Consider the following 115,343-nt stretch of genomic DNA (forward strand, 5'->3'; position numbering starts at 1 on the left):
GTGGATGGTTTGGCCGGTTGTGGTGTCCCAGATGCGGGCGGTGGCATCTTCGCTGGTGGTGAGGATGGTGGTGCCGTCGGGGCTGTAGGCACCGGAGGTCACCGGGCTGGTGTGGCCGGTGAGGGTGTGGATGGTTTGGCCGGTTGTGGTGTCCCAGATGCGGGCGGTCTTGTCGTAGCTGGTGGTGAGGATGGTGGTGCCGTCGGGGCTGTAGGCGCCGGATACCAACGTCCTGGTGTGGCCGGTGAGGGTGTGGATGGTTTGGCCGGTTGTGGTGTCCCAGATGCGGGCGGTCTTGTCGCGGCTGGTGGTGAGGATGGTGGTGCCGTCGGGGCTGTAGGCGCCAGATACCACCCAGTTGGTGTGGCCGGTGAGGGTGTGGATGGTTTGGCCGGTTGTGGTGTCCCAGATGCGGGCGGTGGCATCTTCGCTGGTGGTGAGGATGGTGGTGCCGTCGGGGCTGTAGGCACCAAAGCGCACCGGGCTGGTATGGCCGGTGAGGGTGGAGGGGGAAGGAAAGCCGAGCTGGAGGTTGGGAGCGCTTCGCGCCCCAAGGGGAAGGCCCGGTACCGCCCTACAGTCGATCAGGTCGGTTTGGTAGCAGTCGGCCGTGTCTGTGGAGCACGCTAGAAGTGCCGAGTTCCTGAAGGTCGCGCCCGCAAGCGTCGATTCGTCGAACGAGGTGTTCGTCATCTCGCAGCCGACGAAGGAAGCGGCGGTCAGGTCGCAGGCCGCGAAGCTCGCGCTGTCGAGCAGCAGGCCCTGAAAGCGAGCGTGGCGGAACGAGGCGCCGTCGAGGCGAGCGCCAGAAAGGTCCAGTTGGGTTGATGCCTGCAGGCGGAAGCCGTCCAGCCTCGCGACTCGTGCGTTGAGACCTCGCAAGTCGGAAATCCGCAGACCGAGCTTGAGGGCTGCTGCGGCAAAGTTGAGGACGCGGACGCCGGTTTCTTGCCTGCGCCCCAGTTCGGCGAGCGTCGTCAGGCAGGTAGACAGTTCGTCCTCGCGCAGCCCGAGCAGGGCCTCGATAAGGAAGCGCTGCGCCTCGGGGCTGGGGGCAAGGTCGGCCCAGTCCGCCTGGGCGGCGTCGGCTCCCGCTTCGAGCAGGCGCAGGAGGTGCTTGGCCAGGAAATACTCGAGCAGGGACGTGTGCGCGAACCCATAGTCGTCGCCGCTGCGGGTCACGAAGGTTGCGGTGCGCAGGTCGTCCTTCCACAAGCCGGGGAGCCACCTCTCGTAGTGGAGTTCCATGTCCGGGTGCTTCCGCATGAACCGGAGCATCCAGTTTTCGAGGTCCTGCACCTTCCAGGTGCGGCGCCCGCCGCGCCAGAGCTGTGCCGCAAGATCCTCCATCAGCAACAACTTGTGGTCGGGAAGCAGTTCGTGCTTGCCGTCGTCGCGTTTAAGCCACTGTGCCACGAATGACTCATACAGGTCGACGGAACGCATTGTTTCTCCCCGCAGGGCGCGCTGCTGCAGCGGCTCGAGTGCCGTCGTGATCATCCGCAGCAGCATCGGCTGGGTAGAGAGCTCAGTGAGGTTATAGACCGAGCGGATCATGGCCATGATCGAGTCAACCCGGCCTGCACCGACGTTGCTCGCGATGTACTCCCTCACCTGCTCCTGGGTGAACGGCAGCATGTGGAGGACCAGGTAGTCCTCTTCGTTCACGCTCTCGCGTCCCTGGCTGAGAAAGGTGGAGACCTCGTCGCGGAGGGTACGGAAGTAGTGGGTGCGGCAGGAGATCGCTAACTTGGTGGTCGGGTTGTCGCCCGCGATCTGCCACAGGCGCTGGATCAGCCGCTGCCCCTGCTGCTCGGTCAGGTGCACCAGCGCCTCGTCTAGGCCGTCGAAAAGCAGGACGCAGTTCCCCTGGGCCGCCACCTCCAAGACTTCATCGCCAGACGCAGTTCCACCCCTGACATGGGTTCGCTTCATGAGCGCGTCAAGCAACTCGCTCGGGCCCATGTCGTCGACGCTCCGGCCGTTCAGCTCCCGCAGGTCGAAAAGGACGGGGAGGGGGAGCGACGCGTCCTGCTCGCGTGCGTCCAGGAGCTGCAGGGTTAGCTGCTTAAGCGCGGTGGACTTGCCCATGCCCACGTTGCCGAGCAGTGCGGCGAAGCGTGGTGAGCTCTCAGCGCGGTTCTTTGACCACTCCAGCAGGGTTGGTACCGCCTGGACGTGGCGAGGCGTATAGCCCTCCCTGGTGCCCTCTGTCGGATTCTTTGTGAGCCGGTGCTCGGCGTCGTAGTTTCCTTCAGGGTCCGTGTTGTCGAACCGTCCCGTGGAGGCGTGCAACGGAACCTGCGATTCCTTTGCGCCAAGAGCCTTAGCAGTCCTGCGCGCATGCTGTCCCAGCAGGTCGGTGCATGAGAGATATGGAGCCGGGGGCTTCTCCCGGGACAGCGCCTTCTGGACGGCGGCCAGCAGGTCGCCAATCGAATGGCTTCGTTGCGTGTTGTCCTTCTCCTCCCAGGGGTCCCTGTCCCACAGAACGTGCGAGCGCTCGAGTCCTCGCGTTCTTGCAGTGGCTGAGACGGAACGGAGACTGACGATCACGACTGGTCTACCCCACTGGTAGACGATCTCCGGTTCCGGGTTTTTCGGCAGCAAGTACTCCGGTGAAAGCAGGACGATGATCACGTCCGCGCGGCTGCATGCGCTCTCGAGATGCTCGTTGCGGTTTGCGCCCAGCAGAGCGTCAGAAGATGAAGCGAACTCAAAGCCCGGATTGTCCTCGGTGAGACGCAACTCAGTCTTTACCCGCGCCATCAAGTCGGACGCTGGGGAGTCTGGCTGGGACAGCTCATGGAGTGCCGCGCTGAAATAGACGCGAATCGGGCCGGGCACTTGGGCATCCGCTTCGACAACGTCCTTGGGCAGGCCTGCGCGGGCCTCCTTATCCGAGCGCGCTGCGAGTTCGGTTGTCAGAGGGTCGTCGCCCTCAAAGTAGGCCCACTCACTCTTGCGCCTGTCGGCCTCCAGAGAGAACCGAATGCCGGCCTCGGTGGCTGCCTTCCCGACGGTGGACCGGAACTCCCGGAATGCTGATCCCTTCAACGGAGGGCTGTCAGCGGTCGCGGTGGCGGCGATCGCATCGTCGATGCGAATCAGGCCGTCGTCCTGCAACTGGTCGGCGATGGCCTCCACCCGGCGATAGAGAATCGGGCTGAGGTAGTCGCGCAGTTTGGGAAGGGAGCGCTTGACCCCGGCGGGCGTTAGTTGGGTGCTCATGCCTTGCTCCAGTTGGTGGTGCCGTCGGTGGTGAGGACGCGGGCGCGAATCTTGCGGACGAGCGCGTCTACAAAGGCGTTGCGCTCGTTGGTGGGCGTCTGCTCGTAGCTGCGGCCGGAGGAGAAGAACTGCTGCAACTCGTTGAGGCCCTTCCAGTCGATGTTCTTGTCCTGCGGGTCGACGTAAACCAGCTGAACCGGCAGGAACTTGAGCTCCGAACCGTCCTCTTTCTGAAGTTCGATTTCTTCGATGATCTCGCTGGCGAGGAAACCGGGGGAGAGGAACTGCAGCACGTAGTCGGCCTCTGCGACGTGGGCGCGAAGCTGTGCCCTCCAGTTCTCCCCAAGGCTCAACTCCGAGTCATCCCACCACTCGAAGTTGACTCCCTTCTCGATCTTGAGGCGAACCCGAAGGCGATTGACGAGGTCCTCCTTCAACTCCCTGTCACCGGAGTACCAAGAAAGAAACAGCTTGACGGTAAGGACGGGTGCTGGCGTGACGTTCATCGTCTCTCCCTTCGTCGGTGTTACGACAAATCTAGCGCAGGATACAGGCAAACGCAATCATTTACTGACGATCGCCTGACGATTGTCGCCTGCTTCTGCTTGGGGTAGGTGCCCCCAATCGGTGCGTGGGCGGACACAGTGACGACATTGGCGGAATACTTGACGTCGCGTCTGCCTAAGACTTCCTCGCTGCGTTGCGGTTTCGATCCGTAGACACCCTAGAGGCTGTGGTGCCAAAGATAGCTGTGAATGTCAGGGGCGTTTCTGGATAGCAAAAACGCACGCGCTCGCTGTCCAGTTCTTTTTGAGGGTGTCCCCGCTGGCGCGCCGCTAGCACGAGACAGTGCCGGTCGTAGACATCAAGGTATGTATTCACTGTCTACTTAGGGGACGAATGCGGATATCGCATGAGCGATAAGCTGTCGGGATTTCCTCCAGGTCATTTTGGCCCCCCGTTGAAGGTCCAGAATTGCTCCGCGTACAGGTGTTCCCTTGAGCGCGGGAGGAGTAGAGTATTTAGCGGCTGAAAAGGCCGCATTTCTCGTCATACTGCTGGAGGAACAGCATGCGCACCTCACCGTCCTATACCGCGTCCTATCGTTTACAGATTGATGAATCACTCGCCTCACTAGCGGACCTGGTGGGTGCGGTCGGGAAAACTGGCGCAGAGGTGAAGGGCCTGGATGTTGCCGACTCTGATCGGGGTTTGATTGTTGTGGACTTGACCTGCGATATGCGTGATTCAGCGCATCGGCGCGAGGTGGAGGCTTCCCTGTCGTCGATTGAGGGCATTACGGTGTCCTCCGTTGCCGACCAGACCTTCCTGTCCCACATCGGCGGCAAGATCGAGGTCACCTCGAAGGTGCCGCTGCGTAACCGCGATGATCTGTCCCGCGCCTACACGCCCGGTGTTGCACGTGTGTGTACCGCGATCCATGACATGCCGCAAAAGGCCCATCTGCTGACGATGAAGGCCAACACGGTGGCCGTCGTTTCTGATGGCACGGCGGTGCTGGGCTTGGGGGATATCGGCCCTGAGGCCGCTCTTCCGGTGATGGAAGGAAAGGCGGTTCTCTTTAAGGAGTTCGGCGGCGTTGATGCCTGGCCGGTGGTTCTGGATACGACGGACACGGAAGAGATCATCTCTATCGTGAAGGCTATTGCCCCTGCCTATGGCGGCATTAATCTGGAGGACATTTCTGCGCCGCGCTGCTTCGAGATTGAGGAGCGCCTGCGAGCCGAGCTGGATATTCCTGTCTTCCACGATGACCAGCACGGCACGGCCATTGTGGTGCTCGCGGCCTTGCTCAACGCCCTCAAGCTGGTGAATAAGAGAATTGAGGACGTGCGCATTGTGGTGTCGGGTGTTGGCGCTGCCGGCTCGGCCATTATTCGTTTGCTGATGGCTCAGGGCGCGCGTGACATCGTCGGTTATGGGCGGAGCGGCGCTTTGAACGCTGACGAGGTTGAGGGCATGCATCCTTCGCGCCGTTGGCTGGCGGAAAATACGAATCCTCGTCGCGTCAAGGGCAGCCTGAAGGAGGGCTTGCGTGATGCCGATGTCTTTATTGGTGTGTCGCAGGGCGATATTTTGACTGGCGAGGACGTCTCGGCGATGGTCGATGATGCGATCGTCTTTGCTTTGGCCAACCCCACTCCTGAGGTTGATCCGCTGGCTGCCGCACAGCATGCGGCGATTGTCGCTACTGGGCGTTCAGATTATGCGAACCAGATCAATAATGTGTTGGCTTTCCCCGGTCTGTTCCGCGGTCTGCTGGATGCGAAGGTCAAGGAGATTACTACTGAGGTCCTCCGGGTTGCCGCAGTGGCTATCGCATCCGTTATTGATGAGGATGAGCTTGGCCCGAACTACATCATTCCGGGTGTCTTTGATGAGCGCGTGCCTTTGGCGGTGTCGAAGGCGGTGCGTCGGGCGGTGCGCGACCTGCCGACGATTGATATCCCTGTGCAGGAACATTTGGGTGCTGTCTTGAGCTGAGGTGTCGCATCGCCCTGGTTTTCGTGGTCCTGCACACAAAAATGGGCTCGACATGGGAAAACACCTGCTTTTCACCCCCGCTGCGCCGCGCGTAGCGGGGGTGAAGTGTTTGGAAGAAGCCCGGAATGTGGCCGAAAGGTGGACCTGTGTTTGGCGTCATAGTCGATTGATTTGACGTTGGGGTTGGGGGGTGGGTAATGTTTTCTTCGTTGCGCCGGACGGTGCGGGGACGCGAGAGTGGTTTTCCGTGGGGTGTGGCGCGAATGTTCACCTCAGTGATTTGCTTGGATGCGTGTGTGTCTGGGTGGTTGTTGTGTGTGGGTGTTGTTTGTGAACTCGATAGTGTGTCTTGACATTTTTTGTTGTTTTTATGCCTGTTTTTTGTTTTTGAGTTTGTTATTTGTTGGGATTGCCATGGCTGCTGTTGGTGGTTGTGGTTTTCTGGGCTTTAACAGTTTTTTGTTTTTGTTCGGAGAGTTTGATCCTGGCTCAGGACGAACGCTGGCGGCGTGCTTAACACATGCAAGTCGAACGGACCGCTTGGGCGCTTTGCGTTTGGGTTGGTTAGTGGCGAACGGGTGAGTAACACGTGAGTAACCTGCCCCCTTCTTCGGGATAACGTTCGGAAACGGATGCTAATACCGGGTATTTACTGCTTGTCGCATGGCGGGTGGTGGAAAGGTTTTTTCTGGTGGGGGATGGGCTCGCGGCCTATCAGCTTGTTGGTGGGGGGATGGCCTACCAAGGCTTTGACGGGTAACCGGCCTGAGAGGGTGACCGGTCACATTGGGACTGAGATACGGCCCAGACTCCTACGGGAGGCAGCAGTGGGGAATTTTGCACAATGGGCGAAAGCCTGATGCAGCGACGCCGCGTGAGGGATGAGGGCCTTCGGGTTGTAAACCTCTTTCGCTCATGGTCAAGGCCCAGCTTTGGGTTGGGTTGAGGGTAGTGGGTAAAGAAGCGCCGGCTAACTACGTGCCAGCAGCCGCGGTAATACGTAGGGCGCGAGCGTTGTCCGGAATTATTGGGCGTAAAGGGCTTGTAGGCGGCTTGTCGCGTCTGCCGTGAAAACCCGGGGCTTAACTCCGGGCTTGCGGTGGGTACGGGCTGGCTTGAGTGCGGTAGGGGAGACTGGAATTCCTGGTGTAGCGGTGGAATGCGCAGATATCAGGAGGAACACCGGTGGCGAAGGCGGGTCTCTGGGCCGTTACTGACGCTGAGGAGCGAAAGCGTGGGGAGCGAACAGGATTAGATACCCTGGTAGTCCACGCTGTAAACGTTGGGCACTAGGTGTGGGGGCCGCCCTTGGTTTCTGCGCCGTAGCTAACGCTTTAAGTGCCCCGCCTGGGGAGTACGGCCGCAAGGCTAAAACTCAAAGGAATTGACGGGGGCCCGCACAAGCGGCGGAGCATGCGGATTAATTCGATGCAACGCGAAGAACCTTACCAAGGCTTGACATGCACCGCGACACTGCAGAGATGTGGTGGCCTTCGGGGTGGTGTGCAGGTGGTGCATGGTTGTCGTCAGCTCGTGTCGTGAGATGTTGGGTTAAGTCCCGCAACGAGCGCAACCCTTGCCCTATGTTGCCAGCACGTGATGGTGGGGACTCGTGGGGGACTGCCGGGGTTAACTCGGAGGAAGGTGGGGATGACGTCAAATCATCATGCCCCTTATGTCTTGGGCTTCACGCATGCTACAATGGCTGGTACAGAGGGTTGCGATGCTGTGAGGCGGAGCGAATCCCTTAAAGCCGGTCTCAGTTCGGATTGGGGTCTGCAACTCGACCCCATGAAGGTGGAGTCGCTAGTAATCGCAGATCAGCAACGCTGCGGTGAATACGTTCTCGGGCCTTGTACACACCGCCCGTCACGTCACGAAAGTTGGTAACACCCGAAGCCCATGGCCTAACCGCTTGTGCGGGGGGAGTGGTCGAAGGTGGGATTGGCGATTGGGACGAAGTCGTAACAAGGTAGCCGTACCGGAAGGTGCGGCTGGATCACCTCCTTTCTAGGGAGTCCCGTTTTTTGGCTCGTGTCACGCGTTGCGCCCTGTTGGGGTGTGGGTGTGGTGGGGGATGGCAAACGCTGTGTTCTATCAACGTGGTGTTGGTGGGGGTGTTTGCGTGTTTTGGGGCTGGGCATAGAGATTTCAATTTTTGGCGCTGCACTTGTTGTGTGGTGGTGGTGTTGGGGCATGCTGTCGGGTTCACGTTCAACACCTGTGGTGGTGGGCGTTGTGCCTCCATGTGACTGCTTGTGCTGCTGTGTGTGGTGGGGTGGTTGTGTGGTGGGTGGGTTGTTTGTGAACTGTATAGTGGTTGTGAGCATCTTTTGTTTTCTTGTTCTGTGTGATTTTGTTGTTTAGTTTTTGTGGGCATTCGGTGGATGCCTTGGCACCAAGAGCTGATGAAGGACGTTGTGGCCTGCGATATGCCTCGGGGAGTTGGCGAACGAGCGTTTGATCCGAGGATTTCCGAATGGGGGAACCTAGCTGCAGTTGTGTGTGGTTACCATCATCTGAATTCATAGGGTGGTGGGGGGAACGCGGGGAAGTGAAACATCTCAGTACCCGTAGGAGAAGATATTCCGTGAGTAGTGGCGAGCGAAAGCGGAGGAGGCTAAACCTTGTGTGTGTGAGAGCCGGCAGGCGTTGCGCATGGGGTGTTGTGGGGCATGATCGTTTCTCCTCTGCCGGGGAGTGGCATGTGTGTGTGGCGTGAGGTGAATAGTCTGGGATGGCTGACCGTAGTGCGTGAGAGTCGTGTAGCTGTATGCGCCGCATGCTGTGTGGGTTGTGTGCCCGAGTAGCGCCGGACTCGTGAAATCTGGTGTGAATCTGCCAGGACCACCTGGTAAGCCTAAATACTACTTGGTGACCGATAGTGCATAGTACCGTGAGGGAATGGTGAAAAGTACCCCGGGAGGGGAGTGAAATAGTACCTGAAACCGTGTGCCTTTAAGCCGTCAGAGCCTTGTGGGGTGATGGCGTGCCTTTTGAAGAATGAGCCTGCGAGTCAGTGGCACGTGGCGTGCTTAACCCGTGTGGGGTATGCGTAGCGAAAGCGAGTCTGAAAGAGGGCGTTTGTCGCGTGTTCTGGACCCGAAGCGGGGTGATCTACCCATGGCCAGGTTGAAGCAAGGGTAAGACTTTGTGGAGGACCGAACCCACCAGGGTTGAAAACCTGGGGGATGAGCTGTGGGTAGGGGTGAAAGGCCAATCAAACTCCGTGATAGCTGGTTCTCCCCGAAATGCATTTAGGTGCAGCGTTGTGTGCTTCCTGCTGGAGGTAGAGCTACTGGATGGTCGATGGGCCCTGTGGGTTACTGACGTCAGCCAAACTCCGAATGCCAGTAGGTGTGAGCATGGCAGTGAGACAGCGGGGGATAAGCTTCGTTGTCGAGAGGGAAACAGCCCAGATCATCAGCTAAGGCCCCTAAGCGTACGCTAAGTGGGAAAGGATGTGGAATCGCGTTGACAACCAGGAGGTTGGCTTAGAAGCAGCCATCCTTGAAAGAGTGCGTAATAGCTCACTGGTCAAGTGGTTTTGCGCCGACAATGTAGCGGGGCTCAAGCGTACCGCCGAAGCTGTGGCACTCACGCGTTATTCCTAGCGCCGGGAACCGGATGTTGGGGTGTGAGTGGGTAGGGGAGCGTCCTGCACGAGGTGAAGCCTGGGGGTGACCTCTGGTGGATTGTGTGGGAGTGAGAATGCAGGCATGAGTAGCGAATCTAGGGTGAGAATCCCTAGCGCCGATTGACTAAGGGTTCCAGGGCTAGGTTTATCCGCCCTGGGTTAGTCGGGTCCTAAGGCGAGGCCGACAGGCGTAGTCGATGGACAACCAGTTGATATTCTGGTACCGCCTTTCAACCGCCAAAGCTGAATCTCTTGTACTAACCACTTTGCCCAGATACCGCTCTCACCTTCGGGTGTGGGTGGTGGAGGGGCCGTGGGACCTTGAGGGTAGTAGGTTAGCGTGTTAACAGGGGTGACGCAGAGAGGTAGCTGTCGCACACTGGTGGAAATTTGTGTGTCTAAGGTCGTGGCCCGTTTCCTAGGCAAATCCGGGAAACATATAAGGGTGAGAACTGATGGGGCTGCCCGTTTGGGGTGGCTGATGGTGATCCTGTACTGCCAAGAAAAGCCTCGACGTGAGGGTGGAAGGCGCCCGTACCCTAAACCGACTCAGGTGGTCAGGTAGAGTATACCGAGGCGTTCGAGTGAATCATGGTCAAGGAACTCGGCAAAATTCCCCCGTAACTTAGGGAGAAGGGGGACCCCCTGCGGTGCCAGCGCCCTTGGCGTGCTGGGTGCGGTGGGGGGTCGCAGAGAAGAGGGAGAAGCGACTGTTTACTAAAAACACAGGTGCGTGCGAAGTCGCAAGACGATGTATACGCACTGACGCCTGCCCGGTGCTGGAAGGTTAAGAGGAAGACTCAACGCGTCTATTGGCGTGTGAAGGTTTGAATTTAAGCCCCAGTAAACGGCGGTGGTAACTATAACCATCCTAAGGTAGCGAAATTCCTTGTCGGGTAAGTTCCGACCTGCACGAATGGCGTAACGACTTCTCCGCTGTCTCGACCGTGAACTCGGCGAAATTGCACTACGAGTAAAGATGCTCGTTTCGCGCAGAAGGACGGAAAGACCCCGGGACCTTTACTATAGCTTGGTATTGGTGTTCGCTTGTGCTTGTGTAGGATAGGTGGGAGACTGTGAAGCCTGGGCGCCAGCTTGGGTGGAGTCGTCGTTGAAATACCATTCTGGTGCAAGTGTGCATCTAACCTCGGCCCGTGATCCGGGTTGGGGACAGTGCCTGGTGGGTAGTTTAACTGGGGCGGTTGCCTCCTAAAATGTAACGGAGGCGCTCAAAGGTTCCCTCAGCCTGGTTGGTAATCAGGTGGCGAGTGCAAGTGCACAAGGGAGCTTGACTGTGAGACCGACGGGTCGAGCAGGTGCGAAAGCAGGAACTAGTGATCCGGCCATGGCACGTGGGTGCGTGGTCGCTCAACGGATAAAAGGTACCCCGGGGATAACAGGCTGATCTTGCCCAAGAGTCCATATCGACGGCATGGTTTGGCACCTCGATGTCGGCTCGTCGCATCCTGGGGCTGGAGTTGGTCCCAAGGGTTGGGCTGTTCGCCCATTAAAGCGGTACGCGAGCTGGGTTTAGAACGTCGTGAGACAGTTCGGTCCCTATCCTCTGTGCGCGCAGGAAACTTGAGAAGGGCCGTCCCTAGTACGAGAGGACCGGGATGGACGAACCTCTGGTGTGCCAGTTGTACCGCCAGGTGCATGGCTGGTTGGCTACGTTCGGAAAAGATAACCGCTGAAAGCATCTAAGCGGGAAACTTGCTTCAAGATGAGGTTTCCATACACCCCAAAGGGGTGTTGTAGGCCCCCGGCAGACTACCGGGATGATAGGCCATAAGTGGACACACCGCAAGGTGCTCTCGAGCTGACTGGTACTAATGGGCCAACACTAAACACACACCGCCAAGCACACCGCTCGGCACACACACGCGCAAGCAAAACACGCTCACAACCACCATACAGGTTCACGACCAACCCACACCCCCCACCAAAACAAAGACCGGGGGGCGTACACAAAACAACACAATACTGGTCGACCCTTTTGCGGCGGCAATAGCGTGGGGGAAACGCCCGGACCCATCCCGAACCCGGAAGCTAAGCCCCACAGCGCCGATGGTACTGCACCCGAGGGGGTGTGGGAGAGTAGGACACCGCCGCAACACAACCACAAAATGAGGGCCCTCAGGAAGCACCGCTCCCCGAGGGCCCTCAAACACGTACGCGCACCTCCTCGTAGTGTTTCTTCACAGCATTGATGAGGAGGCCGAAAAATTTAATCTCCGTCACGCCGACGCTAGGACAAAACACCCCCAGGATACGGTGGGTGCCGTGAAAAACTAGTGGGCATGAACGCACAAGAACCGATGCATCACTCTTTTTCCGCAGAAGAAGACGCATCCATGACCATGCAGCGTGTGCAGGCACACGACCGCCTCGCCCACCAAAGCCGCGTGGTTTTGCGCCTCGGACAGATGCTCCTGTCCTCAGGCGCGAGCGCCTTCCGCGTCAAGTACTCCATGGCACAACTCGCCCGCGCCGTTGGCATCCAGGAGCACCGCGCACAAGTCACCTACAGCGAGATCCTCACAACCGCCTACGCCAACGGCACCTTCCGCACCGAACTCGCAGAAAATCGCGTCCTCGGCATTAACGCAGACCGCATCGACCGCCTCGTCAACTACGTCGAATCCCTGCGCGGCACCCGCGCCGTCGTCGAAGACGTGGACGCCGCCCTCGACGACATTGATACCGTCAAGCCCCTCTACGGCTGGCTGCCGAACGCACTTGCCTCAGGTCTTGCGTGTGCAGCCTTTGCCTTCCTCAACGGCGGTGGACCCATCGAATGTAGTGTCGTCGCTATCGCCGCATTCGTCGGCCAGTTCGTGCGCCGCCAACTCCTGCACCGCCGCATGAACCACTTCGGCGTGTGGATGCTCTGCGGCCTGACAGCAGCGCTCGTCTACATCGGAGGCCTGCAACTGCTCGACCTCATCTTCAATGTCGCTGCCACCCACCACTCGGGCATCATCTCCGCCATTCTTTTCCTCGTGCCCGGTTTCCCCCTGGTGACAGGCATCATTGACCTGGTGCGCCACGACTTCCAAAGCGGCATCGCCCGCCTCACCTACGTCTCAATGCTCCTCGTCAGTGCCGGTGTGGCCGTGTGGGCGCTATCGCTAGCCTTTGAATGGCCCCTGCGCCAAGAGTACGTCGTGCCCGTCGAAGGGCCAGTCCTCTACGTCCTGCGCTTCCTCACCAGCTACATCGCCGCCTTCGGCTTCGCCATGCTCTTCAACTCGCCGCCAAAGGTCTGCGCAGCAGCCGCAGGTATTGGCGCCGTCGTTAACACGGCCCGCCTGCTGCTCCGCGACGAAATCACGATCCCGAACCAGGCTGCCGTAGGCGTCGCCGCCCTCGTTGCAGGCCTGCTCGCCATCTGGGTCGCCCAGCGCACTCGCTTCTCGCGCGTGACGCTCTCCGTCCCCGCAGTGGTCATTATGATCCCCGGTGTGCCCCTCTACCGCGCTCTTGCCTTCCTCTCGAGCGGTAACACCACCGAGGCCCTGGCAGCGCTCTTTGAGGTGTTCTTCGTGGTGTCTGCTATCGGTGTGGGCCTGTCGATCTCACGTATGCTCACCGACCGCGAATGGCTGATGGAAACGCCAAAGGGCGTGCCGCGACTCGAAACGCTGCCCATGCGCTACTGACACTGCGGCAGCGATAAGTTGAGGGCCGAGGAACGTTGTTCCTCGGCCCTCAGCCTTTTCCAGAAAGAGCTGGATACGGCAGCTCAGTTGCGCATCAGCCGAAGACGGCCTTCAGGGTCAATGCAGCTGCGGCAGAGACGCCAGCAGCAGCAGGAAGGGTGATCACCCACGCCAGGGCGATGGGGCGCATGAGGCCCCAGTTCGCGGCGCGGTTGACAATACCGATACCAAGGACGGCGCCGATGAGAATGTGAGTAGAGGACACCGGCAGGCCAGCCAGGGAGGCAGCCATGACGACGGCCGCCGCAGCAAGTTCAGCGGTGAAGCCCGATGCCGGGTGCATCTCGGTCAGGCCCGAGCCCACAGTCTTAATGACATTGCGACCAATGAACCACAGGCCAGACACAAGTGCCACGCCACAGATGAGCGTCAGCGCCGGGGGAACAACCGAGGTTGACTGGATGGCATTGTGGCGGAGCACGTCGAGGATCGCGGCGAAGGGGCCAATGGCGTTGGCAATGTCATTAGAGCCGTGGCTGAAGGCGAAGGCGGCAGCGGTGAACACCTGCATCCACGCAAAAAGGGTGAAGGTGGACTTTGCCAGGTCCTTCTTCCGCTGGGACTTAGCAATGATGAAGACCGCCATCCACACGGCCGCACCGATCATCGCAATGATGAGGGCGGTGCCCAGGGAGTCAATCGTGAGGTTAAGATTCTTCAGGCCCTTGAACATCAGCATGGAAGCGATGAGCATGGAGCCAAGGCCTGCGAGCATCGGCACCCACGTCAGCAGTGCCTTGTGGGCGTTAACGCCTTCGGCCTTTTCTTCGATGCGGTAAAGCTCGCGGTAGTAGTCCGATTCGAGCTCCTCGTAGTCGAAGTCGGGCATATTCAAGGTGACAGCGTCACGGGCCATCATATTGGTGTAGGAGATCTGCTGCAGTTCGCTCAGGCGGTCAAAGTGCTCGCGGTGACGTTGGCGGTGCATGGCGCGCTCGGTCTTGATCTCGCGCAGCTTGGCGTCAGCGTGGTCGTTGTAAACCAGGATGTGCTGCTTGATGGCGCTGTAGAGCATGTAGGCGGCGATACCGCCCAGCAGGGGAGAAAGCACCCACGACATGACGATCTGACCGATCTGATCCCATTGGACCATGTCAAGGCCGCCAGCTCCGGTGCGGATACCGATGGCAATTGCGGCGCCGACAATGCCGCCAATGATGGAGTGGGTGGTGGAGACGGGCAGGCCCTGCCAGGTGGCGAAGAGGAGCCACAGTGCTGCGCCCAGGAGGGCAGCCATCATGATGTAGACGAAGTCGCGAGGCTCGAGGGTAATGGATTCGAGGTCAACGATGCCGCTGCGAACCGTCTTGGTAACGGAAGAACCTGCGAGGACGGCGCCGGAGACTTCAAAGACCGCTGCGACAACGAGGGCCTGCTTCATCGTCAGGGTTTTGGCACCCACCGAGGTGCCAAAGGAGTTGGCCACGTCATTGCCGCCGATATTGAAGGCCATGAAGACGCCAAAGAGGACGGTCAGCAGGAGCAGGATGCGGTTTTCACCGCCTTCGACGTAACCGAAGGCCCATGCGCCAAACCAGATAAGGGCGGCAACAAGGATTGCGCCGAAGAATGTGTGCCACTTCCAGTCGGCCCCGAGGAGGCGGTGGCCGAGGGTTTTCGTGGGAGCGAGTGGCTCGGTAGTGTTCACTTGGAGTTTCCCTCACGCTGTGGTGCTACTTGCGGATCCATCTTTGGGGACGAAAGTGTCCAGCAGGTTAACAGGGACAGACATAAAGGTCACGAAAAGGTAACGGCCTGGGGTGTCTTCGAGGCTCCCCAGGCTGTAATCACCCGCCTATCAGGCAAAGCGCAGGCTCTCAGGGAAAGGCCCGACCCGCACCAAGCAGGCCGGGCCACACGACACTACAACGCCCCAAGAATATGGGCCACCAAGATCTTGCCGATCATCGCCACCGGATACACCAGCGCATAGCCCAGCGCCACACGCGGATCAGCATTGGTCTTGCCATTGGCGAATGCCAAAATCGCGGGCTGAGTCTGCATGCCAGCAAGCATGCCTGACAGCTGCGTGCCCCCCATCTTGATGAGCCAGCGCATGAGGGCATACATACCAACCGCAGCTGTGGTCGTCATCGCCCCACCCAGCAGAAGGATCGACACCCAAGTGCCCGAAGCGAAAGCCTCGGAAATCTGGCCGCCAGCATAAGCGCCAGCCTGAGCGAGGAACATGAGCAGACCCAGATTCGCCAACACCTGACAGGACGTGAAAGGCAGAGCCGTGACCATCGGGCCAATACGGCCAATACGCCCAAAGAAAAGGCCCACAATAAGAGTGCCCGCAGCTGCACCAATGGAGAAGGTATCGCCGTTAGCCATAGGGATAGGGATACTCCCCAGGAGGATCCCCAAAGCCATTCCAACACCCAACGCGATCGGGTTCAGGTCAGACAAGCCACGCGAGGAATCACCAAAGAACTTCGTGATCTCACGCATCTTCGAAGTCGGAGCAACGACACGCACACGGTCACCAAGCTGAAGGACCAAGTGCGGATCAGCAAACATATCAACGTCACCGCGGCGCACTCGCGAGATCGTGGCCGAGAAACGCGACGACAGATGCAAGTCACTCAGCGGGCGGCCCGCCACCTCAGGGTTAGACACCGTCATACGGCGGAAGTCCAAGTAAGAGCGGTCGGTGGTCAGAGAAGCCGAACTGAGGTAGCCCAACTCGGTCGCCACGCGCTGGACCGCTTCAGCGGGGCCCACCACGGAAATAAGGTCCCCTGCGTCCAGGGTGTCAGCCAGCGACGGCCTCGTAATCGGTCCTTCTTCGCCGCGGCGCAAACGCGAGAAGGTCACCTTCTGATCCATCGCGTCGTAAATGTCACGCAGACGAGGATGGTCCTCACGCTGGACCCGAATCGTACGATTCGCCAAAGGGCTAGGGGCATCTTTGTCGTTCTTGCCGTAGGACAGTGCCGCGATAGAAGCCACGAGCATCCCGATGACCCCGAAAAGATAGGCGATCGAATAGCCAACCGTGGCCGTTCCCAGATCGCCGGAGGCCTCACCGGCAGCAGCAAGAGCCGGAGTATTCGTCAGGGCGCCAGCAAAAGTGCCAGCAATCAACGACTGAGGCATCCCCAACGCGCGCCCGAGCGTCACGCCGACAATAGCGGTGAAAGCGTAGACCCCCAGCATGAGCAGAATAGGCCCCACAGCAGTACGGAGATTATGGAAGAACGAGGGGCCCGAGTTAATGCCGATAGCGAAGGTGAACAATGCCAGGCCAAGGAGTCCAATCTCGTGAGGGATTCTAATGGACACTCCGTAGTGTTGCGCTGCGGCAGCGAGGGCGATTGCGAGGAACAAAACTGCAGCGGCATCAAGGCTGATACCCCTGTACTTGAGGTGCCCAATCATCATGCCCGCACCGATGACAATAAAAAGGGTAAGGATGGGGCTATTGGCTAGGAACTCAAAGATGGCCAACACTGTCGTTAACTCCACGCGATTCGACTCAGCTTAGGTGCTACCTCAACACTACGACTCTCGAGTTCAGGAAACGAACTGGTAGCGGCCCAAAACAGCAGATCGGAGAAAAAAGAGGGTTCCGTACTGTGAGACGGGCCGCAAGATACGGGCTGATAGTCCTAACGTGGATGTGTGATTGAAATCCACTCGGCTCTGAATGTTCGCCTCATCGTAGACAGGCGTGCGATTCCTGCCGGCTGACGGGTGGATCGCACGCCTTATCCCCACGCACACGACGTCGCGGAGGGGATTTTTTCATAGGCTGCGACGATGACACAGCCAGCAACCACCATAAGGAGAGGACACAGCGGTGAAAGACACTGCACAGACTCAGACGATGACAGGGGCTCAAGCCATCATCGCCAGCCTGGAAGCCCTCGGGGTAACCGACGTCTTTGGCATGCCAGGTGGCGCCATTTTGCCGACCTACGACCCGCTGATGGACTCCTCGATTCGCCACATTCTTATCCGGCACGAACAGGGCGCAGGCCACGCCGCCGAAGGCTACTCCCTGGCCACAGGCAAGGTCGGCTGCGCCATCGTCACCTCCGGCCCCGGCGCCACCAACGTGCTCACCGCCCTGGCTGACGCAAACATGGACTCCATCCCCATGGTCGTCATCTCCGGTCAGGTGGGCGCCTCCCTCATCGGCACCGACGCCTTCCAAGAAGCCGACATTGTCGGCGCCTCCATGCCCCTGGCCAAACACTCCTTCCTCGTCACCGATCCGCAGGAAATTCCCTCGCGCCTGGCAGAGGCCTTCCACATTGCCGCAACCGGACGTCCAGGCCCCGTCCTCGTCGATATTACGAAGTCCGCGCAGGTCGCCGAGATGCAGTTCTCCTGGCCGCCCGCCATGGACCTGCCCGGCTACCGCTACGCGGGTAAGCCCCACAAGAAGCAGGTGCGTGCCGCCGCCGAAGAGATCGTTCGCGCACAAGCTCCGGTGCTCTACGTCGGCGGTGGCCTCATCCGCTCCAACGCGGCCGAACAGCTTGCCGCCCTCGTCGAACTCACCGACGCGCCCGTCGTCACCACCCTCACAGCTCGTGGCGCCTTCCCCGACTCTGACCCGCACAACCTCGGCATGCCCGGCATGCACGGCACGGTCGCCGCTGTGGGCGCACTCCAGCGCGCCGACCTCGTCATTGCCCTCGGGTCCCGATTCGACGACCGCGTGACCGGCAAGCTCGACTCCTTCGCGCCGCGCGCCCGCGTCATTCACGTCGATATTGACCCGGCAGAAATCTCCAAGAACCGCTTTGCGGACATTCCCATCGTGGGCGACCTCAAGCAGGTCATTGAGGCACTGCTCAATGAACTCCCCGGCACCTACTCAAAGGTCGGCCGCCCCGACCTGTCAGGCTGGTGGCGCTACCTCAACCGCCTGCGCGACCGCTACCCCATGGGCTGGACCGATCCGAAGGACGGGATGCTTGCACCCCAGTACGTCATCCAGCGCCTGAGCGAACTCAGTGGCCCCGACGCCTACTACGTGACCGGCGTGGGTCAGCATCAGATGTGGTCGGCACAGTTCATCGGCTGCGAAAAGCCCCGCCACTTCCTCTCATCCTCGGGTCTTGGCACCATGGGCTTTGCCGTGCCCGCCGCGATGGGCGCGCAGGTAGGCCAGCCGGACTCGGTCGTGTGGGCTATCGACGGTGACGGCTGCTTCCAGATGACCAACCAGGAGCTCGCCACCTGCTCGGTGAACAATATTCCGATCAAGGTCGCCCTCATTAACAACTCGGTGCTGGGCATGGTACGCCAGTGGCAGTCCCTCTTCTACGACAAGCGCTACTCCAACACGACGCTGAACCCCGCTGACGGAGACCAGATCCCCAACTTCGCAATGCTGGCCAACGCCTACGGCATTGAAGCGCGCGTGGTGCGCACCCCTGAAGAGGTGGACGAGGCGATTGAGTGGGCGCTGTCGATCAATGACCGCCCGGTCTTCATCGATTTCCGCGTCTCCAAGGATGCGATGGTGTGGCCGATGGTTGCCGCCGGTGTTTCTAACGACGATATTCGCTATGCCCAGGGCATGGCCCCCGACTGGGATGTGGAGGACTGACCAATGGCCCGTTTGCGTACCCTTGCCGTTCTGGTCGAAAACAAGCCGGGCGTGCTCATGCGCGTCTCTGCCCTCTTCGCCCGACGTGCCTTTAATATCAAGTCCTTGACTGTGGGCGAGACTGAGCATCCAGAGATTTCCCGCATGACGATTATCGTCAAGGCCGATGACCTGCCCTTTGAGCAGGTGACAAAGCAGCTCAACAAGCTCATTAACGTCATTAAGGTCGTTGAGCTGGCACCGGAAACCTCGGTGGAGCGCCGCCTGGTGATGTTCAAGGTGCGTGCCGATGAGAAGTGCCGCACGGCTGTGCTGCAGATTGTGGACCTCTTCCGCGCCCATGTCGTGGATGTCCAAGCTGAGACCGTGGTCATCGAGTCGATTGGCTCACTGTCTAAGCTGGAGGCGCTGGCCGCAGCGCTTGAGCCCTACGGGATTAAAGAAATTGTTCAATCGGGTGCCGTGGCGATTGGCCGCGGGCAACGTTCGATTACCGATCAACTGAAGGAGAAGTGACCAATGGCCGACATCATTTACGACGACGGCGCTGATCTGTCGATCATCCAGTCCAAGAAGGTCGCAATCGTCGGCTACGGCTCTCAAGGCCACGCCCATGCGCTCAACCTTAAGGACTCCGGTGTGGACGTTGTCGTGGCACTGCGCCCCGGGTCCGCCTCGTGGGAGAAGGCCGAGGCCGCCGGGCTGGCTGTTGCCGATATTCCCGAGGCCGTGCGCGACGCCGACGTCGTCATGATCCTCACCCCCGACCAGGTGCAGCGTCATGTCTACGCCGAGCAGATCGAGCCCAACCTCAAGGAAGGCGCAGCGCTGTTCTTCGCCCACGGCTTCAATATCCGCTACGGCTACATCACCCCCGCAGCCGACCACGACGTGTGCATGGTTGCCCCCAAGGGCCCCGGTCACACCGTGCGCCGCCAGTACGTTGACGGGCGAGGCGTCCCCGCCCTCGTCTGCGTTGAGCAGGACGCTTCCGGTCAGGCCCTTGACCTGGCCCTGTCCTACGCCAAGGCCATTGGTGGGACCCGCGCTGGCGTCATCCAGACGACCTTCACCGAGGAAACCGAAACCGACCTCTTCGGCGAGCAGGCAGTGCTGTGTGGCGGTGTTTCACGCCTCATCCAGTACGGCTACGAGACCTTGGTTGAGGCCGGCTACCAGCCTGAAATGGCCTACTTCGAGGTCCTCCACGAGCTCAAGCTCATCGTTGACCTCATTAACGAGGGCGGCATCACCAAGCAGCGCTGGTCAATCTCTGACACCGCCGAGTACGGTGACTACGTCTCTGGCCCGCGCGTCATTGGCCCGCAGGTGAAGGAAGCCATGAAGGAAGTTCTGGCCGACATCCAGGACGGCACCTTCGCTCGCCGCTTCATCGCCGATCAGGACAATGGTGGCCTGGAGTTCAAGGCCCTGCGCGCTGAGGGCGAAGGCCACCCGATTGAAGCCACCGGTAAGGAACTGCGCGCCAAGTTCGGTTGGGCTCAGGCTGACGCCGACTACACGGATGGTTCGGCTGCCCGCTGAAATGCTGGTGCTGAACGCCTAAACGTTTGAAGGCCGTGGCCCCCTGGCTTGTCCAGGGGGCCACAGCCTTGTGCTGTGTGAGCTGCCGCTTTAGGTACGTTTTGGCGCCGTGGGTACGTGGCATGCCACGTACCCACGGCGCCAAGGCATACCCAAGGCAATACCCCCTACCAAAGCAGGCATCGCTGGGCTGATGTCAAGGTCGGAACCACCAGAATCTGCTCGCTCATCACAGCAACGACACCGATCCTCCTGGAAGGACAAGCCCGCGCAGACCTCAATGAGCAGCATCTTTGCGGCGCGATGGTTGAGGATGAGGGGACAGTGACCAGAATCTGGTTTGCATTCTGAATAAAGAGCCATACCCAGCCAATCGGGCTAGAGTTGTTCCCATCACACTCTGCGGTGGGGTGGGAGGCAAGGGCGCCATCCACCCCACCGCAGGGGAAAACCGCGCGCAAAGGAGCACGCGACAGCAGAAAAACTCAGGAGACAACGATGTCGGAACTTCATCCTGCTGCCCAACACCATCCCCACACCGAATGGTTCGACACAGCCCGCCTGGGCCTCTTCGTTCACTTCGGCCTGTACTCTGTCGCTGCCAGGCACGAATGGGTCATGTGGTACGAAAAAACACCGGTTGACGAGTACGAAAAGTACGTCGACTTCTTCGACCCGGACCTCTTCAACGCCCGCGAAATCGCCCGGCAAGCACGGGCTGCGGGCATGAGCTACGCCGTCCTCACCACGAAACACCATGACGGATTCTGCCTCTTCAACACCGCCCACACCGACTACAACTCCCTCCACCACCAGGGGCGTGACTTCGTCGCCGAATGGTGCGAGGCCCTCCGGGCAGAAGGACTGAAAGTTGGCCTGTACTACTCGCTGTTGGACTGGCACCACGAAGATTTCACCGTCGACTTCAACCACCCGCGCCGCAACGACCCAAGCGCCCGCGAGGATAACGCCAGGAAGAACTTCGCCCGATACCGCGAGTACCTGCACGCCCAGGTGCGTGAACTGCTGAGCAACTATGGCACCATTGACTACCTCTTCTTCGACTTCTCCTACCCTCGCGTGGAAGAAGGCTGGGAAGGCAAAGGTCACAAGGACTGGGGATCACATGAGCTGGAAGCACTGTGTCGCCAACTCCAACCTGACATCATCATTAACGACCGCCTCGACATCCCCAGCGACCTCGTCACTCCCGAGCAATACCAGCCGACCTCGCCAATGAGCATCGACGGTGTTCCTGTGCGCTGGGAGGCCTGCCAAACCCTCAACGGCTCCTGGGGGTACGACCGCGACAATACCGCCTTCAAGCCCATCAGCATGATCTTGCGGATGCTCGCCGACACGGTCTCAAAGAACGGCAACCTCCTGCTCAATATTGGCCCCGACGGGCGCGGGGCGATCACCGCTCACGACCAGCGCATCCTCCACGAGGTGGGGGAGTGGATGAGACTGCACGGGCGGGCAATCGTCGGCGCGGGAGCCTCGTCCTTCACCCCGCCGGCCAACACCGTCTACACCCAACGAGGCGAGCGCCTCTACCTTCACGTTTTCGACTGGCCTTTCGGACACCTCCACCTGCCAGGTCTGGCGGGCAAGGTCCGTTTCGCTCGCCTGCTCAATGATGGTTCGGAACTGCACATGGAGGTGCATGAGCCAAGCAAGGAAGCCCTCGCCACGCGTATCGGCGGACAGCCTGAAGGGACCCTCACCCTCAAGCTGCCCACCCGCGCGCCAGAGACGATCCTGCCCGTCATTGAACTTCTCCTGTCTCCGGACGCACTGTGACCCCTTCCTGTGGAATTCCAAAGGCGGGATTCCCTCATCTGAAAGAAGAACACCATGACACGACGCTCACTTGCACTGAGTCTGGCCGCCGTCGCAGCGGCGGCCAGTATGACCCTCGCCGCCTGCGGAGGCGGTACCGCTCCGGCTTCCTCGGGCGGCGCAGCCGATGGGAAGATCCACCTCGTGTGGGACATGTGGGCCAGCGGCGCCGACGAGGTTGAATGGCTTGAAAAGACTGCAGAAATTGCCCGCCAGCAAAACCCTGACGTCTCCATTGAGCTGCGCACCTCCGGCTGGGAAGATTACTTCACGAAGCTGACAGCAAATATGTCCTCCGGCAATGTTTCCTGTTTGACCTCCATGAACGGCCAGCGTGTGAGTGCTTTCCATCAGGCGCTCTCACCTCTGACGGAGGAGGACTTGAAGATTGCAGGCCTGAGTGAAGACGATTTCGCTGAAGGAGCCTTCGAGATCCTCAGCCACGACGGCAAGCTCTACGGCGTGCCCTACGACGTGGCCGCCATGCTCATGTTCTACAACAAAGACATGGTGGCCGAGGCGGGCATCGAGGCCCCCAAGGGGGATTGGAAGTTCGATGACTTCCTCGCAACAGCCAAGGCCCTGACCACCGACAAACACAAGGGATTCGGTATTGCTCTGGGTGAATACCAGTGGCTGGCCATGCCCATTGCCATGTCGGGCCTGCAGCCGGTCAATGAGGAAGGCAAGCTGGACCTGACCAACCCCAAATTCCTTGAGGCAGCCGAGTGGTACGCCAATCTGGTGACGAAAGAGAAGGTCGCAGACCCTGCACCTTCAGCCTCTGAAACCGCGTGGGGTGAGGAACAATTCCTAGCCGGAAACGTCGGCATGGCCATTGCGGGCACGTGGAATGCTCGGAAGAACTACACCAACGAGGCCGGTTTCAAGGCTGGAGCAACACGTCTGCCGCAGGGCGAGGCAGGCCCCCTGGGTCTGGTTCTCGGATCGGGTTTTGGTATTGGCGTGTCCTGCGAGGGCGCTGAACGCGAGGCCGCGTTGAAGGTCTTGGGTTCCTTACTGTCCAAGGACGCCCAGGACTACATGGCACATGTGGGGCGCTCCTACCCCGCATTGAAGGCCTCTCAGGACCACTACTTCGATTCCTTCCCCGAAGAGATCCGCGAGGAAGTGAAGGTCGCCTTCGACGAGGCATTCAAGGGTGTTGTCGGTCAGCGTTCCACCATGACATGGCCCCAGCTCACCGAGTACCTCACTCCGAACCTGGTGCCGGTCTACACCGGCGACGCCCAGATGAAGGACGTTCTCGAAGCCGGGCAGAAGCAGTTCGGGAACTGAGCCTCGTCTTGTTTCCGGCGTTAAAGTCCCCGTGATCGCCGACCTCTAGGCGGTTGGTGGTCATGGGGACTTTTCCGTTTCTGTGCGCCCCTAAGTCTCTGCCGTGATAATTCGTGGGGTGCGGTCGTAGACTGATCGAATGATGCCACAACGTCAGCCTCTCGCTATTCATCACTACGGTCGGCCCGCAGGCCAAGCGTCAGCGTTACTGCTGGTTCATGGCCTGACCGATGCCGGGACAGCGTGGCCCGATCTCGTGACCCGTTGGGGCGGAGGCTTCCACATTGTTGCCCCCGACCTTCGTGGCCACGGTGAATCACCTCGCTTCATGCCAGAAGAACTCCCACGCTGCCCCGAGATTATGCGAGATGATCTTCTCGACATTATCCGAGCCTGTGGCGAAGCGGTTGTCATTGTGGGCCACTCTCTGGGTGGGAACCTTGCCCTGTCTATCGCCAGCGAACACCCTGAGCTGGTGCGCGCCCTCGTCCTCGAAGACCCTGCCAGGCCCATGTATGACGCTCCGCTGTCTGTATTCGCGGAGGAAAACCTCGCCTTCGTTGATTCCATGGACACGGCGGAGAAACGCCATGCTGCCATTGTCCGTATGCAGCAGGAAACTCCTTGGAGCCTTACTGAGCTTGTGGCGTGGGCGGAATGCAAGCCCAAAGTCGATCGAGACTACCTGCGTCAAGGCTTGGGGCTCCTACCTTGCTATGTGGAGGAGACTTACCAAACTCTCACCGTCCCCACTTTGCTGGTCATCCCAGACCCTGCCCCTATGTCACCGCAACGTGACGCCATAACCAACGCTCTGGTGCGTTGGGCAGTCATTGAAGGCGCGGGCCACTGCGTGCGCCGCGACCGGCCGGAAGCCTACTACTCAGCTGTCGAGGCATTCCTGGCGGACGCCCTCGCCTGACGAGAGCGCCCGCGTTGTCGCATGTTTTGGTCGCACCTGGTGGTAAAAAATAGCCCGAAAACGGCCCTATTTTTACCACCAGGTGCGACCATTCTTCCCTCTCCGTGCTGCCGCCACATCTCGGACGTTTCCGCAGCTTCAGTGCACGCCCCCACACAATAGGGGCATGACCACACTTGATGTTGCAGTAATTCCTGGCGACGGCATCGGCAAAGAGGTCGTCCCCGAAGGCCTGAAAGTCCTGCGAGCCGCCCTTGACGCTGAAGGCGTTGCCCTCGCAACCACCACCTACGACCTTGGCGCGGACCGCTACCATCGCACAGGCGAGACCCTCACCGACGAGGACCTCGCCGCCATCAAGAAACACCAGGTGATCCTCCTCGGCGCTGTCGGCGATCCCTCGGTTCCCTCAGGCGTCCTCGAACGCGGGCTGCTGCTGCGCCTGCGCTTCGACCTCGACCACTACGTGAACCTGCGCCCCTCCCGCCACTACCCGGGCGTCCCCTCACCCCTAGCTAACCCCGGCGATATTGACTTCGTCGTCGTGCGTGAAGGTACTGAGGGCCCCTACATTGGCAACGGCGGCGTGCTGCGTAAAGACACCCCCCACGAAATCGCCACCGAGGTCTCCGTGAACACCGCCTTCGGTGTGGAGCGCCTCGTGCGCTACGCCTTCGAAAAAGCAAACGCCCGCCCGCGCAAGAAGCTGACCCTGGTACATAAGCACAACGTCCTCGTCCATGCCGGCGGCCTGTGGTTGCGCACCGTTGAGCGCCTGCACGCCGACTACCCCGAGGTTGCCGTCGACTACTGTCACATCGATGCCGCCACCATCTACATGGTCACAGACCCGGGCCGTTTCGACGTCATCGTCACTGACAACCTCTTCGGCGATATCCTCACCGACGAGGCCGGCGCCATCACCGGCGGCATCGGCTTTGCCGCCTCGGGCAATATCAATCCTGAGGGCGCTTTCCCCTCCATGTTTGAGCCCGTCCACGGCTCCGCCCCCGACATCGCCGGCCAAGGCAAGGCTGACCCTACGGCCACCGTCGCCTCCGTCGCGCTGCTACTCGAACACTGCGGCTACGAGGCCGCCGCCCGCCGCGTGGAGGCTGCCATCACCGCCGACATGGAACGCCGCGCAGAGGCCGCCGCTGCCGGGGCTCCACTGCAGCGCTCGACCTCACAAATCGGTGACGATCTGGTGGCCGCCCTGGGCTGACAAACCCTCGCAACCAGCGTTAATGCCTACCCCCGCCCGCCTCTCCCCAAGAGAAGGCAGGCGGGGGTGAAGTCTGGGTGGGGGTATACTGTGAGCTGCACGGGAGCCTCGCGCAGAGGCTGAGAGGGAGGTGCGCGCCTCCGACCGGTGAACCTGATCTGGGTGATGCCAGCGAAGGGACGCAACCCGCTTCACCAGCCCCTCACCCTCGCCGCGCCCGCGCGCACGCACTGATGCACATCCGCTGTGACACACGGTTCCACCAGAGGGGGATCATGGGAACGACCAGCCGCGACGCTGACCTCCACACCACGGGCGAGGACACCGACTCTCAGACACTCGATATTTCACCTGTCTGGGCGCCTATCACCCTCCATGACGCCCAACGGGTCTGCGCCGCACTCGCCCAGCCCGCCCACGCCATCACGATCCTCAGCGTTTCTGCGCGTCCCACGGCGGCGGCCTCGTTGGTTGACACCGATCGCGGGCTGATCTTCCTTAAACGCTACGCTGCCAGTGCCGTCACCGCCGACCACCTGGCCGTCACCCACCGCTACGTCAACCACCTGGCCGCAGAAGGACTACCCACCCCGCCCTTCCTGCCCTTCAGTGACGGGCGTACCACCTGGAGCGAGGGCGAGGCCCTGTGGGAGGTTTGCGAGGGCGCTCGCGGGGAGGACCGCTACCGGGATGCGCACTCCTGGCTGCCTCCGCACACCCTTGACGAGGCCCGCGAGATTGGCCGCCAATGCGCGCGCATCGCTGTCGTTGGAGGCACCTACGAGGCTCCTCGCAGCGCGCCCGCCGTCTACCAGTCGCGGTTTGGGTTGTTCGCGGGCGGGGCCGACACCCTGGATGCGCGCCTGGACGCGTGGGTTGGGGAGCGCCCTCACCTGGCAGACTTCTGTCGCGAACAAGGTGTTGATCTGCAGGAACGCTTAGACTCTCACCGCCAGTACGCTGCCCGCATTGACGCTGTGCTCACTGAGCACGCCGGTGAGGTCCCCACCACCTGGACCCACGGGGACCTCCACTGCTCCAACCTCATGTGGGAGCCCGGCACAGCCACGGTAACGAGCATTATTGATTTCGGCTTGGCTGACCGGAACTGGAGCGTCTACGACCTGGCCGTCGCCATTGAACGCAACGCCTTCCTCTGGCTCGACATCGGAGCCGGGCACAGTGATGCTATTCGACGGGATGTCGCGCAGGCCGTGATCGACGGCTACGAGAGCGTGCGCCCCCTCACCGCCGTGGAACGGGCGCTTCTGCCCGCCATTATGCCCCTAGTTCAGGCCGAAGCTGCGTTGAACTGGATCACCTACCAGTGGGGGACCTTGCGTAACGCACAGGCCGCCACCTGGAGCCTTGAGGTGTTCTTCGGCGCCCACACCCACTGGTTCGATACCCCCGAAGGAGTATCCTTCACCCACTGGCTCAGCGACATCTTGGCCGCCAACGGCACTCACTCAAGCACCCAGCCCAGCTGAATTCCCGATCTAACCCCCAAAAATCTACGAAAGGTTGCATCCATGAGCGTCACGCGCGTACGCCTCGAATACGTCCACCCTTGGCCTAACCACGCCGGCCTTTTCCTCGCCCGGAAGAAGGGCTTTTTCGCTGAGGAGGGCTTGGATGTCGAGCTCATTTCGGATGGCTGGGACCGGGGTGATGCTGCGGCTCTCCTGGCTCGTAATGAGTACCACGTGGCCTCCCTGCGGCTGGGCCAGCTGCTTGAATCGCGCCTGACGGGCACGCCTTTCGTCGCGGTGGCAACCCTCAACCAGCGCCAACTCGGTGCCGTTATCACCACCCCAGAAACCGGCATCCGCCGCTTCGCTGACCTTGGGGGTAAGTCCGTGGCGATCCCGCCCGTTGACCGTCTCATCCGTGAACTCCAGCAGGCTGTCGAGGCCGACGGCGGTGACTTTGCGAAGGTGACCGTCCTCGATCCGGGCAGTGGCGTGTGGGAACCCGATATTCGTGCTGTCGAGCAGGGCCACTGGGACGCCATTATCAACGTGCGCGCCTGGGAACCATTCCAGGGCAATACTGCTCCCGAGGACGTTGTCATCCTTGATTTTGACGCGGTGAAGGTCGCTCCCCATCACTCCTACTTCCTGTGCGTCCGCGAGGACCTGCTCGAACGCAACCCCGAGTTCGTCCGTCGCTTCCTTTCAGCCGCAGCGAAGGGATACCACGCGGCCATGGCTGACGAGGACGCCGCCGTCGACGCCATGACCGTGCCCATGTGCCATATCGATCCAGCCGTCCTGCGCGCCTCGGTGCGTGAAATCCGCGACTCCTGGTTCACCCCTGAAGGGCGTTGGGGTGAGATTCAAGAGGAGCTCGTCAATGGCTACACCAAGTGGATGCTTGAAGGGGACTTCTTCGACGCGCCGGTGGGGGATACCGCCGGAGCCTGGACGAATGATCTACTGCCCTAAGCGAAGCGGCAGACTAGGACCTTTCGCGGCCTGTTCCCGGTGTGAAAAGTCCAGATCAGTGCGGGGTGGATCTCCGTGAGCCTGCCACTTACAGCCCTATAAGACCTGATGGGTCACATGTCGGATATGCTCCAGTTCTCTTACGGACTGGGGCATATCCTTAGTGCAGTATTTGACAGCTAAGGAGGACGCCCGATGTCTCAGCACCACACTCCCACGGAACTTGAACGCCTGGGAAGCCTGCCTCTTCCCGCCGCCGACGAGCTTGCCGGGCGTTTCCCCCTTACTCCCCACCCCGCGCCGGCCTCGCAAAGCGAATACGAGCTGGTGATGAGCGAATTGTCCTTTGGTAGCCGCTTCACCGACCACATGGCTCACATGCGCTGGACTGCTGCAGGCGGCTGGCAGCAGCGCGAAATCATCCCTTTCGCGCCCCTGTCACTCTCGCCTGCGGCTGCCGTTTTCCACTACGGCCAGGCCGCTTTTGAAGGGATCAAGGCCTACCGTCACGAGGACGGCTCCGTGTGGACCTTCCGTCCCGGGTACAACGCCGCGCGCCTCAACCATTCCGCCTGGCGCATGGCCATGCCTCAGATGGACGCCGAGGATTTCGTCGCCTCCATTGTGGACTACGTGCGTGCTGACGAGCGCTGGGTGCCCTCCGAAGCGGGCTCAAGCCTGTACCTGCGCCCCTTCATGTTCGCCTCCGAAGCGTTCCTGGGCGTCCACGCCGCCCAAGAGCTCGACTATTACGTCATTGGTTCACCCTCTGGCCCCTACTTCAAGGGCGGCGTTGCTGGTGTGTCCATCTGGGTGGTGAAGGGCTTCCACCGTGCGGGTCCTGGCGGAACAGGCACGGCCAAGGTCGGCGGTAACTACGCGGCCTCCCTTCTCCCTCAGCAGGAGGCCGCAGCGCGCGGTTTCAACCAGGTGTGCTTCCTTGACTCCTACGAGGAGCGCTACCTGGAAGAGCTTGGCGGCATGAATGTCTTTATTGTCATGGCCGATGGCACTGTGCGCACCCCCGAGCTTTCCGGCGTCATCCTTGAGGGCGGCACCCGTTCAGCGATCTGCCGCCTGCTGCGCGATGGCGGCACTGAGGTCCGCGAAGAGAAGATTGAATTGTCCGAGCTGGTGGAGGGGATCTCCACCGGCAACGTGCGTGAGGTCTTTGCCTGCGGAACCGCAGCCGTTGTCACCCCCATTACCCGCCTGGCAGGGGAGGGCTTCGATGTTGAGCTTCCCGTGGGCGATTCCACCATGGCGATCCGCACTCAGCTCACGGACATTCAGATGGGCAAGGCTGAGGATCCTTACGGCTGGATGTACAAGATCTGCTGACAGTTCTGTCGCTGAAGACGGCTCCGCCCTCTCACGGTCTGTACCTGTGAGAGGGCGGGTTCTTATAGCTGAAGATCAGAGAAGTAGAGACAGTTCAGAGATTGAGATTGATCTGTAGCGCGGTGTAGCTGTCGTCAACGAGCCATGGTGCCCAGGAGGTGGTGAACTTTTCCTGGGCGCTGCGGCCAAGGGTTTCACCTGCATGGATGCGATTGCCCTGCGCGATGTAGCCAATGATATCCATGAGGTAGGCGTAGACCTCTTGTGGATTCTGGCAGGAGGATCGCGGCGCAATCACCTGCACCTCCGGCATCCCAATATCCTTCAAGCCGTAGGAATAGAAGTGCCACTCCTGCTTGTCGCTGGTGAGCCAGAGGGGAGCGATAAACAGTGCCGGGAGGGGATCGTCAAGGACAGCCCCACGGAAGGTGGCGGCATCGTAGGTGGTCGCAGTGCGTCCCGAGTAGACGCCGAGGGCTTCAGGGAGGCCAAGTAGGTGGGCCAGCAGGGTTGCGTGAGCGGTGATGGCCTCGACCGCCTCTCCAGTATTGCGAGGTGCGGGCCGCGTGGCGAAGGAGGGAAGGTCTGCGACGACGAGGTGGTGGCTATATCCCTGGAGGGCGTCGGGCTCGGGGAAGAAGAAGGGGTGAGTGTTACTTTCGGCCTCTTCGGCGGGGATGGCGTAGGGAGCAAGTGAGATGAGGTAGGTGCGCCCGTCGCGGGAGGCAAAGAAGCTGAGCGGGTCATCGCTTGATGCTGGTGAGGAATCCTTGTCAAGGGTCATGCCCGCATCTGCGAGGGTGTTGAGGAGGGAGAACTCGCTGGGCGCCTCGGAGAGGAGGACGAAAGCGATGTTGAGGAATTCTTCCGGCAGGGTGAAGGACGGTTCGGGAACCTTAGGGGAAGCATCGGCGGCCCGGGGCGTGTCTGCCTGAGCGCGCGAAGCAACAAGGTGTTTTAGCCAGCCAAACATTGGGTGCTTTCTTCGGGAGGAGGGGAGGCGTGTGGGGGAGCGTCGTCCTTGACGCTTGAGTGCCATGCTACAAGGCAAAGAGGGTGGGGTGTATAGGACTTTGGCGGGTGCCGTGAAGTATGAAGGCGCGTGTTGCACAGAGGGGGATGGCGCAGGATCTGACACTCGTCACACTTTCGTCGAGGAAGGTGACAAGGTGTCAAAAAGTGAATAAGGTAAGCCTAAGCTGTCTTAATTCGAGAGGGAAGGCGTCACTGTGAACAAGTGGTCAATCATGGCCTGCACATGGCTTTCATCCATCGCCCTAGCGGCAACATACATGCTGATCGGGCACGGTATTGACCAAATCATTGAGGGGGGCGCCGTCACCATCCTCCCCTGGGCTATCGCCACCGCCATCGCAGCGGGCCTCATGGCCGCTATCGCCAGCGTCATCGGCGGCTACCTCATGCCCCGCCTTGAGATCGAAGCACGCCACTCCATGGTCGCCCACATCTTCACCCTCGGCGCCTCCGAACGCACAAAGGAACGTGCAGGCCGCATCGTCAACACCGCAACCGACGGCGTCGAACGCTCCGCGACCTACAAGTCCATCTTCGTTGGCCCCATGCTGGCCTCCCTGGCGACGCCGGCCCTCATCCTCCTCATCATTGCCGCACTCATCGACCCCGTCGCTGCGGCCATCATGGCGATCTCCGTGCCTCTCGTGCCCCTGTGCATCGGCTCCTTCCAAGCAGCCTTCAAGCCCGTCTCACGCCGCTACCGCGCCTCCTCGCGAGCCCTGGCCGCACAAGAACTTGACGCCATCCAAGGCCTGTCCGCCCTCGTCCTCATGAACGCTGGTAAGCGTATGGGTGTTACCCTGGCTGAAGCCGCCGAAAACGTCCGCCAAAAGGTCATGAAATATCTGGCCGGCAACCAGCTGGTCCTCCTCGTCGTCGACTCCGTCTTTTCCCTGGGCATGATTACCGGCGCAGTCGTCCTGGCACTGTGGCGCTACGACAGCGGCGCCATTACCGCAGGTCAAGGCGTTGCCATGGTCCTGCTCGCCTCCATCATGCTTGACCCCCTCGACCGTGTCGGACAGTTCTTCTACATCGGCATGGGTGGCATTGCTGCCACCAAGGAAATCAAGCGCTTCACCAGTCAAGAACCTGAGGTCAGTGACGCCCCCGGCGTACAGGTTCCCGCCGAACTGCCCGCCCCCGGCACCCTCGCCCTTGAAAACGTCGACTTCAGCTACGACGGACAAACCCCCGTCCTGGCCGACCTCAACCTCTCCGTCGCCCCCGGCGAGCGCGCCGCCCTCGTCGGCCCCTCCGGCGCTGGCAAATCCACTATCTCCGCCCTCATCCAAGGCGCCCGCCGCCCCGGCGCTGGCCGCGTCCTCATTGACGGCGTCGACCTCGCTCAAGCGCCACTGGCATGGGTGCGCTCGCGTATGGGCGTGGTCGAACAAACCACCCACCTCTTCTCCGGCACCCTGCGCGACAACCTTCTCATCGCCCGCCCCGGCGCCAGCGACGAAGAACTCGTCGACGCCCTCAAAGCCGCCCATCTGAGCAACCTGCTCGAACGCCTCCCACAAGGCCTCGACACCCAGGTCGGCGAGCGGGCTGCCGCCCTCTCCGGCGGTGAAGCCCAGCGCGTCGCCATCGCCCGCGCCATCCTCAAGGGAGCGCCCTACCTGCTCCTGGACGAGCCCACCGCACACGTCGACCTCGAATCTGAACGCGAGATCCTCGCCGCACTGCGCGACATCAGCGCCAACACCACGACGCTGACCATCTCCCACCGAGCCGCCACCATCGATGACGCCGACCGTCGCATCGACCTGGCCGCCATCAATACCCCCACGACCAGCAACGCCGCCCCCGCCAACGAGGCAGCAGCAGAACCGGCACCCGCAGGAGCGCAGCGATGACACACTCCTCCACCTCACTCACACAGGTTTCCCAGGACACGGCCGCCAAGGAAAAGGCTGCCCAGCCACAAGCCGCCCAGGCCCGTATTCCCCACACCCGCTGGGAACTGAGCCTGCGCCTCCTACAGGTCGCCCGCTCCGTCATCGCGCCCCTAGGCCTGTCGATGATCTTCCGACTCCTGGCCCTCCTCGCCGGCGCCGCACTCTTCGGAATCGGCGGATGGGCGCTGGCCTCGCGCATGGCTGAAGGTGCAGAGGTTTCCCTGTGGACGATCGCCGCGGCACTCATCGGCCTGTCCCTGGCCAAGGGCGTGCTGCGCTACCTTGAGCAATACAGCGGACACTACGTTGCCTTCCGCTCCCTTGCACTGCTGCGCAACTACTTCTACGACGCCCTTGAACCCCAAGCCCCCGCACAAACCGAGGGCCTGGACTCAGGTGACCTCATGTCGCGCGTCACCAAGGACGTGGACCGCATCGAAGTATTCTTCGCCCACACACTGGCACCCATCGTCACCGCCGTCATCGCCCCCATCATCATGCTCAGCTACCTGGGGGTGGCAGTGTCCTGGCAGGTCGCCCTGACCCTCCTGCCTTTCCTGCTGGTTGTCGGTGTAGTCGTGCCCCTGCTGGGCTCGAAAGCAACCGACGCTGCGGCAGCGGAATTGCGCCGCGCTCGCGGCACCCTGGCCCACCATGTCACCGACTCGGTGCAGGGCGTGCGTGAAGTGCTGGCTTTTGGCTATCAAGAGGCTCGCCTGGCTGAAATGGGGCGCATCGAAGAGCGCATCACCCGCGGCCTGAAAACCACCATGGGGTATGTGGCCGTGCGCCGCGGCCTCAACCAGGGCCTGCTCGCAGGCACGCTGGTTGCCGTATTCGCCATGGGCGCCCACCAGGTCGCCGCAGGTGTTCTCACCCCCGGCCAGGTCGGTCTGGCTTTGGGCGTGGCCCTGGGCGCCTTCGCCCCCGTCCTCGCCGTGGAAGACTTCGTGGCAGACCTCGATCAGGCCTACGCCTCGGCCCGCCGCGTCTTCTCCATCACCGAGCGCACCCCGCTGGTGGCCGACCCCGCTCAGCCTCGTGACACGGAGGTTGACGCTTCGGCAGATCTGATTGTCGAGGGCGTCTCCTTCACCTACCCCGCTGTCGACGCGGGCGCCGTCAACGCCGACCCGGTGGCCGAGGCCGAACGCCCGCAGGTCCTCCACGACGTCAACGTGCGCCTCGCTGCGGGGAAGATGACCGCAATCGTTGGCGCCTCTGGTTCAGGCAAGTCCACCCTGGCCGCCCTCTTGGATCGCATGTGGGATCCCACCGCTGGTAGCGTCCGCATCGGCGAGGTCGACCTGCGTGAACTCAGCCTGGAGCACCTGCGCAACCTCGTGTCCTACGCGCCCCAGCGCCCGCACGTTTTCAACGACTCCATCCGCGCGAACCTCCTGCTTGCCCGCCCTGACGCCACCGACGCTGACCTTGATCGCGTCTGCGCGCAGGTGGGGTTGAGCGAGTGGATCGCCAGCGAACCCGATGGCATGAACACCGTCGTGGGTGAAATGGGCGAACGCCTCTCAGGCGGCCAGCGTCAGCGCCTGGCCGTGGCCCGGGCGCTCCTGCGGGAAACCCCCATCACCATCCTTGACGAGGCGACCTCGCAGATCGACGCTGCCACAGAAAAGACCGTGCTTGAGGGTATTGCTCAGGCCACCGACGGGCGCACCCTGGTCGTGATCGCCCACCGTATCTCCACCATCGAAAACGCCGACCACATTATCGTCATGGATGGCGGTCGGGTTGTGGAAGAAGGCACCTACGCCGAGCTCATGGCTTCAGGTGGCGCCTTGGCTGCCCTGGCTCAACGCGAGTAAAGGGACGAATACGGCGTGGGTTAGGATGCCTCCTATGACACTCAGCGCAGACCTCCTCATCATCCAGCACTCAGAGGGCTGCCCGCCCGGGCACATCCTCAGCTACGCCCCCAACGCCACCACCGTGCGCATGTGGGAAACCCCCACCGCACTGCAGGCGATGGCAGCGGGGCAGGCGGCTCTGCCCTCGGCAATCGTCGTCTTGGGTGGTACAGAGAATGCCTACGCCGACAGTGCCTGGCCGTGGCTCGCGGACGTTCGCGCAGTTCTTCGCCGTTGTCACGAGGAATCCGTTCCCACCCTGGCCGTGTGCCTGGGGATGCAGTTGGCGGTGGTCGCAGGAGGCGGCAGCGTTGCTGTTGGCGCAGCTGAGGGGCCCGAGACTGGCATGACCCGGATTCTGTGGGAGGAGACAGCGGCAGATCCGTTGGTGCGGGTGCTGGCAGCGGATGAGTGGGTCTACGCTGACCATTCGGATGCGGTAAGCGAGTTACCAGCAGGCGCGTCTGTTCTGGCGCGCTCAGACAAGTACGTGCACGTTATGAGGTGGGGCAGCGTTGTGGGCGTGCAATACCACCCGGAACTGACTGCCGATATTTTACGAACCTGGCTGGAGAACAACCCTCCCTCCAATGCCGATCAACTCTTAGCCGACTACCAGGATGCCGCCGACGACCTGGCACAACACTGCCAGCGCTTGTGCGAGGCCGTATTGGGGGCGCGCTGAGCTCAATCAGCGATACCAGCGGATCGCTCCCTGGGAAGCCGTGCTCTAAAAGCCTTGACAATGCTGTGGGGGGTGACTGCAGAACACTGCAGTCACCCCCCAAGGCTTGACCTCTTCGCTCACCCGTCAGGCCATCGTTCGGCGATCGAGGCGTCCCCGGCAGACGGATGCGTCGTTTGAAACCCGTTTCGCGTAACAGACGACAATCTGATCAGGCAAGGGAGGCGTAGAAAGCCAGGGCTTCCTCGTAGGTGGGCAGGAGGCCCTGCTCACGAGCTTCTTCCAAACCGGGAGCAAGAGTGTCCTTTTCGGAGAACTGCTGCTCCAGGGGCTCGCCATTACGTCCCACGGTCGGCCACTCAACACCGATGGTTGAACACAGCGGGTTGACGCCAAACTCGCGGCCCGGATTGTAACCGGCAGAGCACAGGTAGGTAACGGTGGAGCCGTCCTCAAGGGAACAGAAGGCGTGTCCCAGACCTTCGGACAGGAAGATCGCGCGGCGATCAACGTCGTCGAGAAGGACGGTGTCCCACTGCCCGTAGGTGGGCGAGCCAACGCGGATATCAACAACGACATCAAGGACGGCACCCTTGGGGCACATCACGTACTTAGCTTGGGAAGGAGGAATCTGAGCAAAATGAATGCCTCGGATCACGCCCGCAGCGGAGACTGAACAGTTCACCTGCTGGAGATCCAAGGATCGTCCCAGGTGCTCTTCAAACTCATTCGCCTTGAACATTTCCATAAATAGGCCGCGTGAATCGCCTAGCTGGCGAGGGGTAATCTCCCACGCGCCCTTGATTGATAGCTCACGCCATTCCATGGTGGTCTCTCCCTTGTGATGTCAGTTGGAGGAGTGTGCCCTTGCCCTAGAATCTCAGAGCAAGGCCCTTCCATCATCTCCATTGTGCCAAGATATGATTGTTCCATGAAGTGGACTGTAACCGGCGCAGCCGGAATGCTTGGACAAGATCTCGTTGCGGCGCTGAAGGCTCGCGGAGATGACGTGGTGGCGCTTGATGTCGCCGAACTCGATATTCTCGACAGCTCAGCTGTGATGGAGGCTCTTGGAACACCAGGTGCTTCAGACGTGGTGGTCAATTGCGCAGCGTGGACCCAAGTCGACTCCGCTGAAGAAAAAGAAGATGCAGCCTTTCGACTCAATGCGGTTGGCCCCCAAAACCTTGCCGCAGCATGCCGAGCATCAGGTGCGCGCCTGGTGCAGATCTCCACAGACTACGTTTTTCCGGGGAATGGCACAAAGCCCTACGGGGAGGACGATCTCCTTGACCCCCTGGGCGCATACGGGCGTACTAAAGCAGCGGGTGAATGGGCCGTTCGCGCATCTGGCGCGGACTACCTTATCGTCCGTACAGCATGGCTGTACGGAGAGCATGGTACCCCCTTCCCCAAGGTCATGGCCAAGTTGCTCACCGAGCGTGGTCATGTCGACGTTGTCACCGATCAGGTCGGCCAGCCCACCTGGACCAAGGACTTAGTCGCCCTCATTATTGCCCTCATTGACGCTCAAGCACCCTCGGGAACCTACCACGGCACTTCTTCGGGCCAGGGCTCGTGGTACGAATTCACCCAAGAGATTGCAGCGTCAATGGGCGTCGCAAAGGAGGCTGTCGGCGAAACCACGTCGGAAGCCTTCGTGCGCCCGGCACCGCGTCCGGCCTACTCGGTGCTGGCACATGATGCGCTGCGCAAGATTGGTGTCGAACCCATTGGGGATTGGCGCCAACGCTGGCAGGCAGCCGCCCCGGCGATCCTTGCAGATTTCGTGGCTAAGGACTGAGAGCAGCCCCGAGAGAGAACTCAGCCAGTTCACCTTCGCCTCTTTGGGGCGGGGGTGAACTGTTTCCCGCGCCCCCTCTCCCCTGAAGAAAGAAAACAGAAACGGGCGGTGATTCCACGACACGACACGGCGGCGCGTTTTCTGACGCGACGTCTTACCCTTAATGCAGCACTAATCGGATAGACACGGAAGACACCATGAGCCGCCAACTTCGATCCGCAACCTCCACCCAGGGCCGCAATATGGCCGGTGCCCGCGCACTGTGGCGCGCCACCGGCATGGGCGATGACGACTTCGGCAAACCCATTATTGCCGTCGTCAACTCCTTCACCGAGTTCGTCCCCGGACACGTCCACCTGCGTGACGTCGGAAAACTCGTAGCGGATGCGATCGTGGCAGCAGGCGGCGTCGCCAAGGAAATGAACACCATCGCCGTTGACGACGGCATCGCCATGGGCCACGGCGGCATGCTCTACTCCCTGCCTTCGCGTGAAATCATCGCCGACTCGGTCGAATACATGGTCAACGCCCACTGCGCTGACGCCATGGTGTGCATCTCCAACTGCGACAAGATCACCCCCGGCATGCTCAACGCCGCCCTGCGCCTGAACATCCCCGCCGTCTTTGTCTCTGGCGGCCCCATGGAGGCGGGCAAGAATATTCCCGCCGATGCGATCATCGGCGACTCCACAGCAGGCCACGGCAACCTCGTCACCGTCATGAACGCCACCGCTAACGACGACCTCACCGACGACCAGATCCTCGCCCTCGAACGCGCAGCCTGCCCCACCTGCGGCTCCTGCTCAGGCATGTTCACCGCGAACTCCATGAACTGCCTCACCGAAGCCCTGGGCCTGTCCCTGCCCGGCAACGGCTCAACGCTGGCCACCCACTCGGCCCGCCGCAACCTCTTCATCGAGGCCGGCCGACGCGTCGTGGACCTGTGCCGCCGCTACTACGGCAACGAGGACGACGCCGTCCTCCCGCGCTCTATCGCCACCCGAGACGCCTTCCGCAACGCCATGACCTTGGACATGGCGATGGGCGGCTCGTCCAACACCGTCTTGCACCTGCTGGCCGCCGCCCGCGAGGCTCAGGTGGACTTCGACCTGCATGACATTGCTGAGCTGGGTCAGACCGTGCCCTGCCTGTCTAAGGTGGCCCCTAACCACAACGACTACCACATGGAGGATGTCCACCGCGCCGGTGGTATTCCCGCGATCCTGGGTGAACTGGACCGTGCGGGATTCCTCACCCATAACGTCCACTCCATCCACTCACCCTCGCTCTCGCAGTGGCTAGCCCAGTGGGATGTGCGCGGCGGCTCAGCAACCGAGGAGGCCTTCGAACTCTTCCACGCGGCCCCCGGCAATGTCCGCACCACCGAGGCTTTCTCCACCTCGAACCGCTGGGCGAGCCTCGACCTCGACGCCGAAGGCGGCTGCATCCGCGACGTTGAGCACGCCTACACGGCAAACGGTGGCCTGACCGTCCTCTTTGGCAACCTCGCCCCTGAAGGCGCGATCATCAAGGCTGCCGGTATTGACCCCAGCCTCTTCCACTTCGAGGGCCGCGCCCGCGTCATGGAATCCCAGGACGAAGCCATCGAACGCATCCTCGATAAGACCGTTGAGGCTGGCGACGTGGTGGTCATCCGCTACGAAGGTCCTTCGGGCGGGCCGGGCATGCAAGAAATGCTCTACCCGACCTCCTTCATTAAGGGCCGTGGCCTGGGCAAGGCCTGCGCGCTCATTACCGACGGCCGCTTCTCGGGCGGCACCTCGGGTATTTCTGTGGGCCATATTTCCCCTGAAGCCGCAGCTGGCGGCCTCATTGGCCTCATCGAGGACGGGGACCGCATCATCATTGACGTCAATGAGGGGCTGCTTCAGCTTGACGTCCCTGAGGAAGAGATTGAGCGCCGCCGCGCTGAGCAGGAAGCTCGCGAGCACCCCTGGACGCCGCGCACCCGCCAGCGTGAAGTGTCTGACGCGCTCAAGCTCTACGCGGCCACGGCGACCTCGGCCTCGCAGGGCGCATTCCGTGACGTATCGCGTATCCTGCGATAGCTGCAGCGGCGAGGCTGGCCTCGTCCGCAACCGACTGAGCTACGTTGCCCACGAGGCCACCCCCGCAGCACAATGAGGGGAGGCCGCGCACCCTGTGCGTGGAAATGTCTGAGGGAAGGACACTCATGCTGCCGTTGCGCGGCCACTACACCATGCCTGGGGGTGCCAGCATTCATGTGCGCGGCACCATCGCAGGCGAACCCGCCTCCGATGGGGTCTTCACCCACTGCGCCTTCGAATCTGACGCCCCCTACCAGCCAGACAACCTGCTCGCACGCCTCGCAGCATCCCTCGAAGGCGTCGCGGCGGACACCTCGGCCATGGACCTCTCCGCCCTCCTGTCCTCCCTGCTGCTCCCGGGCGACGACCTCGCCGGACTGACCACCGACGCCATCGCCATCGCCCTGCGTCGCATGGTCGGAAAGGCTCTGGACTGGACGGACCTGGAATTCGACATTATCTATGGGCCTGTCCTTGACCCGGCGGTGAACGTCGCCCTTGACGAAACCCTGGTTGAAGAGGTCGCCGCCGGGCGGCGCAAGCCCTTCTTGCGCATGTGGGAGTGGAACGCGCCCCAGGTCGTTATCGGCTCCTACCAGTCCTACGCCAACGAACTCCACCACGAGGGCGTCCTCAAGCACGGGATTACCGTCACCCGCCGCGTCTCCGGGGGAGGCACCATGTTTATGGAGCCTGAAAACTGCGTGACCTTCTCCCTGGTGGTGCCAACCGCCCTGGTGGAGGGCATGAGCTTCGAGCAGGCCTACCCCTACCTGGACCGCTGGGTGATGGAAGCCCTGGAAACCATGGGCGTCAAAGCCCGCTACGTGCCGCTCAATGACATTGCCTCCGATAAGGGCAAGATCGCGGGCGCTGCTCAAAAGCGCTGGGCCAACGGCATGATGCTCCACCACGTCACCATGGCCTACGACATTGACACCCCCAAGATGCTTGAGGTTTTACGCACCGGCCTGGAGCGCGTGAGCGAACGCGGGACGGCCTCGGCCGTGAAATGGGTGGATCCTCTGTGTTCACAGATTAGCCTGTCTCGCGCCGAAGTGATGCAGGTGCTCTACGACTACTTCCGCGCCAAGTATGGGGCAACGCCCTCGGCGCTGACCCCGCATGAGATTGAGGCGGCCAAGCAGCGCTGCGTGGAGAAATTCTCCACCGAGGAATGGACCTTTAAGCTGCCCTGAGTAGAACTTGAGATTGCCTCGCAGTTCAACGAGGCTGACACGACTCTGCAGTGTGGTCGGTAAAGAAGACCTATCAATATCTGCGGTGCGAATTGATGCACACTTTGCCTATTGCGTTGATGTGAAGGTGTCGTTGATGTAGAGTATCCCTGTAACTCCCCAGCGTTCTCCGGAACTGCTGGGGTTCTATTTTCTCGCAAGGTGGTGGCAATGGTGCTCCGCATGGCTGTGGTAATGGATTACCAGAATGTGCATCTGTCGGCAGCAGGAATTTTTCTTCCCGGAAGGCCGCAACATGAAGCACTTATTGATCCCTACGCTTTCGCTCAACAGGTTGCTGCAGCTCGAAATGCATCGAATCGACCAGAATTTCACGTGGCAGTCAGCGACGTCTATGTATTCCGAGGCCAGCCATCGTCACAGCATGATCCCAGTGGCTACAGCCGTTCGCAGGCACAGAAGTCTAGTTGGGAGTACGGGCATGGTGGGCACGTACAGGTAACGATGCGTCCTCTGAAGTATCGGAGCATTAGGAGCATAGATGGCGCTGTACAGGTATCGGCACAAGAAAAGGGTATCGACGTGCTTTGTGCGCTGTACCTTGTGCGTTTAGCACGAAGCGGTCAATATGATGTTGTAGTTCTTGCTTCTCGTGATACGGATCTAGCTCCGGCGTTGGATGAAGCAGCACAGTTGTCCGGTTGCAAAGTTGAAGCCGTGAAATGGTATGACCCGAGTAATCGGAGTACGTGGGGCCGCATCCGAACTGCTTCGTCGATTTGGACGACTAACATGGAACGTGAGCATTTTCTGGCAAGCCTTGATACTCGGGATTACTCTTAGGTGAGCCGCTCATATCGACATGCTCGTCTTCCTCTGTCGCGAGTACTGGCATCGTGAGACGAACGCATTAGCGAAGGAGCAATGCGGGCAGGATCTAGTTGCGCGGACCGAACACGTCCGTGCCTACGCGCACCAGGGTGGCGCCCTCGGCAATCGCCCACTCGAGGTCGCGGCTCATCCCCATGGATAGTTCCAGTGTCTCTTCAGCGAGGTCGAGGCGTCCGGCGAGGAGCGCGCGCAGGGCGTGCAGTTGGGCGTAGGAGGCGCGCACATCGGCCTCGACCATCGAATTGAGGCCCACCGTCATTAAACCCGCCAGCTGCAGGCGTGCGCTTGCAGCAATCGCCTCAGCGACCACGAGGGCGTCGGCGGGCGCGCACCCGTGCTTGGACGCCTCCCCGGAGGTGTTCACCTGCAGGTAGACCGGCAGTGGGCGGGTGGCGCGCTTATCGACGGCGTCCACCAGCGCGACAGAATCAATGGTTTCAATACAATCCACGACAGCCAGCGCGTGGTTGATCTTATTAGTCTGCAGGGGGCCAATCAGGTGAAGTCGCGCCCCCGCCACCTCTTTGATGGCCGAGGCCGTCTCACGCGCCTCCTGTACCCGATTGTGACCGAGCAACACGGGTAGATTCGCAGCGGCGAGGGCGCGCGCCGCAGCCTGACATTCTGCGGGCGTGCGGGTCTTTGCCGCGATCTCTAAGGTGACAGCGTCGCTGCGGCCAACGGCAGTGCAGGCATCATCAATGCGCTGGCGAATCCGGGCAATATTGTCGGCAAGAGAAGTGGTCGTGTGCATGCGATAGACGGTTTCCTGTTGGCAGCGGTATGACTGCAGTCTAGTGCGTGTATCACCAATCCTGGGCGGCGACCCTGGAGGGTGGGAAACACAACCAGGGTCTAACCAGGGTGATCTGAGCGGGCAGAATCTGACGTTTCTGGGACGATAGAGGTATGCGTACTCTGTTGAACATCATTTGGTTGGTTTTCGGCGGCATTTGGCTCTGGCTGGGCTACCTCCTGGCTGGCATCATTGCCTGCGCGCTCATTGTCACTATCCCTGCAGGTGTGGCTTGTTTCCGTATCGCGAACTACGTGCTGTGGCCCTTCGGCAAGCGCGTCGTTGAACAGCCCGGCGCAGGAGCGGGCTCATGCCTGATGAACACCGTGTGGTTCATCGTCGCGGGTATTCCCCTGGCGATTGGCCATGTCACCACCGCTATCCCCATGGCACTGAGCATTGTCGGTATCCCCTTGGCCATTGCCAATATCAAGATGATTCCCGTGACGGCCTTCCCCTTCGGCAAGACTGTCATCAACGATCCGCACGCCCCCATCTTCGGCTGACAGTTTGCAGCCTGCGGGCACCATTTCTCTCAGCGCACCCACTCTCACTCACTTGAGAATGGGTGCGCTGTTGTCTCTGCACGACCTAGCCCGGATCCTAGATGCACAGATCGAGGGGCAGGTCGGAAATATCCCGCAGCCTTTGCCCTTCGACGAGGGCGGTGAGCATCGCCTGAGCCTCGTCGTTTCCAGAGGCGTTGACCGCTTCAATGAGTTCAGGCAACGCGAAGTGGTAGACCATGTCAAGATCGCCCGTGCCCAGGGCCAGGGAAGCCAGGCGCGACGGCGTTGGCTCGCCGGTGACCACCACAATGTGTGGGGCACGCCCCTTGCGGTTGCGCAGGATCGACAGGGCCTCGGCGCGCGCATTTTGAGCCCTATCGGAACGTAGCGTCCACTTGCAGGAAATCACCGCGTGAACAATATCGTGGGGCTGGTTTGCCTGGCGTAAGATGCTGAAACGGCCCGAGTGCTCATCAACGAGGGGGCCGCCCGCGTTAATGCCAGCATCGCTTTCCGGGGCGCGAAGCACCACCACATCGGGGCTAATGGAGTAGGAGTTGCCGAGGATTGCCTGCAGGGCAGGATCGGCCTGGACTGCGTCGCTGAGCAGTGCTAGATGCCGGTAGGGTTCGAAGCGAGACAGGTGCTCGCTCTTACGGGAGTTGCCGACATTAGCGAGAGTCCACGTGCCGGGGCGCACGGAGGAAAAGTGCGGGAAGGTGGAGCTGAGGAAGTCAGCGACGATCTTTTCAAAGGTCGCGCCGCTCTGCTGCCCGGCGAGCTTTTGCACCTCAATGTGGGCACCTAGTCGTGTCGCCATGTGGAGGGCAATATCACGCGAGGTTTTCTGGCTCTTATCAGCGTTTGAGGCAATGCCGTTACCGGCAACACTCAAAACCTCGTGGAGGATCAGCTGATTGTGGAACTCTTGGCGAGCTCGCGTGAGAAGAGCCCCGGGAGTGGCTGCGTCCGACATGATGGAAGCTCTCCTTAGGCCTCAAGGGCGCGACGAATATTCTGGGCGACAGCGTGGGCCAGGGGAGGGGGCAGGGCGTTTCCCACCTGACGGTAGGCGGCAGTTTTTCCGCCGGTGAGTTCCCATGAGTCCTCGAATCCTTGGATCCGCGCGGCCATACGAACCGTCAGGCGAGGCATCCCTTCAAAGGAGGCTTCAGGTGCAGCATCGGCTAGGCCCTTGCCATCCACCCCGAGCTCAGCCCAGGCCTTTTTCGCACGAGTCGGGCCAAGATCAGCGCCACCGTGCTTCTTTGAGCCGCCCACCAGCGTTGGAGCAATGGCTTGGGCCCCCTGGGCCCAGGCTTCGGCGCCTGTCCACCCATTCTGCGCCATGAGGTCAAGCAAGGTGGAGCCGACGGTCGCAGGGGGAGTGTCCAGAGGCAGGGGGTATTCGAAGGTCGCGTTCACGTCATGGCGCAGCGCCACGCAGATGACACGAGGGCGTGCCTGAGGGACGCCATAGTCGGCGGCGTTGAGGAGCTTCCATTGGACCGTGTACCCCAGATTCTCGATCTGCTCGGTAATGTGCTCGCGGTAGTGGTCAAAACGTCGATCGAGGAGGCCTCGGACATTTTCCAACATGACGGCCCGAGGTTGGATCTCTCCAATCAAGCGGATTGCTGTGGGGAAGAGATCACGTTCGTCATTGGCTCCAAGCTGCTGCCCAGCTGAAGAAAAGGGCGGGCAGGGGACGCCGCCGGCGAGCAGATCAACCCCGGCGTATTCCTTGCCCGACCAGGACAGGAGGTCTTCTTCGAGGACGTTCCACGCGGGACGATTCGCACGCAAGGTGGCGCAGGCATGACGGTCGATCTCAACCAGTGCCGCATGCTCAAACCCGGCCATCTCAATGCCGCGGGCCTGGCCGCCAGCACCGGCACAGATCTCCACCGACGTAAGCGTCATGCGTTTCCCTCGCAAAATCAACCGATCAACAACGTAGAAAAATTCTCTCAGGTCCACCCCGGATTTGCGGCATCGGTCAGCTAGCGGCACATCCTTGGCCGGAAACAGGCCCAACATGGATGACAGCGACGAGTTCGCCCAGAGTCCGACCTCGCCAACCTGCGATCCACCTAGGGGCGGGGCTGTTTAAAGTCCAACGCGGGCGAGCTCCTCGTTGACGGTGGGACGGCGCCGGTAGTCCTCGCGTAGTTGCGCGATCCAGCGCGTCATTTCTGCTGTCAGGAGGCCTTGGCCTTCCTGCGCCTTCTTCGCGTCGTCGTGCTTGTCGGCAGTGCGGGCAATGCGCATCGCTGACAGGGTCATCCGCGCGGCCTCGCGGGCCACCTCACGGCCTGTTGTCGCATCAAGCGCGCCAATAATACGTGTCTGGTACAGGCCGATGGCCTCGCGTGGGCGGGGCTGAGGGGAGGCTTCTGCGAGATCTTGCCACATAGCCCTCAATGGCCACCGGTCCGCCAGGCTCCACGCCCACTCAACATCCCCAAGGTGGAGGGCGATCCTGACAGGCAAATCGCCGATACCCCATTCACATGTGTCAACCCATACGCGTGTCGCTTGCTGTTCTGCTTCTGCGCAGCCAAGGTCACTGGCTGTTGATATCAGGAGGTCGTAAATCTCAGGCAGAGGCGCGGAATGGAAGAGGTCGCGCAGGAAAGCAATCGCGTCTTCTTCCCGACCGTCGTGAAGAAACATGTCCACTGCTTTCACAGGCGAGACGTGGTAGTCGTTGGCATCGCCACACCAGTGATGAGGGTTGCTTGTCACGCGATCCTCCGCAATGGCGCGTTCGAGGTAGGCCATGGCTTCACGAGGGCGTTGGGCTGCCTCAAGACGCTGAATAATGGCACCGTATCGCGGGTGCTCCCCGCGTGAGAGTACCTTGATCGCATGGTCAACGTCACCGTCATGGTCAGCGAGTTCTAGCTCCATACTGTTGATTTCGTGGGCATTCCAGCCGCTGAGTTCCTCATCGCTTCGACGCTCCAGCTCCGTGTTGACAGCGCGACGGTAGACTGTGAGCCCCTGATCCCCGAGGGCGGACACGAAGTCGCCGAGAGTGACGACAGGCCAACCGGGAGAATCCAGCCGGAACTTCGCTAGCCACCTGCCCAGTTTCTTGGTATCAGGATTTCCACTACGGCATGCCTGCGCGTAGAGATTGATGGCGCGCTGGCAGACTTCGCCTGGAGCTCCGGAGGAGTCATCGATACGTTCGGCGATCATTTTTCGTAGGCGCGTTGCCGTCTTCAGGAGGATCGGGGCGACGAGGTCGGAGTAGCCATCGTCAAGGAGTATCTCTACCTCGTTGAGGAAGATGTCGACCTCCTGAGAGAAGTCGATTGCCCGCCAGTAGTCTATAAAACCTCGGACCGAGAAAACAGCTTTGTACCTCTGCTGTAGTTCGTTTTCGATTGCGGCAGTATTGCCGCTGCTGAGGTCAGCTTTGCGTTGGAGCATGTTCATAATGGCGTAGTCGTGGCTTGCGAGGGACCACAGCAACTGGCGGAGCTGCTCTTGACTGAGGCTATTGAGGTATTCGAGGATCGAAGCTGAATGCTCGGCGCGGCCACCACTCGTGTCGTCGGCGTGTTCTTCGCTGCCCTCACCCAGTACAGCTAAACCAAGGGCAACAAGGTGCTTACAGAAGTTGCCGGCGAGGTTATGGAGACAGGTGCACGAGCCGCGTAGCTCGTCCTCCCAGTGGAGTGTCACATGGTAGGTCTGGCTGCCACGTACGTGCGCGGTGGCAAAGTTCTCTCCTCGGGAGAGAAGATCAACGAAGTGACGGTACTGTGTGCCGCGCTCGAAAACACGGTCTCCTGCCTCAATGATGAGCGCTTCTTCGGTGAGCGAATCATTCGGTAACCCCATGAGACCATTATCCTCAACATGAGGGCGTAAGAGAATCCAGATGGTCATGGGAGGGGTATGTCTTCCACCATGTCGTCTGTTTTACAACGTTGCTCACTGGCTGTCAGCGCGGGCCGACGCTCAGCAGACGCAGCACCACGGCCTCGGCCTGGTCAGATGCCGCTAGGTCCACCAAAGCGGTCAGACGCCAATCCATATCCTCCTCGGGGTCACAGATGCGCTGCTCAGCGAGCCAATAGTTGGCAGGATTGAGGCGGTCAGCCAGGGCCTCACTGACCCCGGCTTCGACGAGGTCGGCGCGGGTGGGCGCCTCGTTGAGTGGACACAGGGCGGTAGCGCGGGCCGCCTGGTCAATGCCAATCCAGTCATACTCCGCCCAGTAGCGCTCCAAGGCGTGATCCCAGCGGTCCTCGTCCCAGCCCGACGCCTCGTCCAGTGCCGCCAAAGCAGGCACGTCGTCAGCGGACATGAGTTCCACACGGCGGAACATTGCCCGGCGGATGGCAGTGCGGAACGCATGCCGATTCGCACTGAAGGCCACCACGCCGTTCTCATCCGCGCCGAAAGCCACCTCCACGCCGCCCGAGCTTTGCGCGTCGTCGCGAGAGGCGTAGTTGCCCGAAGCCAGCGCCTCCCATTCATCGAGCAGCGAGGAATCCACAGCGCGAATCAGCGCCGCCAGCCAGTCAATAATGGCGCGCACCTCGTCGGTCATCATCTCGTCAGGGATGATCTGACGCATCGCACGGTAGGCATCCGTCAGGTAGCGCAGGATCACGCCCTCAGAGCGGCCCACGTCATAGCGGGACACCAACTCAGAGAAGGTCATGGCATTTTCCACCATCTCGCGCACCACCGACTTGGGGGAGAGTTCCAGTCCGCCCACCCAGGGGTTGGAGGCCACATACACAGAGAAAGCCCCCTCCAACAGGTCAGCCAAAGGACGAGGCCACACAACCTCCTCTAAAGCCGACATGCGATCGTCGTAGTCCATCCCCTGGGCCTTCATGGCGGCGACAGCCTCGCCACGCGCCACCCGCTGCTGAGCAAAGAGCAGGGGGCGAGGATCCTCCAGAACCGACTCAATCACCGACACCACATCCAGGGCGAAAGAGGGCGAATCGGGATCCAACAAGTCCAACGCAGCCAGCGCAAAGGGAGACAGTGGCTGGTTGAGCGCAAAATCGTCAGGCAGGTCCGCCACCAGCCGCAAACGAGGCAGGCCATCGGCCGCGGCCTGCGCGGAGGGCACATGCTCCACCACGCCAGCGGTACGCATCGACGCGTAGATTTCGCCCAGGCGACGCAGGTGCGGGTTGACCTCACGAATGACGTCATCATTGTGGGTGGCCAGGTGAACCAGGTGCTCGCCCGGATCACGATGGGCGGCCCCCGCCAGGACATTGAGCACCATCGAGTGGGTCATCTCAAAGTGAGACTGCAAGGCTTCGGGCGCGGCGTTCACCAGGCGCTCAAAGGTCGACTTCGTCCAGGAAATCTGGCCCTCCGCAGGGCCTTTCTTCTTTTTCGCATCCTTCTTCTTAGCGCGTTTAGCGGCGCGCTCGTCCGCAGCCTCCAACTGGGCAGCACTCAAGCGAGCCCGCGCCTTCGCATCCTCCACCTCATGCTCGGGGGCAAGGACACGCACAAAGCCCACCAGGTCAAAGCCCGCGCGCCCAGCCCGCCCAGCGATCTGATGGAACTCGCGGGCAGAGACGTGCCGCATCTTCGCCCCATCAAACTTCACGAGCGAGCTCATGAGTACCGTGCGGATTGGCACATTGATGCCGACCCCCAGAGTGTCCGTACCGCTGACGATCGCCAGCAGTCCTTGCTGGGTGAGCCGTTCAACCAGACGGCGATAGCGGGGCAGCATACCCGCGTGGTGAATACCGATGCCTTGCACAAGCAGGCTGCGTAGGGACGCGCCAAAACCCTTCGTGAAATGAACGGTGGAAAGCTCCTCAGCAATGCGTTTCTTCTGCTCATCGGTAATGAGCTTGGCCTTGTCGAAGGCGTGGGCAGAATCAACCGCGTCTTTCTGGGCGAAATGCACGATGTAGATTGGCCAGCGGCCTTCGTTCAAGAGGCGCGGCACGGTGTCGGTCAACGTATCGACAACGTACTCAAACTCCAAAGGCACCGGGCGTTCAGCATCGTCAATGAGCGTCACGTCCCTGCCCGTGCGTTCCTTCCACGCGCGCTCAAACCTCGTCGTATCCCCAAGAGTGGCCGACATGGCAACGTACTGGGCTTTGCGTAGTTCCAGTAGAGGCGTCTGCCACGCCCAGCCGCGCTGCGGGTCACCGTAGAAGTGGAACTCGTCCATGATGACCATGTCGGCATCGAGCTCTGCGCCTTCACGCAGGGACTGGTTGGCCAAAATCTCTGCTGTGCAGCAGATGATCGGCGCATCAGCGTTGAGGGAAACATCCCCCGTCACCATCCCCACGTTCTCAGCGCCAAAGTGGCCGACAAGGTCAAAGAATTTCTCGGACACGAGGGCCTTCAGCGGCGCCGTGTAATAGGAGCGGCCACCTTGCGCCATCGAGACAAAATGTGCGGCCAGGGCGATCATCGACTTGCCAGAGCCCGTGGGGGTGGCGGCAATGACGTGGTTGCCTGCCAGGATCTCCACCAGGGATTCTTCCTGGTGGGGGTAGAGCGGGCGGCCTGTGGCTTCGGCCCACGAGGTGAACGCTGCGTATAGCGCGTCCACATCGTCAAGTTGGGAGGCGTCCTCCAGATCGTCAAGGAGTTCATTGAGGGTGGCCGTCATACCCCCATTGTTTCATTGCTTCGTTTGACGAGGCCAACCCCACGGCCGTGTCAGGGAATGGACAATCGGCCCCGAGATGGACAGATATGCCACCATCAAGGGGTTGCATTTTCGGTTCGACACAGAAAGGAAGGCCCATGGACGCACTCGCATCACAGATTCAGGTGGTCGCAGACTGGATCACCCTCTACATGACGCTGTGGATTCTGGTCGGCGTGGGCATCTACCTGACGATCCGTTCAAAACTCGTGCAACTGCGCCTTTTCCCCCATATGGTGAGTGTCGTATCTTCCTCACGTCAGGGAGCACGCGGCGGTATTAGTTCCTTCCAAGCCTTCACGATTTCACTGGCAGCCCGCGTGGGCGTGGGTAATGTCTTTGGTGTTGCCGCAGCATTGCTCATGGGCGGGCCGGGTGCGATTTTCTGGATGTGGATTGTTGCACTCGTTGGTATGGCAACCGCTTTCTTCGAAGCCACCCTCGCTCAGCTTTTCAAGGTCCGCGCCGAGGATGGCACCTTCCGTGGCGGCCCGGCCTACTACATGCTGTACGGCATGAAGAACACCGTGATGGCAAAGATTTTCGCTGTTATTACGGTTATCACCTGTGCTTTTGTCATCACGTCGGTGCAGTCCAATGCGATCGCTGAAACGATGGTGGCAACGACCAGCACGAAGCATTGGATGATTGCCGTGCTGCTGGTGGCGTTCGCCGGCCCAGTCATCTTTGGCGGCATTCGCTCGGTAGCGCGCGTCACCGAATGGATGGCGCCCATCATGGCAACCCTCTACGTCATTGTCATTGCGGTGATCACCGTGATGAATATTGGCGAGTTCGCTACCGTTCTTGGCCAGATCATCACCTCAGCTTTCGCTCCCGAGCCCCTCGTGGGTGGTCTTGGTGGCGGTATCCTTGCCGCCATCATTAACGGCACGAAGCGTGGGTTGTTCTCTAACGAGGCCGGTCAGGGAACGGCCCCCAATGCTGCTGCGACCGCCACGGTGAAACACCCTGTGCGTCAGGGCCTCATCCAGTCCTTGGGTGTTTTCGTCGACACGATTATTGTCTGTACGGCCACGGCTTTCGTCATCCTCATTGCCGGTGAGGAAGTCTGGGGTGGCGAGGGCGTCAATCCTGCGAACCTCACGACCTTGGCTGTGGCGAAGGAACTGGGCGAGTGGGCGGTTGTTCCCATGTCCCTGATGATCTTCGTGCTTGCTTTCTCGTCAATTATTGCCGCTTATGTGTATTCAGAGGTCAATATGACCTTTGTTGCCGATCGCCCCTGGGCTGTGTGGATGGTTCGTTGCGTGTCGGTTGCTTCGGTGGCTCTGGGGGCAATGGTGTCATTGCCGTTGGTGTGGAACACCGTTGATATTGCCATGGCGATTATGACGATCACGAACCTTATTGCGCTGGTGTTCTTGGCGAAGTGGGGGACGGGCGCTCTGCGGGACTACGAAGAGCAGCGTCAGGCAGGCGTTGAGGAACCGGTGTTGAACGGTGTCAATAATCCGCACCTGCCGGCTGATCTTCCCGGCGATGTGTGGGTGCTCAATCAGGCGCCCACACGCCCCTAACACTATCGGTGTGTGCCCTTAGCCAAGCTGAGGGCACACACCATCATCAATGAGAACTCTGAGGACGGGACATTACTGTGAACGCACTTGCTGATCAGATTCTGGTCGTTGCCGACTGGATCACCCTTCACCTGACTCTCTGGCTCCTTTTTGGGGTGGGCGTGTTCCTGACCCTGCGCACTCGGTTTGTGCAGGTGCGTCTGTTCCCGCATATGTTCTCTGTTCTGGCGACCTCACGCCAGGGGCGTCGCGGGGGTATTAGCTCCTTCCAGGCTTTCACGATCACCTTGGCGGCTCGCGTGGGTCTGGGCAATGTCTTTGGTGTTGCTGCCGCGCTGCTCTTTGGTGGGCCGGGCGCGATCTTTTGGATGTGGATTGTTGCCCTCGTTGGTATGGCAACAGCCTTCTTTGAGGCCACATTGGCGCAGATCTTTAAGATTCGGATGGCCGATGGTACGTTCCGTGGTGGCCCCGCTTACTACATTTACTTTGGCCTGAAGAACTCCATCATGGCGAAGGTGCTGGCGGTGATTACGGCCTTCACCTGTGCCATTGTTGTGACCTCTGTGCAGGCTAACGGTATTGCGCAGACAATGGCGGCAACGACTTCGGCCGATCCGTGGCTGATTACCGTTGTCCTTTTGGTGTTCTCTGCCCCCGTGATCTACGGCGGCCTGCGGGCGGTTGCTCGCGTCAGCGAGTGGATGGCACCGATTATGGCCATGATGTACGTCGCTGTGGTGACGGTCATTGTGCTGATGAACCTTACCGAGTTTGTCAACGTATTGGGCCTGATCTTCACCTCGGCGTTCTCTTTTGAACCCCTTGTGGGGGGCTTGGGTGGCGGGATCCTCGCTGCTGTCATTAACGGCACGAAGCGTGGCGTGTTTTCTAACGAGGCCGGCCAGGCCACCGCACCTAACGCTGCTGCCACCGCCACGGTGAGCCACCCGGTGCGTCAGGGCCTCATCCAGTCCCTGGGCGTCTTCGTGGACACGATTATCGTCTGTACGGCAACGGCTTTCGTCATCCTCATTGCCGGTGAGGAAGTCTGGGCTGCTGAGGGCGTGAATCCTGCGAATCTGACGACCCTTGCTATTGTCAGCGAGGTCGGAGAGTGGGCTGCCCTTCCTATGACACTGTTGATTTTCGTCCTGGCCTTTTCTTCGATTCTGGGCGCTTATGCCTACGCCGAGGTCAACGTTGCCTTCCTCTCTGATCGGCAGTGGGCTCAGCGCCTGCTGCAGACAGGCACTGTGATCGCTGTTGGCATTGGCGCGATGATGACCCTGCCGCTGGTGTGGAACACCGTTGATATTGCGATGGCGCTCATGTCCTTCACGAACCTGGTAGCCCTGATTTTCTTGGCGAAGTGGGGTGTGGGAGCGCTCAAAGATTACGAGGCTCAGCGTAAGCAGGGTGTCGCTGATCCAGTGTTCGTTGGCCACGATAACCCCTTCATGCCTGCTGATGTTCCCACCGACGTGTGGGTGAGTGGCCAGGCGCGATAGGGGAGTGCTGGCAGGCAGTTCCACCACAGGGGACTTTCAACACCGCACTGTAATGCCGCGTGCTTTTCCTCTTCAGGCACTAGCCTTGAACCATGCGAATCGTGCGTTTTTCAGCGGGTGACACTCCCCAATATGGTGCCCTGGAAGAGGGCTCATCCCGAATTGTTGTCCTCAAGGGCGATCCTCTGTTCCAAGAGGTTGAACCCTCCGGGCAAATCCTTGAACTGGACGAGGTCCGCCTGCTGTCGCCGGTGATTCCTCGCTCGAAGGTTGTGGGCGTTGCGAACGCCGGCGCTGCTGAGGGTGCTGTTGGCGCTCATGGCGAGGACTTCCCTCACGTCTTCTTGAAGCCCAATACCTCTGTTATTGGTCCTGGCGATCCGATTATCTTGCCGTCGTGGAGTGAAAAGGTTGTTGCTGAGGCGGAGATCGGCATTGTGATCAAGACCTTGGCCAAGGACGTGCCCCTCGACAAGGTTGACGACGTGATCCTTGGTTATGTCTGTGCCAATGACGCCACTGCTGGTGACGCTCTTGGGCAGGGCCCCTGGTCGCGCGGTAAGGGTTTTGACACCTCAACGCCTCTGGGCCCGTGGATCCTTGTTGACCCCGATTTTGATCCAGACAATATCGACATTTCGATCAGCGTCAATGGAGAGCTTTACGATCAGGGGACGAATGCGCGAATGCGTCTACGCGCGAAGGAAGTCGTTTCTCGCGTGTCGCACATGTTTACCTTGCTGCCAGGTGATGTGATTGTGACGGGCACGGCGCTTCAAGCGCCCGTGCTTCAGTCAGGAGACGAGGTGGCCATTACCATCGGAGGGATTGGCACCTTAAGTAACCCGGTCCATCGTCTCTGAGATCCTGTGCCTGCGCGTGATGACAGCGCAGGCACAGCTATTGCACCACCTTCCATACAAGCACCCATCCGTATATTTGCCTCACTCTATTGCCCCGGTCGGCCCATCGTTGCGCAAGAGGGGGATAGGAGTGAATGACACGTTGGAGGACCACGAATGAGGATTCTACGTTTCGTTGAACACGGTCAAGTGCGATGGGGCGCCTGTGAAGATGACGCAACCATGATCCGCACTCTTGCCGCTGACCCCATGGTCAGTGGGATCATGTACCTCTCAGAGGAGGAAGTGCCCTTGACCGGCGTTAAGCTCTGCGCTCCGGTTGAGCCGCGCACAATCATTGGTATCGGCCGTAATTACGCCGAGCATGCGCGCGAAATGGGTGGTGACGTCCCCGATGAGCCGGTGGTGTTTCTCGTCCCACCGGGGGCAATCATTGGCCCGGAGGAGGCAATCGTGTTGCCCCAGTGGAGTCAGGAGGTACATTACGAGGCCGAACTTGCTGTTGTTATTGGCAAGACGGCATCCCGCGTGAGCGTTGAAGACGCACACGAGGCGATCTTTGGCTATACCTGCGTCAACGACGTGTCCGCCAGGGACGCGCAGCGCAGTGACCATCAATGGGCGCGGGCGAAGGGCTTTGACACCTCGACACCAATTGGGCCGTGGATTGTCACTGCCGACAGCGTGGACCCGGCTAACCTGCGTATTCAGGCGTATGTCAATGGGGAGTGCCGCCAGGATGGGACGACTTCGGACATGCTCCGTAGCGTTGATGAATTGGTGTCCTACCTATCCCATGGATTCACCCTGCACCCGGGCGATGTCATTATGACGGGCACACCTGCAGGGGTTGGAAAACTCGTTGACGGGGATCAGGTGGAAGTGCGTCTTGAGGGCATCGGGACGCTCAGTAATCCCGTACAATGCGAAATAATTTAAATGAATGAATGAAGGTGGCCATGGCGGGCACCCAACACCAAGGAGGATACATGAGCAACGCTGCACGTGACGTGACGGCTGGCGAAGGAGCCATGGCCGTCGAAATGGCGGGCCTGGACGTCATTCCCGAATCAGAACGCAAAGGTAAACCGTCCGACCTGTTCATGCCCTGGTTCGCCGCAAACATCTCTGTCCTAGGTATTTCCTGGGGCGCATGGATCCTCGGCTTTGGCCTGTCTTTCGTGCAGGCAGCCATCGTTTCAGTAGTCGGCATCGTCGCTTCCTTCTTCGTCTGCGGACTTATCGCTATTGCTGGCAAGCGCGGCTCCGCCCCCACCCTGGTGCTCTCGCGAGCCCCCTTTGGCTACAACGGCAACCGCATTTCCGCAGTGATCTCGTGGATTCTCACCGTCGGCTGGGAAACCTTCTTGTGCATTATGGCCGTCCAAGCTACTGCCACCGTCATGGGCGCGCTCGGATTCACCAACCACCTCATGGCTCAAGTCATCTCCCTGGTACTGGTGGTCGCCATCGCGGCGGGCGCGGGCATCCTCGGCTTCGACATGATTATGCGCGTCCAAACCTGGATCACCTGGGCGACCGCCGTCCTCACCGTCATCTACCTTGGTCTTGCCCTGCCCTACATTGACATGACTCAGGTCCTTTCCGCTGAGGGCGCGGGCATGGCCGCCTTCATCGGTGCCTTCTGCATGATCCTTGTGGGCTTTGGTTTTGGCTGGATTAACGCTGCTGCCGACTACTCGCGCTACTTGCCGCGTAAGGCCTCGACCGCTGGCGTTGTCGGCTGGACGACCTTCGGTTCAGCCCTGCCCACGGTCATCCTCGTTCTTTTCGGTCTGCTCATCATCGGCTCCAACCCTGCAATGGGCGAGGCGATCGGGAATGACCCAATCGGCGCCCTGACCACCATCTTGCCCACCTGGTTCCTCATCCCCTTCGCCCTCGTGGCGATCCTGGGCCTCATTGGCGGTATCGTCATGGACATCTACTCCTCGGGCTTGTCCCTGCTGGCAACCGGCGTGCCGGTTAACCGCCCCACCGCCACTGCCCTGGACGGCACGATCATGCTGCTGGGCACCATTGGCGTTGTCTTCTTCGCTGACTCCTTCATCGGCCCCTTCACCGGCTTCCTTATCACCTTGGGTGTTGTTATTGCCGCGTGGGGTGGCATCATGCTGGCCGATATTGTCCTGCGCACAAAGAACTACGATGAGCCGTCCTTGTTTACTCCTGCGGGCGTGTATGGTTCGGTGAACTGGGGAGCTATTGTCACCCTGGCCATTGCTTCCATTATTGGCTGGGGTCTGGTGGTCAATACTTTCGCTGAGTGGCTGGCCTGGCAGGGGTACTTCCTTGGCCCGCTTGGTGGCCGCGAGGGAGACTGGGCCTACGCTAACCTGGGCGTTTTCGTTGCCTTTGTGCTGGGCTTCATTGGCTACGTCCTGACCTCGAAGGGTCGCGTTGCCGCTCAGGAGCGTCAGCCGGTGCGCACCATGGAAGACGTGGCCTGACATGTGCGCCGCTCAGGTTGACCCGCGTTTCACTGACGCCCTCATTGACGAGGCCGCCGCCGATGCCGCTTTAGCGATCACCATTGCCTGCGGTGGGCAGCAGCCTTTCGCCCTAGTTGTTTTAGGGTCGGGTTTGGCGGGCGCCCTTGATGGGGAGCATGCCACAGACTCGGATACTGTGCGTTGGGGCGCCTGGGGTGAGCCTCGTGAGGTTCTGCCCCTGTCCGCCTTACCTGGCATCATGGCTCCCGTTGCTGACGGGCACCTTGATGAGTTGCGGGTGTACGAGCGTCCCTGCGGGCCCGTCCTCGTGGCGCTGGGGCGCACGCACCTGTACGAGGGCGTTGCCCCGAAGGCTGTGACGGCTCTTGTGCGTGCTGCTGCGGCTGCTGGGGTGGAGCGGGCCATCCTGTGCAACGCCAATGGCTGCTTGAAGGAGTGGGAGCTGGGTGATGTCATGACGATCACCGATCACCTGAACTTCTCTGGCTCCTCACCCTTTGATGGGCCGCTATTCGTTGACATTATGGGCGTGTGGGACGCTGAGCTGAACACTGCCCTGAGCGAGCACACGCAGCGCAGCGGCACCTACGCGATCATGCGTGGCCCCGAGTATCAGACCATGGCAGAGACTCGCTGGCTGGCCTCCACGGGCGCTGACTGTGTGGGCATGTCCACGGTAATGGAAGCAATCACCGCACATGCCTTGGGTGTGCGCGTGTGCGGCATGAGCGTTGTTTCGGACCTGTCTTTTGCGGATGGACCTACCGACCCGCAGGCTGTGGTCGAGGCTGCAGCCCGCGCGGGCCGCACGGTCTTTGCAGGCATCGAGGCGGCCTTGCGAGTGCCCGTCTTGGAGACTGGAGAGCTCACAGCGCGATAGCGCAGGTCATCACGGCTCCAACACCAAGGGGGGTTCTCGGCTTCAGCCGAGAACCCCCCAACTATGCTGAAGCAGTTATGCCACCGAGCGTTGGCGTCTGACTCGGTCACGGTGGGAGAGGATTTCGAGAGCATCCATGTAGCGGTCGCAGACCAGGGGATCAATCTGGAAATCGCTCCCTGGTGCTGCGCCCGCTGCTCCGCTCAGGCTAGCGGGGGAGGGCATGACCAGGGTGCAGGCGTCGGTCTGATTCCACAGGGTAATGCGCACAGGCAGCTTGAGTGCCCGGGAAAAGCCGGTGATGCGCACGGCGTCGGCCTCGCGCGCGGCAGAAGGGCAGGCGTAGGCGTCGCCGTCGGCGGCGCGAAACTCCTTGGTAATGTCGCGCTGGGAGAGTTCGACTTGAATATTGGGCCACTGGGAGGATGCCTTCACATCAGCGCCTGCAACGGTGAGGAAGGACAACATGCCTTCCCAGCTGGTGGGCCAGGAAAGCTGGTAGTGGAGGGTAAGAAACCCATTGCGTTCATCAAAAGAGCGTATCTGCATGGTGGGTTCCTCGATCTCGTGGGGCTCCCGAGAGGACCCGCTCAATGTGGGCGATGATCTCGAGATTATCCATGTAGCGGTCGAATACGTGGTCACTTTCGTGCATTGCCGACCCGCTGAGGGCTTCAAGCAGGCACTCGTGGACGTCGCAGCGCACAGTGAAACGCAGGGTGCTTTCCATCAGGCGTGAATGTCCTTCGACCTGCAGGGTGTGATCCTCCGTGCGAGGCAGGCCCAAAGCGTTGTGGTTCAGGGCAGCGGGGTTGAGGTCGGCCGCGTAGAGAGCGTTGGTGATGTCCTGAGAGTTGACGAGGACGCGCAGGGGGTGAGAGCGGTCGGTGATGAGGTCGGTTGTGAGGAGGCCACGAAGGAAAGCCGCGCAGTCTTCCCAGGTGAATGGCCATGTTGTCTCGTAGGAGTAGGCGATGGAGCCATCGGCGCGAGGCTCAGCAGCACGTAGCAGCATGGCGTGACTCCCCTTCATCCTGATGCCAACACTGATCTCTATCAACGCTAATTGAAAAAGATGTTTCGCGGGCGGTTTTGGACAACGAGTTTTCGGCTACTTCAGGCTCTACGGCGGCTCAACAGTCCCGGAACTGGTCTAATGCATCCCAGGGTAGGTTGCATTAATTGCCTCGACGATTAATCCTGCCGTCTCAGGCGCGCACCCCACGTTAATACGCGCCCAGCGTTCAAACCCGGCGCCAAGGGAGCGCCCCGCGTTCGTCGAAACGCCTCCGACCTCCCTGAGCTGCGCGTCGGGCGAAGCGTCACCCTCAAGGCATAACGCACTGAAATCCCACCACGTCAGGTAGGTGGCCTGAGGGCGGTGGAAACACAAGGCACTGTCGGAAGTAGGGGAGGAGTAGAACGCCTCGTCAAGCATGTCAAAGTTGCCCCGGACGATCACCTTTACTTCCTCCAACCACGGCTCGCCCCCAGGCGACGATGCAGTCTCGTAGGCGGCGATTGCAGCCAGAGCACCATAGGAATTCATCTCGTGGGCAAGCTGATCATCCGCCGCCATCCAACGCTCGCGCAAAGCCTCGTCCGGCAGGATCACCTGCGCGCACGGCAGGGCCGCAATATTCCAGCCCTTCGAGGCCGCCACCGCCGTCACCGTATGCGCCGCGCTCTCCGGCCCCAGGGAAGCATAGGAGATGAAAGGGGAGTCATCCATGACCAGGGGAGCGTGAATCTCATCAGAAAACACCACCACCTCATAGTCGGCAAGCACCGCATGCAGGGCGCGTAGTTCAGCCTCGCTCAGTACCCGCCCCGTTGGATTCCACGGGTTGCACAAAATGAGCATCCCCGCCCCGGCCTCGCACGCCCGGCGAATCCTCTCCAAATCCAGCGCCCACACCGCCCCATTGCCCGGCGTGTACAGGGCGGGCACCTCGATCACGGGGTGGCCGTGGGCTGGTGGGATCGTTAAAAACGGCATGTAGGCGGGCGTGGGGACGATTACCGCAGCGCCCGCCGGAACCACCGTATCGAGGGCGAGGGCGAGCGCCCCCAGCACCGAACGCGCCGGACGAATCGCCCCGGCCTCGACCTGCCAGCCATGAACCGCGCTCTGGTAGGCGGCGGTTGCCTCAGCCAAACGAGGAGCCAACCACGTGGGCTGATAGCCCGTGAAACCACCACGGATCGCGCCAATAATGGCCTCCTCCACCACGGGCGCCGTACCAAAATCCATCTCCGCCACCCAGGCGCCCAGCGTCGGTGAGCCATCAGCGCGAGTGATGCCCGTCCACTTCAGCGAACCGGCCTGACGCATCTGAGCGGCAGAATATGTGCGAACAGACATGGAAACTCCCTAAGTGGCGGTATTCGAGGGCCCTACACGCGAGTAGACTACAAGCATTATGACTGTTACTACCGCAACCGGCTCCGACGTTCGCGTCCGTTTCTGCCCTTCCCCCACGGGAACCCCCCACGTTGGCATGGTCCGCACCTGCCTGTTCAACTGGGCGTACGCCCGCCACACCGGCGGCACCTTCGTATTCCGCATTGAAGACACCGACGCCGCACGCGACTCGGAAGAATCCTTCGACCAGATTCTCGACTCCCTGCGCTGGCTGGGACTCGACTGGGACGAGGGCGTCGAAAAGGGAGGCCCCCACGAGCCCTACCGCCAGTCGCAGCGCATGGACATCTACCGTGACATCGCCGCGCGCCTGCTTGAGGCCGGCTACGCCTACGAGTCCTACTCCACTCCCGACGAGATCGAAGCCCGCCACCGCGCAGCGGGGCGCGACCCCAAGCTCGGCTACGACGGCTTTGACCGCGACCTGAGCGACGAGCAGATCGCAGCCTACAAGGCTGAGGGCCGCCAGCCCGTGCTGCGTATGCGCATGCCCGATGAGGACATCACCTTTGATGACCTGGTTCGTGGCGAGATCACCTTCAAGGCTGGCTCCGTGCCTGACTACGTCATTGTGCGCGCCAATGGGGATCCGCTCTACACCCTGGTTAACCCCGTTGATGACGCGCTGATGAAGATCACCCACGTCCTGCGTGGCGAGGACCTGCTCTCCTCCACCCCGCGTCAGATCGTCCTCTACCGTGCGCTGGAAGCCATTGGTGTGGCCGACTACATGCCGCGCTTTGGCCACCTGCCCTATGTGATGGGCGAGGGGAATAAGAAGCTGTCCAAGCGCGACCCCGAATCGAATCTGCTGCTCCACCGCGAGGCCGGCATGATTCCCGAGGGCCTGACGAACTACCTGGCGCTGCTGGGCTGGGCCATCAGCCCCGACAATGACGTGTTCTCCATGGAAGAGATGATCGAAGCCTTCGATATCTCGGCCGTGAACCCCAACCCCGCACGTTTCGACCAGAAGAAGTGCGTGGCTATTAACGCTGAGCATATCCGCCGCCTGGAGGTGGCAGACTTCCAGCGCCGTATCGTGCCCTTCCTGCATGGCAAGGGTTTCGTGTCGGCCGATTCTTTCGATGCTCTGACCGATCGTGAGCGTGAGATCATCGAGGCGTCCGCCCACATGGTTCAGACCCGCGTGCAGATGCTGGGCGAGGTGCCCGGCATGATGGGCTTCCTCTTCGTTGAGGGTGCTGACGTCACTCTTGATGAGACGTCGGTGAAGAAGCTCAAGGAGAACGCCGGTGAGGTGCTCGACACCGCGATTGGCGTCATCAATGGGCTGGGCGAGGACGAGTTCACGACCACCGTCCTCGAAGAGAAGCTGCGCGAGGCCATTGTTGATGGCATGGGTATCAAGCCGCGCCTGGCCTTTGGTCCCCTGCGCGTGGCCGTGACTGGCCGTCAGGTTTCTCCGCCGCTCTTTGAGTCTATGGAGATTATTGGCCGCGAGGCCTCCGTAGGTCGCCTGCTTGCTCTGAAGGAGCACCTGGCCAGCTGAGTGTGGCTTGAACGGAGTGGAAGGGGAGTCTCGTGAGGGGCTCCCCTTCTTCATGTCCGTGGGGGCGCGGTTTGGCGTATCAAGCAGTGGGCCGGGATTCACTTGGAGTGGGACGTTGTGGTTTGAGCCCCGCCCAGTGAGTGTGTGATGTGGGACGGGAATATCGGAGAGTTTTCACTGCGCCCCGCAATGGTGATAGTGTTTCGGTACACCGAAAAATGAATGTGGGCAATGGTGGTAAGGTAAGGCTTGCCTTACCACTCAATGTCTGGTGGGCAAAGCTGTAAACACGCCTAAGGAGGCATCTATGTCACGAACACTTCTGCGCGGCCTCGCTCTTGCCGCCGTGGCCGCTCTGGGACTTTCGGCCTGTGGGTCAACCGAAACAACCGCCACCGACACCCCCGCAAACGACGGCGCCCTCACCATCTTCGCCACCACCGGCTACCTCGGTGACGCTGCGCAGGTCATCGCCCCCGACGCCAAGGTCACCGTCATGGTCGAACCCGGCGGCGACCCCCACACCTACCAGCCCACCACCCAGGACATCGAAGCCATGCAATCGGCCAACCTCGTCCTGTGGAACGGCCTGCACCTCGAAGCCCTCATGATCGACCAGCTCCGCGAGCAGGGCGACCGCCAGCTCGAAGTCGGCGAAAAGGTCCCCCACGACCTCCTCCTCGACTGGCCCGAAACCGACGACCAAGGCAACCCTCTGCACGACCCCCACATCTGGAACTCCCCCGAGATCTGGAAGGGCGTCGTCGACCAGATCGCCGCACGCCTCGGTGAAATCGACCCCGACAACGCCTCGACCTACGCTGACAACGCCAAGGCCTACAACACCAAGATCGACGAAATCGACGCCATGGCCAAGGAAAAGTTCGCCCAGCTCAAGGACGAAAACCGCGTGCTCGTCACCGGCCACGACGCCTTCAACTACCTGGGCGCCCGCTACAACCTCAAGGTCTACGCCACCGACTTCGTCACCTCCGAAGCCGAAATGTCTCCCGCGCAGCTTGAAGAACTCGCCACCACCATCGCCGACGCCCAGGTGCCCGCCATCTTCATCGACAACCTGAAGAACCCTCAGGCCGTTGAATCCCTCCAGGAAGCCGTCAAGGCCAAGGGCTGGGACGTCGCCATCGCGGAGGAAGAACTCTACGCAGACTCCCTGGGTGATGCCGCACCCGTCGACACCTACCTGGGCGTCTTCGAACACAACGTTCTCGCCGTCACCAAGGGCCTTGGGGTGAAGTGACCGTGAACGCCTGCGCCGCCCTTCACATTGACTCCCTCTCCGTTGCCTACCGGGAAAAACCGGTGGTCAAAAACGCCACCGTCACCGTTCCCCAAGGGGCAGCAATGGGGATCGTCGGGCCCAATGGCGCAGGAAAGTCCACCCTGCTGAAGGCCTCCCTCAACCTCATTCCTCGACTGACCGGAGCAGCACAGTTCTTTGGTGTGAGTCTGGACGAGGCCCGAAGCAGGGTGGGCTACATGCCCCAACACGCCTCCGTGGACTGGGACTTCCCAGCCACCGTCGCCGACGTCGTCCTCATGGGCACCTACGGCACCCTCCGCTGGGGAGGCCACCCCACGGCAGCCCAACGCGACGCCGCCGCAGCCGCCCTCGAAACCGTCGGCATGAGCGAATTCGCCAAACGCCAAATCGGTCAGCTCTCCGGCGGACAAAAACAGCGCGTATTCCTCGCCCGCGTCCTCGCCCAACAGCCCGAACTGCTCATGATGGACGAACCCTTCGCTGGCATCGACGCAGCCTCCGAACGCTCCATCATGAAGGTCCTCGGTGACCTTCGCGCCCAAGGCTGCACCCTCGTCCTCGTCCACCACGACCTCTCCACCCTCTCACGCGTGTGCGACTACGCCACCTTGCTCAATGTTGAGGTCGTTGCCCAAGGCCCCATCGACGAGGTCCTCACCTCCGACAACCTCCACCGCACATACGGTGGCGGCATGATGGATTGGGCGCTGGAATGATCCTCGACATCCTCACCCAAACCGTCTACCAGCGCGTGCTCGTGGGCACGGCACTCATCGGTTTCTCCTGCGGGCTCCTTGGAACCTTCACCTACCTGCGCCGACAAGCCCTCATCGCCGACGTCGTCGGCCACTCCACCATGCTGGGCGTCACCAGCGCCTTCCTCTTCTCAGTGCTGGCCCTGGGCATTGATGGACGCAATATGATCGTCATCGTGATCGTCAGCGCCATCGTCGGCGTCCTTTCCTCCGCGCTGAGCAGCTTCCTTGAAAGGATCACCCCCCTTGGGCACGACACCACCATGGCTGTCATCCTCGCCCTCACCTTCGGCGGCGGCATGGCGCTACTGTCTGAGATCAACAAGAGGACCTTCCCCTCCTCCAAAGCCGGCCTGAAGGACTACCTCTTCGGTAATGCCACGACCCTCACCTGGTCCGATATCCGCATCTCCGGAGCCTTCGCCCTCGCTGCCCTCCTCGTCGTCCTCATCCTGTGGTCCGATATTCAGCTCTACATCTTCGACGCTGCCGCAGCGACAGTCCTTGGACGCCCCGTACGCCTCGTATCCATCGCCCTGACCAGCGCAACCGTCATCGGCATCGTCATCGGCGTCAAAGCCGTGGGTCTCGTCCTCGTTGTCGCCTACGTCATCCTTCCGGCCGTATCTGCCCGCCAGTGGGTGAACTCCATGCGATCCATGGCTATCCTCGCTGGCCTCTTTGGGATGTTCGCCTCGGTCGCCGGATCGATTATCTCCATCACCGCAGGCAAACTCCCCACCGGCCCCACCACGGTCATCGTCCTTACGCTCCTCACAGTCTTCTCTCTGCTCGCCGCGCCTGAACGCTCACTGATCCTGCGCGCCATACGCCGACGCCAAGCCCGCCAGGTCCTGCTTGAGCAACTACAACGAGAGGCGCAGGGCAGCACGATGCAGGAGGTGACAGCATGACCCCCTACGCAGCTGGCGTCATGATGCTCATGGTCCTCACCGCCATTACCTGCGCACTCCCGGGCGCCTTCCTCGTCACCTCGCGCCAATCCATGCTCGTTGACGCGATGAGCCACGCAGCCTTCCCCGGTATCGTCCTGGCCGCACTCATCTGGCCCATCGGTTCGCCCTACCTCATTATTGGTGCAGCTCTCCTTGCCCTCCTTGTCGTCATCGCCTCAGAAGCGGTCGAACACACAGGCCTGGTCTCACGCGACGCCGCTCAGGGCCTTTTGTTCCCGGGCTTATTTTCCGTGGGCGTGGTGCTGCTGTCCACGAAGTTCGCCCACCTCCACCTGCACGAGGACGCCGTCCTCGTGGGAGACCCCAATATCGTTGCCGTCACGCATCTGACGATCTTTGGCGTGGATGTTGGCCCCTCCTACGCCTACGTCATGCTGGGTGTCCTCGCACTCAATGCGCTCTTCCTTGTCTTGACGCACCGCCAGCTCAGTGTCGTCGTGTTTGACGCCGACTATGCGCGCACCATTGGCCTGCCCGTACGAGGCCTACGCATGGCAGCGATGGTGCTGGTGGCAATCACCCTCACGGCCTCCTTCTATGCGGCAGGCGCGGTGCTTGTCATCGCCTTCGTCGTCGTGCCTGCGGCTACAGCCTCACTCTTTGCCAGATCCTTCCCCGGCGTCATCTGGGGTTCAGTGGGCATCGCAGCGGTCATCACCGTGCCGGTATTCCTCGCCACCTACTACACGGCGAGGCCAACATCGTCATGGACGGCGTGGGCTTTTGGGGCCGTGTTCGTATTGGCAGCTGTGGTGCGTCATCTTGGTCGCGTCCTGCACCATGCGCGCCTGCGCAGCGGGGTAGAGGCGGACTCTCAAGGGGAGGCTGAGGCGGAGGTGGCGAGCGCGCCAGAAGCGCGTGTGAGGGCCGAAAAAGTGGTGTGAGAATAACCATGACAGCAGGATTTGGAAAAGAAGATCACCCCTGCTAATGTTTTCTTTCGTCGCAATGAGACAGCTCAATATTGAGCTCAGTCTTTGAGTGAACACCATGGGGTATGGTGTAATTGGCAGCACGAAGGTTTCTGGTTCCTTTAGTCTTGGTTCGAGTCCAGGTACCCCAGCGGTTAGCAGTCGCTAGCAATAGTGAAAGCTGACAGTGGCCCCCATCGTCTAGCGGCCTAGGACGACGCCCTCTCACGGCGTTAACACCGGTTCAAATCCGGTTGGGGGTACGGATCCATGCGGATCATAAACACCTGCTTGCAGGTCATATGGGCCCCCATCGTCTAGCGGCCTAGGACGACGCCCTCTCACGGCGTTAACACCGGTTCAAATCCGGTTGGGGGTACAAGAGATCGGGAGGAACTACGGTTCCTCCCGATTGTCGTATGCGTTCAAGGCTTTGAGGCCTCTAGGGCCTTGCCCAGAATGCCTGGTCTTAAGGCCCATTTTTCTGTTGTCGCGTCTCTTCTCTCCGGAGTGCTTGAGCGGGGAGTTGTGTGACGGTTGTTGTGTTGTGGAGCAGTTGTGATCTTTTGTGCCGGTTATTGGTGTCACGCAATGCAACAAGTGCTCCGTAAGTGGCCTCTGCGCGGACAATGCGTGCGCAGTCGACCTGCCTCGGCCAGCCTCTCCGCGAACACAGGACAACCAGCACCAAGCTTTTGCGCAAAAAACTCCCCGCCGGGCGGTGCGAGAACCGGCCCGGCGGGGAGTCCTTTTCAGGGGAGGTGCACTAAAGTTCAACGTCCTCGACAGTTCGGAGGAAGTCCGAGAGGCGGTTAGCCGCTGCAACAACCGAGGGCCCGTGTTGACGGCCCGGCTGACGGCCCATGCGCTCAATGGGTCCAGAGATGGAGATTGCTGCCAGGACGCGCCCGGAGGGGCCTCGAACGGGCGCCGACACGGAAGCAACACCGGGTTCGCGTTCTCCCACGGACTGTGCCCAGCCGCGGCGGCGAACCTGAGAGAGCATGGTGGCGTTAAAGGAGGCGCCATAGAGGCCACGGTGCAGGCGGTCGGGTTCTTCCCAGGCGAGGAGGACCTGCGCGGCCGAGCCTGCCTTCATGGAGAGGGTGGCGCCAACGGGGATGGAGTCACGCAGACCCATCTTGCGTTCCGATGCGGCCACACAGATACGCACGTCGCCTTGGCGGCGGTACAGCTGCGTGGATTCCTTCGAGTGGTCGCGTAGGGCAATCAGGACGGGCATTGCGGCCGAGAGAAGACGATCCTCGCCTGCGGATGAGGCGAGTTCTTGAAGGCGGGGACCCAGAATGAAGCGTCCCTGCATGTCACGGGCCACCATGCGGTGGTATTCGAGTGCGACAGCCAGACGGTGGGCTGTCGGGCGAGCCAAACCGGTACTAGAGACGAGTTGAGCGAGGGTGGCGGGACCTGCTTCGAGGGCGCTGAGGACCATCGCCGCCTTGTCCAGAACGCCCACTCCACTGGATGTTGTGTCCTCCATACCCAAAGTTTCCCATCTCACGCACTGAGATGCAAAACCCTAGAGCGGGAAAACTGGCCAAACATGGAGCGCAGACACAGGGTGACACCCTGACAGAATCCATCGACTACGCGACCTGAAGGAGGAGAGGCGATGGCGGGCACTTTGGCGGAAAAGGTCTGGTCAGACCACATTGTGACGCGCGGAGAAGGCGGTGCTCCCGACCTTCTGTACATCGATTTGCACCTCGTCCATGAGGTCACCAGCCCCCAGGCTTTTGACGGATTACGCCTCGCTGGACGTCGGGTCAGGCGACCTGAACATACGATCGCAACCGAGGACCACAACACCCCCACCGTCGACATCGACCAACCCATCGCCGATGAAACCTCCCGCATCCAGATCAACACCCTGCGCGCCAACGCTGAAGAATTCGGCATCCGCATCCACTCCCTGGGCGATGCGGACCAGGGCATCGTCCACGTCGTTGGCCCCCAGCTGGGCCTGACCCAGCCGGGCATGACCATTGTCTGCGGCGACTCCCACACCTCCACCCACGGCGCCTTTGGCGCACTCGCCTTCGGTATTGGCACCTCCGAGGTCGAACACGTCCTCGCCACCCAGACTCTGCCGCTGGCCCCCTTCAAGACCATGGCGATCACGGTCAACGGCTCTTTGCCGCCGGGTTCCTCGGCAAAGGACATTATCCTGGCCGTCATTGCCAAGATCGGCACAGGCGGCGGACAGGGCTACGTCCTCGAATATCGCGGCCAGGCAATCCGCGAGCTCTCCATGGAGGGCCGCATGACCATCTGCAATATGTCCATTGAGGCCGGTGCTCGCGCCGGCATGGTCGCCCCCGACCAGACGACCTTCGACTACATCAAGGGCCGCCCCCACGCCCCCGAAGGTGAGGACTGGGACGCGGCCGTGGCCTACTGGTCAACGCTGCGCTCCGATGATGACGCCACCTTCGACGCTGAGGTCATCCTCGAAGCCGCCGACATTGAACCCTTCGTCACCTGGGGAACCAACCCCGGCCAGGGCGTGCGCTTGTCTGATAGCGTGCCCCACCCCGAGGACTTCACGGACGAAACCCTGCGCGTCGCCGCTGAACGCGCCCTGGAATACATGGACCTCACGCCCGGCACCCCCATGCGTGAGATCCCCGTTGACGCTGTTTTCCTCGGCTCGTGCACGAACGGCCGCATCGAGGACCTGCGAGCTGCCGCTGCGGTTATTCAAGGCCGCACAAAGGCTCCGGGCGTGCGCATGCTCGTCGTCCCAGGCTCGGCGCGTGTGCGCCTGCAGGCTGAAGCTGAGGGCCTGGATAAGATCTTCAATGCTTTCGGCGCTGAATGGCGTAATGCCGGGTGCTCCATGTGTCTAGGGATGAATCCCGACCAGCTAGGCCCGGGGGAGCGTGCGGCGTCGACCTCGAACCGTAACTTTGAGGGACGGCAGGGGAAGGGGTCGCGCACGCACCTCGTCTCGCCCCTCGTCGCTGCAGCAACTGCGGTGCGCGGCACCCTTTCAAGCCCCAATGACCTTGACCCTGCGCCCGACTTGTCTGCCTTCCTCGGTGCGCCCACCGGCCCGGAGGGGACGCAGGACGAGGCCACCCCCAGCGTCGGCTGCGGCTGCTAACCAACCAAGGACGGAGGACATTCCCATGGAAAAGTTCACGACCCACACGGGCATTGGTGTTCCGCTGCGCCGCTCCAACGTTGACACCGACCAGATCATCCCCGCTGTCTACCTCAAGCGCGTCACCCGCACCGGCTTTGAGGACGCGCTTTTTGCCGCCTGGCGTGGCGACCCCGACTTCGTCCTCAATAACGATGCCTACGCCGCCGGCTCGGTCCTCGTGGCAGGGCCCGATTTTGGGACCGGATCGTCCCGCGAGCATGCGGTGTGGGCGTTGAAGGACTACGGCTTCCGCGTCGTCCTCGCCCCGAAGTTTGCTGACATTTTCCGCGGTAACTCCGGTAAGCAGGGCCTCCTGACGGGCATTATCAGCCAGGAGGACACTGAAATGCTGTGGAAGATCCTCGAACATGAGCCGGGCGCGACCATCACCGTCTCCCTGGAGGAACGCACCGTCACTGCGGGCACTTTCGTGTGCTCCTTCCAGATTGACGACTACACGCGCTGGCGTCTGATGGAGGGCCTGGATGACATTGGCCTGACCCTGCGTGATGAAGAAGCCATCGCCGCCTACGAGGCTTCCCGCCCCTCCTTTAAGCCGGCAACCTTGCCCGCAAAGACCCTCCCCGCACAAGAGGTTGTTTCTGCACGTCCGGTGGCATTGGGGATGCCGGGGATTCGTTCCTGATTCGACAGGTGTTGCCATTGCAACACCGTGGCGCCTACTTGATGCCCAGCTCTGCTCTAGAGTTAGTCTCAGAGATTGACAAGCTGGCGCCCGCCTGGGCAGCTCAAAGATAGACACACGGGAATGGAGCACTCTCCCATGACCTCAATCCTCCAAGTTGAAGGTGGACACCCCCTGACGGGCACTATCACCGTGCGCGGTGCAAAGAACTTTGTGCCCAAAGCAATGGTGGCCTCACTCCTTGGCGACACTCCCTCTGAGCTGCGCAACGTGCCCCTCATCCGTGACGTGGACGTCGTCTCTGACCTCCTGCGTGCGCACGGGGTGGAGGTCAGCTTCGATCAGGCCCACGGCACGATGGTCATGGATCCTTCGAATGTCACTCGCGCTCAGCGTTCCGACATTGACGCCCTTGGGGGCGCCTCCCGTATCCCGATCCTTTTTTGCGGCCCCCTGCTTCACCAGCTCGGCGAGGCCTTCATCCCCGAACTGGGCGGATGCAATATCGGCGGACGTCCCATTGACTTCCACCTGGAAATCCTGCGTTCCTTCGGTGCAACGGTAGAAAAGCGCGCCGATGGCGTGCACATCACCCGCCCCGCTGAGGGCCTCCAGGGTACCGTCATTGACCTGCGTTTCCCCTCAGTAGGGGCAACCGAGCAGACCCTGCTGACCGCCGTGCGTGCCGAGGGCCTCACGACCCTGCGAGGCGCAGCTGTTGAACCCGAGATCATGGACCTCATTAACGTCTTGCAGAAGATGGGCGCCATTATCTCCGTCGACACTGACCGCACCATCCGCATTGAGGGCGTCTCCAGCTTGCGCGGCTACACTCACACGGCCCTGCCTGACCGCATTGAGGCCGCATCCTGGGGCGCTGCGGCCCTGGCTACCCACGGCGACATTTACGTCCTGGGCGCCCACCAGCCCGACATGACAACCTTCCTCAATACCTTCCGTAAGGTCGGTGGCGCTTTCGATATTGATGCCGAGGGCATCCGCTTCTACCACCCGGGTGGAACCCTGAACTCCATTGCCCTAGAAACCGCCGTCCACCCCGGTTTCATGACCGACTGGCAGCAGCCCCTGGTTGTCGCCCTCACTCAGGCAACCGGTTTGTCGATCGTGCATGAGACGGTCTACGAGAACCGTTTCGGCTTCACCAAGGCCTTGCGTAAGATGGGCGCCCACATTCAGGTGTACAAGGAGTGCCTGGGCTCAACCCCCTGCCGTTTCGGTCAGCGTAACTTCATGCACTCGGCGGTCATCTCTGGCCCAACGCCCCTGCATAGCGCCGATATTACGGTCCCTGACCTGCGCGGCGGTTTCTCTCACCTCATCGCGGCTCTAGCTGCGGAAGGAACCTCGCGAGTGTCCGGCATTGACGTGATTTCTCGCGGCTACGAGCACTTCATCACCAAGCTGCGTCAGCTGGACGCTCGCGTGAACTACGTGGAGAACTGACACCCATGGATTGGGAGATGCTGGGGGAGCATGCTCTCCCCAGGGAAATGCACCTGCTCGTGTCCTCGATGAGCGCGCGAGGCCGCGCGATCGAGGTTGGACCTGCGGTTGTGCGCACCCTGCGTGCGGGTGGATGGAAGGTCACCGTGTCGGTGACAACCCCCGAGGACACCCCCCGCAAGATCGCCGCAGCATCGCGGGCTCCTTTCGTGGCCGCCTTGGGTGGGGATGGATACCTATCGGCTGTCGCGCAGGGCGTTCACGATTCCGATGCTGTCTTCATCCCCATGCCCGGTGGGCGAGGTAATGACCTGTGCCGCGCCTTGGGCGTGAGCCATGATCCTTTTGCCCGTGCTCACGAGGTCGCCGCTTTCGGCGTGGACACGGGGGATTCGGCTGACCTTGAGGCGCATATTCGCGACATTGACGGCGTGTGGGTGCGTGACGAGGACGGCTGCGACAAGCTGGTATTGGGGATCGTGGCCGTCGGCTATGAGGCTCGTGCCAATGAGATGGCGAATGCCTCGTGGTTCCGCTCCGGCCCGATGGCCTACGCCTATGGTGCTTTCGCTGCTTTTGCGACCTTTAAGGAGCGTCCCTTCCGCGCCGTCATTGACGGGAAGGATCGTGACTTGACGGGCTGGGTGGCGTCAGTGTCGAATTCTGGGTGTTCAGGTGGTGGCATCCGCATGGTGCCCAGCTCGGACCTTGAAGATGGCACGATGGAGCTCTTCCACATTGGGCGAGCCTCTAAGCGCACCGCTCTGGCGGCATTGACCCAGATCGTGGTGAAACGCAATGCGGATCATCCGCTGGTGACGATCGAACCCGTCCACGAGGTCACCTTCACCGAACCTGCCGGTGTGAAGGCTTGGGCTGATGGCGACCCGATTGCCTCCATTCCTTGCACGATGAGGGTTGCTCAGGGCGTTGTCCGTATGCTTGCCTGAGCGTTTGTGCGCTGCACTATCTCAGATGTGAGCCGGTGCCGTCAGCGCTGCGCTCACGCATTAAGATGAGGAACCATGAGCAAACCGGTCACTGGCCTGTATCGCGTTGTCAAGGGCATCGCTAAGCCCCTCATGGGCACGTGGGTGAAGATGGATGTCTCCGGTGAGGAGCATCTTCCCGCCGAAGGCGCCTTCATCATCACCCCGAACCACATTTCCAACTTCGATCCGGTGTGCATCGCCCATTTCATGATGCAGCGCGGCTATCCGGTGCGTTTCCTCGCTAAGGCCGAGCTGTTTAAGACGCCTGTCGTTGGCCAGATTCTGCGTTCTATGGGGATGGTGCCCGTTGAGCGTAACTCTGATGACCCGGCAGCCGTCCTCGAGTACGCGCGTCAGGCGCTGCGTGATGGCGAGTGCGTGGGTATCTACCCTGAGGGGACGCTCACTCGGGACCCGCAGATGTGGCCGATGAAGCCTAAGACCGGTGCTGCTCGCCTGGCGTTGGATACGGGCGTGCCCGTCATTCCCATCGCCCAGTGGGGTGCTCATGAGGTCATCCCGCGTTATGCCGCCAGCATTGACCTGCGCCCGCAGCGTCCGATCATTATCCGCGTGTGCCCGCCGGTGGATCTGTCCGACCTGATGACCGAGGAGGGTTCGGCCAATCACGAGGCCGTGCAGGAAGCGACGCGCCGTATTCACGCGGCGATCGTCAAGGGTGTTGAAGAGATCCGCGGCGAGAAGGCCCCTGCGAAGCCTTGGGATTCTTCGGTGATGAGCGGGCCGGATAAGAAGACGCTGGGGCGTTTTTCGAAGTGGCGTCGCTCCCTGGCCAAGCGGGGTCGTTCCCTCAAGGGCTGACGCTCCCGACGATGAACGAGGCACCCGCCCAGCTGTCCTTCGCTGCAGAAGGGAGTGGGCGGGTGCCTCGTTTATCTTGCGTGGGCGCACGTTTAATTGGGGCGCGCACTATTGCTGCACGTTAAAGCGCGGCGTGCTGGCCTACCACGGGCACGGGCAAGGCCAGGGCCGGTGCGGCTGTCAGCGTCAGTGTTCGTGCCAGTGTCAGCGCGTCACTTCTTGACGTCAATGACCAGACGCGCAGGTCGGGTGAGGAAACCCGTCTGGACAGGGTGCTGCTCATCCATGGAGATAACGACGTGAGTCTTATCCTCCACGGTGCCGTCAACGAGGACCTCCAGCGGGCCGATCTTCACGGACTTGGCGCCCGCGAAGTAGAGCTCTTCCAGCTCAGGGGTGCTGGCCATCACCGTGCGGCCAACGGTCACGTCAAGGAAAGCCTTGCCTTCAGACTCCATCGCATCGCCCTTACCGAGGGTGACAGGAGCGTCCACCCATGCAAGCTCGGCGTCCCAGGCATCGGCCTGGTCGGTCGTGGCCTCAACACTGGGATCCTTCTTGAACTCGAGGACGACACGGTAGAAATCAGCGTGTTCGCCCACACGCACATCATGGAAGACCAAGGAGGAAGGCACAGCGGAGTCTTCAATGGAGCGAGCACCGACCTCAAGGGTCCACGCCTCCTCACCCCCGCCGATCGGGTCAAGGTTCTCGCCAACCTTGCGCGTGTAGGTCGGGATGGACTGCGGGGCGTCACCACCGCTGAGCTCATTCGCTTTGAATGCGGGCTCAGCTGCTCCGCTGGAGCCGTTGGTGCCAGGCGCAGTGCAGGCAGCAACCATGGTGGCGGCAACGCCGACGGCAAGCAGGCCGCTCAACACTCGGGCGGTGGTGTAGCGATGGGTGGACATAAAACCTCCTCAATAGGGTGATGTGTCCATCATGCCACCGTCGTCCGAGCGAGGATAGGCGCAGCTCAGAGGATCAAGAAATAGCTACTTCTTCACATCAATGACGAGGCGCGCGGGCTCTAGCAGGTAGCCCATTTGAATGTCACGCTGGGTATCCAAACCGATGGCAATATGCGTATTGCCTTCAAAGGTGTAGTTATTGACCACCTCAACGGGGCCCAGGCTGACCTCGGTGGGCCTGTCGCGGTACCGGGCGGCTAGCTCCGGGGAATCAGGCATGAAAGTGTGGGAGATATTGAGGTCAAGGAAGGCGTTGCCCGCCACCTCAATGGGAAACCCGCTGAGCTGGTCAACGGGAACATCCACCCACCCAGCAATGACACGCCACGGGTCGCGGGCGTGCTCAGGCATATCGCCGATCAGGGGCGTCCCCTCAATGGTGTCAAATTCAAGGACAACGCGGTAAAAGGTGGGGTGTTCCCCCACGCGCAGATCACGCAGGACCATGGATGTAGGGAGGGCGAGGTCTTCGAAGGTGATTGTGTCAACCTCCCGTGTCCAGTAGTGTTCGCCGCGAATGGGCGAGGTTGAGTCTTCCGACGCGCTCGGCGTCTGCGGGGAAGGCTGCTGAGGTGCAGGCGTGGGTTCAGAAGGGGAGGAGGACTCAGGCTGGTCGCTCTGCGGGGCAGGAGAGAGGCCGGTCGAGGCAGGCAGATCCGGTGCAGATTGAGTATCTGCCGTAACGTCTGGGCTGCGTAGCGTACAACCGGCTAGCACAAGCGCGCCGAGAGACACAAGCGTGAGGAAAACAGCGCCACCAACGGCGCGTCGAAGGGGAAGGCAACGCCCTCGTCGGCGAGGGCTAGCAGAGGGTATCGTCGACATTTTGGCTCCTCAACTACGACGTAATACCATCATGCCACTAGGATCAAGACTATGCCGATGATGCAAGCAACAGTCCTGGGAACCGGAGCGTGGGGCACCACCTTCGCTCAAGTATTGGCCGACAGCGGAATGAAGGTGCGCCTCTGGGGTCGCAACCGCCAGACCAATACCCTCATCAACGAAGGCGAGAACTCCACCTACCTTCCCGGTATTGAACTCTCCCCGTCCCTGAGCGCCACCGACGACCTCGGCGAAGCCCTCCAGGGCGCCGACCTCGTCGCCGTTGCAATCCCCGTGGCCGCCGTGCGCGAGACCCTCAGCCGCGCCAGCACCCTCCTGCCCGAAGGCACCGCCATCGTCTCCCTCGCCAAGGGCCTGGAACTGGGCACCCACAAAACCGTCCACCAGATGATTACCGAGGCCACCGGCATCGCCTCGCAACGCGTCGCAGTGCTCTCCGGCCCGAACCTCTCCCGCGAGATCGCCGAACACAACCCCACGGCCACCGTCATCGCCTGCGAGGACGCCGACCTCGCCACACAAATCGCTGAAGCCTGCCACACCCCCTACTTCCGCCCCTACGTCTCCACTGACGTCATCGGCTGCGAAATCGCCGGCGCCACCAAGAACGTCATTGCCGTCGCCATCGGCGCTGCGGAGGGCTTTGGCCTGGGTATTAACTCCCGCTCCACCCTCATCACCCGCGGCCTGGCTGAAATGACACGCCTAGGTACGCGTCTGGGCGCCGACCCCGGCACCTTCGCCGGACTCTCCGGCGTGGGTGACCTTGTCGCCACCTGCTCCTCGCGCTTGTCACGCAACTACTCTTTTGGGGTGCGTATCGGCCAGGGCATGAGTTGCGAGGATGCGCTCGCGGTCTCCCCGGGCGTGGTGGAGGGTGCGCGCGCGGCCCGACCGATCCTTGAACTTGCTCACTCCCTGGGCGTGGACATGCCGATCACCGAAGGCGTGGTCCGCGTTGTTCACGAGGGTGCGAGTGTGCGGGAGATGGGCGAAATGCTCCTGTCGCGCCCAATGAAGAAGGACGGCTGGAAGATCGAGCTGATCTGAGCTGGCCGCATTCAAAATGCGGTTCTTCGGGCCGCTGAACGATAGTGTTATCTCCATGATGTCTGATATGACTGCTGCTCCGACCCGCCCGCGTGTCCTCCTGGTTTTTGGGGGCCGCTCTGGCGAACACGAAATCTCGTGCGCAACTGCGGCCGCATTTATGCGAGCCATTGACCGTGAAAAGTGGGATGTTCTGCCCACCGGTATTACCCGCGACGGGCAGTGGGTGCGCGTCGAGGACGATCCGACGCTCTTTGAGTTCACGGATCAGGGCGGCCAGCAGGTGGTGGCGGGCGACACTCGCCTTATGCTCAGCCCCGGCGGCGCCTCGCTGCTGGAAGTGACCTACGAGGGCGAGGCCGGCGCCTCCCGCGCGGTCAGTGTCAATGATCTTGGTGCCGTTGACGTGGTCTTGCCGCTCATTCATGGCCCCTACGGTGAGGATGGCACGATTCAGGGCCTCATGGAAATGTCCGATGTGCGCTACGTGGGCTGTGGTGTGATGTCCTCGGCGATCAGCATGGATAAGCACCTGACGAAGACCGTGCTTAAGGCTGCCGGCATTGAGGTGGGCCGCTGGGAGCTGGTCACCGCCCGCGACTGGGCTGGCGACCGTGAGGGTGTGGAAAGCCGCGTCGCCCACTTGGGCTACCCGGTGTTCGTCAAGCCTTGCCGTGCGGGATCCTCGCTGGGGATTACCCGCGTGGATGGGCCCGAAGCTCTGGCTGCTGCGATGGACGAGGCTCAGGCGCACGACCCGCGCGTCATTGTCGAGGCCTCCACAGTGGGCCGAGAGATCGAGTGTGGTGTCCTTGAAGGCCTGGACGGGTCACTGTCGACAGCTCCCTTGGGTGAGATCGTGGTTCCCGAGGGCGGCTTCTATGACTACGACTCGAAGTATGTGGACACTGACGCCATTGGTTTGGAGTGTCCTGCGTCCATTGATCCTGTGGCGGAGTCTGAGATTCGTCGCACGGCAGTGCGTGCTTTTGAGGCGCTGGCCTGCGAGGGTTTGGCTCGCGTGGACTTCTTCTACGATCCGAATACGGGTGCGATCAGCATTAATGAAGTTAATACCATGCCTGGTTTCACCCCCTATTCCATGTACCCGCAGGTGTGGGCCACTGCTGGCTTGAGTTACCCGGAGCTGGTCGATCAGCTCTTGCAGGTTGCTGCGGCTCGTCCCCTGGGCTTGCGCTAAAACGATCTCGGTCTGCGAACGACCGCGCCCCCTCCCCGTTTAGCTAGGGAGGGGGCGCGGTCGTTAGTGCAGGAGGTGTGAACCGATAACCTCGCGGGGAATTACCGCAGTGGGACGCGCAAAAAAGGGGTGTCATCCGGTAACGTGTGAAGCATGACGAAGCCTCGGATTACTCTGGTCACTTCTGCTGACATGCCCAACCTTTACTCCGATGAAGCAGGCCTGCTGGATGCGCTTGCGGAACGCGGGACGGATCCGCGCATCGCCGTGTGGAATGATCCCGATGAGGACTGGTCGCAGGCAGGGCTGACGGTTGTGCGTTCGGTGTCTGACTACGCGCAGAACCGTCAGGGATTCTTGGAATGGACCAAGCGGGTGCCTCGTATCCTCAACCACCCTGATGTGCTGGAGTGGAACTCTGACAAGCACTACATGATTGAGCTTGAGCGCATGGGACTGCCAGTCATTCCCACGACCTGGCTGGAGCCTGAGCAGAAGCTGCAAAAGCAGCAGCTCCACTCGCGCTTCCCTGCCCTGTCAGACTTCGTCGTCAAGCCCGCAGTGTCCTCGGGCGTCCGTGACATTGGCCGTTACACCGCCAATGACCCCTACCAGCGTCAGGCGGCCATTAGTCAGGCCGCAACCCTGCTGGACCAGGGGCGTTCGGTCATGGTGCAGCGCTACATGGAAGAAATTGACATTCACGGCGAGATCTCCCTGATCTTCTTCAATGGCTTGATGTCGCACTCGGTGGAAAAGCGCGCCATGCTGCATCCGTCTTCCGTGACCGAGCCCTCCATGCACGAGGCTGTCGTGACCAGCCAGGAGGCCTCCGAGGAGCAGTGGCGTTGGGGTGAGCAGATTCGCGCCGTCATGCACGCCTACGTGCGTCAGCGCATGGGCCGCGATGAGCAGTTCCTCTTTAACCGCGTGGACGTGGTGCCTGACGGGAAGGGCTCTTTCCGCGTGATGGAAGCATCCCTGGTGGATGCCGACCTGTACTTGACGTCGCACCCGGCTGCGCTGGGTAATTTTGCTGACGCGATCGCGATGCGCGCCTTCTGGTGATGCTAGCCGTCGCTGGAGGTGCGTGAAGGAAAGCCTGGCCCGGTGCCGGGCTTTCCTCATGTCGACCGGCGTGAGCGTGGCGTTCGTCGAGAAAAAACGAGGGCGTGAGCAGGGGAAAGGAGTGCGCGGATGCCCATCGAGATGAGCCGGGAAGACTTTGAGGCCCTTGTCGACGAGGCTATTGATGTCATTCCGGATGAGTTTTGGGATCAGGTGGAGAACCTGGTTGTCCTTGTCGAGGATGAGCCGCCCGCTTCTGAACCCTCTGACATCCTCGGCTTATACGATGGGGTGCCGATTACCGAGCGTGACGACTACGCGGGTGTCTTACCTGATCGCGTTTTCGTGTTCCGTAATCCGACCCTGGCAATCTGCGACACGGTAGATGACGTTGCCGAGGAGATCCGTGTGACACTGGTGCATGAAATCGGCCATTTCTTTGGTTTTGATGATGATCAGCTCCATGACTTGGGGTGGGCCTAGCTGCTGAGCGGGGCAGATCACAGTGCCATCGGGGCTGTGGAGTTTGGAAGAGTTGGGGGAGAGCTGCTAAAGTTCTTACCTGTTGCACCGCTTAGCGGAGCGCGATGGTGGCTGTAGTTCAGTTGGTAGAGCACCTGGTTGTGGTCCAGGACGTCGCGGGTTCGAGTCCCGTCAGCCACCCCGAAGGCAGGGGCCTCGGATGTGAAAACATCCGAGGCCCCTGTGTTTTGCCGGGCTTGCGCTCAGGCCGCGTGGAGGATCACTTCCGCGTGTTCTTCGCGCCGTAGAAGCAACCGATGCCCGTGATGGCCAGGAGCGGAGCGATGATGAAGTTCGCCCACTGCAAGAACATGTAGGGCACGTAGTCGGCGTAGGCAACGCCCAGGGTTGTCACCATGAACACGCCGGTTGTTGTCCAGGGGAGCATGGGCTCAATGAAGGTGCCGTAGTCCTCAATGGAGCGCGACAAGACCTTGCGGTCGATACCGGCCTCGTCGTACTTGGGCCCAAAGGCGGCGCCAATGATGAAGGAGGTGGCGTACTGGTTGGAGGAGAAACCATTGACGAAGGCCGAGCTCAGCAGCGAAGCGATGATGATTCCGGGGCGTGACTTCATGTGACCGAAGGCCTTGTCAACCACTGTGCCCATGGCGTTGATGAGGTCCAAAGAGCCGATATACATGAACACGCACAGGGTGATGATGACCGCACTGGCCATGGAGTACAGGCCGCCTCGTTGGATGATTGCCAGGGCTTGCTCGCCGATCTTGTCAGCTGAACCTACCGCTGTCATATCAATGGTGACGCCATTAATCAGTGACTGAATCATCTGATCGAAACTGAAGCCCTGCACGATAATGGCAACCAGGCCGCCGGTCACCGCCGAATACAGCAGGGTTGGCAGTGGAGCCTTGCGAAGAGCCGCGCCGGTCAGCATGACCAGCAGCGGTAGCCACACCAGCGGCGAGAAGCTGAAAGCAGAGGCAAGATCGTCAGCAACGGGGCGCGTGAAAGCCTCGACGTCGACACCGCTCTTCGTGGGCTGCATGAAGCCAAAGATCACGGTCAATACGAGGGCGACGAGGTAGGCGGGGCCGGTCGTGTTCACCATGGATCGGACGTGGGAGTACAGGGGAGTGCCCGCACCCATGGCCGCCATATTCGTCGTATCCGACAGGGGTGACATCTTATCGCCGAAGTAGGCGCCCGAGATGATCGCCGCAGCGAGCAGACCCATATGAGCGTCGGTGGCGATACCGACATTGATCAACACGACGCCAATGGTGCCGGCAGAACCCCACGAGGTGCCGGTCAGCACAGAAAAGAGCGAGGTCAGCAAGAGGGCGACGACGTAAATCCAGGCGGGGCTGACCAATAGCATGCCGTAGTGGACGAGCATGGGGATCGTGCCCGCAGCCGTCCACGAGCCAATGAGAATACCAATCGCTGCGAGCATCCAAATGGCCGGTAAGGCAGTGCGGGTGCGTTCGGCCATGGTGCGCGAGATGGAATCGAAACGGAAACCCAGCCACAGCAATAGGGGCCAGGTGCCCAGGGCTGCGGCGAGGAAGGTGAACTCAAGCGGCCATGCAGGCAGGTCAAAGACCATCGGTCCAATGATCATGCCCCAGACGATGAGGACAACAAGCAAAAGGACGGGAGCGAGAGCGTGCCAGAATCGGGGCTCTTTGGTGGTTTCGGGGGTGCGTTCAAGGGGAGGCGGGGTGGGAGCCTGCGTCGTGGTCGACATGCTAATTCCTTTCCACGCCCATGCACGTCACTGTGCAGGGCATTGGGGTGGTGTCACCAAGGTCAATGGAGGAGCCGTCGTAGGGCAGTGCGTCGCTGCAGCCCATGACGTGAGCCGAGGCAATGGGCCAGGGCAGGGGGATGCGTGAAGGAGCCTGTGAGGTGCATAGGAGGTACACGGCGTCGTCCTCGTCAGAGGCGTGTGAGCGCACGGCATACACGCCTTCGGGAAGGTCGCCAGCCAGGGGGCGCGTCTGGTAGATGGCCGAGCCGTTGACGTCCATCCAACGGCCGATCTCTTCGAGGCGGTGGCGTTGGATGTCGGGGATGCGTCCGTCGGCAGTGGGGCCGACATTGAGAAGGAAATTACCTCCGCTGCCGACGGTGCGGATGAGGAGGTCAATGAGTTGGGAGGCAGGCAGGTAGGAGTCGGGGGTTTCGGCCTGGTTGTAGCCGTAGGATTTGCCAATCCCGCGGCTCTCCTCCCAGGGGTGGCGCTGCCCGTAGCCTTCCACATCGGCGTATTCGGTGGAGTAGTAGTCGCCGTGTGCGCCCGGCATACCCACGTGCATGCGGTCATTGACGACGACCTCGTTGCGGTTGGGAGCTTGGGTGTAGAGCCAGGTCAGCAGCTCACGAGTGCGGACGTAGTCCTCATCCAGGTCCCATTCGCCTCCATCGGTGTAGATGAGGGAGGGCGCGTATTTTTCATTGAGTTCCTTCCACTGGGGGTGGAGGATCTCGTCGACGTAGCGTTCGGGTGGAATGCCGAAGCGTTGGGCGTCTTCCTCGGGGATGAAGTAGCCGCCCTCGCAGCGGTGACTGCGGTGGGTTTCCCACTCTGGCATGGAGTAGTAGAGTCCCATTTTCAGGCCGACGGCGCGCACGGCATTTGCGAGCTCTCCGAGGAGGTCTCGGTGGGGGCCGACATCGCCGCTATTCCAGCCTTTCTTGTGGGGGTTGTCGGTGGTCCACATGCAGTAGCCATCGTGGTGCTTGGAGGTGAGAACGACATAGCGTGCCCCTGCCTGTTGGAAGAGGGCGGCCCACTCGTCGGCGTTGAAATGTTCAGCGCTGAGGAGGGGAGCGAAGTCGCGGTAGCGGAACTTTGGTCCCCAGGTGCGCGCGTGGTAGTCCCCGTCGTTGTTACGGTAGGGGCCGTAGACGGAGGCGTAGTACCACTCGGCGTAGGAGCCGAAGAGTTCGTTGTTGGTTGAGCGCCATGCGGGGACTGAGTAGGGTCCCCAGTGAATGAAGATGCCGAATCGTGCGTCTTGGAACCATTGGGGGATGGGACGGGCATCAAGTTCGTCCCAGGTTTGTATGGTGGTCACATCAACTCCTCAACTATGTGGGTGAGGTAGGAGAATAAATGTGGTGCGCGCTAGTCATCGTTGACCGCGTTGTCGGACATACAGTTCAAACGTAGCACTACGTATTGCGATATGGAACGATTTTGTTGGACAAAAGGTGAGGAAGTTATGGGAGCGGTAGATACGGCGCGAGAAGGCATCTGTCAGCTCATCGCCTCCGGTGAACTCAAACCTGGTCAGCGTCTGCCCGGCGAGGTTGAGCTCGCTGCGGCCCTGGGCGTGTCACGCGGTTCGCTCCGCGAGGCCCAGCGCATGCTTGCTGTGGCCGGGGTGCTTGAGCCTTCCGGCAAACCGGTTGTCTCCGACATGAAGGCCACAAGCCTCATGACCGGCTTGGCAATGGTGGTTCCCCTCCTGCCCGTTGAGCGCCTGTTGGAATTGTTTCCACTGCGAGAGGTGTTGGAGAGCTATCTGGCTGCTCAGGCGACGGCCAGGATGTCTGACGCTGACTTAGACGAATTAGAAGCGCTGGTCATGCGGGTCGCTGCCCTGGAGGCGGATGATCCGCAGGCCGCTGAGTTGGACCACCTCTTCCACTCATTGCTCATCCAGGGCGGTGGTGATGAGATGATTGGTGCTCTGCTGGAGACAATCCATCAGCGTGGCGGCGACTATCGAGTGTTTACGGGCGAGGGTGCGCAGGCTTTTAAAGCCAGTAGTGACGAGGGGCATCGGCGCCTCATTGCAGCCATGAGGAATCGTGATCCTGAGGGCGCTAGGTCGCTGATGGCGGAGCATATCCGAAATACGCGCTATCGCCTGCAGCGGATGTATGTGGATTCTTCGGAGCCGGCCACCCAATAACCTGGAAGAGATCTGGGAGATGTAGGGGATTTCTATGCGGGGGCGCGCAATAGCGTCAATCGTGCTGACCTTCCGTCAGATCGCTTGCGAAGGAAATTAGGTAACGCTACTCTTCTCTAATTGTTGGGACTTTCGGCTCAGGTGCTGCTGCCCTCAAGATGACGCTCCGCAGCACCGCGAGCACCACCCAACACGCATTGCCCCGCAATAGAGGAAAGAAATCCATGCGTATTCGCCGTTTTGCCACCGCAGCACTCACCGCTGCCGCCCTCGTCAGCCTGAGCGCATGCAGCTCCGGCACCGCACCCCAGTCCGCTGCACAGTCTGCAGCTGATACCGCAGCACAGAGCGAGGCTGCCCAGTCTGCCACCGCCGCCGGCGACGACACCCTCGTCGTCTACTCCGGCCGCAACGAAAAACTCGTCGCACCCCTGCTTGAGCAATTCACCGCAGACACCGGCATCAAGGTCGACGTCCGCTACGCTGGCACCCCCGAACTTGCCGCACAGCTCCTCGAAGAAGGCGACAAGACCCCCGCACACGTCTTCCTCTCCCAAGACGCCGGCGCACTCGGCCTCGTCTCCGGTAAGGGCATGTTCTCCACCCTTCCCAGCGACGTCACCAGCAAGGTCGACGCCACATACACCTCCAAGGACGGCTCCTGGGTGGGCCTGACCGGCCGCGCCCGCGTCATCGCCTACGACAGTGAAACCCTCACAGCTGAAGAGGTTCCCGGCAACGTCTTCGATCTCACCGACCCCAAGTGGGACGGCAAGATCGGCATCGCCCCCTCCAACGCCTCCTTCCAGTCCTTCGTCACCGCCATGCGCGTCACCGAAGGCGAAGAAAAGACCGAAGAGTGGCTCAAGGGCCTCCAGGCCAACAACGCCCAGATCTTCGCCAAGAACGGCGAAATCCTCGAAGCCGTCAACAACGGCACCGTCTCCCTGGGCCTCATCAACCACTACTACTGGGCACGCTCCGAGCAAGACCCCACCACCCTTCGCGCACAGCTGAAGTTCGGCGACGCTGGCAGCGTCTCCGCCCTCGTCAACGTCACCGGTGTGGGCATCCTCAAGGGCGCAGAAAACAACGCCAACGCCAAGGAATTCGTCAACTACCTGCTCTCGGACAAGGGGCAAGACTACTTCCTCAAGGAAACCTTCGAGTACCCCCTCGTCTCCGGTAAGGAAGGCCCCAAGAACGTCCCCGCCCTCAAGGACCTGGGCGCACCCGACGTTGCGCTGAGCGACCTGTCCTCCCTGGACAAGACCGTCGAACTGCTCACCAAGGTCGGCCTGATCTGACCGACACTCCACTGACCAGGGTCGCCCTGAACGCCACCAGCGTGTCAGGGCGACCCTGCACGTGTCCACCATGACCACTCACCTTCCCCGCGCTCCACGCTCAGCCCGTGCCTCACGCTCAGCCCGTGCCGCCACCACACGCCATCTGCCGCCCCTGCTCATCGCAGCAAGCATCCTCGTGGCCATCGCCGCCCTGACGCCAGTGATCTACCTCGTTGAGCGCGCATTCCACGACGGGCTCCACGAGGCCACCGCCGCCCTCCTCCGCCCCCGTGTTGCCCGCCTCTTTGGCAACACCCTGGCCCTCGTCCTTGCCGTATGCAGCGTCGCCACGCTCATCGGCGTGAGCACAGCATGGGCCATTACCCGCCTACGCCTGCCCACCCCGCGCCTCTGGGTCGTCCTCGCCTGCCTCCCCCTGTCCATCCCCAGCTTCGTCGGAGCCTTCGCCTGGCTCTCCGTCTTTCCCCAAATCACCGGGTTCTGGCCGCTCGTAGCCGTCATGAGCGCAGCTTCTACCCCCTTCGTCACCGTCCCAAGCATCGCAGCCTTCCTCCAAGCAGACCACGCCTCCGCCGACGTCGCACGCACCCTGGGACGCAGCCGCGCACACGTCTTCTTCACCATCACCCTGCCCCAAATCCTTCCCGCAGCCGCAGCAGGCACACTGGTCGTCGCCCTCTACACCCTCGCTGACTTCGGAGCCCCCGCAATGCTCCGCTACGACACCCTCACCACCGGTGTCTTCGCCCTCCTCGCAGCGGGCGCCTCACGCTCCGCGCCCGCAGCAATGGGTGTCGTCATCACCCTCATCGCCGCTGGGCTCGTCATCGTCGAAAACCTCCTGAGGGCACGCCACCACGCCAGCATCCGCACCAACTACCGCCCCGCCCCCACCCGCTTGACAACGTTAGGAACCGGCGGCGTCACCCTCGTCCTCACAACGATCGCGGCACTGTCCGTCGCAGCACCCATCCTCGCCCTCCTTGTGCGCGCAGCCCTCAACACACGCTACGACACCAACTGGGGGCGCATGGTCGACGCAGGCGCCATGACCCTGCTCATCGGCTTCGCGGCAGCCAGCGTCGCCGTCATCCTGGGCCTGCCCTTGAGCTATATTGCCGCCCGCCTACGCTCCCGACTGGTCACCCTGCTTGAGATCGCAACCTTCTCCGGCCACGCCCTGCCCGGTGTGGTCCTGGCCCTGGCAATGGTGTCACTGACCCTCACCCTCACTCCCTGGGCCTACCAAACCCTCGGCGCCCTCGTCATCGCCCTCGTGTTGCTGTACATGTCCAAGGGCGTCGGGGCGATGCGGGCCGGATTCCAGCAAGTGTCCGCTGCCGCAGAAGACACCGCGCGCACCCTGGGGGATGGGCCCCTGCGAGTGTGGTGGCGCGTCAGCCTCCCCCAAGCCCTGCCCGCCATCGGCGCAGCCTGGCTGCTCGTCGCCACCGCCGTCATGAAAGAACTACCCGTCACTCTCATGCTGCGCCCCACCGGCGTGAATACGCTGGCTACGGAATTGTGGAATAGTAGCTCCCTGGGAGCCTACGGCGCCTCCGCCCCCGTCGCCCTCGCCCTCGTCCTCGTCGGACTCATCCCCGCCGTGATGCTCGCCCGGAAGGTAACCATCGCATGAGCGCAATCATTCGCAACCTCAGCGCCCACTACATTCCCGGCGTGCCCGTCCTGCGCTCAGTGAGCATGGAGGCGCCGCCCGGCCAGGTCACCATCGTCCTGGGCGAGTCCGGCAGCGGTAAGACCACTCTTTTGAGGGTGCTGGCGGGCCTCCACCCGGCCTCCTCAGGAGAGGTGCTCCTCGACGGGCAAGCCGGCGTGCCCGTCGAAAAACGCGGCGTGGGCTTGGTTCCCCAGGAAGGCGCGCTCTTTCAGCATCTGACGGTGGCCGCCAATATTGCCTACGGTCTGCGCGGGGTGAGCCGCAGGGCCGCCATGAAACATCCGCGCGTATGTGAACTCCTCGCCCTTGTTGGCCTTGATGGGCTGGGCGAACGCATGCCCCACGAGCTCTCCGGCGGGCAGCAGCAGCGCGTCGCCCTCGCCCGAGCGCTCGCCCCCGAACCGCGGATGCTCCTGCTTGACGAACCCTTCAGCGCCCTTGACCCTTCGTTGAGGATGCGCGTGCGCGACGAGGTCTTCGCCATCTTGCGCGAGCAGAACCTGCCGACTCTGCTCATCACCCACGATCAGCAAGAAGCCCTGTCATGCTCGGACCAGGTGGCGGTTTTGCGCGAGGGGCGCCTGGTGCAGGTCGGCAGCCCGCAGGACCTGTACTTTTCGCCTGCCGACGCGTGGGTTGCGTCCTTCGTGGGGGACGCCTGCATCCTGCCAGCCCTTGGCCCTATTGAAGGACGAGGCGAGTGCCTACGCACGCCCGTCGGCGAGGTGACCACCCGGGTTGCGTGCGAAGGACGAGGCCGCAGCGCTGTGCTGGTCCGCCCAGAGAACGTGACCCTACGGGCATGCGGCCAAGAGGTGGCCTCGCCCCGCTGCGGGGGCACCACGGTACACGGGCAGGTGCGGGGGATTCGATTCCTCGGGCACTGCCGCCTGGTGGACATCGTCTTGCGTGAAGGCGCCGAGGAGTACACGCTGGTGGCTCGGGTGGATCCTCAGGAGCAGATCCCTCCAGTGGGCGAGATGGTCTGTGTCGAGGTCGACTGTGCCCTGCACGCGATGGGGGAGTAAAATGCCTCCGGTCAGTACTTTTAAGCAAATCCGGGGTGGAAGAGACATGATTGGAACATGACAACTTCCACTTCCTTCGATGAGCTGTCTGACAGGCAGAGCGAGTCTGTGCAGCGCAGCCTACCAACATGCTCAACTCCAGAGGTTGTGTGCTCAGCTCTGAGCGTGCCGACCCTGCGTGCTGTGGCTGGCGCGAAGGTACTTGGGCGCGCCTATGAATATATCGACGCTTTGACGATCTTGGATCGTGCTGCGGGGCATGCCGAAGCGATCAGTGAGCTGAGCTCTCCTTACGCTGTTGAGCTGTGGTGGGATCATGTGGGAATCCACGGCAGGTGCTGCTGCCCTTATGGAAACCTGGGGCATTTCTGTAAACACATGGTGGCTCTCGGACTCCGGATCCTTCGCGAGGAGAACCTGGAACAGACAAGCAAAGCACCTGGGATCGGCAAACACGCTGAAGGTCAACAATCTAACGATGCTTGCCTGCCACAGCGAGAACAATCAATTCACCGTTTTCTTCAGACCATCACGGGTGAGCAAGCGCGAGCCATGCTCATGGAGGTATATCAGGAAGAAGAAGACCTCGATGAGCTCCTTCAGCGGCGCTCAGAAATTTTTGAGATGAGGAGCTTGGATAAGACCGAGAGTCTCTTTGCGCGGATACGTGAGGCTACCCGCCCGTATAAAGATCAGATTGATCTTCATTTCGTTGCCTACATGAGTGTTGAAGAAAGTATTCGGGATCTGAAGTTCCTTGCAGACTCTGGTCACGAGCATATTGCCTACGTTGCAGTTGAGCGTCTCCTGTTTCGTTTCCTGGCAGCCTATGGGTCGGCCGAGAACGACTGCACAGAATTGAGGTGCCTAGGTAAAGACCTGCTTTCACTGCACGTGACTCTCACTGGCCGCGTTGCGCTCAACCCGCAGCAACTCGCATGCGCGCTTGTCACGATGAGAGATGCAAAACCGCAGTGGCTGCACATGTCTTTCCTGCCGTACCTGTCTGCACTCGGACAGGACGGGCGCTCCTACTGTCAGCGTGAAGTGGACGCAATCGAGGAACGCTTGAAGTCTGGCGGTGGAGGTTCCACGCAGAGAGGATTTTTCCAGGCGAAGTATGCTGATGCCGAACATATCCTCAGCCGTCAACGCAGAGAACTACGGTTGATGAAGGCGGAATTGGCCTATATGAGTGGGGAGTACGACAGCGTCCTTGAGTCGTTAGAAGGGGCAGTGCCGACAGCGCTGCCGGGCATGATCAGCGTCGCGCTCGCACGCGAAGACTTCTCCACTGCAGCTGATCTGGTGGAGCAAGCCTATGAAGCACAACGAGTGAGCGCATCAGGAGCTCACGGCCCATGGAATGCCGATTCCTTGAGTGCAGTGCATATTGCGCCGCAATGGGCCCAAGAGATCCTCATCCGTGCCCGACGCCGTGAGGAAGCAGCAGAATATGCGCGTGAGTACTTCATCAGTCACCCGGACACAGAATCAGCGCAGATGTGGATCGACGCTATTGCCCAAACAGACTTCGAAGCTAAGGAACGCGAGGCGCTGCGACAGTGGCTGCTCACCCACCCCTCGCGTTATTGCGATGGCGCACTCCCTCTATTCCTGATGGTGGGGGACCATGAGGGTGCCTGGCAGTGGGTGGATGCCCATGGTGCAGGGCGCTCATGGAGGCACTTGGTGTTCCACGACCCTCAGCCCTACCCTCAGCGCGCCTTGGAACTCGCTGTCGAGGTGTGCACTCAACGGCTGGAAAATGGCGCACGATGGGAGCTACTGGCCGATGACATTGCCATGATGCACGAACTGGCACGTCAGGCCGATGACCACGAGGGGACAAATCGCTACACCCAGTGGGTGAAACATTGGCGTGATAGGCTGTGGCGCCTTTATATGCCGCATTTCCAGCCCTAATGGAGCTCTGTGCTGAGGAATAGCTTCTCAAGACCAATAAGGAGTTCTGCCATGGCCGTATCCGCTGACTGCCGTCCTGACAGCACTGCAGAAACTCGTGCCCTTCATCCCGCCGATGACCATGATGTCATCGTCGTGCGTGGCGCCCACGAAAACAACCTGCGCGGCATTGACCTAGACATTCCCAAGCGTCGCCTGACGGTCTTTACGGGCGTATCTGGGTCGGGCAAATCCTCGCTGGTGTTTGACACCATTGCCGCCGAATCCCAGCGCCTCATTAACTCCACCTACTCGAGCTTCCTTCAGGGGTTCATGCCCAGCCTTGCACGCCCAGATGTGGACGCATTGGAGGGACTGACGACGGCCATCGTTGTCGGTCAAGAGCCGATGGGCGCGAACCCTCGCTCAACGGTGGGCACAGCCACCGATGTTGACTCAATGCTCCGTATTCTCTTCTCTCGCCTGGCCAGCCCGTCTTTGGGATCCCCGCAGGCCTACTCCTTCAATATTCCCACTGTCAGCGGAGCCGGGGCGATCACCGTCATGAAAGATGGCCGTGAGCTGAAGGTAGCCAAGCGCTACTCCCAAACGGGCGGCATGTGTCCGCGCTGTGAGGGGCGCGGCAGTGTCTCTGACATTGACCTTGCTGCCGTTGTCGACGAAAGCCTCTCTTTGAACGATGGGGCGATTCTTGTCCCCGGCTACAAGGCCGGAGGGTGGGCGGTACGCCTCTACTCTGATTCGGGCTTCTTCCCCGCCGATCAGCCCGTTGCCTCTTTCACTGCGAAACAAAAGGAGCTCTTCTACTACGCTGAGCCGCGCAAGGTAGAGATCACCGGCATCAATATGACCTACGAGGGCCTGATCCCCAAGGTCCGTAAATCCCTGCTGGCCAAAGACCCTGAGGCTATGCAGCCTCATATTCGTGCCTTCGTTGACCGAGCTGTCACCTTCACCACCTGCCCCGAGTGTGCGGGCACGCGTCTGAACGAGGGGGCGCGGACCTCGACCATTGATGGGGTGTCCATTGCTGACGCTTCCTCGATGCAGGTCTCAGACCTGGCCCAATGGGTGGCGGGCCTGGAAGCACCCGAGGTCGCCCCGCTCATTGCACAACTTGCGCATGCCCTTGAATCTATGGTGACGATTGGCCTGGGTTACCTGTCGCTGAACCGGCCAACGGGTACCCTCTCCGGCGGCGAAGCCCAACGCGTGCGCATGGTCCGCCACCTGGGTTCCTCCCTCACAGACGTCACCTATGTCTTTGACGAACCCACCGTGGGGCTTCATCCGCACGACATCGCACGCATGAATGAGCTGCTCGGAAACCTGCGCGACAAGGGCAATACGGTGCTGGTGGTTGAACACAAGCCTGAAACCATCGCCATTGCCGATCACATTGTTGACCTCGGCCCGCAGGCGGGTAGCGGCGGCGGGCAGGTCACCTACCAGGGGGACCTCGCAGGCCTGCTGACCTCCGACACGCTGACCGGCCAACACTTCGGACACCGGGCCCAGCTCAAGTCAGCTGATGCCCTGCGTGAGCCGACGGGCGCTATTGAGGTGCGCGGCGCCTCGCTCAATAATCTGCGTGAGGTCGACGTCGATATCCCCTTGGGGGTGCTGACGGTCATTACCGGCGTGGCTGGCTCGGGCAAATCCTCGCTCATTCACGGCTGTCTACCCGCCGATGTTGAGGCTATTAGCGTTGACCAGAGCCCCATCAAGGGATCGCGACGCTCCAACCCGGCCACCTACACGGGCCTGCTGGAGCCTGTGCGCAAGGCTTTCGCGAAGGCAAATGGTGTCAAGCCCGCACTCTTTAGCGCCAACTCTGAGGGTGCCTGCCCGAATTGCTCGGGAGCTGGCGTGATCTTTACCGAACTGGGGTTCATGGAGACGGTGTCCTCTCCCTGTGAGGTCTGCGAGGGGCGCCGTTACGACGCTGCAGTACTGGGCTACACCCTGGGTGGGAAGAACATCGCTGACGTCCTCGATATGCGCGTTGACGACGCCCTCATCTACTTTTCCGAGGGCGAGGCGCGTATCCCCGCTGCGGCCAAGATCGTCGCCGCCTTAGAGGACGTGGGTTTGGGGTACTTGAGCTTGGGCCAGCCCTTGACGACCCTGTCAGGCGGTGAACGTCAGCGCCTCAAGCTTGCGATTCATATGGCACACAAGGGCGGCGTGTACATTTTGGATGAGCCGACCACCGGCCTGCATTTGGCTGATGTTGATCGCCTGCTGGCACTCCTTGATCGCATGGTTGATCGGGGAGCGACAGTGATCGTGGTGGAGCATCATCAGGCAGTGATGGCTCACGCGGACTGGGTGATCGACATGGGGCCCGGCGCCGGTCACGACGGAGGGCGCGTGGTCTTTGAGGGGCGCCCGGCTGAGCTTGTCGCTCAGGGGGAGACGCTGACCGGCCACCATTTGGCCGAGTACGTGGCTGCCCAGTAATCCTGCGGGGCTGGGCCTGGCTTTGCCTGAGTTGGGGGAGTGCGGGTTTGCGATTCCCCCGGCCCTCCAGGCCCTTTAGTGGGCGGCTCTCGGCTGCGTCGTGGCCGGAGTGGGCGATGCCGGTGGCCTTGTGAGGATGGCCCAGATTGCGGGCGTGGCTGCTAGCGCCCAGACCATGGAGCCGATGGTGTCGGTGGGGAAGTGCACCCCCGTGGTCATGACGACCACCATGATGGTGAGCATCGCGAGTGCGACGAGGGGGTAGCGGTAGCGTCTGCGCACGTAGGGGGCGAGGGCGAGGGCGAGGGCGATCGCCAGTGCGCTGACGAAGGCCGTGTGCCCGCTGGGGAAGGATAGGTCGGTGGGGACGATGCCGCTGGGGTTTTCCATGGTGCTCATGTCGGGGCGGGGTCGGCTAAAGAGTGCCTTGATGAGGGGGATGGGAAGCCATGCGAGGGCGACGGTGAGAAGGAAGAGGAGGCCCATGCGGGTTTTGGAGTAGACGAGGCCCACGAGCAGCGCACAGCCCAGCAGGAGGTAGATGCTGTAGGGCACCTGGAGGCCCAGGTAGATCGAGTCGACGATGGTGGCCACGGTGTCTGAGCGCTTGGCGTTGAAGGCGTGGGTGATCGCGTAGTCGAAGTCGGAACGACGCACGAGTGTCCCCAAAGCGAGGACGAAGGCGAGGGCCAATCCGACGCGAGTGAGGTGCGGCTTCAGAGAATGCTGGAAGGCGGGTGGGGGAGTGTCAGTCACAGAGTGAACTCTAGCCGGAGGGGTCGGGGGTGGCTGGGTGAGTTTCTGAGTGTGGATGAGGGGCATGGCCGAGGGGCGCGGCCGAGGGGCTGGTGGAGCGTGGGCAATGACATGGGGGAGACGGCACAGCCGTCTCCCCCATGCGTATCCCATCCGATTAAAACTTTACATGAAAGAGATTCGAATGGGCGAGTTGTGAGAAAGCCTCTACGCGGAAAGCGCTGCGGCTTGCCGCCTGTTGTGGCGACGGTTGAGGACTTCCAGCCATGCCGACAGGAGTGCGCCGCTAAGGCCAACCCCAGCCATGAGAAGGAAAATCAAGGTGAATCCGGTGGAAGGGGAGTCTTTGTGAGCATCAAGGATGGAGCCATTGAGTGTGGTCGCCCACAGAATGCAGGCAAAGGCCATGAAGGAGTTCACCGACATTGCCGAGCCCACCATGGTGGAAGGGAGATGAAGCTCAGCAACAGGGGCTTGTTGGATGCCTTTGGCCATCATCGTGACGAAAGCGAAAGCAGAGAGCGCGGCGACAGCCATCCAGGAGTTGTCCGAACCGCCGGGCAGGAAAGCCAAAATGACAAGGAATCCTGCACCTAGAGTCAGGGTAATGGCAATCGTTGTTGCTGAGGATTTGAAAACCTTGTCCGCGATAATTCCGCCCAGGATGCCGCCCGAGAGGCCAAGTAGGATCGCGTTGACGGTGGCGTAGAGGGCGGCAACATTCTCATCGAAGGCGTAGACGCGAACAAAGAATGGGGTGGTGTAGACCAAGGTGGTGTAGACCCAGTACACGCACATGCCAGCAATGCCTGCCAGCCACACGCGGGGGATCCGCAGGGTCTGCAGCAGGCCGGCCAGAGCCTCCTTGCCGGTGACGGCTTCGGTGTCCTCACCCGAGGCGTCGCCCTCGGTGCGTGGGTCGGCGGGAACAAAGCGATGGATGAGGAGGATCATCGGCAGGGTCAGGCAGGCGTAGACGATCATGCCCCACTTGAAGGCAATGAGGGAGCCGCCCGCAATGGCCATCACACCGATAAGGATGCCGTTCAGGGTTGCCTCGCCGCCGGCGCGGAAGGCTGTGAGAACGCCCAGGCCAAAGCCCTTGTTGTCGCGTCCAGAAAAGAGGACGACGCCCTTGACCACCGCAGGCCAGAACACGGAGTCCCACACACCCCAGGATAGGGTGATGGCGAACATGACGGGGAATTTAATGCCCTCAGGAAGTGAGGGGGTCAGGCCGATGAGGATCAGTGCGGTGATGCAGCGATACGCCAGTCCCACCATAAGGATGCTGCGCGCATTAAAGCGATTGTTGACCCATCCGCCGGGGATGTAGAAGAAGACGGCGACACCCAGGGCAGTAAAGAGGAGGCCGAATTGGGTATCGGTTAGGCCGTAGTAGGTGACGAGCCGTTGGTAGAAGGGAATCTTGAAGGACTCGAAGGCCGAGTAAATAATCTGGCCGGAGAACACGACAGTAAGGAAAGCTGCGATCTGCTGGCGTGTCTCAAACCCATTGCGCCGGAAAAACCCCACGAAAACTCCTGACATCAGCATCACTGGTGAAGGGACGTAACGAAGGAATCCTAAACATTTCCAGCTCTGCATCTGAACATCTGTGACAACGTGCAGAGCAAATGGGCGAGCCTGAGAAAATGGGGCCAGAAATCCCGAGCGATCAGTGACGATACAAGTTCGTATTCTGAAATACTTGCCGAGGTCTAGTAGGGTACCATCTTCACCTGCATCCTCCCAGGTCGGATGCGATACGCCTCATAGTCGCAGAAAGTAGGAAGGCGGCCCAATGGCGCGTACCCTCAAAGGATGACCACATCTTCCCCCGCTGCCCCCGTGAGCACCCCTCCCACCTCAGCTGGCACAGCGCGCTCGGGGAAGATCTCGGCCAACCCCACCCTGCGCGCCCTCCTCGTCATCGTGTTCTTTACCTACATTGCGCAAAACATGCTCAATGTCTCCATCGCGCCGCTGTCACGCGCATTGGGCCTTGTGGAGTGGGCAATCGGCTTAGCTGTATCACTGGCGGCACTTTTCGTTGCCATGCTCTCCCAGTTCTGGGGGCGACGCTCCACTCACTGGGGGAGACGTAGTGTCCTGCTGATCTCCCTGACCCTCGCTTTCGCGGCCGGCGCTCTTTTTGTCGCTGCGGTCTGGGCTAAAGCCATTGGTTTGATTGGCGCTGTAGCCGCGACCGCTGCGATTGTGCTCGCTCGTGGCCCCTTCTTTGGCTCTGCGGTGTCGGCCATCCCGCCCACCGCGCAGGCGTTGATCGCAGAAATTACCCCCAATGAGCAGGCGCGAGTACGAGGAATGTCCGCATTCTCGGGGGCAACGAACCTGTCCATCATGATCGGCTCGCTCGTTTCAGCCTCTCTTGGTGCATGGTGGATCTATGCGCCGGTCTACGCGACCCCCTGGCTGGTCGCTGCGGCCCTGCTGGTTGCCTTTTTCGCTATTCCGGTGACCGCCAGCCGCAAGGATCACCCGCTTCCGCCGAAAATGCGGTGGACTGATCGTCGCGTCCTGCCGTGGATCCTCTCGGGCATGGGGCTCTTCTTCGCCAATGGCGTCTTGCAGATCATCGTTGGCTTCGTCGTGCAAGACCGCCTGCACCTTGACCCCCAAAAAGCGCTGACCGTCACCGGTGGACTGCTCCTTGCCTCCGCAGCCGGAGCAATGATCGCGCAATTGATCGTGGTGCCACGCCTGCTCTGGCCGCCGCGTCGCCTCGTGCGCGTGGGCTTGAGCGCCGCACTGGTAATGTTTGCCCTCATTGCCCTGGTGGATTCCATGGTGGTGATCTCTGTGGCCAGCTTCTTCATGGGCTTCGCCTCGGGCATGCTCGGCCCCGGCTACACCGCCGGGGGATCCCTCGCTGTCGGCCCAGACGAGCAGGGGGCCGTCGCGGGGGTTCTCCACGCTGTTGGCGCAGTGACCTGGATTTTTGCCCCTGTCACCGCCACCGCGCTCTACGGATGGCACCCCATAGCGCCTTTTGCTCTGGCGGGGGTCTTCTTGCTGATTTCCACCGTTGTGTCCTACGTTCACCCGCTGCTTCGCGCCCGACGAGGCTAACCTTCTCCGCGTTTTACGGTGTGGTGGCGGCAGGTGGGCGAGCCTCTTCGAAGGTGTGACCAGAGGGGAGGGGCTAGCAGCTCGGTGATCACAAGCTGGATGTTCTGCTGGGCATTGTGAAATGGCTGATGGGGAGTTCTGCAAGGAATGCAGAACTCCCCATCAGTGTGAGAGTCTCAGGGATGGCGCTCGGTGAGCACTGTCATTCTGGGGGTATGAAGCACTCGCGGGCGCCGCCCTGCCTCTCGAATCACCTGCTGCGCGGCTCGTGTCGCCTACGCATCAGTTGAAGTAGGGACGCAGTTGCTCCATGTCCTTATCGCCGCGGCCCGAAAGGTTCACCAGCAGCGTCAGGGGGGCGGCGGTCGCCTCGTCCTGCGTTCCATTCTCAGCGGCCTGCGCGGCGCGCTGGCGGGCGATCTTAATTGCCTGAGCGACAGCGTGAGAGGACTCCATCGCGGGGATAATGCCCTCGTAGCGGCTCAGTAGACGGTAGGCCTCGATGGCCTCTTCGTCGGTGATGCCCACGTAGGAAGCGCGGCCAATCTCTGCCAGGTAGGGATGCTCGGGACCAACCGAGGGGTAGTCCAGACCGGCCGAGATCGAGTGCGAGGGCAGGATCTCGCCGTCCTCGCCGAGCATCACCATCGAACGCATGCCGTGGATGATGCCCGCCTGTCCCTTGCAGATCGGCGCGCCGTGCTTGCCTGAATCCAGGCCGTGGCCAGCGGGCTCAACGCCGATGATCTCAACATCTTCGTCATCCAGGTAGGCGGCGAAAGCGCCAATCGCGTTTGAGCCGCCACCGACGGCGGCAATGACGGCGTCGGGGAGCTGGCCGAACTCGGTCAGCATCTGCTCGCGAGATTCTTCTGAGATGACCTCTTGGAAGAAACGCACGAGGGTGGGGAAGGGGTGGGGGCCAGCGGCTGTGCCCAGGAGGTAGAAGGTGTCCTCCAGGCGTGTGCACCATTCTTCGAGGGCGACGTCGATCGCGTCTTTCAGGGAGGAATCTCCGCGTGTCACGGGGATGACGGTGGCTCCCATAAGCTCCATGCGTTCAACATTGGGGCGCTGGCGGGCAACGTCACGCGCTCCCATGTAAATCGTGCATTCCATGCCCAGGAGTGCGGCAATCATCGCAGTGGCGGTACCGTGCTGGCCTGCGCCGGTCTCAGCAATCAGGCGGGTCTTACCCATGCGCTTAGCGAGTAGCCCCTGCCCCAGAACGTTATTGCCCTTGTGAGCGCCGCCATGAACGAGATCCTCGCGCTTGAGGATGATGCGGGTGCCACCCTCAAGGGGAAGGTTGCGACATTCGTACAGGGGGGTAGACCGGCCCAGGAAGGAACGGCGCAGGGTGTTGAGTTCTTTGATGAACTCAGGGTCTTGCACGGCTTCAACGTACGCGGCTTCGAGCTCGTCAAGGGCAGGAAGGAGGAAGTCGGGAACTTCCTGACCGCCGAAGCGTCCAAAGTAGGAGGGGATGAGCGTTGGACGGATGGTTTCTTCAGTGCCGGGAATGAGGGGCGCCGAGGGGGTGAAGGTCGCGTTGGGGGCTGCACCTTGTGCGTTTGCGGTGGTCATCGGGGACTCCTTTGAGTGGTTGGGGTGTTCGCCCCTGGCGGGCCCGAAGTGTGCACAAAAAATGCTCGCCAGGTGGCGAGCATTGGTCAGGTACGACTATTGAGTGGCTCGCCTCTAGGGGAGCCACCACCAGGAGAAGGTGTTCGTCGTCATGGATGTGATGATAGCCGCATGGGTGAGAGGAGGACGAATCGCGTGTCATTTTCTGAGACGCAGCTCGAAGAAAGCAGGGATTAGAGTGGGAAAATAATTTCCCCTCAGAAAGCACTTGCCAAACTGGCAAGTAGTTTCTATAGTGGAGGTGTGAGGAGGCCTGACGCCTCACACCTTCGAAACACACACCGCGAAAGGGGCGATCATCATGACACGCAACACCTCTGACCGTGACCAATCAGTTGGCGAGGTCGATCCCGCAAAGGCGCGCGAGCTCCTCGGCCTCGTCCGTCAATCCCAGATGAGCGCAGCGCCAACCCTGAGTCCCATGTGGATTCCCTACTCCATCTTCTGCGTAGGTGGAAGCACCTTCCCCCTGCTCAGTTTCGCTTTCGCCAAAGCCGGAATGAGTGAGCTCATCCCAGTCCTCGTCTTCTTCGGATGGGTGATCATTGCAGCAATCCTCATGGCCATTACCATGCGATCGGCAATCAAACGCCAAGCACGAGGTTTTGGCAGGCGGTGGAGCATCATGATGGCCGCCTGGGGCATCACATTCATGGGGGCGGTCTTTGCAAGCCGCGCAGCAATCGACGGCCAGCTCAGCGTCTGGACCCTTGTTGGTATCGCAGCACTCTTTGCCATCTTGGCGATCAATGGTCCCGTCATCGAACTCGTGACCGTGCGCAAAGCAGAAGGCCTCGCTCAGCGAAAGGAAGTGACCAATGGCTAAGGAGACAACCCCCGCCCTAACCCCTGGCGAGGCAGCGGCACACGAGGGGCACCCCCGCCTCGCCCTCGACGATAAGCTGCTCAACCCCCTGCGCCTGTCCATCGTCTCCGCCCTCGTTGCGCGCGACAGGGTCTCGTTCAAGGACATGCGCGAATTCATTCAAACCACCGACTCCACCCTGTCCAAGAATGCCTCAGCCCTAGAAGAATGTGGCTACGTCACCATCATCAAGCAATTCATCGGCACTCGCCCTCACACGTCCTTGTCGCTCACGAAACAGGGGCGACAAGCGTGGGAACGTCACATCGCCGCGCTACAGGCCATAGCCAGTGCGGGGGAACAGCAGTAGCCACACGAAGCGGCCGAGCGCATCAGGCCACTGACATATCCGCAGGCGGCGTCTCGTATCGCGTCATGCTACGAGGCGCCGCCTGCAGTGGCTCATGTGAGTCCAGGCTCAGTCGGTGAAACGCAAAAGGTAGCCGTCCGGGTCTTGAACGAGGAACTGCTTTTGAGTGAGTACCTCGGTACCAGTCTCATAGCGGCTGACCGAGAGCTCGCGGAAGGGCACAATACCGGCGTCCAGGACGCGCTGATAGAGGCCCTCGACGTCGCTGACCGTCATCTCAAAGTTAATGCCGCGCCCGTACGGGTGCTCCAGAGGGCCAGTTGACCAGTGCCCGTTCTCCTGCTCAAGCATCAGTTGATTGCCCTCACAAGAGATAAAAAGAAACAACTCCTCGGGACGCTCATACTCCAAGGTGAACTGCAAAACGTCAAGGTAGAAGTGACGGGTCGCCTCAATGTCGCTGACGGAGAGTTCGGGAATAAGGGAGTTGAATTTCATGGCAGTGTGCCTTCAGGTTGCAACGGCCAGGCGCCTGTCAGGAATGAAGCGCCCGGTATTCGTCTTCAAGGATGCCCATCTGGACATGGTCATGGAAGGTGCCGCCGTGGAAGGTAGCGGCCCTGCGTCGGCCTTCTTCAACAAAGCCCAGTGACGAATAGAGGTGAAGCGCACGTTCGTTGTAGTCCCAGGCTTGAATCTCCACCTTGTGAGCACCCATCTCGTCAAAGGCGATGCGCAAGACGACATTCAATGCGTCACGACCGTAGCCCTCATTTTGGAAATCTGGGCCGATAATGATCGCGCAGGTGGCAATGCGGATCGGCAGGCTCATGCCCCAGAGGGTGACGTGGCCAATACACTCCCCATCTACGGTGATGGTGTATCCACAGCCGTTAGGGGAGTCATTTGTGCTCCACATCTCGTACATCTGCTCAATGCTTTGAGCTGGCCGCGGGGTGATGACCTGCTGCTGGAAAATAGCCTCACCGCTGTCATTCCACCAGGCGGACAGCAGAGGAAGATCTGAGGGGTGGAGCTCTCGAAGGACAACTTTTTCACCAGTGAATCGAGTTCGTCCCCAGTGTTGCATCTGAGAAAACGTGGAAGGCATATCGGTCACTTCTTTCGTGTACGCGCTTCATGTGCGCAAAAACTGCAGATGGTAGGGAAAGTAAACCGACAGATGAAAGTCGGGGTAGCGGGATTTGAACCCACGATCTCCTGCTCCCAAAGCAGGCGCGTTACCAAGCTACGCCATACCCCGTGGTGTTTCCCCCATGGAAGCCACGGCGAAACAGCACCTCTATCATAACCGTGTCATACCCCGGTTTCGCAATTCGGCCTCAGACACGGTAGTATCGTTGTCGTTCACCTCGGTGAGCACGCGGATGTAGCTCAATGGTAGAGCCTCTGCCTTCCAAGCAGATTACGCGGGTTCGATTCCCGTCATCCGCTCCAAACCGCCAAACCCCCTGGATTGCTCCAGGGGGTTTCGTGCGTCTCAGGAGTGACGCTCAAAGCGGTGCTACGGTGTCATCTGGCACTGCACATGAGGCATTTTTGCCGACATAACGCGGTTAACAGGGCGTAGGTCTTCACGTCTCCGCCGAAGGGGTGCGTATCCCGCTTCGCGCTACACTGGCTCACCATGACCCGCACCTCGATCACTCCAAAGCCCCTTCAGCCAGGTTCACATATCCGCGTCGTAGCCCCCTCTGTGAGCCTGCCCTTCGTGGAACGAGGGGATGCGGGAGCATACGTTGTGGACTGTGCCTCCCACCGCTTCGAGCAGATGGGACTGCAGGTGAGTTTCGGTGCGCATGTGCGCGAGGCCGACAGCTTCTTCACGTCCTCGATTGAGTCCCGGGTGGCCGACCTCCACGAGGCCTTCGCTGACCCCACCGTCGACGGGATTATGACCGTCATTGGCGGATATAACAGCAACGAACTCCTGCCCTACCTGGACTATGAGCTGATTGCCGCCAACCCAAAGTTTGTGTGCGGTTTCTCGGATATTACGGCTCTCCACAACGCGATCTACGCCAAAACCGGGTTAATCACCTACTCTGGCCCGCACTGGTCCACCTTCGGTATGCGCGACCACTTCGAGGTCACGCACGCCTCTTTCATGCAGGCTGCCTTCTCTCGCGATCCCATTGAGTGGGTGCCAACGAACTGGTTCACCGACGACTTGTGGTTCCTCCAGCAGGACGATCGTCACAGACTTTCCACCGACGGCTGGTGGACCATCCAGCCAGGTAAGGCGGACGGCATAGCGCTTGGCTCTAACCTCAGCACCCTGGCCCTTCTCAATGGCACCGACTATCTGCCTGACCTTGACGGCTCAGTGCTCTTCGTTGAAGAGACCTCTAATAGTGACATCACAGAGTTTCGTCGCATGCTTGTCTCCGTCTTGCAACAGTGCGGGGCGGAAAACATCACAGCTCTTGTCATCGGCCGTTTCCAGGTGGCAAGCCAGGTCACCCGAAGCGACGTTGAGCAAACCGTTGCCTCCCTTCCCTGGCTGAAGGGGATTCCAGTTCTGGCAAATGTCGACTTCGGGCACACCACTCCACTTCTGACCTTCCCCATTGGTGGGCGCGCCCAGGTTGATGCGGATGCTCACCGCATGACCTTCCAGCGCTGAAGCCTCGTCCTTTCCGCTGACCGCGCTCCATTGACCCTGCGGTCGTCGAACAAAGCCGAACGTCGCCCATGAGTGACGACTGGGGGAACTCTAACGGTCAGTGACAAGACGCCCGGCCTCAAGCAGCACGAGGCGATCGCATTGCAGCGCCTCTTGCTGGTAGTGCGTCGTTATGAGAATCCCCGTTCCCGCGCTGGCCACGCGGTGAAGATGCTTCCATAAACGTGCCCGCGAAAGAGCATCCATCCCCGAGGTCGGCTCGTCGCAAATCAGTAAACGTGGCGCATGACTGAGCGCACATGCGACAGCCAGGCGGCGTTTGGCCCCCAGAGGGAGATCTCTCACCGGAACATTTGGGAACATCCGAATGGCATCGTCCCAATCACCGGCCTTCCACTTGCGCGTGTTCGGCCTCCTTCGGGCAAGGCTGTATGGGGCAATGGTGTCTTTCACAGCGCCGTAGGTATTCATGGTGAAGGCAAGATTCTCCCCAGGAGTCAGAGCCTCGTAGAGGCCAAGGCTCTGGGGAACGTATCCAATATTCGCCCGCGCCTGACGAGGTTCAAGCCCCTCAAAGAGTTCCACGCTGCCAGAGTCTGCCCGTTGGAGCCCCAAGAGAATGCGAATGAGCGTGCTCTTCCCAGCACCATTACTGCCGATCAAACCAACGATCTCGCCGCTTTTCAGGGAGAGTGAGACTTCCTCAAGGGCCGTGAAATCGCCGAAGTATTTCGTGATCTGCCTGGCCTTGATGAGCGGAATTCCCGATGGGTAAGTGAGGCGAGGACTAAGGGGCGGATCGGCACTTTCTGGATGCTTGTCTGCGCGGCCAGGATTGCCGGTGCTGGCTTCGCGCTCGCAAGCCAGCATGGAGGCAATCGTTGAGAGCTCAAGATCGAGGGCAACTGGCCGTCCTCCAACGGGCGGGGGAACCTCAGAGGATTGCCAGTAGTAGAAGCGCTGGCCCCTCTGCCAGGTATGAGCGTCATTGAGGACGAGGGGGACACTGCCGCTGATCTCCGTAGCAGCTGGATTGTTGGCCGCCATGTCCTTCGAGGCCCCCGCACCATCGTCATTGGGAACGGAAGCCTCTGCGTAAGGATGGGGCCGCGCATGACGTGGCAGGGGATCGCCAACCTGCCACACCCTGCCTGGGGTGGAGGCCAAGACCTCTTCGCAACTGCCCCGCGCCATGAGCTGCCCGCGATCAAGCACGCACACCTGATCGGCCTGCTCGGCCTCGTCCAAATAGGTAGTCGCCACCACCACTGTTGCCCCCTCCCGAGCCGCTCGCCTGATGAGCTGCCAGAGAACCTGACGACTCTCAGCATCAACGCCAGTCGTTGGCTCATCTAAGAGAAGCAGGGCAGGGGAGTGGATCATCGCCATGAGCACCCCCAGCTTCTGACGCATACCGCCAGATAAACGCGAGGCCAGGCGATCGCGTGCCTCATCCAGGCGGGCAGCCTCGCACAGGGCATCAATGCGCGCCTGCGTCACGTTGCGTGGCATGGAGTGGGCGCGGGCTGCGAATTGAAGATTCTCCACCACCGTCAACTGCGGCCAGGTGCCCGAGGTCGCCCCCTGGTAGCCGACCTCGCCCGTCGAGAGCGCACCCACCCCCCATCTGCGCCCGACCCTGCGCTGAGGTGAGCGTTTTCAGCAGGCTGGTCTTGCCCGCACCATCCCCACCCACGAGGGCGGTCACAGTGCCAGGGGAGAAGGAGATCATCATGCTCCCTCACCTCCCCTGCGTAGCATCAGTGCCATACGCACATTGGCCACCACGAAGAGGAACACCGCCATTGCCGCCAAAATCCCGAGGGGGAGGGACACCTCAGCAAGGGTTGCGCCACGCAACACAATGCCCTGCGCGGCCTTGGTAAACCACGTCAGCGGCATGGCATACCCCAGCCAGCGCACGCCCACCGCCATGGAATCCAACGGGAAAATCAGGCCCGAGAGGAGCACCTGCGGCATGAGGGTCATCACCGACAGCTGGATCGCCTGCCCGGTATTTTGCGAAACCACCGAAATGAGGATGCCCACCCCAAGGACAGCGAAGAGGAATAGCGTAGTCAGCAGGGCGTAGATCGCGTAACTGCCCACGAAAGGCACGCCAAAAATCCACGAGGCAAGCGCGGTAATCACCGCAATATTGCACAGGGAGATCACTAAGTAGGGCGTGATCTTGCCAGCGATAATCGACGCCGGATGCAGGGGCATGACGGCGAGCTGCTCAAGGGTTCCCGCCTCGCGCTCGCGGACAAGGCCGATGCTCATAATGACCACGCTAATGAACTGGACGATGAGGCCCACCAGGCCCGGCAGCATGACCCACGAGGTTTTCAGGTCAGGGTTGAAGAGAACGGTTGTTGTCGAGTCGGCGTCAATGGTGTCGAGGTTGAGTGCGCTGGTGTCGGGCAGCACTGGGAGTTCTGGCAGCGCAGGGAGGTTGGGTAGCGTGGGGAGGTCAGGGAGTGCCGGGGGCTCCGGGAGTGACGGCAGGTTGGGAGGAGGGCCTGGCGTGGGATTGGCGAGGGCGGTGCGTAGCTCCTCCATCCGTGAATTGAGTTCGCTGAGCGTGGAGCGCAGTTCAGTCAGCTGTGAGCGTGCCTCATCGATCTGGCCTTTTCGGCTTTCAAGGTCGCTTCGGAGGGCTTCGATATCTGCTGTGGTGGCGCGGGCGCGTTCGCGGACATCCTCGGCGATGGTTTGCATCCAGGTTTTCTCAACGGCCATCGCTTCGAAGAGCCCTGATCCATCAATCCACACATGAGTTCGCGTCGACAGGAGGGCGTCATCATTGGTGGTGGCTGTGGCGAAGATGATGGCATCGTAGGCGTCTGCTCGGAGGAGGGATTCAATGTCGGCTTCGCTCAGAGTGGGGTCGACGTGCTCGATAATAAAGCCTTCTTGCGAGGGGCTGAGGTTGGCGAGGGCGTCGGCGACGGAGCGCGCACCGGGGCCGCCGATAAGGACTTCATTGCGTTCGACGGTGAAGTTCGCGGCGAAACCGAAGACGATGAGGAGCATAGTGGGGATGAACAGAAGGAGGGCAAGGGTGCGGCGGTCGCGCAGGAGTTCGCGGAATTCCTTGATCACCATGGCTTTCATTGCAACCTCCTCGTTGCCAGGTTTCACTAGGTGATGAAATTAGCGTAGCACGACTTTTCATCGCATGGTGAAAATCATCGATAGAATATGCCGAGGCTTGAGACTCAAGGTTCGAGGTTCGAGAGGCGGGTCGCGGCAAATATGCCCATGAGAACAAAGCCTCCATCAGGAGCCCAGGAGAGGAGAGACGACGTGGCAACTCACGAATCTTCTGCCGCAAACGAGGCCACGCGGACAGCCTCGTCAAACCGGCGCGGACCGCGCGCTGACCGCACTGACATTGCCACAGGCATCCTCGATGGCGCCCGCAGCGTCTTCGCGCGCCACGGCTACCAAGGCGCCACCATTCGCATGATCGCCACCGAAGCAGGCGTCGACACCAAACTCGTCCACTACTACCACGGCAGCAAATCCGAACTCTTCTCCGCCGTCATTGCAGCAACCTTCACAGCCGAAGGAATCCAAGACCGTCTCCTCAAAGCCCTCGCAGGCGACGAGGGAGGATGGGCGGGCTACCTCGAATACATCATCACCACCCTCGACGACCCCCGCTTCGGTCCGCCCTTCATCTCGCTACTGCGCAGCGTCGGCACCCACGACGAATCCCGCACCATCATGCTGCGCTTCATCACGGGCCAGATCCTCCCCCAGATTCCCGCCGCTCATTCTGCGCAGGGCGCACCCCTGGAACTCGCGCTCATCGGAGCCCACATCCACGGCATCCTCTTCGCCCGCTACATCCTCCAACTCCCCCGGATCTGCGCCGCCACACCCCATGAGATCGCCCAGAGTGCCGCGCCCGCACTCGAAGCCTATATGGCGGCTTTTATTGCAGGGAAGGAATAGATCATCGGAATTGCGGTGGTGACCGCCTGTAGCCCCGCGCGCTGGAGAATCGGGCGGGAATACTCCGTGCAGTCGGCGTGAAGGTAGCGTTTGCCTGCGGCGAGGGCGCTTCGAGCTCGCGCTGCGGTGAGCGCCCGATACAGGCCAAGGCCGCGATGTTCCGGCAGACAGGTGCCGCCCATGAGCGAGGAAAAATCCGTGCCGGGAATGTGCTCAATGCGGCCCGTGCACACCATCTGATCTGGGGTGAGTGGGTCGATGGAAGTGCGCACGCACCACAGTTCTGCGGTGTTGTTTCCCCAAAGGCGTCGCGTCTGACGTTCGGCATACTCAGCTCGGCGCTCGTCAGAGAAGTTGAACACTCGTGCCGCTAACTCATTCGCGGCGTAGACATCCTCGCGTGAGGTCAGGCGCTGCACGCGGTAGCCCTCCGGCAGGGCTGACTCGGCATCAAGGATCACCTCAGCATCGCCGACCATGACCGTCTCAACGTCATCGCGAGTGAAACCGTGCGCCTCCAGGCGCTCACACAGATCTGCGGGCTCATCGTGCCCGCGAGCCTTCCATTCGAAAGACCGCACGGAGCCCACCTGACGATAGTGGGCGATGACCTCGTTAATCAGGGCGTCAATGTCGCTCACCCCCTCAAGAGAAGCGTAAGTGAGCAGGCCCCGCTGAGTGGAGGTGAGGAGTGCGGCGTAGGTCGGGCCGATGCGCGTCACGGAGGCGGCGTCAAAAACCTCGGCGTCGGTGCGCATCTGCGCGTCGTACATCTGCAGGAGGGAATCGGAAGTCATCATCGCCAATACTGTAGCGGAGATGGTGAAGCGTGCAGGGCGATAGCGGGCCCTCCCCTGGCCTGCGTGCAGGCGGCAAGCGCGGGAGTTCACACTGGCGGGTGGCGACAATGCCCCCTCACTGGCGTAGAATCGGAGAGTTGTCATGCGCCCGCTCGCCGGGTGCCCATTCCTTTGATTCTGGAGTGCACACACGTGAAGAGCACCGTTGAGACCCTTGAGCCCACCAAGGTTCGCCTGACCGTTGAGGTTCCCTACGAGGAACTCAAGTCCGAAATGGACAAGGCGTACAAGGACATTGCCAACCAGGTCTCCATCCCCGGTTTCCGTAAGGGCCGCGTCCCCGCACGCATCATCGACCAGCGTTTTGGTCGCGCCGCAGTCATCGAGCAGGTTGTCAACGAGGTCCTGCCCACCCACTACTCCGGCGCCGTCCAGGAAAACGACCTGCGCCCCATGGCCCAGCCCTCCGTTGAGGTCACCGAAATCCCCAACACCACCGGCGAACACGGCGGCCAGCTGGTCTTCACCGCCGAGGTTGACGTCGTCCCCGCGTTCGAGGTGCCCGACGTTGACGCCTCCACCGTCATTGAAGTTGACACCACCGAGGTGTCCGACGAGGACGTTCAGGCCGAGCTCGACGAACTGCGCGGCCGCTTCGCCACCCTGACCCCCATCAAGCGTCAGGCCAAGACCGGCGACTTTGTGACCATCGACCTGGTGGCTACCGTCAACGGTGAAGAGGTTGACTCCCTCTCCGATGTCTCCTACGAGATCGGCAAGGGCAACATGCTTGACGGCCAGGACAAGGCTCTACGCGGCTGCCACGCAGGCGACGACATCACCTTCACCACCACCCTCAAGGGCGGCGAGCACGAAGGTGAAGAGGCTGAGGTCTCCATGCACGTCTCCTCCGTCAAGGCCCGCGAACTGCCCAAGGCTGACGACGACTTCGCTCAGATGGTGTCCGAGTTCGACACCATTGATGAGCTCATGGAAGACCTGCGTAAGCAGGCTGGCCAGACCAAGACCTCCCAGCAGGCTCTGCAGGCCCGCGACCGCCTGGTTGAGCACCTGCTCGAGAAGGTGGAGATCCTCCTGCCCGAGTCCGCCATTGACGCTGAGGTTGCTCAGCGCGTTGGCGATTCCGCCACCGCGAAGGTGAAGAAGGAAGCTCGCGCTGCCATCGAAAAGGAATTCCGCACTGAAATCCTGGCCGAGGCCATCGCCAAGAAGCTTGAGGTCCAGGTTTCTCAGCAGGAACTCATCGACTACGCCCTGCAGATGTCCCAGTCCTACGGCATGGACATCTCCCAGCTGTTCTCCAACTCCGCCCAGCTCTCCGCCGTCGTGGCCGACCTCGGCCGCGCCAAGGCTCTGATCGAGCTGCTGCGCGTGGTGACCGTCAAGGACACCGCCGGCGCTGACGTGGACCTGTCCGCCTTCCTGGGCGAAGAGGTTCCTGAGGTTGAGGAAGAGGCCGAAAAGGAGGCTGGCGACGAGGAGTGATCCTCTCAGCTTTTAGCTGACTAATCTCGAAGGCTGGGGCGGCATCAAAAGATGCCGCCCCAGCCTTTTGTTGTGACAGGCACGAGTGGGAATCTGACTGGGCAGGAAGTGTTCGAAGGACTCGGCAGGGAGCTAGTGGGGCTTTGTCGGGGAGTTGGAGGGACCCGGCAGGGAGTTGTGGAGCAGTTGTTGCATTGCGTGACACCTTTAGCTGTCACCTAAGGTCGCAACTGCTCCGCAAAGCAACAACTGTCACATTTCTGCCCATGATTACCATGGAATGGGCGGCACCAAGGTTGGTGGTGTGGCTGAGGGCAGGGCCTGGGCGAAGGGAAGGCTCTTGCCAGGTTGGTGGTGTGGGCCAGTCGGTGGTTGGAGGGAATCAATGGGGGCCGGGCGGGCCTGGCAAGAACAGGGCGAGCAGGCGGGGAGTTGTGGAAGTGCAGCACCGCCGACAATGGGAGCGGCGTTGTCGTTTCTGGGGGTTATGCGGTGTGTAAATGACAACGCGGTGTGCGAAGCGAGGCTGCGCGCTCGCAGGCTGCGGCGAATAATCGCCCGTGCGCCGATAGCGAAAACAGCGGACGCAGCGCGCCTGAGGGCACAAAAACCACTAGGTTAGGGTGCAGTACAAGTCCGCAGTGGACTGTGAATCCTGGAGGTGACACGTGAGCAACGTGATGCACGGCGCGGGTGCCGAAACCCCGATGGCGTTGGGAGACTCCGTCTACCAGCGCCTTTTGAAGGAGCGAATCATCTGGCTCGGCGGCGAGGTCCGCGACGATAATGCCAACGCGATCTGCGCCCAGATGCTGCTGCTTGCGGCAGAGGATCCCAACCGCGATATCTACCTCTACATCAACAGCCCCGGCGGTTCGGTGACCGCTGGCATGGCTATCTACGACACCATGCAGTACATCAAGCCTGATGTCGTCACCGTGGGCATGGGTCTGGCCGCCTCCATGGGCCAGTTCCTGTTGACCGCTGGAACGCCGGGGAAGCGCTACATTACGCCCCACACCCGCGTGCTCATGCACCAGCCTTCGGGCGGCGCTGGCGGTACCGCCACGGACATCCGTATTAACGCTGACCTCATTCTCAAGATGAAGGAAGAGCTGACTCAGATTACCGCTGATCTGACGGGGAAGTCCTACGAGCAGATTCTGGCTGACGCTGACCGCGACCGCTGGTTCTCCGCCACCGAAGCCCTTGAGTACGGCTTCGTGGATAAGGTCGTGTCGACCCCGCAGGAAATCGGTAACCGCGCACAGGATGGAGCTAACTGACTATGAGCACCCAGCCCTACTTTGAGGCTATTGCCCGCCAGATGCCCCAGGCGCGCTACGTCCTGCCCTCCTTCGAGGAGCGCACCGCCTATGGCTTCAAACGCCAAGACCCCTACGCCAAGCTCTTCGAAGACCGTATTGTCTTTATGGGCGTTCAGGTTGATGACGCTTCAGCTGATGACGTCATGGCTCAGCTCCTGGTTCTTGAATCTCAGGATCCCGATTCGCTGATCACCATGTACATCAATAGCCCCGGCGGCTCCTTCACCGCAATGACTGCCATCTACGACACCATGCAGTACATCAAGCCTCAGATCCAGACGGTATGCCTGGGGCAGGCTGCCTCGGCTGCTGCTGTCCTGCTTGCTGCGGGCTCTCCGGGCCGCCGTTTGGCCCTGCCCAACGCCCGCGTGCTCATTCACCAGCCTGCGATGGAAGGCATGCACGGACAGGCTTCTGACATTCAGATTTTGGCCGACGAACTCGACCGTATGCGCGCATGGCTGGAAGACACTCTGGCCGCCCACTCCAACACCCCTGTTGAGCAGGTGCGTCGCGACATTGACCGCGACAAGATCCTCACCGCACAGCAGGCGTTGGAGTATGGACTCATCGACCAGGTGCTTGCCTCCCGTAAGGGCAATGCCTAAGCAACACACCACTCAGTAACTGGCCCCTCGCTGACAGGCGCATAAGAAAAATGGGGCACAGTGACAACGCTGGGAAGAGGGCGGCTGCGTAGTGCAGCCGCCCTCTTTCCATGCATCTTCCCAGGTCAATTCAGCCCATGCTGGTAATGCCCCTTCAACTACCGTGAAGCCTCACTGAGGCGGTGTGGTGGAATCTGCTCAGGCATACTGCCATTGCGAACGGAACGCGCCCCCATGACTGCCGTGGCAACAGCATCACGCGCAGCCAGCGGGTTTGCAAGATGTTCTGCTTCAGAACGGGCCGCACCCTGGGCAATGATCGACACAAACTCAGCCATCGTGAGTTTATCGGCATCGCCATGACCACCCAAGTCGCCGACAATGGGGTACTCCTCATCGCCTTCAGGAGCGAAAGTGTGCCGTCTATTCCACACGCGCACGGCACCACCTTCACCGTCTCCAAAGTTCTCTAAACGCCCCGCATCACCAATGACGGTGTAGTTACGCCAGTAGTCTGGCGTGAAGTGACATTGCTGGTAGGAAGCGAGAACACCATTGTCTAGACGCATCTGCAGCATGGAAATATCTTCAACGTCGATGATGGGATTCAGGTTGCGCTGTGCTCGCGGCGGCCAGTTATCCATAGAAAACCACTCGGGCATCGTCATATCTGAGTTGTCTCGACGAGAATCAATATCTCCATAGATCATGAGGTCGCCCATTCCCTGGACCACAGACGATGACGCTCCCGCAAGGAAGTGGATGACATCAATATCATGCACGCCCTTCTGGAGTAGCAAAGTGCCCGCCCGTGAGCGATCCGCATGCCAGTCCTTGAAGTAGTAGTCACCCCCATTACCAACAAAATGGCGGCACCACACGGCCTGAACCTGACCAATGGCGCCCTCGTCAATGAGGCGCTTCATCAGCGTAATCACCGACATGTGCCGCATATTGTGCCCAACATATAAGGGTGTGCCAGTGGATGCCGCGAGATCAACGAGGGCATCTGAGTCCTCTAAGGATATGGACATCGGTTTTTCGAGGTAGACGGGGATACCCGCCTGCAAGAGAAGTTCCGCGACGGCTTTGTGCGTATCATCCGGGGTGCAGACGATGGCACCACGTACACGCCCACTGCCGGGGCCTCCGGTGTGGGCGATGAGTTCTTCTACGGAACTGAGGACGTCGATATCACCAAAGAGTTCGCGGGCTCGGCCTCGTCCTGCTTCCGTGGTGTCCACTGCCCACGCGATCCGGGAGCCGGGCTCAACGGAGGGGATGTGTTTGCCGATGGTGGCGCGGGCACCGCAGCCAATGATCGCGTAACGGTGGTTTGTCATGCGTTTCTCCTTTGTCACGGCTCCAGGGGTGTTAGATGGGTGCAGGAAAACCCTGGAGGCTGGCAGCACGAGCGCCAGTCTCCAAAGGTTGTCATCACCGCAGGTCATCAACTCCGCAGGGTTATTTCAACGACAGTATCATCGGCATCGGGCAGTGCGTAGGTAAATGAATCGTCGCCGCCTTCAGGCCCGAAAGCAACGAAAGTCAGGTCCGGGTAGGCCTCGATCACCCACGAGGACGCCAGGTGCAGGTCCTGTCCGTTGGCGAGCAAACGTACCGACTCGATATCCTCGGCGCGGACGCCCGGCAGGGGCAGGGGGCCAACGGGCTGTTCGAGGACGTGGGCGTACAGGTGGCGACCGCGCTGCGTCCAGCGCCCCCACTCGGGTTTGGGCAGGGCCGAACCTTCAGCGCCCTTAATCGACGCCACATTCGCGGACAGCCATCGACCAAGGTAGCGCAGTACTTCCGCAGATTCTGCGGGGATGACACCGTCAGCATCCGGGCCCACATTGAGCAGCAGATTGCCGCCCTTGCTGACCACCTCAACGAGCTTTCGCACCAGGGTTTGGCCAGACTTGTACTCGCGGTCACTGTGGTGCCACGCCCAGTGGTTATTCAAGGTGACGCAGGATTCCCACGGCACAGGGGAACCATCCTCAGCGAGGATCCCTTCCGGTGGCACGATCTGCTCAGGAGAGACGAAGTCGCCGCAGTAGGACGAGGGCGTGTCCGTGACGATACTGCCAAAGCCTGAAGCGGACACTTCCAGGCGGTTATCGACGATGACGTCGGGCTGGTGGCGGCGAACCATGGACATGAGTTCGGAGGCTCGCCAGGCTTCACCGTTGAGGTCGTCGTAGGAGAAGTCGAACCACAGGATGTCAAGCTTCCCATAGCGGGTGCACAGTTCTTCCACCTGCGCGTGCATGAGGTCTAGGTAGCGGTCGAAGTCATGGGTGCGCCCTGCGAAAGCGGGGTTATTGCGTTCGGGGTGGAAGCTGTCACCGTAGTGCGGGTAGTCGGGGTGGGACCAGTCAATGAGTGTGAAGTACAGGCCCACGCGGATGCCGCGCTTTCGGAAGGCTTCGAGGAATTCGGCGACAAAGTCCCGTTTGGGGGTCATTGCTGCTGAGGTGAAGGTTGAGTGTTGAGAGTCGAAGAGGCAGTAGCCGTCGTGGTGTTTGGCGGTGAGGACCGCGTACTCCATGCCCGCTTCTTGGGCGAGGGCGGCCCAGGCGTCAAAGTCGACGGATTGGGGGTTGAAAGCGTGGGTCCAGGGGGCGTAGTCCTCGGCGCTCATTTCTTCGTGCGAGCGCACCCATTCGCCTCGTCCGAGCGTGGAGTACACGCCCCAGTGGATGAACATGCCCAGGCGTGCGTGGCGGAACCATTCGGAGCGGGCGAAACGTTCGGGGACGGGGGTGCGTTGGTAGGGCGCGCTGGTGGGAAGCTGCGTAGTCATGGGTTGCTTGTCCAAATGAGGTTCGGGTGGTGGCGGGGTGGTGGGGGGGGCAGAGTGTGGGGAGGGTTAGCTCTTGACGGCTCCTGCTACCATGCCCGACACGATGTGCTTTTGGGCGAAGAGGTACACGGTGAGGACCGGGATCACTGACACAACGATGTTGGCGCATACGAGGGCGTAGTTGTAGCTGTGGAGACCCTGGAAGTTGAACACGGTCATGGGCATGGTCCACTTGTCCTGGTTGGGCATGAGGAAGAGGACGTTTTGGAACTCGTTCCATGCGAAGGTGACAAGTAGGACGATGCAGGTGACGCTCGCGGGCTTGAGGAGGGGCAAGATGACCTGGAAGAAGGTGCGCATGGGGCTTGCGCCGTCCATGATGGCGGCCTCGTCGAGCTCGCGGGGGAGGCGCTGGATGAAGCCCACGTACATGAGGGTAATGAAGGGGATCTGGATGCCAACGTCAACGAGGATCAGCCCGGTGAAGGTGCCGTAGAGGCCCAGGATTTGGAGGACCTTAATGGCGGGGATGAAGCTGAAGGGGGCGATCATGCCTGCCAGGAGGTACTGGTAGGCGCGCACAGTGAAGGTGGTGCGTGAGCGGGCAATGACGTAGGCGGCCATTGCGCAGACGACGACGGTGACAGAAGTGACGCCGACGGCGACGATGAGGCCGTTGAGGAGGCCTCGGGCGACACCTGGGGTGGATAGGACCGTCAGGTAGTTGTCCCAGCGCCACTGTTCGGGCAGGGCAAAGTCCATGACCTTGGATTCGCGGTCGGACTTGACGGAGGTGAGGAGCACGAGGGAGAGGGGGATGACGTAGGTGGCGGTAATGAGGAAGGCGACGAGGTAGACCGCCAGGGATACGAGGGGATTGCTGGCGGTGGCGCCCAGGCGTCGCAGGGAGGGGAGGGCGCGCGGGCTGCGCGAGGGAGTGCGGGTGATGGTGCTCATTCTGCATCGGCCTGACTGCGTTGGATGACAAAGTGGATGGCAAACGCGATGGTGGTGATGAGGACGAATTGGGCGAAGCTCGCGGCTGCGGGCAGGGCCAGGGAGCCGGTGACCAGCTGCTTGGCGATGAAGGTGGAGATCACCTCGGTGGCGTGCCCGGGGCCGCCGCCGGTGGTGGCGTAGATGATGTCGAAGGCCTTCATGCCGGAGATGAAGGTGAGTAGGAGTGCGAGGTTAATGGCGTGGGCGACGAGGGGGAGCTTGATGGACCAGATGGTGCGCAGGGGGCCTGCGCCGTCGATCTTTGCCGCTTCGAGTGCGTCTTGGGGGACGGATTGGAGGGCGGCGAGGACGATGACGACGGTCCAGCCCACGCCGATCCACACGTCGATACCTGCCACAGTTACCAGTGCGGTGTCGAAGTCCCCGAGCCAGGGGCGAGTGATTGCGCCGAGTCCGACGACTTCAAGGAATTGATTGACAATGCCATCGGAGTCAAGTAGGAAGTTGAAGACCATGCCGACGACCACCAGAGAGATCATGATGGGGGCGTAGACCAGTGCGCGAAGGAAGTCTCGTCCGATGAAACGTTGGTCCATGAAGAGGGCTAAGAGGACGCCAATCCCGGTTTTTCCTATGGTCACAAGGAAGGCGAAGAGGAATTGGTTGAGTACGGCGGGAAGGAACTGGCCGGTGGAGGAAAAGAGGGTGTAGTAGTTCGTCAAGCCCACGAACTTCATCGTTGAGGACGTGAGCGTGGCGTCGGTCAGAGACAGGCCCAGGCCGACGAAGGCGGGGATGATGTAAAAGACGGTGAAGATGATGAGTGCCGGTGCGAGGAAGTACGAGGGGTACATGCGTGCGCGGCGGCGAGAGGAAGCAAACACAGGTCCTCCTGAGCGCATTGTGAGAAGAGAAAGAGGGCGTGGCGAGGGCGGCCCACTACGCGTGTGGCGCGTGGTGGGCCACCCCTCGAAGGAATCAGAATCCTTCGATGCCTGCAGCCTTACCTGAAGCGATCATGCCTTCAGCTTCGGCGGTGAGGAACTCATCGGCGCTCATCTTTCCAGCGACGAGCTGCTGGTAGGCGGCGATGAGGTCAGTCTCAGGTGCGGGCACTAGCGAGACCTTGTCGATAGCGAGGGTGGTTTCACCATTGGCGATTGCCTCGCTGACTTCCTTCATCGCAACTGGGGTGCTGTCGGGCACGGTGACGTCGGTGAAGTTGCTGATGCCGGGGGCGCCGTCCATGAACTTCTGGGCGATCTCCTTGGAGGACAAGAACGCGAGGAACTTCTTTGCCGCATCAATGTTTGCGCTGCTCTTTGCGATGTGCAGACCGTCGGCGCCAGAGACACCGAGCATGGTCTTGCCGTCCTTGGTGGGCAGGGGGAAGAATCCGATGGTGTCCTTTGCGCTTTCGTTGAGGTCAGCGAGGGCGCCGATCACCCAGGTGCCGTTGATGATCATGCCGGCTTTTCCATCAACGAGGTTTTGCAGGGATTCTTCGTAGGTGGCGGTCAGAACGTTGTCGTTGAGGTAGCCATTTTCAGCCCACTGTGCAAGGGCGGTGTATTGGTCTTTGAGTTCGGGGATGGCATCCCAGCGGATTGAGTTGGAGTTGAGCTTGCCGATGGTGTCGCCGCTGAGATTCATCAGGGGGTTGGTGGCATTGCGGTGTTGGAGCAGGGTCCACCCGTCTTTTCCTGCGAGGTAGAGGGGGGCAACGCCGGAGTCCTTGAGGCTCTTCATGGCCGCTGTGAGTTCATCAAGAGTTGTGGGGGTGGTGATCTTTGCGGCCTCAAAGACCTTCTTGTTGTAGAACACGCCGAAGGAGGCGCCGGGGGTGGGGGAGGGGTAGGAGTAGATCTTGCCGTCGCTGAAGGTGATAGAGTCGATGGAGGCCTTCGGCATGCGAGAGGTGAAGTCCTCGCCGGAGAGATCTACCATCACGTTGGGAACATCGAACAGAGTGTAGGAGCCTGCGAAGATGTCGATATCGGTGCCGCCTGCGAGGCGGGAGCCGACCACGGAGTTGTAGTTCTCGTCGGGAACTGCCTGGAGGGTGACCGTAATGTCGTTGGCCGCATTAAATTCTTCGACGGCGGTCTTGAGTGCGGGTACGCCTGCCCACGAGGTGGGAACCACGTAGGTGATGGCGGTGCCGTCTGCGGCGGGTGCTTCGGCGGCTGCGGAGCTGGCGGTGTCGCCGGCTCCTCCTGAGCAGGCTGCGAGCCCGAGGGCGAGTACGCAGGTGCCTGCGATGGCGGTCATCTTGGAGGTTTGCTTCATTGTTTCTCCTCATCGAGACGGGGTGCAGTCTGTGGTGCTGCGCTCCGAGAGTGGCGGGATGGGAATGGACAGTGGGGTCGCGTTGTGGAGGTGGTACTCCTGGGATGCGGCGCCCAGGGTGCGGAGTTCGAAGGTTTCGAGTCCGCGCAGCGCTGCTCCGAGGGCGGGGCCCCAGGTGGGCAGTGCTGAGACTGTGGTGGCAAAGGCTGGCCCGTTGGGGAGTTCTTTGCGCAGTGCGTTGATGACCTCGTTGACAATGACGGTGCTTCGGTGAACGAGGGGTCCTCCGAGGACGATCATTTCGGGGTCGGTGCTTGAGGCGAGGAAGGCGATTTGCTGGGCGGCGCGCTGGCAGAAATCGCGGATGGAGGTGCGTGCGGCCTCGTTGCCGTTGTCGCATTGGTGGGCGAGGTCGAGGACGGCGGGCCAGCTTTCCCATTGGGTGAGTCGTTCGGTGGGAAGGTCAGAGGTGGAGTGGACGAGGTTGAGTTCGCCGGCGAGTTCGTGGACGCCGCGGCGGAGTTTGCCGTCGAGGATGAGGCCGGCTGCGACCTGGTACCACACGAGGGCGTAGATGATGTCGTTGAGGCCTCGGGCGCCGCCGATGCGTTGTTCGGCGTGGGCGGCGGCTTTGAGGTCGTTTTCGAGGATGAGGGGGCTGGGCAGGTTGGCGGGTAGGGTGTTGTCGATGAGGGCGTTGCGTTCGCAGATGCGTTGGGCGGTGCCGGAGGAGTCGACTTGGCCGCCGATGGCTCCCGAGAAGTAGTTGATGTCCTCGATGGGGGTGTGTGCTTCGTTGAGGAAGTTGTGGATTTGGTCGAGGATGAGGGCGCTGCGGGCGCTGGGGGAGAGGGAGCCGTCGGCGTCGATGGTGGTGGCGTGGTGGATGGTGCCTTCGAGGTCGAGGAGGAGGTAGCGGTGCTCGTGGCGTGAGATGTCGAGGACGCAGAGGGTGGCTCCGGCGGGGTTGAGGGAGAAGGTGGCGGCGGGGCGGCCGCCTTGGCGTCCGATGCGGGGTTCTTCTTGGGTGACGAATCCGAGGCCGATGAGTGTGTCGAGGTGGGCTTTGAGTGCGGGGCGCGAGAGGCCGATGGCGCTGGCGAGGGCGTGGAGGGGTTGGGAGGATGCGCGGCGGAGTTCGGCAATGCAGCGGGCGCGGCTGGCTGCGCTGAGGTCAGCGAGCCTGTCGGCGTGTACTGCGGATTCCTCCATGACGACCACCTTGTCGTGACTTATGAAAGTGCGTTTAATAAGTCGAGGATAGGGGTCCCGAAGGAGAAATGTCAAGAAAAGGAGTGACTGTTATCCGATTGTGATTTAGGTGAAGAATAGGGCGTGCCACCGCGCGAAGACGTGCCCCCTCGCCTAGGCTGGAAGGAAAGATATGCCCATAACACGCCTCAGGAGGAAGCCGCGATGAGCCGCCTGGTCGATAGCGACGAGCTCTTAAAGTGCTCATTTTGCACGAAGAGCCAAAAGCAGGTGCGCAAGCTCATTGGCGCCGGCAAGGTCTACATCTGCGACGAATGCGTTGAGTTGTGCAATGAGATCATCGACGAGGAACTCTCCGACACTCCTCAGACCGCCCAGACACCCCTGCCTAAACCCAAGGAAATATACGCCTTCCTTGAATCCTGGGTGATCGGCCAAGAACGCGCTAAGCGCGCCCTGTCCGTCGCCGTCTACAACCACTACAAGCGCGTGCGCTCCCGCGAAGCCGGAAATGACGAGGATATGGCGGGCACAAAGTCCAATATCCTCCTCCTTGGCCCCACCGGCACCGGCAAAACCCACCTGGCGCGCTCCCTCGCCCGCCTCCTGCACGTGCCCTTCGCCATCGTGGACGCCACCGCCCTGACCGAGGCCGGCTACGTCGGTGAGGACGTTGAAAACATCCTCCTCAAGCTCATCCAAGAAGCCGACGGCGACATCAAGCGCGCTGAACGCGGCATTATCTACATCGACGAGATCGACAAGATCGGCCGCAAGGCAGAAAACGCCTCCATCACCCGCGATGTGTCGGGTGAGGGCGTCCAACAGGCCCTCCTCAAGATCATCGAAGGCACCGTCGCTTCGGTTCCTCCCCAGGGCGGACGCAAACACCCCCACCAAGAATTCCTCGAGATCGACACCTCCGGCATTCTCTTCATCGCCGCAGGCGCCTTCGCAGGCATTGACGAGATCGTCAAAGCCCGCCTGGGCCAGCGCTCCACAGGCTTTGGATCCGACCTGAAGTCCGCCTCCGAAATCGGCGACGTCTACGAACAAGTCACCCCCGAAGACCTGCATAAGTTCGGCATGATCCCCGAATTCATTGGCCGCCTGCCGGTCCTCACAGCTACCAAACAGCTCACCGAGGATGACCTCACCCGCGTCCTCACCGAGCCGAAAAACTGCCTGGTCCGCCAGTACCAGCACCTCTTCGAACTTGACGGCATGCAGCTGGACTTCACACGTGAAGCCCTGCTCGCCATCGCAGCCCTGGCCAACGAACGCCAAACGGGTGCACGAGGGCTGTCCTCCATCATGGAAAACACCCTCTCCGACCTCATGTTCGAGCTGCCCAGCCGCTCAGATGTTGCCCGCGTTCTCGTCACGCGCGACCTCGTTGAAGGCAGGGGAGACGCCGAACTCTACGCCGAACGCACCGACATTCGCAGCGCCTAAGCGCCCACCTCACAGAGAACCAACTTCGGGAGACACCCATATGGATGCCACCAACGAAGGGACGACGGCGCCAGCCTCGTCAATCCCTGACGAACTCAAAGCGGCCCGCGCCACCATCGACAATATCGACGCCGCCCTCATCCACATGCTCGCCGAACGATTCCGCTGCACCCAGCAGGTCGGCCACATTAAAGCC

Annotated in this window: 89 protein-coding genes, 6 tRNA genes, 3 rRNA genes, 1 pseudogene and 1 riboswitch (1 of these 100 running past the window's edge); of the genes and pseudogenes, 64 read left to right on the forward strand and 35 right to left on the reverse strand. The window is 61.1% G+C overall.

The features are described 5' to 3' along the window. Both HWX48_RS00005 and HWX48_RS00010 read right to left on the reverse strand, forming a co-directional pair. Nucleotides 1–3,231: NACHT domain-containing protein (locus tag HWX48_RS00005; protein WP_175953430.1), on the reverse strand; the 3,231-nt coding region annotated here is incomplete at its 3' end. Continuing rightward, a complete protein-coding gene (locus HWX48_RS00010; protein WP_175953432.1) occupies nucleotides 3,228–3,737 on the reverse strand; it encodes a toll/interleukin-1 receptor domain-containing protein in 510 nt (169 codons plus the stop codon). The genes HWX48_RS00005 and HWX48_RS00010, both read right to left, overlap by 4 nt. Nucleotides 3,738–4,302: 565 nt before the next feature. Between HWX48_RS00010 and HWX48_RS00015 the strand changes: the two genes are divergently transcribed. The 5 genes from HWX48_RS00015 to HWX48_RS00035 all read left to right on the forward strand — a co-directional run bounded on the left by HWX48_RS00015 (nucleotide 4,303) and on the right by HWX48_RS00035 (nucleotide 13,035). Next, nucleotides 4,303–5,736 carry an NAD-dependent malic enzyme gene (locus HWX48_RS00015; RefSeq protein WP_175953434.1) on the forward strand — a complete coding sequence of 478 codons (1,434 nt, stop codon included), beginning with the start codon at nucleotides 4,303–4,305 and terminating at the stop codon, nucleotides 5,734–5,736. 466 nt (nucleotides 5,737–6,202) lie between these two features. Beyond that, a 16S ribosomal RNA gene (locus HWX48_RS00020) occupies nucleotides 6,203–7,746 on the forward strand. A gap of 350 nt (nucleotides 7,747–8,096) precedes the next feature. Further along, a 23S ribosomal RNA gene (locus HWX48_RS00025) occupies nucleotides 8,097–11,225 on the forward strand. A gap of 145 nt (nucleotides 11,226–11,370) precedes the next feature. Further along, nucleotides 11,371–11,487, forward strand: a 5S ribosomal RNA gene (gene rrf / locus HWX48_RS00030). Together the 16S, 23S and 5S rRNA genes form the textbook arrangement of a ribosomal RNA operon. Nucleotides 11,488–11,742: 255 nt before the next feature. Further along, the gene (locus HWX48_RS00035; protein WP_175953732.1) at nucleotides 11,743–13,035 is read left to right on the forward strand and encodes a threonine/serine exporter ThrE family protein; all 1,293 of its coding nucleotides are present in this window, start codon (nucleotides 11,743–11,745) and stop codon (nucleotides 13,033–13,035) included. Nucleotides 13,036–13,129: 94 nt separating this feature from the next. On the opposite strand, the gene HWX48_RS00040 is transcribed toward HWX48_RS00035, so the two are convergent. After that, nucleotides 13,130–14,743, reverse strand: a complete 1,614-nt coding sequence (locus tag HWX48_RS00040) for an inorganic phosphate transporter (RefSeq protein WP_175953436.1) — start codon at nucleotides 14,741–14,743, stop codon at nucleotides 13,130–13,132. 215 nt (nucleotides 14,744–14,958) lie between these two features. After that, entirely contained in the window at nucleotides 14,959–16,551 is a 1,593-nt protein-coding gene (locus HWX48_RS00045) for an aspartate:alanine exchanger family transporter (RefSeq protein WP_175953734.1), read from the reverse strand. Nucleotides 16,552–16,900: 349 nt separating this feature from the next. On the opposite strand from HWX48_RS00045, the gene HWX48_RS00050 reads away from it, so the two are divergent. From HWX48_RS00050 to HWX48_RS00095, 10 genes are all read left to right on the forward strand, one after another. After that, on the forward strand, nucleotides 16,901–18,664 hold the full coding sequence (locus HWX48_RS00050; RefSeq protein ID WP_175953438.1) for an acetolactate synthase large subunit: 1,764 nt from the start codon (nucleotides 16,901–16,903) through the stop codon (nucleotides 18,662–18,664). A gap of 3 nt (nucleotides 18,665–18,667) precedes the next feature. Continuing rightward, entirely contained in the window at nucleotides 18,668–19,180 is a 513-nt protein-coding gene (gene ilvN, locus HWX48_RS00055) for an acetolactate synthase small subunit (RefSeq protein ID WP_175953446.1), read from the forward strand. A 3-nt stretch (nucleotides 19,181–19,183) separates the two neighbouring features. Continuing rightward, a complete protein-coding gene (gene ilvC / locus HWX48_RS00060) occupies nucleotides 19,184–20,209 on the forward strand; it encodes a ketol-acid reductoisomerase (protein WP_175953448.1) in 1,026 nt (341 codons plus the stop codon). 498 nt (nucleotides 20,210–20,707) lie between these two features. After that, nucleotides 20,708–22,012 carry an alpha-L-fucosidase gene (locus HWX48_RS00065; protein WP_175953450.1) on the forward strand — a complete coding sequence of 435 codons (1,305 nt, stop codon included), beginning with the start codon at nucleotides 20,708–20,710 and terminating at the stop codon, nucleotides 22,010–22,012. Nucleotides 22,013–22,066: 54 nt separating this feature from the next. Then, complete coding sequence (locus HWX48_RS00070; protein ID WP_175953451.1) at nucleotides 22,067–23,350, forward strand: ABC transporter substrate-binding protein; 1,284 nt, start codon at nucleotides 22,067–22,069, stop codon at nucleotides 23,348–23,350. A 139-nt stretch (nucleotides 23,351–23,489) separates the two neighbouring features. Continuing rightward, complete coding sequence (locus HWX48_RS00075) at nucleotides 23,490–24,272, forward strand: alpha/beta fold hydrolase (protein WP_175953453.1); 783 nt, start codon at nucleotides 23,490–23,492, stop codon at nucleotides 24,270–24,272. Between the two features lie 166 nt (nucleotides 24,273–24,438). Further along, entirely contained in the window at nucleotides 24,439–25,497 is a 1,059-nt protein-coding gene (locus HWX48_RS00080) for a 3-isopropylmalate dehydrogenase (RefSeq protein WP_175953456.1), read from the forward strand. A gap of 89 nt (nucleotides 25,498–25,586) precedes the next feature. Beyond that, nucleotides 25,587–25,695, forward strand: a riboswitch (TPP riboswitch). A gap of 77 nt (nucleotides 25,696–25,772) precedes the next feature. Further along, a complete protein-coding gene (locus tag HWX48_RS00085) occupies nucleotides 25,773–26,987 on the forward strand; it encodes a phosphotransferase enzyme family protein (protein ID WP_175953458.1) in 1,215 nt (404 codons plus the stop codon). A 42-nt stretch (nucleotides 26,988–27,029) separates the two neighbouring features. Further along, a complete protein-coding gene (locus HWX48_RS00090) occupies nucleotides 27,030–27,944 on the forward strand; it encodes an ABC transporter substrate-binding protein (RefSeq protein ID WP_175953460.1) in 915 nt (304 codons plus the stop codon). Nucleotides 27,945–28,139: 195 nt separating this feature from the next. Continuing rightward, complete coding sequence (locus HWX48_RS00095; RefSeq protein WP_175953462.1) at nucleotides 28,140–29,285, forward strand: branched-chain amino acid aminotransferase; 1,146 nt, start codon at nucleotides 28,140–28,142, stop codon at nucleotides 29,283–29,285. 94 nt (nucleotides 29,286–29,379) lie between these two features. On the opposite strand, the gene HWX48_RS00100 is transcribed toward HWX48_RS00095, so the two are convergent. After that, complete coding sequence (locus HWX48_RS00100) at nucleotides 29,380–30,258, reverse strand: DUF4261 domain-containing protein (RefSeq protein WP_175953464.1); 879 nt, start codon at nucleotides 30,256–30,258, stop codon at nucleotides 29,380–29,382. Nucleotides 30,259–30,514: 256 nt separating this feature from the next. Between HWX48_RS00100 and HWX48_RS00105 the strand changes: the two genes are divergently transcribed. Genes HWX48_RS00105 through HWX48_RS00115 form a run of 3 tightly spaced genes read left to right on the forward strand, consistent with a single transcriptional unit; the run spans nucleotide 30,515 to nucleotide 34,777 of the window. After that, nucleotides 30,515–32,182 carry an ABC transporter ATP-binding protein/permease gene (locus HWX48_RS00105; protein WP_175953466.1) on the forward strand — a complete coding sequence of 556 codons (1,668 nt, stop codon included), beginning with the start codon at nucleotides 30,515–30,517 and terminating at the stop codon, nucleotides 32,180–32,182. Further along, nucleotides 32,179–34,050, forward strand: a complete 1,872-nt coding sequence (cydC, locus tag HWX48_RS00110; RefSeq protein ID WP_175953468.1) for a thiol reductant ABC exporter subunit CydC — start codon at nucleotides 32,179–32,181, stop codon at nucleotides 34,048–34,050. Before HWX48_RS00105 ends, cydC begins: the two co-directional genes overlap by 4 nt. 34 nt (nucleotides 34,051–34,084) lie before the next feature. Then, nucleotides 34,085–34,777, forward strand: a complete 693-nt coding sequence (locus HWX48_RS00115) for a type 1 glutamine amidotransferase (RefSeq protein ID WP_175953470.1) — start codon at nucleotides 34,085–34,087, stop codon at nucleotides 34,775–34,777. Nucleotides 34,778–34,988: 211 nt separating this feature from the next. Here HWX48_RS00115 and HWX48_RS00120 read toward each other — a convergent pair whose 3' ends face one another. Continuing rightward, complete coding sequence (locus HWX48_RS00120; protein WP_175953472.1) at nucleotides 34,989–35,603, reverse strand: dTDP-4-dehydrorhamnose 3,5-epimerase family protein; 615 nt, start codon at nucleotides 35,601–35,603, stop codon at nucleotides 34,989–34,991. Nucleotides 35,604–35,708: 105 nt separating this feature from the next. Between HWX48_RS00120 and rfbD the strand changes: the two genes are divergently transcribed. The 4 genes from rfbD (at nucleotide 35,709) to HWX48_RS00140 (ending at nucleotide 40,692) form a co-directional block, all read left to right on the forward strand. Then, entirely contained in the window at nucleotides 35,709–36,581 is an 873-nt protein-coding gene (rfbD, locus tag HWX48_RS00125; RefSeq protein WP_175953473.1) for a dTDP-4-dehydrorhamnose reductase, read from the forward strand. Between the two features lie 197 nt (nucleotides 36,582–36,778). Beyond that, nucleotides 36,779–38,650 carry a dihydroxy-acid dehydratase gene (gene ilvD, locus HWX48_RS00130; RefSeq protein ID WP_175953475.1) on the forward strand — a complete coding sequence of 624 codons (1,872 nt, stop codon included), beginning with the start codon at nucleotides 36,779–36,781 and terminating at the stop codon, nucleotides 38,648–38,650. Between the two features lie 125 nt (nucleotides 38,651–38,775). Next, complete coding sequence (locus HWX48_RS00135) at nucleotides 38,776–39,849, forward strand: biotin/lipoate A/B protein ligase family protein (protein WP_254872882.1); 1,074 nt, start codon at nucleotides 38,776–38,778, stop codon at nucleotides 39,847–39,849. 210 nt (nucleotides 39,850–40,059) lie between these two features. Then, entirely contained in the window at nucleotides 40,060–40,692 is a 633-nt protein-coding gene (locus tag HWX48_RS00140; RefSeq protein WP_175953477.1) for an NYN domain-containing protein, read from the forward strand. A gap of 94 nt (nucleotides 40,693–40,786) precedes the next feature. On the opposite strand, the gene HWX48_RS00145 is transcribed toward HWX48_RS00140, so the two are convergent. Next, nucleotides 40,787–41,494, reverse strand: a complete 708-nt coding sequence (locus HWX48_RS00145) for a YggS family pyridoxal phosphate-dependent enzyme (protein WP_175953479.1) — start codon at nucleotides 41,492–41,494, stop codon at nucleotides 40,787–40,789. Between the two features lie 155 nt (nucleotides 41,495–41,649). Between HWX48_RS00145 and HWX48_RS00150 the strand changes: the two genes are divergently transcribed. Then, nucleotides 41,650–42,042 carry a YccF domain-containing protein gene (locus tag HWX48_RS00150; RefSeq protein ID WP_175953481.1) on the forward strand — a complete coding sequence of 131 codons (393 nt, stop codon included), beginning with the start codon at nucleotides 41,650–41,652 and terminating at the stop codon, nucleotides 42,040–42,042. Between the two features lie 97 nt (nucleotides 42,043–42,139). Here the strand turns inward: HWX48_RS00150 and HWX48_RS00155 are convergent, their stop codons facing one another. From HWX48_RS00155 to HWX48_RS00170, 4 genes are all read right to left on the reverse strand, one after another. After that, the gene (locus tag HWX48_RS00155; RefSeq protein WP_175953483.1) at nucleotides 42,140–43,021 is read right to left on the reverse strand and encodes an NgoMIV family type II restriction endonuclease; all 882 of its coding nucleotides are present in this window, start codon (nucleotides 43,019–43,021) and stop codon (nucleotides 42,140–42,142) included. Between the two features lie 14 nt (nucleotides 43,022–43,035). Then, entirely contained in the window at nucleotides 43,036–43,968 is a 933-nt protein-coding gene (locus HWX48_RS00160; protein ID WP_175953485.1) for a DNA cytosine methyltransferase, read from the reverse strand. A gap of 186 nt (nucleotides 43,969–44,154) precedes the next feature. After that, the gene (locus tag HWX48_RS00165) at nucleotides 44,155–45,948 is read right to left on the reverse strand and encodes an SWIM zinc finger domain-containing protein (protein ID WP_175953487.1); all 1,794 of its coding nucleotides are present in this window, start codon (nucleotides 45,946–45,948) and stop codon (nucleotides 44,155–44,157) included. Between the two features lie 55 nt (nucleotides 45,949–46,003). Then, entirely contained in the window at nucleotides 46,004–48,679 is a 2,676-nt protein-coding gene (locus HWX48_RS00170; protein ID WP_175953489.1) for an RNA helicase, read from the reverse strand. Between the two features lie 137 nt (nucleotides 48,680–48,816). On the opposite strand from HWX48_RS00170, the gene HWX48_RS00175 reads away from it, so the two are divergent. The 6 genes from HWX48_RS00175 (at nucleotide 48,817) to HWX48_RS00200 (ending at nucleotide 55,987) form a co-directional block, all read left to right on the forward strand. Then, entirely contained in the window at nucleotides 48,817–50,259 is a 1,443-nt protein-coding gene (locus HWX48_RS00175; protein ID WP_175953490.1) for a sodium:alanine symporter family protein, read from the forward strand. 77 nt (nucleotides 50,260–50,336) lie between these two features. After that, nucleotides 50,337–51,770, forward strand: coding sequence for a sodium:alanine symporter family protein (locus tag HWX48_RS00180; RefSeq protein WP_175953492.1), 1,434 nt, complete (start codon nucleotides 50,337–50,339; stop codon nucleotides 51,768–51,770). A gap of 92 nt (nucleotides 51,771–51,862) precedes the next feature. Continuing rightward, nucleotides 51,863–52,633 carry a fumarylacetoacetate hydrolase family protein gene (locus HWX48_RS00185; RefSeq protein WP_124871819.1) on the forward strand — a complete coding sequence of 257 codons (771 nt, stop codon included), beginning with the start codon at nucleotides 51,863–51,865 and terminating at the stop codon, nucleotides 52,631–52,633. A 156-nt stretch (nucleotides 52,634–52,789) separates the two neighbouring features. Beyond that, nucleotides 52,790–53,572, forward strand: coding sequence for a fumarylacetoacetate hydrolase family protein (locus HWX48_RS00190; RefSeq protein ID WP_175953494.1), 783 nt, complete (start codon nucleotides 52,790–52,792; stop codon nucleotides 53,570–53,572). 50 nt (nucleotides 53,573–53,622) lie between these two features. After that, the gene (locus HWX48_RS00195) at nucleotides 53,623–55,104 is read left to right on the forward strand and encodes a cytosine permease (RefSeq protein ID WP_254872883.1); all 1,482 of its coding nucleotides are present in this window, start codon (nucleotides 53,623–53,625) and stop codon (nucleotides 55,102–55,104) included. 1 nt (nucleotide 55,105) lies between these two features. Further along, nucleotides 55,106–55,987, forward strand: a complete 882-nt coding sequence (locus HWX48_RS00200; protein WP_175953496.1) for a purine-nucleoside phosphorylase — start codon at nucleotides 55,106–55,108, stop codon at nucleotides 55,985–55,987. Between the two features lie 75 nt (nucleotides 55,988–56,062). Here the strand turns inward: HWX48_RS00200 and HWX48_RS00205 are convergent, their stop codons facing one another. The 3 genes from HWX48_RS00205 to HWX48_RS00215 form a co-directional block, all read right to left on the reverse strand. Beyond that, nucleotides 56,063–56,536 (reverse strand): hypothetical protein, encoded by a 474-nt coding sequence (locus HWX48_RS00205; RefSeq protein WP_175953498.1) that lies wholly within the window; start codon nucleotides 56,534–56,536, stop codon nucleotides 56,063–56,065. Further along, nucleotides 56,517–57,002 (reverse strand): hypothetical protein, encoded by a 486-nt coding sequence (locus HWX48_RS00210; RefSeq protein ID WP_175953499.1) that lies wholly within the window; start codon nucleotides 57,000–57,002, stop codon nucleotides 56,517–56,519. The genes HWX48_RS00205 and HWX48_RS00210 overlap by 20 nt, the downstream gene beginning before the upstream one ends. A 138-nt stretch (nucleotides 57,003–57,140) precedes the next feature. After that, complete coding sequence (locus HWX48_RS00215) at nucleotides 57,141–58,352, reverse strand: MalY/PatB family protein (RefSeq protein WP_175953501.1); 1,212 nt, start codon at nucleotides 58,350–58,352, stop codon at nucleotides 57,141–57,143. A gap of 58 nt (nucleotides 58,353–58,410) precedes the next feature. Between HWX48_RS00215 and gltX the strand changes: the two genes are divergently transcribed. The 8 genes from gltX (at nucleotide 58,411) to HWX48_RS00255 (ending at nucleotide 64,232) form a co-directional block, all read left to right on the forward strand. Beyond that, entirely contained in the window at nucleotides 58,411–59,925 is a 1,515-nt protein-coding gene (gene gltX, locus HWX48_RS00220) for a glutamate--tRNA ligase (protein WP_175953503.1), read from the forward strand. A gap of 307 nt (nucleotides 59,926–60,232) precedes the next feature. Next, the gene (locus HWX48_RS00225; protein WP_175953505.1) at nucleotides 60,233–61,186 is read left to right on the forward strand and encodes a metal ABC transporter substrate-binding protein; all 954 of its coding nucleotides are present in this window, start codon (nucleotides 60,233–60,235) and stop codon (nucleotides 61,184–61,186) included. After that, entirely contained in the window at nucleotides 61,183–61,926 is a 744-nt protein-coding gene (locus tag HWX48_RS00230) for a metal ABC transporter ATP-binding protein (RefSeq protein WP_254872884.1), read from the forward strand. Before HWX48_RS00225 ends, HWX48_RS00230 begins: the two co-directional genes overlap by 4 nt. Continuing rightward, nucleotides 61,923–62,879, forward strand: a complete 957-nt coding sequence (locus tag HWX48_RS00235) for a metal ABC transporter permease (RefSeq protein WP_175953506.1) — start codon at nucleotides 61,923–61,925, stop codon at nucleotides 62,877–62,879. Before HWX48_RS00230 ends, HWX48_RS00235 begins: the two co-directional genes overlap by 4 nt. Then, nucleotides 62,876–63,826: a metal ABC transporter permease gene (locus HWX48_RS00240; RefSeq protein ID WP_175953508.1), complete on the forward strand. Its 951-nt coding sequence runs from the start codon at nucleotides 62,876–62,878 to the stop codon at nucleotides 63,824–63,826. Before HWX48_RS00235 ends, HWX48_RS00240 begins: the two co-directional genes overlap by 4 nt. A 107-nt stretch (nucleotides 63,827–63,933) precedes the next feature. Next, nucleotides 63,934–64,005, forward strand: a tRNA-Gln gene (locus HWX48_RS00245). Between the two features lie 38 nt (nucleotides 64,006–64,043). Then, a tRNA-Glu gene (locus HWX48_RS00250) sits at nucleotides 64,044–64,116 on the forward strand. A gap of 43 nt (nucleotides 64,117–64,159) precedes the next feature. Continuing rightward, a tRNA-Glu gene (locus tag HWX48_RS00255) sits at nucleotides 64,160–64,232 on the forward strand. Between the two features lie 387 nt (nucleotides 64,233–64,619). On the opposite strand, the gene HWX48_RS00260 is transcribed toward HWX48_RS00255, so the two are convergent. After that, nucleotides 64,620–65,354, reverse strand: a complete 735-nt coding sequence (locus HWX48_RS00260; RefSeq protein ID WP_124871857.1) for an IclR family transcriptional regulator — start codon at nucleotides 65,352–65,354, stop codon at nucleotides 64,620–64,622. A 132-nt stretch (nucleotides 65,355–65,486) separates the two neighbouring features. Between HWX48_RS00260 and leuC the strand changes: the two genes are divergently transcribed. The 5 genes from leuC to HWX48_RS00285 all read left to right on the forward strand — a co-directional run bounded on the left by leuC (nucleotide 65,487) and on the right by HWX48_RS00285 (nucleotide 70,946). Continuing rightward, nucleotides 65,487–66,980, forward strand: coding sequence for a 3-isopropylmalate dehydratase large subunit (leuC, locus tag HWX48_RS00265; protein WP_175953510.1), 1,494 nt, complete (start codon nucleotides 65,487–65,489; stop codon nucleotides 66,978–66,980). Nucleotides 66,981–67,005: 25 nt separating this feature from the next. After that, complete coding sequence (gene leuD, locus HWX48_RS00270) at nucleotides 67,006–67,668, forward strand: 3-isopropylmalate dehydratase small subunit (RefSeq protein WP_175953512.1); 663 nt, start codon at nucleotides 67,006–67,008, stop codon at nucleotides 67,666–67,668. A 138-nt stretch (nucleotides 67,669–67,806) separates the two neighbouring features. Then, nucleotides 67,807–69,132 (forward strand): UDP-N-acetylglucosamine 1-carboxyvinyltransferase, encoded by a 1,326-nt coding sequence (gene murA, locus HWX48_RS00275; RefSeq protein ID WP_175953514.1) that lies wholly within the window; start codon nucleotides 67,807–67,809, stop codon nucleotides 69,130–69,132. Nucleotides 69,133–69,137: 5 nt separating this feature from the next. Continuing rightward, entirely contained in the window at nucleotides 69,138–70,082 is a 945-nt protein-coding gene (locus tag HWX48_RS00280; RefSeq protein ID WP_254872885.1) for a diacylglycerol kinase family protein, read from the forward strand. 75 nt (nucleotides 70,083–70,157) lie between these two features. Beyond that, the gene (locus HWX48_RS00285; RefSeq protein ID WP_175953516.1) at nucleotides 70,158–70,946 is read left to right on the forward strand and encodes a 1-acyl-sn-glycerol-3-phosphate acyltransferase; all 789 of its coding nucleotides are present in this window, start codon (nucleotides 70,158–70,160) and stop codon (nucleotides 70,944–70,946) included. 212 nt (nucleotides 70,947–71,158) lie between these two features. On the opposite strand, the gene HWX48_RS00290 is transcribed toward HWX48_RS00285, so the two are convergent. Both HWX48_RS00290 and HWX48_RS00295 read right to left on the reverse strand, forming a co-directional pair. Beyond that, the gene (locus tag HWX48_RS00290; RefSeq protein ID WP_175953518.1) at nucleotides 71,159–71,857 is read right to left on the reverse strand and encodes a hypothetical protein; all 699 of its coding nucleotides are present in this window, start codon (nucleotides 71,855–71,857) and stop codon (nucleotides 71,159–71,161) included. An 84-nt stretch (nucleotides 71,858–71,941) separates the two neighbouring features. Then, a complete protein-coding gene (locus HWX48_RS00295) occupies nucleotides 71,942–72,742 on the reverse strand; it encodes a hypothetical protein (protein ID WP_175953520.1) in 801 nt (266 codons plus the stop codon). Nucleotides 72,743–72,793: 51 nt separating this feature from the next. Here HWX48_RS00295 and HWX48_RS00300 point away from each other — a divergent pair, with 51 nt between their 5' ends. The 5 genes from HWX48_RS00300 to HWX48_RS00320 all read left to right on the forward strand — a co-directional run bounded on the left by HWX48_RS00300 (nucleotide 72,794) and on the right by HWX48_RS00320 (nucleotide 76,745). After that, nucleotides 72,794–73,813: an NAD(P)H-dependent glycerol-3-phosphate dehydrogenase gene (locus HWX48_RS00300; RefSeq protein WP_175953521.1), complete on the forward strand. Its 1,020-nt coding sequence runs from the start codon at nucleotides 72,794–72,796 to the stop codon at nucleotides 73,811–73,813. A gap of 67 nt (nucleotides 73,814–73,880) precedes the next feature. Next, nucleotides 73,881–75,014, forward strand: coding sequence for a D-alanine--D-alanine ligase family protein (locus tag HWX48_RS00305; RefSeq protein WP_175953523.1), 1,134 nt, complete (start codon nucleotides 73,881–73,883; stop codon nucleotides 75,012–75,014). A 153-nt stretch (nucleotides 75,015–75,167) separates the two neighbouring features. Beyond that, on the forward strand, nucleotides 75,168–76,082 hold the full coding sequence (locus tag HWX48_RS00310; RefSeq protein ID WP_175953525.1) for a RimK family alpha-L-glutamate ligase: 915 nt from the start codon (nucleotides 75,168–75,170) through the stop codon (nucleotides 76,080–76,082). 129 nt (nucleotides 76,083–76,211) lie between these two features. After that, nucleotides 76,212–76,565 (forward strand): metallopeptidase family protein, encoded by a 354-nt coding sequence (locus HWX48_RS00315; RefSeq protein WP_175953526.1) that lies wholly within the window; start codon nucleotides 76,212–76,214, stop codon nucleotides 76,563–76,565. A 107-nt stretch (nucleotides 76,566–76,672) separates the two neighbouring features. Beyond that, a tRNA-His gene (locus tag HWX48_RS00320) sits at nucleotides 76,673–76,745 on the forward strand. A gap of 79 nt (nucleotides 76,746–76,824) precedes the next feature. On the opposite strand, the gene HWX48_RS00325 is transcribed toward HWX48_RS00320, so the two are convergent. After that, nucleotides 76,825–78,315, reverse strand: a complete 1,491-nt coding sequence (locus tag HWX48_RS00325) for a Na+/H+ antiporter NhaC family protein (protein ID WP_175953528.1) — start codon at nucleotides 78,313–78,315, stop codon at nucleotides 76,825–76,827. 1 nt (nucleotide 78,316) lies between these two features. Further along, the gene (locus HWX48_RS00330; RefSeq protein ID WP_254872886.1) at nucleotides 78,317–79,648 is read right to left on the reverse strand and encodes an alpha-L-fucosidase; all 1,332 of its coding nucleotides are present in this window, start codon (nucleotides 79,646–79,648) and stop codon (nucleotides 78,317–78,319) included. Between the two features lie 147 nt (nucleotides 79,649–79,795). On the opposite strand from HWX48_RS00330, the gene HWX48_RS00335 reads away from it, so the two are divergent. The 6 genes from HWX48_RS00335 (at nucleotide 79,796) to HWX48_RS00360 (ending at nucleotide 88,899) form a co-directional block, all read left to right on the forward strand. Further along, a complete protein-coding gene (locus HWX48_RS00335; RefSeq protein ID WP_175953530.1) occupies nucleotides 79,796–80,491 on the forward strand; it encodes a FadR/GntR family transcriptional regulator in 696 nt (231 codons plus the stop codon). A gap of 224 nt (nucleotides 80,492–80,715) precedes the next feature. Further along, the gene (locus tag HWX48_RS00340) at nucleotides 80,716–81,798 is read left to right on the forward strand and encodes an iron ABC transporter substrate-binding protein (protein ID WP_175953532.1); all 1,083 of its coding nucleotides are present in this window, start codon (nucleotides 80,716–80,718) and stop codon (nucleotides 81,796–81,798) included. Between the two features lie 70 nt (nucleotides 81,799–81,868). Continuing rightward, nucleotides 81,869–83,440 carry an iron ABC transporter permease gene (locus HWX48_RS00345; protein ID WP_175953534.1) on the forward strand — a complete coding sequence of 524 codons (1,572 nt, stop codon included), beginning with the start codon at nucleotides 81,869–81,871 and terminating at the stop codon, nucleotides 83,438–83,440. Further along, nucleotides 83,437–84,510 (forward strand): ABC transporter ATP-binding protein, encoded by a 1,074-nt coding sequence (locus HWX48_RS00350; protein WP_175953536.1) that lies wholly within the window; start codon nucleotides 83,437–83,439, stop codon nucleotides 84,508–84,510. The genes HWX48_RS00345 and HWX48_RS00350 overlap by 4 nt, the downstream gene beginning before the upstream one ends. A gap of 57 nt (nucleotides 84,511–84,567) precedes the next feature. Beyond that, on the forward strand, nucleotides 84,568–86,436 hold the full coding sequence (locus HWX48_RS00355; RefSeq protein WP_175953538.1) for an SWIM zinc finger domain-containing protein: 1,869 nt from the start codon (nucleotides 84,568–84,570) through the stop codon (nucleotides 86,434–86,436). Between the two features lie 51 nt (nucleotides 86,437–86,487). Next, nucleotides 86,488–88,899: an excinuclease ABC subunit UvrA gene (locus tag HWX48_RS00360; RefSeq protein WP_175953541.1), complete on the forward strand. Its 2,412-nt coding sequence runs from the start codon at nucleotides 86,488–86,490 to the stop codon at nucleotides 88,897–88,899. A gap of 75 nt (nucleotides 88,900–88,974) precedes the next feature. On the opposite strand, the gene HWX48_RS00365 is transcribed toward HWX48_RS00360, so the two are convergent. Together HWX48_RS00365 and HWX48_RS00370 are read right to left on the reverse strand one after the other, a co-directional pair. Further along, a complete protein-coding gene (locus tag HWX48_RS00365; RefSeq protein WP_175953543.1) occupies nucleotides 88,975–89,655 on the reverse strand; it encodes a phosphatase PAP2 family protein in 681 nt (226 codons plus the stop codon). A 207-nt stretch (nucleotides 89,656–89,862) separates the two neighbouring features. Then, a complete protein-coding gene (locus tag HWX48_RS00370; protein ID WP_175953545.1) occupies nucleotides 89,863–91,191 on the reverse strand; it encodes an MFS transporter in 1,329 nt (442 codons plus the stop codon). A gap of 288 nt (nucleotides 91,192–91,479) precedes the next feature. On the opposite strand from HWX48_RS00370, the gene HWX48_RS00375 reads away from it, so the two are divergent. Continuing rightward, nucleotides 91,480–92,748, forward strand: a complete 1,269-nt coding sequence (locus tag HWX48_RS00375) for an MFS transporter (protein ID WP_175953547.1) — start codon at nucleotides 91,480–91,482, stop codon at nucleotides 92,746–92,748. A gap of 282 nt (nucleotides 92,749–93,030) precedes the next feature. On the opposite strand, the gene trpB is transcribed toward HWX48_RS00375, so the two are convergent. Then, nucleotides 93,031–94,335 carry a tryptophan synthase subunit beta gene (gene trpB, locus HWX48_RS00380; RefSeq protein ID WP_175953549.1) on the reverse strand — a complete coding sequence of 435 codons (1,305 nt, stop codon included), beginning with the start codon at nucleotides 94,333–94,335 and terminating at the stop codon, nucleotides 93,031–93,033. A gap of 361 nt (nucleotides 94,336–94,696) precedes the next feature. On the opposite strand from trpB, the gene HWX48_RS00385 reads away from it, so the two are divergent. Next, nucleotides 94,697–95,221, forward strand: coding sequence for a hypothetical protein (locus HWX48_RS00385; RefSeq protein ID WP_175953551.1), 525 nt, complete (start codon nucleotides 94,697–94,699; stop codon nucleotides 95,219–95,221). Then, the gene (locus HWX48_RS00390; RefSeq protein WP_175953553.1) at nucleotides 95,214–95,570 is read left to right on the forward strand and encodes a transcriptional regulator; all 357 of its coding nucleotides are present in this window, start codon (nucleotides 95,214–95,216) and stop codon (nucleotides 95,568–95,570) included. Before HWX48_RS00385 ends, HWX48_RS00390 begins: the two co-directional genes overlap by 8 nt. A gap of 108 nt (nucleotides 95,571–95,678) precedes the next feature. Here the strand turns inward: HWX48_RS00390 and HWX48_RS00395 are convergent, their stop codons facing one another. From HWX48_RS00395 to HWX48_RS00405, 3 genes are all read right to left on the reverse strand, one after another. Beyond that, complete coding sequence (locus HWX48_RS00395) at nucleotides 95,679–96,068, reverse strand: VOC family protein (RefSeq protein WP_175953555.1); 390 nt, start codon at nucleotides 96,066–96,068, stop codon at nucleotides 95,679–95,681. Nucleotides 96,069–96,105: 37 nt separating this feature from the next. Beyond that, nucleotides 96,106–96,681: a GNAT family N-acetyltransferase gene (locus HWX48_RS00400; protein WP_124872211.1), complete on the reverse strand. Its 576-nt coding sequence runs from the start codon at nucleotides 96,679–96,681 to the stop codon at nucleotides 96,106–96,108. Nucleotides 96,682–96,760: 79 nt separating this feature from the next. Continuing rightward, nucleotides 96,761–96,834, reverse strand: a tRNA-Pro gene (locus HWX48_RS00405). A gap of 120 nt (nucleotides 96,835–96,954) precedes the next feature. Between HWX48_RS00405 and HWX48_RS00410 the strand changes: the two genes are divergently transcribed. Next, nucleotides 96,955–97,028: transfer RNA gene (locus HWX48_RS00410), tRNA-Gly, on the forward strand. Nucleotides 97,029–97,218: 190 nt separating this feature from the next. After that, the gene (locus HWX48_RS00415; RefSeq protein WP_217701559.1) at nucleotides 97,219–98,217 is read left to right on the forward strand and encodes an LD-carboxypeptidase; all 999 of its coding nucleotides are present in this window, start codon (nucleotides 97,219–97,221) and stop codon (nucleotides 98,215–98,217) included. Nucleotides 98,218–98,307: 90 nt separating this feature from the next. On the opposite strand, the gene HWX48_RS00420 is transcribed toward HWX48_RS00415, so the two are convergent. The 3 genes and pseudogenes from HWX48_RS00420 to HWX48_RS00425 form a co-directional block, all read right to left on the reverse strand. Next, entirely contained in the window at nucleotides 98,308–99,837 is a 1,530-nt protein-coding gene (locus tag HWX48_RS00420) for an ATP-binding cassette domain-containing protein (protein ID WP_175953557.1), read from the reverse strand. Between the two features lie 31 nt (nucleotides 99,838–99,868). Then, a pseudogene (locus tag HWX48_RS11370) lies at nucleotides 99,869–99,952 on the reverse strand (ATP-binding cassette domain-containing protein); the annotation flags it as partial. Next, nucleotides 99,949–101,334, reverse strand: a complete 1,386-nt coding sequence (locus tag HWX48_RS00425) for an ABC transporter permease (protein WP_175953559.1) — start codon at nucleotides 101,332–101,334, stop codon at nucleotides 99,949–99,951. The gene HWX48_RS00425 and the pseudogene HWX48_RS11370, both read right to left, overlap by 4 nt. 192 nt (nucleotides 101,335–101,526) lie before the next feature. Between HWX48_RS00425 and HWX48_RS00430 the strand changes: the two genes are divergently transcribed. Next, nucleotides 101,527–102,180, forward strand: coding sequence for a TetR/AcrR family transcriptional regulator (locus tag HWX48_RS00430; RefSeq protein ID WP_217701560.1), 654 nt, complete (start codon nucleotides 101,527–101,529; stop codon nucleotides 102,178–102,180). Here the strand turns inward: HWX48_RS00430 and HWX48_RS00435 are convergent. Continuing rightward, entirely contained in the window at nucleotides 102,147–103,124 is a 978-nt protein-coding gene (locus HWX48_RS00435; protein ID WP_175953563.1) for a GNAT family N-acetyltransferase, read from the reverse strand. The genes HWX48_RS00430 and HWX48_RS00435 overlap by 34 nt on opposite strands. Nucleotides 103,125–103,172: 48 nt before the next feature. Between HWX48_RS00435 and tig the strand changes: the two genes are divergently transcribed. From tig to HWX48_RS00450, 3 genes are all read left to right on the forward strand, one after another. Then, nucleotides 103,173–104,486: a trigger factor gene (gene tig, locus HWX48_RS00440; RefSeq protein WP_175953565.1), complete on the forward strand. Its 1,314-nt coding sequence runs from the start codon at nucleotides 103,173–103,175 to the stop codon at nucleotides 104,484–104,486. A gap of 680 nt (nucleotides 104,487–105,166) precedes the next feature. Next, nucleotides 105,167–105,772 carry an ATP-dependent Clp protease proteolytic subunit gene (locus HWX48_RS00445; protein ID WP_175953748.1) on the forward strand — a complete coding sequence of 202 codons (606 nt, stop codon included), beginning with the start codon at nucleotides 105,167–105,169 and terminating at the stop codon, nucleotides 105,770–105,772. Nucleotides 105,773–105,774: 2 nt separating this feature from the next. Then, complete coding sequence (locus HWX48_RS00450) at nucleotides 105,775–106,422, forward strand: ATP-dependent Clp protease proteolytic subunit (protein WP_124872186.1); 648 nt, start codon at nucleotides 105,775–105,777, stop codon at nucleotides 106,420–106,422. Between the two features lie 158 nt (nucleotides 106,423–106,580). Here the strand turns inward: HWX48_RS00450 and HWX48_RS00455 are convergent, their stop codons facing one another. From HWX48_RS00455 to HWX48_RS00480, 6 genes are all read right to left on the reverse strand, one after another. Beyond that, entirely contained in the window at nucleotides 106,581–107,765 is a 1,185-nt protein-coding gene (locus HWX48_RS00455) for a Gfo/Idh/MocA family protein (protein ID WP_175953567.1), read from the reverse strand. 107 nt (nucleotides 107,766–107,872) lie between these two features. Next, complete coding sequence (locus HWX48_RS00460; RefSeq protein WP_175953569.1) at nucleotides 107,873–109,231, reverse strand: alpha-L-fucosidase; 1,359 nt, start codon at nucleotides 109,229–109,231, stop codon at nucleotides 107,873–107,875. Between the two features lie 66 nt (nucleotides 109,232–109,297). After that, complete coding sequence (locus HWX48_RS00465) at nucleotides 109,298–110,188, reverse strand: carbohydrate ABC transporter permease (RefSeq protein WP_175953571.1); 891 nt, start codon at nucleotides 110,186–110,188, stop codon at nucleotides 109,298–109,300. Continuing rightward, nucleotides 110,185–111,075 (reverse strand): carbohydrate ABC transporter permease, encoded by an 891-nt coding sequence (locus HWX48_RS00470; protein WP_175953573.1) that lies wholly within the window; start codon nucleotides 111,073–111,075, stop codon nucleotides 110,185–110,187. The genes HWX48_RS00465 and HWX48_RS00470 overlap by 4 nt, the downstream gene beginning before the upstream one ends. Nucleotides 111,076–111,169: 94 nt before the next feature. Next, entirely contained in the window at nucleotides 111,170–112,480 is a 1,311-nt protein-coding gene (locus HWX48_RS00475) for an ABC transporter substrate-binding protein (RefSeq protein WP_175953575.1), read from the reverse strand. 9 nt (nucleotides 112,481–112,489) lie between these two features. After that, nucleotides 112,490–113,692, reverse strand: coding sequence for an ROK family transcriptional regulator (locus HWX48_RS00480; RefSeq protein ID WP_175953577.1), 1,203 nt, complete (start codon nucleotides 113,690–113,692; stop codon nucleotides 112,490–112,492). 204 nt (nucleotides 113,693–113,896) lie between these two features. Between HWX48_RS00480 and clpX the strand changes: the two genes are divergently transcribed. Both clpX and HWX48_RS00490 read left to right on the forward strand, forming a co-directional pair. Next, a complete protein-coding gene (gene clpX / locus HWX48_RS00485; RefSeq protein WP_175953579.1) occupies nucleotides 113,897–115,147 on the forward strand; it encodes an ATP-dependent Clp protease ATP-binding subunit ClpX in 1,251 nt (416 codons plus the stop codon). 40 nt (nucleotides 115,148–115,187) lie between these two features. Next, nucleotides 115,188–115,343: the 5' portion of a chorismate mutase gene (locus HWX48_RS00490; protein WP_175953581.1), read on the forward strand. It continues 180 nt past the right edge of the window; 156 of the gene's 336 nt are visible here — the first part of the coding sequence; the start codon lies at nucleotides 115,188–115,190; its stop codon lies off the right edge, out of view.

The organism is Schaalia sp. Marseille-Q2122 (assembly GCF_903645355.1).
Lineage (GTDB): Bacteria > Actinomycetota > Actinomycetes > Actinomycetales > Actinomycetaceae > Pauljensenia.

Bases quoted from the DNA above. Each gene is read 5' to 3' on its own strand.
- HWX48_RS00010 (WP_175953432.1), bottom strand. From the start codon at position 3,737: ATGAACGTCACGCCAGCACCCGTCCTTACCGTCAAGCTGTTTCTTTCT.
- HWX48_RS00015 (WP_175953434.1), top strand. From the start codon at position 4,303: ATGCGCACCTCACCGTCCTATACCGCGTCCTATCGTTTACAGATTGAT.
- ilvN (WP_175953446.1), top strand. From the start codon at position 18,668: ATGGCCCGTTTGCGTACCCTTGCCGTTCTGGTCGAAAACAAGCCGGGC.
- ilvC (WP_175953448.1), top strand. From the start codon at position 19,184: ATGGCCGACATCATTTACGACGACGGCGCTGATCTGTCGATCATCCAG.
- HWX48_RS00065 (WP_175953450.1), top strand. From the start codon at position 20,708: ATGTCGGAACTTCATCCTGCTGCCCAACACCATCCCCACACCGAATGG.
- HWX48_RS00070 (WP_175953451.1), top strand. From the start codon at position 22,067: ATGACACGACGCTCACTTGCACTGAGTCTGGCCGCCGTCGCAGCGGCG.
- HWX48_RS00075 (WP_175953453.1), top strand. From the start codon at position 23,490: ATGATGCCACAACGTCAGCCTCTCGCTATTCATCACTACGGTCGGCCC.
- HWX48_RS00080 (WP_175953456.1), top strand. From the start codon at position 24,439: ATGACCACACTTGATGTTGCAGTAATTCCTGGCGACGGCATCGGCAAA.
- HWX48_RS00085 (WP_175953458.1), top strand. From the start codon at position 25,773: ATGGGAACGACCAGCCGCGACGCTGACCTCCACACCACGGGCGAGGAC.
- HWX48_RS00090 (WP_175953460.1), top strand. From the start codon at position 27,030: ATGAGCGTCACGCGCGTACGCCTCGAATACGTCCACCCTTGGCCTAAC.
- HWX48_RS00095 (WP_175953462.1), top strand. From the start codon at position 28,140: ATGTCTCAGCACCACACTCCCACGGAACTTGAACGCCTGGGAAGCCTG.
- HWX48_RS00100 (WP_175953464.1), bottom strand. From the start codon at position 30,258: ATGTTTGGCTGGCTAAAACACCTTGTTGCTTCGCGCGCTCAGGCAGAC.
- cydC (WP_175953468.1), top strand. From the start codon at position 32,179: ATGACACACTCCTCCACCTCACTCACACAGGTTTCCCAGGACACGGCC.
- HWX48_RS00115 (WP_175953470.1), top strand. From the start codon at position 34,085: ATGACACTCAGCGCAGACCTCCTCATCATCCAGCACTCAGAGGGCTGC.
- HWX48_RS00120 (WP_175953472.1), bottom strand. From the start codon at position 35,603: ATGGAATGGCGTGAGCTATCAATCAAGGGCGCGTGGGAGATTACCCCT.
- rfbD (WP_175953473.1), top strand. From the start codon at position 35,709: ATGAAGTGGACTGTAACCGGCGCAGCCGGAATGCTTGGACAAGATCTC.
- ilvD (WP_175953475.1), top strand. From the start codon at position 36,779: ATGAGCCGCCAACTTCGATCCGCAACCTCCACCCAGGGCCGCAATATG.
- HWX48_RS00135 (WP_254872882.1), top strand. From the start codon at position 38,776: ATGCTGCCGTTGCGCGGCCACTACACCATGCCTGGGGGTGCCAGCATT.
- HWX48_RS00140 (WP_175953477.1), top strand. From the start codon at position 40,060: ATGGTGCTCCGCATGGCTGTGGTAATGGATTACCAGAATGTGCATCTG.
- HWX48_RS00145 (WP_175953479.1), bottom strand. From the start codon at position 41,494: ATGCACACGACCACTTCTCTTGCCGACAATATTGCCCGGATTCGCCAG.
- HWX48_RS00150 (WP_175953481.1), top strand. From the start codon at position 41,650: ATGCGTACTCTGTTGAACATCATTTGGTTGGTTTTCGGCGGCATTTGG.
- HWX48_RS00155 (WP_175953483.1), bottom strand. From the start codon at position 43,021: ATGTCGGACGCAGCCACTCCCGGGGCTCTTCTCACGCGAGCTCGCCAA.
- HWX48_RS00160 (WP_175953485.1), bottom strand. From the start codon at position 43,968: ATGACGCTTACGTCGGTGGAGATCTGTGCCGGTGCTGGCGGCCAGGCC.
- HWX48_RS00165 (WP_175953487.1), bottom strand. From the start codon at position 45,948: ATGACCATCTGGATTCTCTTACGCCCTCATGTTGAGGATAATGGTCTC.
- HWX48_RS00170 (WP_175953489.1), bottom strand. From the start codon at position 48,679: ATGACGGCCACCCTCAATGAACTCCTTGACGATCTGGAGGACGCCTCC.
- HWX48_RS00175 (WP_175953490.1), top strand. From the start codon at position 48,817: ATGGACGCACTCGCATCACAGATTCAGGTGGTCGCAGACTGGATCACC.
- HWX48_RS00185 (WP_124871819.1), top strand. From the start codon at position 51,863: ATGCGAATCGTGCGTTTTTCAGCGGGTGACACTCCCCAATATGGTGCC.
- HWX48_RS00190 (WP_175953494.1), top strand. From the start codon at position 52,790: ATGAGGATTCTACGTTTCGTTGAACACGGTCAAGTGCGATGGGGCGCC.
- HWX48_RS00195 (WP_254872883.1), top strand. From the start codon at position 53,623: ATGAGCAACGCTGCACGTGACGTGACGGCTGGCGAAGGAGCCATGGCC.
- HWX48_RS00200 (WP_175953496.1), top strand. From the start codon at position 55,106: ATGTGCGCCGCTCAGGTTGACCCGCGTTTCACTGACGCCCTCATTGAC.
- HWX48_RS00205 (WP_175953498.1), bottom strand. From the start codon at position 56,536: ATGCAGATACGCTCTTTTGATGAACGCAATGGGTTTCTTACCCTCCAC.
- HWX48_RS00210 (WP_175953499.1), bottom strand. From the start codon at position 57,002: ATGCTGCTACGTGCTGCTGAGCCTCGCGCCGATGGCTCCATCGCCTAC.
- HWX48_RS00215 (WP_175953501.1), bottom strand. From the start codon at position 58,352: ATGTCTGTTCGCACATATTCTGCCGCTCAGATGCGTCAGGCCGGTTCG.
- gltX (WP_175953503.1), top strand. From the start codon at position 58,411: ATGACTGTTACTACCGCAACCGGCTCCGACGTTCGCGTCCGTTTCTGC.
- HWX48_RS00225 (WP_175953505.1), top strand. From the start codon at position 60,233: ATGTCACGAACACTTCTGCGCGGCCTCGCTCTTGCCGCCGTGGCCGCT.
- HWX48_RS00235 (WP_175953506.1), top strand. From the start codon at position 61,923: ATGATCCTCGACATCCTCACCCAAACCGTCTACCAGCGCGTGCTCGTG.
- HWX48_RS00240 (WP_175953508.1), top strand. From the start codon at position 62,876: ATGACCCCCTACGCAGCTGGCGTCATGATGCTCATGGTCCTCACCGCC.
- HWX48_RS00260 (WP_124871857.1), bottom strand. From the start codon at position 65,354: ATGGAGGACACAACATCCAGTGGAGTGGGCGTTCTGGACAAGGCGGCG.
- leuC (WP_175953510.1), top strand. From the start codon at position 65,487: ATGGCGGGCACTTTGGCGGAAAAGGTCTGGTCAGACCACATTGTGACG.
- leuD (WP_175953512.1), top strand. From the start codon at position 67,006: ATGGAAAAGTTCACGACCCACACGGGCATTGGTGTTCCGCTGCGCCGC.
- murA (WP_175953514.1), top strand. From the start codon at position 67,807: ATGACCTCAATCCTCCAAGTTGAAGGTGGACACCCCCTGACGGGCACT.
- HWX48_RS00280 (WP_254872885.1), top strand. From the start codon at position 69,138: ATGGATTGGGAGATGCTGGGGGAGCATGCTCTCCCCAGGGAAATGCAC.
- HWX48_RS00285 (WP_175953516.1), top strand. From the start codon at position 70,158: ATGAGCAAACCGGTCACTGGCCTGTATCGCGTTGTCAAGGGCATCGCT.
- HWX48_RS00290 (WP_175953518.1), bottom strand. From the start codon at position 71,857: ATGTCCACCCATCGCTACACCACCGCCCGAGTGTTGAGCGGCCTGCTT.
- HWX48_RS00295 (WP_175953520.1), bottom strand. From the start codon at position 72,742: ATGTCGACGATACCCTCTGCTAGCCCTCGCCGACGAGGGCGTTGCCTT.
- HWX48_RS00300 (WP_175953521.1), top strand. From the start codon at position 72,794: ATGCCGATGATGCAAGCAACAGTCCTGGGAACCGGAGCGTGGGGCACC.
- HWX48_RS00305 (WP_175953523.1), top strand. From the start codon at position 73,881: ATGACTGCTGCTCCGACCCGCCCGCGTGTCCTCCTGGTTTTTGGGGGC.
- HWX48_RS00310 (WP_175953525.1), top strand. From the start codon at position 75,168: ATGACGAAGCCTCGGATTACTCTGGTCACTTCTGCTGACATGCCCAAC.
- HWX48_RS00315 (WP_175953526.1), top strand. From the start codon at position 76,212: ATGCCCATCGAGATGAGCCGGGAAGACTTTGAGGCCCTTGTCGACGAG.
- HWX48_RS00325 (WP_175953528.1), bottom strand. From the start codon at position 78,315: ATGTCGACCACGACGCAGGCTCCCACCCCGCCTCCCCTTGAACGCACC.
- HWX48_RS00335 (WP_175953530.1), top strand. From the start codon at position 79,796: ATGGGAGCGGTAGATACGGCGCGAGAAGGCATCTGTCAGCTCATCGCC.
- HWX48_RS00340 (WP_175953532.1), top strand. From the start codon at position 80,716: ATGCGTATTCGCCGTTTTGCCACCGCAGCACTCACCGCTGCCGCCCTC.
- HWX48_RS00345 (WP_175953534.1), top strand. From the start codon at position 81,869: ATGACCACTCACCTTCCCCGCGCTCCACGCTCAGCCCGTGCCTCACGC.
- HWX48_RS00350 (WP_175953536.1), top strand. From the start codon at position 83,437: ATGAGCGCAATCATTCGCAACCTCAGCGCCCACTACATTCCCGGCGTG.
- HWX48_RS00355 (WP_175953538.1), top strand. From the start codon at position 84,568: ATGACAACTTCCACTTCCTTCGATGAGCTGTCTGACAGGCAGAGCGAG.
- HWX48_RS00360 (WP_175953541.1), top strand. From the start codon at position 86,488: ATGGCCGTATCCGCTGACTGCCGTCCTGACAGCACTGCAGAAACTCGT.
- HWX48_RS00375 (WP_175953547.1), top strand. From the start codon at position 91,480: ATGACCACATCTTCCCCCGCTGCCCCCGTGAGCACCCCTCCCACCTCA.
- trpB (WP_175953549.1), bottom strand. From the start codon at position 94,335: ATGACCACCGCAAACGCACAAGGTGCAGCCCCCAACGCGACCTTCACC.
- HWX48_RS00385 (WP_175953551.1), top strand. From the start codon at position 94,697: ATGACACGCAACACCTCTGACCGTGACCAATCAGTTGGCGAGGTCGAT.
- HWX48_RS00390 (WP_175953553.1), top strand. From the start codon at position 95,214: ATGGCTAAGGAGACAACCCCCGCCCTAACCCCTGGCGAGGCAGCGGCA.
- HWX48_RS00395 (WP_175953555.1), bottom strand. From the start codon at position 96,068: ATGAAATTCAACTCCCTTATTCCCGAACTCTCCGTCAGCGACATTGAG.
- HWX48_RS00400 (WP_124872211.1), bottom strand. From the start codon at position 96,681: ATGCCTTCCACGTTTTCTCAGATGCAACACTGGGGACGAACTCGATTC.
- HWX48_RS00415 (WP_217701559.1), top strand. From the start codon at position 97,219: ATGACCCGCACCTCGATCACTCCAAAGCCCCTTCAGCCAGGTTCACAT.
- HWX48_RS00425 (WP_175953559.1), bottom strand. From the start codon at position 101,334: ATGAAAGCCATGGTGATCAAGGAATTCCGCGAACTCCTGCGCGACCGC.
- HWX48_RS00435 (WP_175953563.1), bottom strand. From the start codon at position 103,124: ATGACAACTCTCCGATTCTACGCCAGTGAGGGGGCATTGTCGCCACCC.
- HWX48_RS00445 (WP_175953748.1), top strand. From the start codon at position 105,167: ATGCACGGCGCGGGTGCCGAAACCCCGATGGCGTTGGGAGACTCCGTC.
- HWX48_RS00450 (WP_124872186.1), top strand. From the start codon at position 105,775: ATGAGCACCCAGCCCTACTTTGAGGCTATTGCCCGCCAGATGCCCCAG.
- HWX48_RS00455 (WP_175953567.1), bottom strand. From the start codon at position 107,765: ATGACAAACCACCGTTACGCGATCATTGGCTGCGGTGCCCGCGCCACC.
- HWX48_RS00460 (WP_175953569.1), bottom strand. From the start codon at position 109,231: ATGACTACGCAGCTTCCCACCAGCGCGCCCTACCAACGCACCCCCGTC.
- HWX48_RS00465 (WP_175953571.1), bottom strand. From the start codon at position 110,188: ATGAGCACCATCACCCGCACTCCCTCGCGCAGCCCGCGCGCCCTCCCC.
- HWX48_RS00475 (WP_175953575.1), bottom strand. From the start codon at position 112,480: ATGAAGCAAACCTCCAAGATGACCGCCATCGCAGGCACCTGCGTACTC.
- HWX48_RS00480 (WP_175953577.1), bottom strand. From the start codon at position 113,692: ATGGAGGAATCCGCAGTACACGCCGACAGGCTCGCTGACCTCAGCGCA.
- clpX (WP_175953579.1), top strand. From the start codon at position 113,897: ATGAGCCGCCTGGTCGATAGCGACGAGCTCTTAAAGTGCTCATTTTGC.